This is a genomic window from Halomonas sp. A40-4, assembly GCF_015767635.1.
GTDB lineage: Bacteria > Pseudomonadota > Gammaproteobacteria > Pseudomonadales > Halomonadaceae > Vreelandella > Vreelandella janggokensis.
Genome location: NZ_CP065230.1, coordinates 863,846 through 978,741, shown reverse-complemented (window position 1 = coordinate 978,741; position 114,896 = coordinate 863,846). Strand labels below are relative to the sequence as shown.

Here is a 114,896-nt window from a genome sequence, read left to right as displayed (position 1 = left end):
GGCATAGATCCCGATCACCGCGGGGTCAGTCAAAAAGGGCGCCCAGGCGACCTCGGCTTGGTAGCCCAACGCCCGCTCGTGATCTTCAAGGGCCGGCAGCAGGCCGTGGTACTCGGCCTGAACCTGCCGGAACAGCAGCGAACGGGCGAAGGCGATCTCCCCCCACTCCCCCAGCATGGCGCGTCGGGCACGCTGCTTGGCTGTGCTCTGGGAGTAGTCGGCAACGATCGCCCGGCTGCGGGCAGTCGCGTACCCGGGCTCGGCCAGGCCGACGATGTCCTCCTCGAGTCGCGTCAGTAGTCGCTCGCCGTAGGCTTGATTGAGGGGCCGCCAGCGCTGCTCGCCAGTCAGGCGGTAGAGCCGCTGGGCAAAGTGGCGCTGCTTGTCCTCGGACAGCGTCGGCAGCGCCTGCTCGTAGACCGCCTGGATGGCCAAACCGGCATCGCGCTGGGCGTCACGCTCCGTCTGCTGCTCGATGGCGGCACAGCCGACCAACGCCAGCACCATCATCAGTGAAAAGAGTTTTCTCATGCCGACTCCCTTGAGGGTGTTCACTAACGATAGTCGATCATTGCACTGTCGATGAGCAATTATGTACAAGCATCAGTGACATTGTCGGCATAAGCTAGGGCTGTGTTTCGAGGTGTTGGGTTTCATCAGGAGAGGTCGGCATGAGCAACGCCAGCCGGTTTAAGTTCTTCAAAAGTCATCATGTGCCGACGCTAACGGTGCTGAAAGCGGCCATTGAAGACTTCAGCTACGACCCGCATGCCCATGAGGAATATGCCTTTGGCGTGACGCTGGCCGGGCGTCAGGACTTTTTCAGCGGCGGCCAGTTTCATCGCAGCCCGCCGGGCAACGTGATTTTGTTTAATCCAGAAGAAGTCCACGACGGGCATTCGGGTGGTGAGCGGGCGCTGGATTACCTGATGGTGTACGCCCATCCGGAACAGGTGACGCCGCTGTTCGCCGAGGTACTTGGCCGCGAAAGCGCCACAGGCTTCCGTTCCGACCAAACGCTGATTCAGGATGCGCCCCTGCGCCATGCCATTATCGAGCTGGCCCGTTTGGTAAGTACCCAGGCCGGTAGCTGCATTGACCAGGAGAATGTGCTTTATCAGGTGGTTGAGCGAACCGTTCAGCTAGGCGGCCGCGTTCAACCCAGCCGCGTCACGCAACGGCCGGATGCCCTGCTGGACCTTGCCAGGGCGTATATCCTCGCCCACCTGGAAACCGATATGTCGCTTGACGACATCAGCCAGGCTGCGCATTTATCCAAGTACCACTTTTTGCGGCTGTTTCGGCAGCACTACGGCATGACGCCTCACCAGTACGTGATTAATTGCCGGATCAATGCGGCCCGTGCAGCGCTGGATCAGGGGGCGCCGCTGAATGAGGTGGCGTTGCGGTTTGGGTTTGCCGACCTTAGCCATTTCAATCGCCGCTTCAAGCGCATCTACGGCATGACGCCCCACCAATACCAGCGCGATATCACGCGTTAGCCAAACCCCACTTAGAGGTTCCAACATGTTAGCAATCGTCGCCTATGCCCTGGGCGTCATGTACACCCCTGGGCCTGTGAATCTGCTCGGCCTGAATGTAGGTATCAATGGCCAGGCCAGACAGTCGGTGGGGTTTTGCCTGGGCGTGGGAACGGCCATGCTTGTGTACCTGCTGGTGTTGGGCTGGGCGGGCGCTGCCTGGATCAGCGGTAACGCCCTGATCCTGGTGAGTGCGCTGGGCTGTAGCTATATTGTTTACTTGGCCGTCAAGATTGCCCGCGCCAGCGCGGATTTGGACGAGCCTGATCATGCACCGCGCCTGCTGAACTTTCGCGATGGGCTGGTGATGCAGCTGCTCAACCCGAAGGCCATCGTCGCGACCCTGCCCATAGCCACCCTTCAGTTTCCGGCGGCGGGCATTCAGGGCGTCAGCCTGGTGATCTGGGCGCTGGGGCTGTCCGCCATGGCGGCGGGCGCCCCCGGCAGCTATGTGGTCATTGGCAGCCTGGTGGGTGAGCGTATTAAAAGCACGCGGGTCGTGAAGGGCTTCAACTGGCTGATGGCGGGGCTACTGGTCGCCGTGGCGATATCGATTGGTGTTGAGCATGTCTGGGTGCCACTTGTGTCCTAAGCTGAAGTCTATTCGTAAAGCTTCCAAGCCATCGGATTTATGCGCCCGAAATTGGAAACCTAACCTATAGCCGATTCTTCCAGTAATTTGGCTCTCGATGTAAAGGCATAACGGCAAGTACAAAAACATCTTCATTCTCAAGAGCATAAAGCACGCCGTAAGGGAAACGGCGTACCAATGAACGGCGGATATCACCCTCCAGTAATGTCCATGCTTCTGGATGTCTGTGTGCACGCTCGATGGCTGAGTATACCTCAAGCGCAAAGTCCCATCCCAAGCCTGGTTCAATGGCTTCGTAGTACTCTGTACTTTCAGCTAGTTCTGCTTCCGCTTCAGGGTGAAAGCGAACACTCATCTCTCGAGCCTTGCCCGAAGGTTAGCGAATACTTGCTCACTTGAAACCGTAGCCACTTTACCCGCCCGTATATCGTCTAAGCGGCTACTGGCAACATCAACCCATTGCTTGTCGATATCAGCCTCAGGGGAGTTGAGGCTACGCAGCAACACATCGACGACTCTTGCACGCTCTTCAACGGGTAATGATTCTGCTTCGCTGACAAGCTCTTGGATGTTCATAGTCTCACCTCATGAATGGCTCAGACTGAAGGTATCTCAACTATTAACTTTTCGCCATATTAGCTCTTTTTTGCTTTGTGATGCTGCCCAATAAGATCACAGCTTATCTAACTCCGGCACGCCCTCACGCTTTCAGCCAGCTCGCTCACCAGGCCGTGCACCCGCTCTACAGCGTCATCAGGCGTCGTGGCGTGTTCGATGCAGTCGACCAGTGCGGAGCCCACCACCACCGCATCGCTATAGCGGCCAATGGTTGCCGCTTGCTCGGCGGTGCGGATACCGAAGCCGACGGCGATGGGCAGCTCGGTATCTTCCCGCAGACGCGAAACCGAGGCTTCCAGCCGTTCCGGCGTGGGGGCACTGCCGCCGGTCACGCCCGCTACAGAGACGTAGTAGATAAACCCGGAGGCGTTCGCCAACACTCGGGGCAGGCGTTTGGCATCGGTGGTCGGGGTGGCCAGACGGATAAAGTCGATGCCGTGCCGAAACGCGGGTTGGCAGAGTTCTTCGTCGTGTTCGGGGGGCAGGTCCACCACGATCAGGCCGTCTACCCCGGCACGGGCGGCATCGGTCAAGAAGCGCTCAACGCCGTAGCGGTAAATGGGATTGTAGTAACCCATGAGCACAATCGGCGTGGTGCTGTCCTGTTCGCGGAAGGTGCGCACCATGTCCAGCGTTTTAGCCTGGGTCTGGCCGTTGTTAAGGGCGCGCTGGGCTGCTTTTTGAATGGCGGGGCCATCGGCCATGGGGTCGCTGAACGGCATGCCCAGCTCGATGATATCCACCCCGGCGGCGGGAAGCCCGTGCAGCAGGCGGCGTGAGGTGTCGGCATCCGGGTCGCCGGCGGTCAGGTAGCTGATCAGTGCCGGACGGTTTTGCTGCTTGAGTGTGCTGAAGCAGTGGTCAAGACGTGTTGGGTTGTGCATGGTCTGACTCACGGTGGCATTCATCGCGTTGTCCTGGTTCGCGCTCATACGTTTTTCACTCCGAATTTGTCGCCAAGGTGATGGGCGACGCTGGTCATGTCCTTGTCGCCACGGCCGCTCAGGTTGATCACCATCAAGTGCTCGCGGGGAAGCTGGGGCGCGCGTTTAGCGACTTCTGCCAACGCATGTGCGGTTTCCAGGGCGGGAATAATGCCTTCCTTGCGGCAGCAGATCTGGAACGCCTCCAGCGCTTCGTCATCGGTGGCCGAGACATACTCGACCCGCTTCTGCTCGTGCAACCAGGCGTGCTCGGGCCCGATACCGGGGTAATCCAGCCCGGCGGAGATCGAGTGGGCATCGGTAATCTGGCCGTCTTCGTCTTGCAGCAGATAGGTGCGGTTGCCATGCAGGACCCCAGGGGTGCCGCCGTTCAGGCTGGCGGCGTGCAGGCCACTGTTGACGCCCTTGCCGCCCGCTTCCACACCGACCATGTGAACGTCAGGGTCATTCAGGAACGGATAGAACAGCCCAATGGCGTTCGAGCCGCCGCCCACGCAGGCAATGAGTGAATCCGGCAGGCGGCCTTTCTTTTCCAGCATCTGGGTGCGGGTTTCATGGCCGATGACGGCCTGGAAGTCGCGCACCATGGCAGGGTACGGGTGCGGCCCGGCCACGGTGCCGATGATGTAGAAGGTGTCGTCCACATTGGTGACCCAGTCGCGCAGCGCTTCGTTCATGGCGTCCTTGAGCGTGCCGGTGCCGGAGGTAACGGGGACGATCTCCGCGCCCAGCAGCTTCATGCGGAAGACGTTGGTCTGCTGGCGTTCGATGTCCGTCGTGCCCATGTAGATCACACAGGGCAAACCAAAACGCGCCGCCACGGTGGCGGTGGCGACGCCGTGCATCCCCGCGCCGGTTTCGGCGATGATGCGCTTCTTGCCCATCTGCTTGGCCAGCAGTACCTGGCCGATGCAGTTGTTGATCTTGTGCGCGCCGGTGTGGTTCAGTTCTTCGCGCTTGAGATAAATGCTCGCTCCGCCAAAGTGCTCGGTCAGCCGTTCGGCGAAATAGAGCGGGCTGGGCCTGCCCACGTAGTCGCCCTGAAAGTAGGCCAGCTGACGCTGAAATTCGGGGTCGTTCTTGGCGGCGGTGTATTCGTCTTGCAGCTCCAGAATCAGCGGCATCAGGGTTTCGGCGACAAAGCGGCCGCCAAAGTTACCAAACAGGCCGTTGGCATCGGGCAGGCTCTGGGATATGTCTACAGGTTGATTCATCACGACCTCTGCATGCGTGTTGAGTATGTGATGACGTTAAGGCAAGCGCGTGAAGATAAAAATCGATAAGATGTCATCAACCCGTGAGCTGAAGTCACACATCAATGCACAATAGCCTGCCACCGCTTAGCGCCTTGCGCGCCTTCGAGGCCACTGCCCGGTTGGGCAGCGTGACCGCTGCTGCCGAGGAGTTGAGCGTGACCCACGGCGCCGTCAGCCGCCAATTAAGAAGCCTGGATGACCATTTTGGCGTGGCGCTGTTCACCAAAGCGGGCCGCGGTATTGCGCTGACGCCCCACGGCGAGAAGCTACAAAGCGGCCTGAGCGATGCTTTTGCCCAACTGCGCGATAGTTGCGCCGCGCTCAAACGTGATGTGGAGGATGCGCCCTTCACCCTCGCCTGCCCCGGCAGCCTGCTGGCCCGCTGGTTGATTCCCCGGCTGGACCGCCTTCACCGCGACCTGCCTGACCTCAAGCTGAAAGTGGTGGTTAGCGAAAGTGAGCATCCTGAAAAGCAGACGGACGCAAGTGCGACCCTAGCGTTTTCCGAGCCGCCCTGGCCCGCGGAGGTCGACGTCGTCGAGCTTATTCCGGAGCAGATATGCGCGGTGGCGAGCCCGCCACTGGCCGCGCAGTGCGACCCCGCCAACCCGGCAACGCTATTCGACAACACGCTGCTCTACACCGCTTCCCGCCCTCAGGCGTGGCCGCACTGGGCCAGTGCACATGGGCTTGAGCAGTCACAGCTTGAAGCGGCGCTACACCAAGGCCAGGGATTTGAGCACCTTTACTACCTGATGGAAGCGGCCGTGGCGGGACTAGGCGTGGCGATTGCCCCCACGCTATTGGTGGAAGACGACCTGAAGAGTGGCCGACTGGTCGCCCCCTGGGGCAGCATCGAAACCCCCGCCCGGCTCTGCCTGTGGCTGCCCGCTCAGGCGGACTTACTCACCCACCCCCGCCGAAGCGAGCCGCTGGCGGAATGGCTTAAGGGGGAGCTTGGGAGATAAATGCGAAGGCGTTAGTGAGGCTGCGTGTTATCCGGAAGCTTTTGACTCGCTTCGGCTTTCAACCGTTCAACCAGCCAAACTTTGATAATAGATTGACGCGTAACGCCGATACGGGCGGCCTCACGATCCAGGGACTCAACCACCCAAGCGGGGAAGTCGACATTGATACGCTTCGGATCTTGATTAACACGGTGTGCAGTGGATAAATCAAGATCGTCAACGATGTCTTCGCTACCCTGGTCAAATTTTTGATCAAAGTCGTTAGCTTTCATAGAGCTCTACCTCTCTTTTACGCGAGCGCCTTACCGAAATGAGTCGAATTTTTTCATTTCGGTAGGTGATGACGGCAGACCAGTGTTTATCATCAATCAGCCCTATCATCAGAAAACGCGGCTCATCATCAGATTTGGCTTGAATTTCCAGCAAATCAGGATCATTCCAAAGCGCCTGAGCATCTAGAAAGTCAATTCCATGCTTTATCAGATTGGCTACGCTTTTGTCATCATCATACTCAAAGTCGCTCATGAGTATAAATTATTCCTTTTTTACTCAAACCGCAAGGTAGCCCAACACTTCCATGCTGCTCAACAAGCATGCCGAGACAGCTTTATGCCGCCTTTTTACCTCTACTCACCCACTCAAGCGCTCGCGGTTACTGGCTACCAGTTCCGCCAGAAAATCCGCCACGGCCCGGATACGGGCTGATTGGGTGAGATCCGTCTGGATGACCAGGTAAATGGGCTGATCCACGCCGATATCGGACTCGAGGCAGACGAGCTCAGCCTCCAGCGCCAGAAAGTGCGGCAGCACCGCGACCCCCAGCCCCGCTTTGGCCGCCGCTAGCTGGGTCGCAAGCGACGTGGTAGTCAATGCAGGTTCGCGACCTCGTAGCATCCGCTCAACCCACTGGGCAGCGGGCAAGTGCGCTTGCGTATCCCCCCAGGTGATAAAGGCATCCGTGTCATAATCGCCCGCGTCATCATGAGCCTTGCGCTGCGCTGTATAGCCGGGGCTCGCGTAAAGTCCGAACCCCAGCATACCCAAGCGTCGAAGGGTGACATTGCCCCGCTCGGGCTTGACCATTCTAAGGGCTAAATCGGCGTCGCGACGGTGCAGGTTGACGGTGGTGATATCGGTCACCAGCTCAAGCGTGATGCCGGGGTACTGCGCATGAAATTGCGGCAATGCGGGCAGAATCAGCGCCGTGGCCAGGTTTTCAGCCGTCGCTAAACGCACTCTGCCGCTCAGTTGCGCAGCATTGGAAACCCCGCTGGTAAACGCCGCCGCTGCTGCCTCCAAGGCTTCAGCTTTCTCGATTAGCCCCGCTCCCTCCTCGGTAAGCTGATAGCCCGATTGCTGGCGTACAAACAGCGGCAGCTTTAAAGCGTTTTCCAGCCGTTCGATACGCCGGGAGAGCGTGGCGATGCCCAGGTTCAGCTCGGCGGCGGCACCACTCAGCGTGCCGTGGCGCGCCACTGCCAGAAAGGTGCGCGTGTCGTCCCATACCCAACCACGCGGCATGTGTTTTTCATAATCGGAAATTTGTTTATCGAATTCGTTAATTTTTTTCATTAACGGATAGTGCCACGCTGCTACTGCACCACTCAAGAACGCGTCACTTCTGGAGACATAGCATGCAAAAACGAACGCTGGGCAGCGATCTAACCGTTTCCGCTATCGGCTTAGGCTGCATGGGGATGAGCGAGTTTTATGGCCCTCGGGACGACAGCGAGTCGCTGCGGGTATTAGCCCGGGCAGTAGAGATGGGTATCGACTTTTTCGACACGGCGGATATGTACGGGCCGCACCATAACGAGGAATTGATTGGCCGCTTTCTCGCCAATCACAAGCCCAAGGTACGTATCGCCACCAAGTTTGGCATTGTGCGCAACCCTGGTGAGTATCAGCGTAGCCTGGACAGCAGCGCCCAGTATGCCCGCCAAGCTTGCGAGGCGTCGCTGAAGCGGCTGGGCATCGAACAAATCGATCTCTACTACGTTCACCGCGTTAACCCGGAAACGCCTATCGAAGAGACCATGGAGGGCCTGGCGCAACTGGTGAAAGAGGGAAAAATTGCCCACATTGGCCTCTGCGAGGTTAGCACAGAGACCCTTCGTCGAGCCCACGCGGTACATCCCGTCACCGCCGTGCAAACCGAGTATTCGCTCTGGACGCGGGACGTTGAACAAGCAGTATTGCCCACCTGCCAGGAACTCGGCATCGGCTTTGTGCCCTACTCGCCGCTGGGCCGTGGCTTTTTGACGGGAAAACTTCAGGAGAATGCCGACTTTGGCGAAGGTGATTTTCGTCCTAACCTGCCGCGCTTCTCTGAACAGGCCATGCATGCCAACCGCCGAATCGCCGACGTGATTGGTGAAATGGCCACCCATAAAGGCTGCACCCCGGCGCAGCTTTCGCTGGCTTGGCTGTTATCCAAAGGCGATAACATTGTGCCGATTCCCGGCACCAAGCGTCTGCGCTACCTTGAAGAGAATGCGGCTGCCGCGTCCATCATCCTGACCGCCGATGAGCAGCAACGGCTTGAAGCGGCCACCGAGCGCCTTCCGGTAACCGGTGAGCGCTATACGCCGGAAGGCATGAAGGGGGTTAACGCCTGAACGGCTGGTGGCTCATTGAGAACGTCTACTTGATAATTTCGTCGATCGACCGCTTGCCGTCCAGCAACGCGAACTCCTTGTTGATAACACTGCTTTGCAGCGCGTAGTGCAACGCATGCGCGACATTGGCGCGGGAGATTTGATTGTCGCCGGCCTCGTCGATTGAGCTTGCGAACTGCTGGCTGGCGGCGTCATCCGTCAAACGTCCGGGTTTAAGAATCACGTAGGGTACGCCGCTGTTGCGAAGATGGGCATCGGCGGCGAATTTTGCGGCCATGTAGGGGCGCAGCTTCTCGGGCGCTTCCATGGGGTTTTCGGCACGTATCGCGCTGATCATCAGGTAACGGGAAATACCTTTCTGCTTGGCGATATCGGCAGCACGAATGGCCCCGTAAAGATCAATCAACAGAGTCTTGTCCAGCCCGGTGTGCGGCCCTGAACCGGCGGTAAACACCACTTGGTCACAGCCCTCAAAGGCGTGCGAGAAGTCTTCTTCCAGGTCGGCAATGACGGTATCGATACCTCTGTCGTTGAACCATGGCACCTGCTCTTCGCTGCGAATCATCGCCTTGATGGGCGTGCCCGCTTTTTGGGCCAGCTCGCAAAACTGTTTGCCAATCTGTCCGTTCGCGCCAATCACTAACGCCGTCATAACGTCTCCTTGTGAGTTGCCTACCCTTCTAAGAGTGCAGGCACTTAGCCGAAATTCAAGCCTGTAGTATTGTCGCTATAACCGATCAGACGTTTAAGCCATAACGCCAAATGTATGTCCGATGACATACGTTAACGCCATGGCAAGTGCGCCCCAAAACATCACTCTCGCCGCAGCTTTTAGGATGGGCGCTCCTCCAACACGGGCAGCAATAGCACCGAGCAAGGCTAAAAAGAGCAGTGAGAACAACGCGACTAGAGGTATAAGCAGCGCGGGGGGTGCCCACCAAGCCACCAGTAGCGGTAGCAGTGCGCCGATAGTGAATGTCGCGGCTGAAGAGAGTGCTGCCTGAAGTGGCTGCGCTTGGCTGATGTCGGTGATGCCAATCTCATCTCGTGCATGCGCGCCTAGGGCATCGTTGATCATCAATTGCTCGGCGACTTGCCGAGCCAAGTCAGGCGTCAAGCCACGAGTTTCATAGATAGCGGCAAGTTCTTCCTGCTCGAGTTCGTAATGTTCAGCCAATGCTTTGCGTTCGATGTCGAGATCGGCATTTTCGGTGTCCGATTGCGAGCTTACCGACACATATTCTCCCGCTGCCATCGACATTGCGCCGGCCACCAGGCCTGCAATACCCGCCAGCATAATATCACTTTGGGTGGTATTGGCTGCGGCAACGCCTAATATCAAACTGCTGGTAGAAACAATGCCATCATTGGCACCCATCACAGCGGCACGCAGCCAGCCGGCACGGTGAGATCTATGGTGTTCTGAATGTATCATAGGTGTAATACCATCATTGGGCAGCATGCATGGGTCTTATGACCAGCAAAAGACAACCTGTGGCGCCAGAGCTCAAGTAGGAAGTTCCCATCTCACGCTTACCTCTAGTCCACTGGGCTCACGGTTGGAGAGGGTAAGAGTTGCTTGTTGGCGCTGCACGAGCTCAGAGACAATCGACAAACCCAATCCGCTACCGGTGGTGCCTTGACCAGACGCGCGCCTGAAGCGCTCAGTGACTTTCTCTAACAGTGCATCGGGGAGTCCGGGTCCAGTGTCTCTGACAATAAGCTGAGGCAAGCCCTCCCAAAGCGCCAACTCTACCTCTACTTGGCCGCCTTTCGGCGTATAGCGCAAGGCGTTATCCAGCAGGTTACGAAACAAAATGCCTACCTCGACGTCGTCGGCGCGAACTTCCAGCCGGGTTAAGCCTGTTAGCTTCAAGTGCTGATCTCGATCTTCAGCGAGTGGCCATAGCTCGGCTACCAACTCAGCAATAATCGGGTAAAGGTCGATAGTGGCCCGTGATGCTGTGGCGACTTGATCCAAACGCGCCAAAATAAGCAGCTGTTCTACTACCCGCTGAAGCCGCTCTACCCCAACATAAGCCTTTTGTAATGATTGATCGCCTCCGGCCTGCGCATTATCCAAGTGGATTCTAAGCGCTGCCAAGGGAGTGCGTAATTCATGGGCCGCATCTGCAGTGAAGCGCCTCTCGCGCTCTAGCGTTGCTTTCAACCGGGCGATAAAGTCGTTGAGCGATTGGCGTAATTCAATAAGTTCTTGTGGAACCGGGTTATCGATTTTACGCAGGTCGTTGGCAGAGCGGCCTTGTACCTGGCTGGAAAGCGCTTGGATGGGCGCTATCCCACGCCGGATAATGCGACTCATCAGCCAAAGGAGGAGTGGTAGCAAAAAGAGCATCGGCAATAAATTGTTCCAGGTGATCCGCTCCACCACTTCATCATGAAACGACCCGCGTAGCCCCATGCTGATCCAGGTGTCGCTGGCAACGTCGAACATGCTGAACACCCGCCAACGATGACCATCGTAGTTTTCCCAGCGAAAACCCTCCTCGAAAGGGGCGGGGAAAGGGCCGGCATCCTTCCATTTACCTCCTAACAGCCTGGGTGAGCCATCTGAATTCCAAAAACCCAGTACTAATTTAAGCTCTTCCTCGTGGTAAAGCTTGGTACCTGACTCAGAGCTACTCACCGGTACTTTGTTACCGTCGCGATATAGCTGGGCCGGATATTCTGGAAAGCCCATGCGCGAAGCGAGGCGAGCGTAGTCGTCAATGGTCGCGTCTGGGTCCAATTGGCCAGCCACAATCCGGCTATGCAGGCTGAGCTGTGTATCGAGAATTTCTTCTAGCTCGTGATCGGTAATTAAGTAAGCGGCGGTAACCGCAATGCCCCCAGCGACAACCAAGGTAATGGCTAGTGTACGAAGTAAATAACGCCGTATCGATCTCATTGTGCTTGGCTATCCAGCCGGTAGCCGATCCCGCGCACGTTAATGATCAAATGCTTTTCAAGCTTTTTTCGCAGATGGTGAATGTGAACCTCCACCGCATTGGACTCGACCTCTTCGCCCCAGCCGTAAAGCAAATTTTCTAAACGAGGACGAGATAGCACCTTGTCCGGATGTCTGGCTAGCTCTAACAATAAGGCATACTCCCGTCGGCCCAACTTTACGTCTTTACCCCGCCAACTCACCACATGACGAGCCTCATCAATACTCAGCGCCCCCAGCGTCAATATCTGCGAGGCCCGCCCCTCAGCGCGCCGCATTACGACACGCAAACGGGCGAGCAGCTCCTGCAAATTGAAAGGCTTGAGCACATAGTCATCTGCCCCGGCATCTAAACCACCAATACGGTCTTCCATCGCATCGCGGGCGGTCAAAATCAGAATAGGTAGGATGGATTGCTGACGGAGTAACTGGAGCACCTGCATGCCGTCCATATCAGGCAGGCCAAGATCCAGGATGATCACACTGAAAGTCTCGCTTCCGATAGCGCGGATGGCCTCGCGGCCAAGCATAAACCAATCGACCGTGTACCCCTCGCGTTCCAGCGCCGTTTTAATCCCATCCCCAAGCAAGGGATCATCTTCTATTAGCAGTGCACGCATGCTGCTCCCCCAATCCACGAACCGCTATCTTCGCTACCAAAACTTAAGCTTTTCTTAAATACGGCAACTTATACCCCACAAAGCATACGTATCTGAATTCAACCAGTAAGCCAGCCCCCTTTTTTTGCAAACCTCTTATGCAGCTTAACTCTTCTTTAAGTTATTTAGGCTCAAGCTGCCTCTTTCGCCATGGGCAAGGCCAAAGTATCGCCTTCAATGGTAGTCATTTTGAATCTTCCTTGTCGCTGCCGCGGGCAGACCATTGTCTATTAACTGAACAGAGCGCAATAGCATGCACTTACTAACACTTATTAGATCAAACTATTATTTAAAAATAATGGCCCGTTTTTTAGAAAAAAGAATGAAGCGATATTTGCTGGGAGCCATGCGGCACATCCTCAAACAGCCTGCACCAGAAACCATTGATAGCCTTGTGGACATAAAGAAAATTTTAATTATTCGCCCCAATTTTCGTCTGGGCAACGCGCTAATCAGCACCCCTGCCATCGATGCTTTTCGTGAACGTTTTCCTTCCGCGCGCATAGACTATTTAGCGACCGACAAAACATGGCCACTGTTGCAACAGCGCCCTGTTGACCATTTCCATTTACTGTCAAGAACCGCCATTCTCCGTCCCTGGCAGTATGTGACACTATGTCGACGCTTACGAGCAAAAAACTATGACCTGGCGGTACAAGTGAGCGGAGGATCAACGAGCGGCTTTATAGTGACCCGGTTAATAGGGGCGCGGTACAGCATGGGGGCACGTAAAGGTCACCAGCGGTGGTACAGTATTGAAGTGGAGGGGAAATCATCACATGCCTACGATGCTATCGTTAATTTGACACGCCCGCTCGGTGTTGCTTGTCGTAATCGGCCATTGCTCCAGCTGACGGAGCAGGAACGCTATCAGGCCATAACGAAGATACGACAGCTATTCAGCCTGCATATCAATCAACCGTCAGAAAGAGACTTTATTGCGATCTTCGTAGGCGGGCATCAAAACAAACGTTGGCCGCTGGCATTTTGGCAAATGCTCATCGATGACATAGAAGTCTGCAAAATACGTTATGTCGTTTTCCTTGGGCCGGAGGAGTTTAGGCTTCTAGCTCCGATTGAGCAGCGCTTGATGTCATCGCGATATGGCAGCTTATGCCCACCGCTTCCTATCCGTCACTTTGCTGCAGTTCTAGAGCGTGCGCGATTACTCGTGACACCCGACTCAGGGCCAATGCACTTAGCAGCAGCACTCGATGTCGCCACCATTTCCCTGGTACGTCAGAAAAAATCACTCGCCTTCGTACCGAGAGAAGCCTATGACACGATCCTCTGGCGTCCAGACATCAGTACGGTAGTAGACGCCATACACGCTAATCTTGACAGGCAAGCCACAGCGGCTCCCATGCATGCTATTTCGGTAAAAAAATATCCAAAACAGCGCGTAACGTCACAGCCCAGTGCAGCCCCTACGTACTCTAATTAATGAATTGACGCGCATAACCGTTCGTTAATCTTTTCATAGAGAGCCTTTCGATGCCCCCTTCGCTTTCATTACCTTCAAAACTTATTGACACCGGTTGGCGTTATCGACCCGCATTAAGCACGGAGCAACTTGTCTTATAGGTCGTTGTCATATTCAGTTCTTTTACAATGTACCTTTTTTGCAACAAGCCCTTGCTGGCTATGACCTTCTTTCCTTACAGGCGTGGTTTACCTTTGCCACTATGTTTTGATAATGGCCTGCCTTCACTTTTTGGTCTTCATGAGCTTTACTTTTCGAACAGTGGGAAAGGATGCCCGTACCATTTCACACGTGGGTGACAAACTTACACTGTTCGTCATCGTGGTGGGCGAAACGGCGCGGGCGGCGAATTGGGGATTAAATGGTTATGGACGCCAAACCACGCCCATACTTGCCCAGCAGCCCGACATTATCAATTTTTCAGAAGTGACTGCTTGCGGCACAAGCACGGCGGTCTCATTCCCCTGTATGTTTTCATTGCCGGGGCGTGACGATTACGTAAGTGCCTATGCTCAGCAGCATGAATCTTTGCTGAACGCATTAGCCCACGCCGGAATAGAAGGTCACCTGGCTTGATAACCAGTCAGGCTGTAGGGTGTCGGGAGTGACACAAAAGCGCTCTCGCCATAGGACTGTGCGCTTTTGTGCCAAGATGGACGGTACTTGGACGAGGCGCTGGTTCAAGATTTAACCACGCAAATTGACAGTACCTCAGCTGACCATGTGGTCGTGGTGCATAAGATGGGCAACCATGGGCCCAGCTATTACCAACGCTACCCTGTTGCTTTCGAACGTTTTGTGCCCACCTGCAACTGCTCTGATTTAGCCACGTGCTCAAGACAACGGATGTTTTCCAAAAAAAGTAAGATAAAAGCCAACTGTGTCGTTTCCTACCCAATCACCAACTTTTAAGTAGTCGTTAAGTCTTTGATGGCATGATGTGGTTATTCTAACAACCTCAGTGGTGGATGCATGTTCCTACCTCACTTACCCAAACCCTATCTAGCTCATAAAGGCCTGGATGACGGCATTAATAATAAAAGCCTTACCTTAAACGTCATGTTTGTATTAATCATTTTATTAACAGCACTACTTGTGCTTTTTGAAATAAACTCGATAGAAATAATTATCATGCTATTGAGCGTGACGACAAGCAGTATAGGTCAGCTACTTAGGTTCTTCTACTCTGACGATCCACCAGCTTTTTCCCCCTGTGAGTTAATAGATGTACTAGAAGCGATAGGGGTCGCAGAGGTCGGAACGTTAGTATGTTTATATCTGCTTGCCTAGCTCGAACTTCTCATGGGACAGAAAAGAAAGTGACTGAAAGGGCCATGAGAAATCCAGGCTACGGTATCACTTTCAGCAACCTGCCCTGCGGGCTGTCGGTGAGCAGGTAGATCGCGCCATCCGGCCCTTGGCGCACATCGCGAATGCGCTCTTCCAGCTCGCCGAACAGCCCTTCTACGTCTTTGGCACTTGAGCCGTCATCAGATAATCGGACGCGGCGCACTTCTTTATTGACCAGTGCGCCGACCAGCAAGTCGCCCTGCCATTCGGGAAACAGCTCACCGCTGTAGAGCGCCATGCCGGAAGGTGCAATCGAGGGCGTCCATTCAAGCGTCGGTGGTTCGGTACCTGGGTAGTCTTCGAACGGCGTCACCCGTGCGCCGGTGTAATCCAGCCCACCCGTGGCGATTGGCCAGCCGTAGTTAGCACCTGCTTCGATGATATTGATCTCGTCACCGCCCCGCGGGCCGTGTTCGTGGGCGATAAGCCGCTGTTGTTGGTTGTCGAACACCAACCCTTGTACGTTGCGGTGCCCGAGACTGTAGATTTCCGGGCGAGCCTCACCGTAGTACACAAAGGGGTTGTCCTGGGGCACGCTGCCATCTGGGTTTAGCCGCACAAGGCTGCCGATATGATTGCCCAGATTCTGTGCCTCCTCGCGGTAATCAAAGCCATCGCCCAGGGTCAGTATCAGGGTGCCATCCGGTAGCCAGGCGATGCGCCCGCCGAAGTGGGCAGCGCCCTGCTTGGCGGGTTGAGCACGAAATATCTCGCTGACGTTTTCCAGGCTGTTCTCTGCCAGTGTGGCCCGGGCCAGACAGGTGTGGTTGGCATGTGCAGTGCCGCAGGCGTAGCTGAGATACACCTGCCGGTCGTCTTCAAACTGCGGTGAAAGCGCCACATCAAACAGCCCTGCTTGCCCAGCGGCAAATACCTCCGGCACGCCGCCCAGCAATTCCACCAGTGTTTCCCCTTCATTGCTCAGCAGCCGTAGCCGGCCCGGGCGCTCGGTGACCAGCATCCGCCCGTCGGGCAGAAAGGCCAGCGACCAAGGGTGCGCTAAATCGTCGGCAAGCGTTTCAATATGATACGGCAGGTCGGCCTTCGCCTGGGCCGGTTGGCTAATCCCAGGCAATACCGTGGCCAAACCACCGACAGCGAGCAACACCGCGAAACCGGAAAAGCCGCGCGGGCGATTGGCATCTTGGACACGTCGACGCAGCCCCGCGAACACGGTACCGGCCACTCCCGCGGTCGCCAGCATGGCAACAAGCCCGCCAGCACCACGCGTTGCGGCAATCAAGGTGGGCGGTGGGGCTAGGGTATTAACCAGCCACAACGTGGCCCAGAGCCCGACAATCCCGGCGACCCCACACAGCGGTATTGAATACCGACCGCCCAGTTGACGGGACAGCAGCAAGGCCAAGGACTGGGAAGCAACGAAACCCACGCCAAACAACAGTGCGTAAAGCGGCGCAAAACTGAGCAGATCCTGCCATGTGGTGTTGATTCTTACGGCTGGCGGTATTGCCACGCCCATCGACTGTATCGCTGCCAGGTTGAGCTGGGTTTGCACCACGCTACCCAGGACCACGCCTACCAGCAGGGCGATTACAAAAGGGATAACGCTGGAAAATATGCCTGATGGTTGGGTCATCAATCTGCTCGGAAGATGGGATAATTTGCCTGTCTCACAGACTAGCAGCTTCTGGGTAATTCAGTGAGATCAGCGACTTTTCTATTGTTAAGACACATCAATATCGATACGTCGCTCATTTGGCATAATCCTCGAAAGCGGGTAGTGTTATTAAACGAACATTCAATAAAGGGAAACAATTATGCAACGTCTTCCGCTAGTGACCGCCGTATCGATGGGTCTTTTCGCTGGTGCTGCCACGACCGCCGCCTTGGCGGATACCTCGCCGCTGGAGCAGCAGCTAAAAGATCTGCAATCGTTTCAAGTCATCGCCCACCGGGGCGCCAGCGGCCATGCGCCGGAGAGCACCATGGCGGCCTACGAACTGGCCCATGAGTGGGGGGTTGATTACCTGGAGTTGGACGCCCAGCTTTCGTCCGACGGTGAAGTGGTGGTGTTTCATGATGACGCCATCGACCGCACCAGCGATGGCGAAGGCGCGATCAACGACTACACCCTGGAAGAGCTGAAGGCGCTGGATACCGGCACCTGGTTCAACGAGGCAAACCCCGATAGCGCCAGCGATGACTTTGCAGGGGCGCAGATGCTCACCCTGGATGAGCTGTTCGAACACTTTGGTCACGATGCCCGCTACTACATCGAAACAAAGTCGCCCCAGTTGAACCCGGGCCTGGAAGAAGCGCTGGTGGAAAAGCTGGAAGAATACGACATGATCGAGAACGGTCGCGTCCTTGTTCAGTCCTTCGAGCAGGACAGCCTGTTGAAAGTGCAGGAACTTAACGACGACGTACCGCTGATCCAGCTGGTGTGGTACTACCCCAGCGAAGAAGACGATTCGACACTGGTGGAGTGGACAGGCGTAACACCGGGCCCCGCCGAGATTACCGATGAAGACTTCCAGGCAGTTGCCGACTACGCCGTGGGCATCGGCACGAACTACCTCTATGACGGCCAGGAGGTCATTGACGCCGACTTTGTCCAGCAAGCCCAGGAAAACGGCCTGCCGGTGCACGTCTATACCATCAACGAAACCGAGGAAATGGAGCGTCTGATGGACATGGGCGTCAACGGTCTGTTCACCAACTATCCTGACCGCCTGCTCGAACTCGTCGAGTAACCACTGTTTCACGCACTATCACACCCGGCCACGGCCGGGTGTTTTTTCTAGCGGAACGCGTCTTCATCGGGCCTGTGCTCGTTCATGGGGGTGAGCGGAAAAGCACTCAATCCTAGAAACATTCACTACTCCTTGTCACCAGATGCCCAACTGAGCCGAGACCCACCGCCCAGGCATCAATGTGCCGATAAAGGCGCCTAACAAGCCGACATAAGCGCCAAGCATCCATCGTTTGTGATCTCGGACACGGCCCTGCAGGATCGCCAGAAGCGCTAGCGATATGGCTACCAGCATCCACAACGATAATAGGTGGATAGGGCCCCAATGACCGATCATGGGAAACACCCCACCCCCCAGCCAAAAGGAGCTGAGCGCCGATGCCACCATTGCAGATACCCACGCTATGCCCAAGGTTTTGTGCAGCCAGTCGCCTTTATGCCTTAGCAATACGATTACGCCTACACCAAGTCCTGTAAACGATGCCCACAGATGTAACGTTAACACCACATTCCTCTCGCGCCTCTGATCCTGAACGCTCTGACATTAAATGCAACTTGTTGCATATCAAGAAGCATAGTAGCGACGCGCTCAGTATGCAACAATATGCATAAATGCAACGAGGCCATCCATGTCATTACGAGCCGTACTGCTTATCACACTACAACGCGAACCGGGTACTGGGTACGACGTTCTACAGCGTTTCAGGACAGGACTCGCTCATGTCTGGCAGGCCAGCCACCAGCAGATTTACCGTGAGCTGGACAAAATGCAGCGAGAGCAACTGTTGAGCTGTCAGACCGTGGCCCAATACGACAAGCCGGATCGCAAGGTTTACCACATTACCTCGGAAGGAATTGCATTTCTGGAATCGTGGCTGGCCAGCCCACTGGGGCCCCAACCCGTGAGGTCGCCGTTGTTTGCCAAATTCTTTGTCTGGGAACGCTGGCCAGCCGACGCCCGCCATGCGGAACTGGCTTCGCTGCGCAACACCTTGGAAGAACGGATGGATAGCTACCAGGCTATTGAGTCGGCGTGGTTTTCCTCTCCCGACTCACTTCACCCGCACGAGCGCGCCCCGTGGCACACGTTGCTCCTGGGCAAACGCTTGACCCAGACCTGGCTGGCCTGGATCGATGAAGTGCTAGAGGAAGATCGCGAGGCAATCAGTTAGCGGTGGGCCTTTGAAAATCGTTGATCGATATACTGGCAAATTTTTCCAGGAAGAACACCAACGACTCGGGATGGCGGAAGCGTTCGCTGAAAGCTTCCTGACCTTCCGGCGAGTGGCGGGTGATATTGGCCTCGTACTCGTTACCTACCTTGAAAACGTTGGCATGGTTTTCGCGCTCGCCTTCGCGGTGAACCGCAGTGAGCGCTGTTTGCTGCTGGAGCATGACCCGTAATCGGTTTGCATCACTTCTCTCGTCTTCCGTGGCCCACAGCGGCTGGTCGCGGTTACCGTAGTGATAGAGCATAATCGCCAGCAGAATGGCAAAGATGCTGCTGGTCAATACCCATGTCAGGGTGACACCTGACACCGACATTTGCAGCATCACCACAAATTGCACGACCGCACCCACGGCCAGTGCAACCGCCAGCGGTCGCCACATACGCGGGTTCATCACGCTGCGCTGAAGGCTTATTCCCCAAAGCCCCAGCACGGCAAAAAAACCGACGACCAGATACACCGCCGCGAGCAGCGTACCGCCACCCATCAATATGGCAATAATGCCGATTACCAATAACAGGCTATAAAAGGCTGCCAGCAGGCAGTAGGCACGCTGTAGGGTCATTGGATCCTCCTGAGCCACGTTGTTGTTATGCGGGGTCTTCACAACCGAGTATAGCCAATTCACCTGAGCATGCCTGCTGCCCCCCAACTAGCGTTTGGGCATACCGGCGAAGTTGATCCCCGCGGGCAGGCTGTCAACGCTAATCGCGTGATCCACCGTTGGCGTCGTCCGGCTTGGCCTTCACGGAAAGATCCTTGTCGCCGCGAATTTGTGCGTGGCTGATCAACGCAAAAATAAAGGTACCCCCGATCACGTTACCCGCCAGCGTGGGCAGGCCAAACTGGAACACCAGCTCGCTCCAACTGATATTACCGATCAGCAACAGGTAAAACCCTTCGCTCGCACCCACCACGATGTGGGTGAACTCGCCGATCGCCATGACGTAAGTAATAATGATGATGACCCACACCTTGGCTTGCCCGGCCGCGGGAATCAGCCACACCAGCGTGGCAATCATCCAGCCGGCGAGAATGGCCTTGGCAAACATCTCGTAGGGCGAGTTTTCCATCATGTGCTCGCCAATCGCGGTAAACGACTCATGAGTGGCCGCGTCAAACATTGGCATATACAGAAACGTGGCAGCAGAAAGTGCCGCGCCCAATAAGTTACCGACGAGCACCACACTCCAGAGACGCCCCAGGAAAGCAAAATTTTTCCGTGTCGGGTTGCTCATAATGGGCAATACCGCCGTCACGGTATTTTCCGTAAACAGCTGCTGGCGGGCCAGGATCACGGCAATAAAGCCGATAGTGTAACCCAGGCACTCGATCAGAAACCCCACATCACTATCCGGCAGTTTGGCGTGCATGACACCCCGTGCCACCATGGAAAAGCTCATCGAGATGCCCGCGGCCACCGCCGACAGCAGCAGTGCCATCGAGCCGCGCGCCAGCTCCTTTTGGCCATCCATGCGCAACCGCTGGTGAACGGCGGCAGCCTGAGAAGGAAGTTCTTTGGCCTCTTGCTGCTCGGCATTCTCAGTGTTTCGCTTTGAACGCTCGATGGTGTCGTCGGTCTCTTGCTCACCGGCCGCCTCCGCATCCAGGCCACCTTCAAAATCATCTTCTGCGTGATGCACTTCCTGGTTCATAACCTTGCGTCCTCTGCCAACAATCCAAATATCCAACAAAACAACAGGCTACTAGCCTAGCGGTAACCCTGAGAATTGGATAGCCAAATGCTTCCGGAGCGACCTTACCTACTCAGGTCCCTTCAGATACAAAAACCAACGCTTGGGTTGCAGTAAAACGTCTTGCGCACAACGCACCAACCCCGATGTCACGCTATACTTAGTCAATGGTTTTAACGGAACACCACGCTTGGATGCATTTATGACCGATACATCACGCCAGTCGACTCGGCAATCCTGGAACCCTGAAGGATATGCCCAGCATGCCAACTTTGTCCCCGACATGGGCAACGAAGTGCTTGCATTGCTTGCCCCCAAGCAGGGTGAACGGATTTTGGACCTGGGTTGCGGCGATGGCGTACTAACCGAGCGCATCGCCAAGAGCGGGGCTGAGGTGGTGGGAATCGATGCCTCGCAAGACATGGTCAGTGCCGCCCAGGAGCGCGGGCTGAACGCGCGGGTCATGGACGCCTACCAGATGCCGTTCGATCAGGAGTTCGACGCGGTTTTCAGCAACGCAGCGCTGCACTGGATGCTCGACCCTCAAGCGGTACTGGCCAGTATCAAACGCGCCCTGAAACCGGGCGGGCGTTTTGTCGCCGAGTTTGGCGGGCATGGCAACGTCGCCGCCATTTGCACTGCGTTGATTGGCGCCCTGCAGTTCCGCGGTATCAGCGCGCGTGGCCGCCACCCCTGGTATTTCCCAACGGCGGAAGATTATCGCCACCTGCTGGAAACCGTCGGCTTCAAGGTCGAGTCGATTGAGCTTATCCCTCGCCCAACGCGACTTCCCGCCGGCATGACCGGCTGGCTGAACACCTTCGCCAATCCGTTCTTCCATGGTTTGGAAGATGATTTGCGTGAATCAGTGATCGACAACACCCAACTTCTATTGGGCCACAGCCTGCGCGATGCACAGGGCAACTGGACCGCCGACTATGTCCGTTTAAGGGTATCTGCTCGAGTCTGACCCGCCCGTCCCCGCCTCGCTTGAGGCGGGGACGCGCCTTACGCTTTGCTAGAACTCGTCCCAATCATCGTTATCCTGTTGCGCCGTCGCTGTCTGCTTGCTGCGTGGGGGTTCTGAACCCGGCGCCGCCAGTGTGGCGTTCGGCTGCGAGACATCCGGCTTGCGAGTATCAGCGCTGGACAGCGCAGCACCGCCCTCTTCCAGGCGGAAGGTGGCCATCAGGGCGGCAAGCTGTTTTGCCTGACCTTCCAGCGAGGCAGCGGCCACATTGGTTTGCTGCACCAGCGCGGCATTTTGCTGGGTCACCGAGTCCATTTCAGTCAAGGCGGCGTTTATCTGTTCGATGCCGTTGTTCTGTTCCCGCGTGGCGGTGGAGATTTCGCTTACCAGGGTGGTGACCTGGCGGATGGAATCCACGGTGTCATTGATCGTTTCACCGCTTCTCTCGGCCTGTTGCGCACCCTGATGAATCTGGCCGGTGGTGGCCTCGATCAGTTGGCGGATTTCTTTAGCCGATTCGGCACTGCGGCTTGCCAACTGGCGCACTTCGCTGGCAACCACGGCAAATCCGCGCCCCTGTTCGCCAGCCCGCGCCGCTTCTACCGAAGCGTTCAATGCCAGAATATTGGTTTGAAAGGCAATTGAGTCGATCACGCCAATGATGTCGTTAACGCGCTCGGCACTGGTGGCAATATCACGCATCAGTTGCACCGTATGGGCCACTTCCTTGCCGCCACTTTCCGCTGACTGCGAAGCCGACACCGACAGCTGATCTGCCTCTTGGGCGGTTTCGGTATTGCGGCTCACCGCGGTGGCCATTTGCTCCATGCTGGAGGCGGTTTGCTGAAGTGCGGAAGCCTGCTGTTCCGTACGTGCGGAAAGGTCCTGGCTGCCTGCGGAAATATCCCCAGTACCACTGAATACGCTATCGCTGCTTTCGCGCAGCGAGACCACCAACGATTTAAGCTTGGTCTGCATATAGGCCAACCCTTTATAAAGCTGACCTACCTCGTTACGTCCCCGGTCCTCGATGTCGGCAGTCAAGTCGCCGCTGGCGATACGCTCGAAGTGCTCCACCGCCTCTCGCAGCGGCGTGACCAGTCCGCGAACAATCACCATGCGCATGATCAGCGTCGCCAGTACGGCCGCGACCAACAGGACAATGGCGATAATGCCGACGATACGGTTCAGCGAAGAAACCTCGACCAGCATTTCGTCGCTGCGCTGATTGGCATAATGGGTGAACGCCTGCATGGCATCGTCGAAGGCGATACCCAGCTCGCTTAACTCTTCCTGGCTGCGCTGGACTTGGAACGGTGCTGCCTCCAGCAGAGGTTTAATGCCCTCGGTCACGAACGCATCGTAGGTCGATACCATCTCGTCAACGTACTCATTGCGAGGATCATCCTCGGCAAGCTCAACCTGTCGGAACTGCTCGAAACGCTCGTCGGCGGCCTCAATGGCGGCCTGGGCCATCGCCTGGCTCTCCTGGCCTTTTGCCGGGTTCCCTTGCATGCTGAAGCTGGCATAGCGATCGAGAAAAATCTGGGCGCGCAATGCGTTGACCTGGGTGCGGTTGGCGGCGTTGGCCAACTCTCCGTTGTTGATGGCCAGCTCGTTCAACGCATTTTCGCTGGTGGTGTTCGAATAGAAGCCCAGCCCGCCAATCAGCCCAATCATCAGCAGTAAGATAACCAGCGCGGCGGTCAGGCTCCATTTAATCGAGAGGTGCTTCATCCTGTTGATCCCTTGGGGTTTTTAAGAATAGGTATCAAGGCCTATCGGCAGGCAACGCCGAAAATGAAGTCACATTAGGAAAATTTAGACGTTAGTCTCACAAAAAAGCCCGGTGATGGGCAGAAAGCTCATCACCGGGCAGTCACGTAAGCTAGCGTTGGACTAACGGCAAGGCGTTAGATGGTTGCCATGTCGATGACAAAACGGTAGCGAACATCGCCTTTTTCCATGCGCTCAAAACCTTCATTGATGTTGTTGATATCCAGCATTTCAACATCGCAGGTAATCCCCTGGTCGGCACACAGCTGCAGCACTTCCTCGGTTTCCGCAATGCCGCCAATCAGCGACCCGGCGACCACGCGGCGTTTGAAGACCAGATTGAAACCTTCAATGGCCGGCTCAATGGGCTCCAACAGACCCACAATGATGTGTGTGCCGTCGTACTTGAGAGACGCCAGATATGGGTTGATATCGTGCTGGACCGGCACGGTGTCGAGCATGAAATCGAAGGTCTCTGCCACGGTGTCCATCTGTGCCTGGTCGCTGGATACCACAACATGATCCGCACCGTTGCGCTTGGCTTCTTCTACCTTGGCGTCCGAGCGGGTAAACACGGTGACTTCAGCGCCCAGCGCTTTGGCCAGTTTGACGCCCATATGGCCCAGGCCGCCCATGCCGATGACGCCCACCTTGTGGCCTTCACCCACACCGTGATGCTTGAGCGGCGAATAGGTAGTGATACCGGCGCATAAGATCGGCGCCGCAGACGCCAGGTCAATGCCATCTGGCATTTTCATCACAAAGTGATCGCTGACCACGATCTTGTTGGAGTAACCGCCCTGGGTCATGGTGCCATCCTGACGGTCCTCGCTACCGTAAGTCATGGTAAACCCGTTCAGGCAATATTGTTCTACGCCATCCTGGCAGGCCGAGCAGGTACGGCAGGAATCCACCATACAACCAACACCGACAATATCGCCTTCTTTGAAGCGGCTTACCTTGTCGCCAACAGATGTAACGCGGCCGACGATTTCGTGACCGGGCACAATCGGGTACTGGGTCATTCCCCAGTCATTCTTGGCGAAATGCAGGTCACTATGGCAAACGCCGCAGTACATGATATCAATGGCGACATCGTCTGGGCGGGGTTCGCGACGGTCAAAGGTAAACGGGGCTAGCGGTTTTTCTGCAGAAAAGGCGGCGTAGGCTTTTGCTTCGCTCATCAAATAAAGCTCCTTGTTCGGATGATTCCCTGAAAACTAGGGACTGGCTCCCAGTATCGACCTCAAGAGCGCTTTTAGCGATGAGTGAATCTACGAAACTTTTGCATGATCCTCCATATAATTGCTATAAAATAACAAAAGATCCTTAGAAAACTGTCATAATTATCCTATCAACAAAACTTTATCATGAGGCCGACATGCCGATCGACGTAGCCAACCCTGACGACGGCGAGGAGACACCGGTCATCAGCGAGCTGGCCGAATTGATTACCCCACTGGTTTATCAGCAAGGCATGACGCCTACCGCGCTAAGCGGGGTATCGCTCCTCAGTCTTGACCGCCACCAACCGCGAACGCCGCTGCTTTACCAGCCTAGTCTGATTATCATCGCCCAGGGCCGTAAGATTGGCTACCTGGGGGACAGGGAAATTCATTACGACCCGGGCCAGTATCTGGTACAAACCCTGCCATTGCCGTTCGAGTGTGAAACCTACGGCTCGCCTGAAGCGCCCTTGCTGGGGGTTTCCATTCAATTGGAGCCAGCCCTGCTCAGCGAGATGGTCACCACCATGGGCGATGCACCCAGCCACAGCCAGACCACGCTGCCCATGGCATCGGTGGCCATGACACCAGGCATGCAGGCGGCCGTATTACGTCTGGTGCATGCCCTTCATGAGCCTTCAGAGCTCAACACAATGGGCACCGCACGGATACGCGATGTGGTATTTGAGGCGCTGAAAGGAGAGCAGGGGCAGGCGCTCAAGGCATTGGTGCGCGGCCACGGACATTACGCACGCATCGTTCAAGTGCTGTCGTTGCTGCATCGCGATTTTGCCAATGATTACAGCGTTGATCAGCTAGCCCGGCAGGCGAGTATGAGTCCCTCGACGTTTCATCAGCACTTCAAACAAATTACTCGCGCATCGCCGACCCAGTACATCAAGCAACTCCGGTTGATCAAGGCCCAACAGCTGTTGCTTCAGGACGACCATAACGTCAGTCAGGCGGCACAGGCGGTGGGCTACCGTAGCGTGCCGCAATTCAGCCGCGACTATAAGCGTTATTTTGGCGACGCGCCGTTGCAGCATCGTCGCCAGGAGCAGGCCATGCGCTCTTGAGACTGTGTTATCTCGAAAAAAGGGCTATTTGGCGAATAGCTGGCTCATGTCCTTGAAGGCCTTGAACTCCAGCGCGTTACCACACGGGTCGAGCAGGAACATGGTGGCCTGCTCGCCCACTTCGCCCTTGAAACGCACATAAGGCTCAATCACGAAGTCGGTATCACGGGCCTTGAGGCGTTCTGCCAAGGCTTCCCATTCATCCCAGCCAAGCACCACACCAAAATGCGGCACCGGCACATTGTGGCCATCGACCGGATTGGTATGGACCTCTTCCTGGCCTGGCGTTTTGGGGTGTTCATGGATCACCAACTGGTGACCAAAGAAGTTGAAGTCGACCCAGTGATCGCTTGAGCGACCCTCAGACAAACCAAACACATCGTTATAAAACGCCCGCGCGGCATTCAGGTCGTAGACGGGAATCGCCAGATGAAACGGGGAAAGGCTCATGGTTATCTCCTGAAAGGTGAGTTGTGTTCATACCACTTTTGGGTTGGCTAACGCCTTGCGCCAGCCAGGCTGAATTGCCTTATCCTAGAGCGCGCCGTACAAAAATAAAATCCATTACGCGTTGATAATAGCGTTTTGAAACGATAAAAGGTGCTTCCATCAAGCGTTATAGGAATCAACAGGTGAACCCAGAAGACTTGGAAAAGCTGGTGACACGTAAAATGCCCTTCGGCAAATATGAAGGCTGGCTTATTGCCGACTTGCCCGGGCCCTACCTGAACTGGTTTGCGCGGGAGGGTTTTCCAACCGGCGAAATCGGTCAACTGCTACATTTAATGCATGAGATCGACCATAACGGCCTGAGCGGCCTGCTCGACCCACTGCGCAAAGGATAGCGTGGTTGCAACGGGTCGTTTCGAAATTCAAGCATGTCGAGATTCAAGCGCCCTGTCACGCTCAGCGATATATAACGCTTCATGTTGGCGGGCGTCGGCAGGGAAACGCCCCAGAGCCACCGCCTGATCAAAAAAGCCAGCGGCGGGAAGACCGGCACCTTGGCGACTGACGACTAATGCCGCGACCATTGGCTGACCGGCGGCCACATCCTCTTCCATGAGTTGCTCGAGCGCCTGAGCAACGCGCTGGATAGTACGGGGTGGCGTAAGCCCTAGCGCGTTCGCCACCTGCTGATAGGTCATGGGCAATGCATCGCGAGGTGCGTTTGCCAGCAATGTGCGCACCTGTTTTGCCATCGTGGTGTAGGTATCGTGCTGGGTCATCGTGGTCAGAGGCTCTCTGGTCGGGAAAACAGGCATACCGATCAATAGCTGGTTATGCTGAAGATATCCTGAATATATTAACGCTTTGAACGCTGGGAGAAAGGCATGGCAACACAATCAAGCGCTCAGCACCCGAAAGGGGGCAAATGGCCTACCCTATTGGCATGGCTGAGCGTGCTTGCTCTGCTCGGGGCCGCCATACTGATGGGCCTGGCAGGCCCCGCTTACCGTTGGGAGCTCATCGCACTCGGTGATGCCTTCAGCCTGCTGCGCTATGGTGTGTACGTGGCCGCTGCTGCCGGGGCGCTGAGCCTACTACTGCTGATCGCCGGCGCGATGACCCGCCGCTTTGGCGCGGGTGTCGTGGCGATTGTCGTCTTTTCGGGCACCGTCGCGCTGCTTTATTTGCCGTGGCAGCATTGGCAGCGTGCTCAGCAGGCACCGATGATTCATGATATTACCACCGACACGCAGAACCCACCGGCCTTTGATGCCTTGCGCGATGCCAGAGACGCCGCGCCCAACGCCGTTGATTATCCCGGTGAAGAAACCGCCCGCCAACAACAGGAAGCTTACCCTGAGGTGGAGCCTCTCGTGGTATCGGCACCAGCGCCGAGCGTTCTTGGCGCGGCTCAGGCAGAAGTGGAAGCCGCTGGCTGGCAGATTGAAACGATGACTGATAATACCATTGAGGCAACGGCCACCACCCCCTGGTTTGGCTTCAAGGATGACGTGGTGATTCGCCTGACCGAGCAGGAAAACGGCGTACGAGTGGATATGCGCTCGGCGTCGCGGCTGGGCGCAAGCGATGTCGGTACCAACGCATTACGCATTGAAACCTTCCTTGATCGCCTGGGTGAGCGATTTGAATAGAGCGTCAGTGGACCTGCTTTGCCTGTGGAATAGTGTCGCGACAAACCATCTGCTCGGCATCCAGCGACGCAATCGGCACCTCCAGATTTTGCGGTATATCCCCGCTTAACTGTAAGGCCTGGTAGCGTAGCGCACATACGCGCAAAAACGACGTGAAGTTGCCCGCATCATGCCCGGCGGCTATGGACTCGTGATACAGCCGCGTGATCATTTGCGCCGTGTTCATACCGTCACGCCGGGCAATTTCACCGAGTATCTGCCAGAAATAATTCTCCAGACGTACGCTGGTCACCATGCCGTCAATGCGCAGTGAGTGGCTGGCGCTTTGCCAAAGCGTGGGGTCTGCATCGATAAACAGTTTGCACATCACACCGTCTCTTCACCGTGATTCATGTTTCCAGCATAGCCGCCATACAGGACTACGCCCAGATAACCTGGGCGTAGGATGATCGTTGGGCGGCGATGATGTCAGCGATCCAGTACCGCCATGAACTGGGCCAGCCAGGCAGGGTGTGCAGGCCATGCGGGCGCGGTCACCAGATTGCCGTCGGTTACTGCATCGGTCACCTCCAGGTTGGCGAAGCGCCCCCCGGCAAGCTCTACCTCGGGCTGACAAGCCGGATAAGCGGAGCACTGCCTGCCGTCCAGCACCTTGGCAGCCGCTAGCAGCTGCGCACCGTGGCAGATCGCTGCTACCGGTTTATCGGCCTCGAAAAAGTGCTGCACCATGGTGAGCACTTGCTTGTTCAGGCGAAGATACTCCGGCGCACGACCACCGGGCACCACCAAGGCATCGTAATCCGCCGGATCGATATCGGCGAAGGTCGCGTTGAGCGCGAATCGGTGGCCGGGTTTTTCGGTGTAGGTCTGGTCGCCTTCGAAATCATGGATCGCCGTCGCCACGCTATCCCCCGCTTTTTTGTCGGGGCATACCGCATCTACCTGGTGGCCCACCGCCATTAGCGCCTGGAACGGCACCATGGTTTCATAATCCTCGGTGAAGTCGCCGGTAATCATTAAAATGCGCTTGCTGCTCATCTCAAGTCTCCTTGTTATCAGCAACGAGGTTATCAATCATTAATCAACAACCGCATTGCTCAAGATAGCGTTACCACGCGGAGTCGCGTGTGTATTGAGCGTAGCAAGCGTGGGTAAAAGACGGGTAGTAGGCCATTACTACACTACCCACCATCTCCACATACTGTGATGACGGTGGGTAGAGCGTACGCGTTAGCTGAGGCGAGGCGCGGCCTTTTGCTCCGGCAGTGATAAATGCCGTTGACCGGCGTCTTCACCAACCCGGAATCGGCTTACCAGCAGGTTCATGTCGCCGGCTCGCTCGTCGAGCGTCTGGCTTTCGGTTGAAGCCTCCTGCACCAGGCGGGCATTCTGGTGGGTCACCTGATCCAACTGGGCAATCGCCTGATTGATCTGCTCGATGCCGGACGACTGCTCATGGGTCGCCTGAGCGATTTCCGTCACGTAGCGCGTGACTTCACCCAGGCTATCGACGATTTCCTGGAGGTGGGTACTGGACGCGTTGACCAAGTGCTCGCCTTCGCTGACCTTGGCCACGCTGTCGTCGACCAGATGGCGAATTTGTGCCGCTTCCTCAGCGCTTCGCCCTGCCAGCTTGCGGACTTCCTGGGCCACCACGGCAAAACCGCGGCCCTGCTCGCCCGCCCGCGCCGCTTCCACCGATGCATTCAGCGCCAGCAGGTTGGTCTGAAAGGCAATATCGTCAATCGCCTTGATAATGCTGGTGATTTTTTCGCTGGATTCGCGAATGTTACCCATCGCCTCGGTGGTCCGTTGAGCGACATCGCCAGCAGAACGGGCGCGCTGGTCAACGCTGGTGCTCGCGCCTTTGGCATGATCCGCATAATCGGCGGTCTGCTTGACCGTCGCGGTGATCTGCTCAAGGCTGGAGGCGGTTTCCGCCAGCGAAGCCGCCTGTTGATCGGTACGCTGGGAAAGGTTTTCGTTACCCGAGGCAATCTGTCGGCTACTCGCGGCAATCGCCTCGGCGCTTTGGCGAATTTGCGCCACCATCCCTTCAAAGGTATCCATCATGCGGTTGAAGGCCTGGGCCGTTTGCCCGACTTCGTCGTTACGGTGCAGATCCAGGCGCATGGAAAGATCAGCGCTTTCACCGGCAGCACCGCTGATATTTTCCATCTGTCGACGCATGGTCGTCAGCGGCCCCAGTACCCGTACCATGGTACGCCAGCCGAAAATTGCCAGCAGCGTAATGACCACAAGCGTCACAACGATCAATAGCGTACGGCCTGCATTGGCCAGCGCTTCGGCCTGCGCAGCGGCAGTGTCGGCCTGCTCTACCGCGTAAGCTTCCACGTCTGTCAAGGCGTCGCCCATTTGCGCCATTGCCTGGCTGACGTTATTCAGCTCATTCTGGACCTGTGCCTGGCGGTCCAACTGCTGCTGGCGTAAGGCATAAACCGAACTGTCGTCACTGATCATCAAGCTTTCCAGCTCGACAATAATGTCATCCAGCCCGTTCACCAGTTCCATCTGCTCGGTATCGGTGCTTGGCGAACGGGTAATACCTGCCAACGACTGGCGGGCCAAACCAATTTGCTGACCAATTTGGTTATAGCGCAGATTGACCAGTTCATCTTCACTTTCGACCTGCATCAAGCGTCGCCCCAAATCGGCGAGCATCGCCACAGCAATGCGCACTTCACTGCTTAGCCGGGTGACATCGGCTTCATTGCTGAACAGGTTATCCAGCAGACCGGTAGGCAATGTTGTCATTCCGTCCTGGCGCCAGGCATTCAGGCGGTCTTCAAGCGCACGTTGTTCACGCACCTGAACCAGCGCGGTCCTTCCGGCAATATCGCCGGCACTGTTCATGACCTCGCCGATCAGCGCCTGCATCTCGGCGAGCTTTTCATCCATCTGTGCTTGCAGGGCAAGCTCTTCCTGACGAACGTTTTGCAGTGAAGTATCGCTCTCCAGCAGGGTCTGGTAGTGCTCATCGAGAGCGGCCAACTGGCTTGACTGGGTTTCGGCATCGTCGGCAGCCAGGTCATTGCGCGCCTGGCTGAAACGCTCATCAAGCGTCTCCCGCGGGGTAATGTCAGCCATGTCAGCTTCGCTTTCAGCCGCCAGCAGATCGGCATGACGCTGGCCAAAAGCGCCCATCGTCGACACCATTTCGCGACTGGCATTCTGCAATGGCATCACATCATTGGTGATGTAACGCTGTGAGTCGATCAAGCGCTGATTGGTTGCCCAGCCGGTGACGGCCAGTACAACGGCACCGATAACGGCGGCCAGAAACAGGCCTATCAACATGGCACGTAAACTGAGTGTTTTTTTCATTAGACTAGCTTCGCTCGTATCAGGGTAAATGACGTAATAGCGGCGGGTATGAGCGTTAGCGCAGCAGCGTTGACCACTCGACTAACTCGAATTGGCCATCGGTAATAATCGTCGGCCAGACACTGTCACTGGCCTGGTGATCGTCAGGCCCCAGATGCAGCGGCTCCTCAAGGCCGATATCGATCTCGCCAAGACCAAGCAGGCCGTCAACAATGGCTTCTCGATCCGGCGAATCACCTGCCGCCTTAACCCCTTCCACAAACAGTTTTGCCGCCAGATAACCTTCCAGGGAAACAAAGTCGGGTTCACTGCCATCGGCATACGCATCAAGCGCCTGGCGATATTCGTCGACCGCCGGCAGATCAGAATCCAGTGGCGGTACAACCTGAGTCACGATCACGCCGTCTGCCTGGTCACCCAGCTCGTTCAACAGCGCCTGGCTGCCGACGAAGGACACATTGAGGAATACGGCGTCGGGCATATCCTGGCGGGCTTCGCGAATAAAGTCGGCGGCGGGGCCATAGGTACCCACGATAATCACCGCCTTGGGTGTTTCAGCAGCTTGCAGAATGGTGGCCAGCCCCTGATGGACATTGCGGGTACCGCGAGAAAAGCGGCCATGGGCCAGGTTATCGGTGCCGGTAAAGCCCTGCGCCTCAAGCGCTTGCTTGGCTCCGTTATAGCCCGCGTCACCAAAGCTGTCGTTTTGGGTAAAAAAGGCAATCTCTTGGGGCTCGATGCCTGCCTCTATCAGGCCATCCACCATGGCGGCGGTTTCCTGCACATAGCTTGCGCGGTAGTTGATGACATAACGGTCGGGAGGCGATTTGCGTAGCACTCCCGCGCCGGTAAAAGCGCCGAACAGCAGCGTCTCGGCTTCGTTGTAAATCGGTATGGTGACGGTAGCGGTGGGAGTGCCCACATTACCGATCGCTGCCAGGACATCCTCGTCCTGGACGACTTCGCGGGTATGACGAGCAGCGCTGAGCGGGTCATACCGGTCATCAAAGGCGGCAAGCGTCAGCGTTTCGCCATTGACGCCTCCGGACGCGTTGACTTCAGCGAAGTAGGTGTCGATACCTTTTTTCATGCCCTGCCCAAGCGATGCGGCCGGCCCGCTGTCGGGTGCTACAATGGCAAACTTGAGTTCCGCGTGGGCTGTCGAAATCGACACCACACTCGCCAGTAACGCTATCCAAAATCGTCGCATTGCCCCCTCCTTTATCTGCTTGCCCGCTTTATTGCCGAGTACAGCTTGATTGCCAGGCACGGCTGTCTCAGCACTTTTTTTAAGAACACTTTTAAAAACATTTCTAAAAACATTTTTAAAACAGTGTTATAGCGCTGTAGAGGTCACCACGCATAACCACTGCGTGATCACCCCCCAACAGTTCTATCGGCCGCAGAATATAGGACTAAAGGACAATTATCCTTAATTTCTAAGTAAACATTGTAGCGAAGTATGTAAACAAACGTTTGTTAAGCAGGGTCTGATTCATTCGTTGCCAGCTTAGCGGGGGCGTTGCAGCGCGAAACGGTCGGTGGTGCGAACATAGTCACTACCTGCCAGTCGACCCACAGGGTTGAGTATTTCCAGGCTGACGTGTCGACCGTCCCAGACATCGTCGTCAAGATGCAGGGAGATCACGTTGGCAAGCACCAGATTGCCTGACATGGGCTGGTCACCAAAGCGAATGATGTCGCGCAGTCGGCAACCGAACGCAACCGGCGCGTTGGCAATGCGGGGGACCGACACACCGGGCATGGCGGCTTTTTCAAGTCCTGCCAGGGTGAATTCATCCTCGCCGGGTGGCAGGCTTGCGCTGGTGGTATTGAGCGCGTCGACCAATGCTTCGCTACCGACATGCACCACACACTCGGGATTCTCTTCCAGGTTACGCACGGTATCCTTGCTGCGGCCCTGGCCGTTCTGTAACGGCGAGAACCCCAGCACGGGCGGATCGACGCTGACGACATTGAAGAAAGAAAAAGGGGCAAGATTGGCATTGCCCTGGCGGTCCTGGGTCGCTACCCAGGCAATCGGGCGAGGGCAAACCGAGCCGGATAGCAGCCGATACAGAGTGCCCGCTTCAAGCGGCGTTTCGTCGAGCAAATAATGCATGGCGTTTCCTCATCGCAGACAAAAGGAGTCATCACGCTACCACACCCAGCTAATACGCAAAGACATGTTACCCTTGGCATGTCAGTATTAGCCGCCGTTTTGTTATCTCCAAGAGGTTTACGATACCTGTGACTTCATCCCTCCCTGACCGTCCGCTCTCCCCCTGTCGTCAGATCTGCCGCATAGAACCGACCCAATCACTTTGTGAAGGTTGCGGGCGACGTCTGGATGAAATCGCTTGCTGGGGGCAGATGACCGAGGCCGACAAGGCCCCGGTGTGGCAACGTATTGAGGCCGAAGGCTATGTCGTCTCTGACGGTAATTCAGCGCGTGGCGGGTGATGGCGATCGCTCAGGATGTGGTGAAGCTCACCGCAGTTAACCAGGGGATCATCGCAGTTGATCACGATATCCGAGTGCGCCAGCACGTAACTGCGCCCGGTAATGGTGTTCTCCACCACCTGATAAGCGCCTTCCTGGTGGGTATCGATGAAGGTGCCGATAAAGCCTGTATCGCGCAGTGACACGGTTTCCAGCTTGTCACCTTGCCTGAGTCGTCCTTCGTAATGCATCAACGCCAGCCGCGCGGACGTTCCCGTACCGGTGGTGCTGCGGCAAATAACGCCGGGATGCACGTAGGTCGTTGAGCGGGAACGCACATAACCTTCGGCGACCTGTTCTTCAGGCCCCATGAAGTGCAGGAACGGCAGCGGTCCGACATCCCCCAGGGTGTAGTGGGAAAAACCGCGCTCAGCCTTGATGGCTTCCACGATTTTATGCGCGCAAAGCGCCAACGCCGACTCTTCTTCCAGGGTCAACTTGAAGCCTAATTCAGCCGCATCCACCAGCGCATAAAAGCCACCGCTATAGGCAACCGAGTAGGTCACGGGGCCGATGCCGGGCACGTCGATCGTCTCACGGTAGGTGTCGATATAGCTCGGTAGACCGCCACAGGTGACCGACTCTACGACCCCGTCATGTACCTTGGCCTCTACCTGCACCAGGCCGGCGGGGGCTTCGAGCTTGAAGCGCTGGATGCCTTCCTGCTTGGGTACGATACCGCTTTCCAGCACTGCCGTGGCGGTGCACAAGGTGTTGGACCCCGAATAGATCGGATAGCCCATGACTTCCATGATGATATAACCGGCGACGGCTTCCGGGTCGTTGGGTGGCACCAGCAGGTCTACGGACATCTCGGGAATGCCGTAGGGCTCTTCAAGCAACAGCCGACGCAGGCCGTCGGCATCATCGCGCAGATACTCCATCTGCTCGCGGACGCTATTGCCCGGAAGGTGATCAATACCCCCCGTTACAATACGGCTGACATCGCCTCCCGCGTGGGTGTCCATTAACTGGATGGTATGTTGAGTATTCATTCGCCGGACTCTTTGCAGTTAGGAAGCGTTAAGGGCAAACGGAGCGCCATGGGACTCCCATTGGCTATCCGGGACAATCACGATCTTGCCAAGATAGTTACTGCCACGATTGACGAAATAGCGCTCGGCGTCATGGAGTTCGGACAGTTTGAAGGCCGCATGCAACACCGGCTTCAACTCGCCGCTACGAATCCAGGCAATGAGCTGTTCGGCCTCTTCCCGCGTGCCGTGAGAGACCCCAAAGATCTGCACCTGGTAGAGGTAGATGCGCGTCCACATGACCTCGCTGAGATTGCCGCCGCTGGCCCCGGCGATGGAAAGCCGCGGGTAACGTTTACGGTGCTGCATGTCGACAATCATGGTATCGATGAACAGGTTGGTCATCTCACCGCCAACCAGGTCCATCACCGCGTCGATGGGCTGGCCGTCGGTGGTAGCCAGCACGCGATCGACAAAGGTGGGTAAATCGCCGCGGTCGATCACCGCCTCGGCCCCCAGGGCGAGAAGTGCATCGGCTTTATCGGGTTGACTGACGGCGTAGGGAATCGCGCCGACTACCCGGCAAAGCTGAATCAGCGCCGTCCCCACCCCGCCGCTTGCGCCGGTGACCAGCACACGCTCTCCGGCGCCGATCCCGGCGGATGTCATCATGTGGTAGGCCGTCTGGTAGGAACACATCCCCATGGCGGCAAGCTCGGCATCGTGCAGCGCCGGGTTGGGCACGTGGTGAAACTGGTCAGACGGTACGGCGATGTACTCGGCATAGCCACCATCGGCCCCGTGGCCATAGTAATCCGGGGTCAGGTTGATATCACGGCGATCATCGGCATACAGATTGAAATCCAGAAGCCCCCGCTCACCGATCCGCGAAGCATCAACGCCCTCGCCCACCGCCACGACACGGCCCGCCACATCGGCGCCCTGAATGCGTGGGAACGTCAGCGTGGGCTCACCGCCCATGGCAAACGAGGTCACGTCGCCCTTGTCCTTGGTAGGGTACAGTCCCTCGCGGGCCTTACGATCGGTATTGTTCTTAGCCGTCGCCGTGACCTGCACCAGGACCTGGCCTGCCTGGGGTTTGGGGGTCGCCACATCCTGACGGTACTCAAGCTTTTCGATACCGCCATGCCCGGTTAGCAGCATGGCCGCCATGGTTGTCGGCGGCGTTGAACTAGCATTTGCGTCTGCCATTCGCTGGGCTCCTCTCGACTAAGAGATAAAGATGTTGTGCCTGATAATGACCATAACAAACTTTTGTGTCGTCTCCATCAGGCCACGCTGGATGTCAAAACCAGTGCTTGCGCTTGAATAGCCAGATCAGCATCCCACCGATACCCAGCATTACCCCCCAGACAAAGAAATAGCCGTAGCGATAGCCAAGCTCGGGCATATACTCGAAATTCATGCCGTAGATACCGGCAATAAAGGTGAGTGGTACAAAGATAGCGGTAATCACCGTCAGCACGCGCATGGTGATGTTGAGCTGGTGCGATGAAATCGAAATGTAGCCATCGACCAGATCGCCGCAGATGTCGTAATACATTTGCGTGAGCGTATAGAGCCGCTCAAAGCGCTCTTCCACGTCGGTAATCGCGTGGAGGGTGTCGCTTTTATCACGCGGCAGGTGGGCATAGTCGTAGGCGGTCAGTTCCTGGGTAATCCCCTTGTGGTAGCTGAAGATTCGACGCATTTTCACCAGCCGCGAGCGGTAGGCGGTTATACGCCGCATCAATACGTCATTGCCGTTATCCAGCAGTTCATCTTCCAGATCGCTGAGCGCCACTTCGAATTCCAGCAGGCTATCGATGTAATACCCGGCCGACAGGTACATCACCCGCAGTGCCACATGCTCTGGGGAGTGAGCCAGTAGTGCACTGCCCTGCTCATTGAACAGACGCTTGATGCTTAACGCTTCGCCCGGGTGAAGGGTGACCAGGAAGCGCTCACCGACAAAAAAGCTCACTTGCTGGGGCACGAAGTTCAACTGGGCATCAAACGAGGAGATACCGCGGTAAATGATCAGTGTGTGGTGATCGAACTCTTCGATTTTGGGTGGATGGCGCTCTTTATGCGCATCCTGAATGGCCATCGGGTGGCATTCAAAGTCTTCCAAAAAGCGCTGCTCGACGGCTTGGCTTTCGCCTTGCATATCCACCCAGATATGACTGCCCGGGGTTTGTCGCCACAGGTCGATCAGCTTTGCGTCGCCTTCGTGTACTTCACCTTCGGGGGTCGTTAACAGCGTCCGAATCATGATCGTCCCTGATGGTTAACTGATGACGTTTTGGCAGACACCTTCATGCGGGCGCGTCAGCCATACAGGCCTGTGCTTTACCGGCATGTTTGGCGTTATACATGGCAACGTCGGCGCGTTTGAGCAGTTCCAGTGCCGTTTCACTTACGTCTGGCTTATAGAGCGCCACGCCAATGCTGGCGCTGACATGCACCTCCGCCTCCTGCAGCTGTACGGGCTGCTCGAGGGTATCAATCAACTGCCGGGCAAGCCGCTCGGCGGCATCGAGGGCGATGTTTTCCAGCAGCACGACGAACTCATCTCCGGCCCAGCGGGCTACATAGTCGGTTTCACGCACGGCGGCGCTTAGACGTTTGGCGATTTCACGCAGCAGTTCGTCACCGGCTGCATGGCCATGCAGATCATTGACGGCCTTGAACCCATCGAGATCCATGAACAGCACCGCAAGAGCCGTTTGCTGGCGCCGGGTGCGCGCCATCGCCTCTGGCAACCGCTCATCCAGGGCCCGCCTGTTGGGCAGTTGGGTAAGTGCGTCTTCACGGGCTTCCAGATCGCGCAGGCGCTCGAGCTGTATGCGCTCGGTAACATCGTGGAGAAACAGGCTGCGCTGCCTGCGTCCCTCTATATCGAGCGACTTGATGCGCATTTCCACCGGCAATGAGCTGCCGTCACGACGTGCAGCGTAGTAGGTGACGGGCGTCTGCTGGTCGCCTTCCGGCATGCCATCAGGAAAGATCAAATGCTCAATGGAGCGCGCCAGTGCTTCCCTGCGCGTCCAGCCAAACATCGTCGTCGCGGCTCGATTCCAGTCCAGCACAAGGTCGTTATCGTCAATGCTGATATAGGCATCATAGGCCGACTCGATCACCAGGTTCAGCTCTCGGGTGCGCCGCTCAATCTGGTTTTCAAGATCCAGGTGCAGCGCTTCGAGAGATGACTGGGATGCTTCCCGGCGCTGCTTTTCAAACAGGAACCGCTCACGCAGGTGAATTTCATCAGTAACAATCGATCCAAGATCTTTAAGCGCGTTGATCTCGGCGTCGCTAAGCCGACGTGGCCTTGTGTCCACGGCACACAGCGACCCCAACGCCAACCCCTTTGATGTGCGCAGCGGAATACCCGCGTAAAAACGCACTCCGCCTGGCACGGTCACCAGCGGATTATCGGCAAAACGCGGATCTTCTCGGGTATCTTCAACAATCAGCGGCGCAGATTCCGCAATGGTATGGGCGCAGAAAGCCACGCTACGTGATGTTTCACGAAGCTCAGTTCCCACACGAGATTTTATCCATTGCCGCTTGGCGTCAATCAGCGTGACGGTCGAGGTCGGTACATTCAGTAATTGGGTGACCAGACGCGTCACCCGGTCGAATGCGGGTTCTTCCGGCGTGTCCAGCAGCGCCAATTCGTAAAGCGCCGCCAGCCGAGCCTCTTCGTCGGGAAGAATAGGGTAGTTCATTGACTGTGGCCCATGACGGTAGACGATAACCAACCATCATAACGTGATCAGCCATGCTTTGCCCAAGATGCCCGATGACCAACCACTTTCGCCCAGCTAACACTTACCAGTGTAGAAGCACATAACGCACCGAGGAAAGGACCCAGCGTGGGAATACCAGCAGGGAAAGTCGCCGCCATGAGACCCGCTGCAAGGCTACCACTGGCCAGCCAGCCGGGTAACACGGCGCCTAAAAGCCCTGCAATACCGCCGCCGATCGCAGCCGCGGTGGACATCCGCTTCCATAGCCCCAGCAATACCGGTACGACAATCGCGGCACACAGCAAGTCGGCGATCAGGAATAGCCGCAATACGGAAAGCCCCTGAAGGGCGATGATCACCACCGGCACCATCAGCACAACGGTCCACCAGCGCGCCGTGGTCAGCGACCTGCCCTGCTGCTCATGCTGGGAGACTATCAGCGAGGCAATCGCGTTCTGTAGCGTATCGACACTGGACGCCACCAGTGTCACCGCCAGCACCAGGGCCAGCATGGCGAGCCACGACGGCGCATTTCCCAGCAGAGCAAAAAACGGGATTGGCGGCTCACCCAGCGCAACGCCACTCATCGCGGCAAGCATCCCCAGGCCGCCGATGACCATCACCACAGCGACGGTCATGCCACCCCCCAGCCAGGCCCCCTGGCCCAGACTGCGTGAATCCTGCGCGGCCCACACTCGCTGCCAGTAACCCTGGTGGAAAAGGTTAGCCGCGGTGACAGCAATGACCAGTGTCACCGCTACACTCAGCGCGTCGACCAATGGGGCACTCGGCATCGACGATACGTCTGGCATGGCGGGTAAATAGGTGAAGGCAACACTGCTGACGATAAGCAGCAGAGCGATCAACAGCCAGGCCTGCCAACGGTCGGTGGCAAGGCTCGCCCTCAGCCCGCCAAGCACGGTATAGGCAAGCGTGCTCAAAGCGACACCGAGGACAACCAAAGCGGGCGGCACATCGGAAAGTAATGCGGTAATCGCACCAATCGCCGTCAGCTCTGCAGCGAGAAAGCAGGCCATATAGGCCACTGACACCAGTGACACCCAGCGCCGCACGCTGGTGCCGTAGCATGCCTGGGCAAACTCGGCGATGCTTCTGCCTTCGGGCAGTGCGCGGCGGATGGCCGGCCCATAAAGGCCCAATACGATAAATGGCAATGCCGAACCGATGGCATAACCCGCAAGCGCCACGGGGCCAACAAAGGCGCCGATTTCCGGCGGGGCAAACAGAATCCATGCCCCCATCCCGGAGGCAAGAAACGACAGTCCGAGGGTCGCTCCGGACTGGGAATTGCGGGCCGTAATGTAATCATCGACCGTGCCACCGGCCCAGCGAGCCCGCAGGCCTAGGATGATGAAAACGCCAAGTGCCGCGGCAAGCGCAGCTGAAGTCAGGTAGGGCATGTCGCACTTCCTCCGCCGGTATCATCCGGATCAGGTTCCAGGGTCAGCGCAAGCGCACTCTCAGCCTCTTCGAGGCCCCCCTGGCGACAGTGTGTGAAAGATCGTTATGAACAGGTATTATTCTCAACGAGAATCGCACCAACGTAAAGTGGCGCGCGCATGCCATAACGCGCAAGCACTCGGTGCTTCACACGGCCGAGGGCTTTCAATCCGCGTCATCGCTCGCCATACTCCGTAGGTGCTCTAATAACGTTATAGAAACCGTGCGCCCAGAGCGACACGGTTCGCTCAACGGGAAATCTCTAATGCGCTATACAGAAGCCAAGGAACATACGCCGGGCAGGCTCCACGCCTTGTTTGCTGACCCTTACAATGCGTTTGAAAACGATACGGATGAGCGACAGTTACATCTGCATATTGCGCTTTACTTGCTGTTGGCACGCCCCATGGAGCGTGGCTTGATGACGTTGAGAGTCATCCATGGATGGGAGAACGGCGGTTTCGAGCCGGATGACTTGCAGCATGCCGACTACGCCATTCACAACGTGGCTGATTTTAAACGCGCAGTCAGCACCTTTACTCAGGCTTCAAAAGACAACGTCGCCCTTCCGGCCGCCCGTGATGACCTGCTGGCCAGCCCGCTAGACGATGCGATCGCCAATGCCGAGGCAGACGGGCAAACGCTGGATGAAGAAACGCGCACTATTCCGGCCCGCTGGCCTGCTTTTGAAGGCGGTTTGGCACTTTATACGCTGTTCAAGATGTACCACCGCCTGGTATACGGCGAGGACGAAGCGTACCGCTGCACCCAGTGCTATACCGCCCAAGGGCTGCGCGAGATTCACGAATTTCATCTTGAAGAAGGCGAGTTTGCACTGCTGGTGCCAACCGGCAAGCATTTTGCCAGCGAGCCTTCAATGCTGGTGCTGCACGAGAGTCAGCTTGATCCGATTGAACGGCTGCTGGAGGAGAGTTTACCGCTGTTCCAGGATTTTTAGTCCTCGCATTGACGTTCCCTCGGCCCATTCAGGCCGAGGGAAATATCGTTTGGCGAGTGACATCAGCCAAGTGAGATGGTGCTATTGATACCGCTGGAGACGTTTTCCGGCTCAAACCAGCGTGCTGTCACGGTCTTGGTCTGCGTCCAGAAAGCAATCGCCTGCTTGCCGTTGGGACCCAGGTCACCAAGCTTCGAGCCTCGCGAACCGGTAAAGCTGAAATAGGCCACCGGCACCGGGATCGGTACGTTGATGCCGATCTGCCCCACATCGATATCGTTTTCAAAGCGCCGCGCCACCCATCCGGAGTTGGTAAAGATCGAGGTGCCGTTGCCGTTGGGGTTGGCATTGATGAACGCGATGGCATCATCCAGGGTTGCCACGCTGACCACGCAGAGTACCGGGCCAAAGATCTCTTCCCGGTAGATGGACATGTCTGCCGTCACGTCGGCAAATAACGTCGGCCCGACAAAATTACCTTCCGGATATCCATCAACCGAGCAGCCTCGCCCGTCGACCATTAATCTGGCGCCCTCTTTTTCACCTGCGCCAATCAAACGCTCGACGCGCTCCTTGGCCTGAGGGGATACCAGCGGGCCCAAGTCAGCGTCGCGCTGGGTGCCAGGCCCGACTTTCATGCCACGAGCGCCTTCCACAATATCGTCGAGCCATTCACGGGCTTCCCCCACCAGGACCACCACCGAGTTGGCCATGCAACGCTGCCCGGCCGCCCCAAAGGCAGAGCCCAGAAGGCTGTCGATCGCCTGACTGCGATTGGCATCGGGCATGACCACGCAATGGTTCTTGGCGCCCATCATCGCCTGCATGCGTTTACCCGCCGCGGCGGCGCGGTTATACAGCAGCGAGCCTACGTGGGATGAGCCAATGAACGACAGCGCCTTGATCGCCTGATGATCGGCGATCTGGTTCGCCACCTCGGGGCCGCCGTGAACCACATTCAATACGCCCGCCGGAATGCCCGCTTCGTGGGCAAGCTCCACCAGGCGCATGGTCGAGCTGGGATCCTGCTCCGAGGGTTTCAGCACGAAGGTATTACCGGTCGCAATGGCCAGCGGGAACATGAAACAGGGCAGCATGATCGGGAAGTTGAAAGCAGTAATGCCCGCCCCGACACCCAGCGGGTGGTGCATGGTGTAGACATCGACCTCGTTGGCGGCATTATTGGCCAGTTCTCCCAACTGGAGTGAGGTAATGGAGCAGGCATGCTCGACCACCTCCAGTCCGCGCCCGACCTCGCCTTCAGCATCCGGCAGGGTTTTGCCGTGCTCTTCTGTAATCAACGCCGCCAACTCTGGGGTGTGCTCGCGAATCAGCGCCTGTAGCTTGAGCATGATGCGCATCCGTTTACCCAGCGGTACCTTGCGCCACTCCTTGAAGGCCATTTCAGCGCTGGCAATGGCGCGCTCGACTTCGTCGGCGGTGCAGAAAGGCACGCGAGCGACGACTTCCTGGGTAGCGGGATTCACCACATCACGCCATTCCTGGCTCTGGGACATGACGGGCTGACCATCGATAAACATGGGGATATCGCGAATGGGCATGGCGTTGCTCCTGTTGTCATTGTGTTAGAAAGTTGACGTAAACGTAAACGCGTTATTGCACGAGTAAACAGAATCTCGCGCGCGGCGTCAATTAGCCTTTCCATCACGACGTGCTGCTGGCAATGCGCCAGCAGAACACGTACCAGCGAAACAGCACCAGGAACATCGTTTTGCAGCGGTTTGTTATCGCTGGATCAGCCCGTTGGTCAGCCACGGCAGCCATGCGAGCAGCACCAGCGTGACCAGGGTTGCCAGCAAAAACGGCAGCAGTGCACGGAAGATTTTCAGCGGTGGTGCGCCGGTCATCGAAGAAGCGATAAACAGCCCGGCACCAACAGGGGGCGTTAACAGCCCCAATACCAAGGTCAGACATACCACGACGCCAAACTGATAAGGGCTGATGGCAAATTGCGTCTCGGCAATCGGCATCAGGATCGGCACCACAAGAATCAGCGCGGCGATACCGTCGATGACCATGCCCACCAGCAACAGTGCGCCAATCACCATGAGCAGGAAAATGAAGGGATTGGCAGTAAGGGCTGCGATCCACTCGGCCGCCATCTGTGGCAACTGTTCGTAGATCACCACCCAGCCAAATACGCCAGCGGCGGCAATCAGCATGATGACCAAACCGGCATTGACCGCCGTGCGTTTGAGCACTTGGGGCATTTGAACCAGACGTAGTTCGCCATACACAAAACGCCCCATGATCAAGGCCGCAAGCGAGGCCAACGCCGCCGACTCGGTGGGTGTGGCAATGCCCCACAGAATGCCGCCGATAATAATCACCGGAATCAGCATTGCTGGCAGCCCCCAAAGCGCATCGTGCACCGCCTGACGGCGACTGGGCCACTGGCCTTTGGGGTATTGCTGCACCAAGCCGACTAGCGCGATCACGATAAAGAAACTTGCTCCCAGCAGTAACCCCGGCAACAACCCGGCAATAAACATCTCGGCGATAGGTACCTGGGCCATTACTCCGAACAGCACAAACAGCATCGAGGGCGGGATGATCGGCGACAGCAGACCACCTGCCGCGGTAATCGCCGCGCTGTACGGCGTATCGTAGCCTTCCTCTTCCATGGCGGGCACCATGGCGCGGGACATGATAGCGATTTGCGACGCCGCCGAGCCGATAATGGCCGCCATCATCATGTTGGCGACCAGGTTGATATATGCCAGGCCTCCACGGAAACCGCCCACCAGAATTCGTGCCAGGGCGATCAAACGTCGGGTGAGACCGCCTTCGTTCATCAGCTCTCCAGCCAGCATGAATAGCGGGATCGCCAGCAGCCCATAGCTCTCGATGGCGCTGAATAATTGCTGCGGGTAAGACTCGAACAGCACGCTATTGCCCGACACATAGATATACACCATCGCTGTCAGTGCGAGCACCAGGGCAATCGGCACGGCACTGATCAGTAGCAGTACAAACACGACAATCGTCATAAGCGCTCCACCCGCATCATCGTAAGGTCTCGACCGTCGGTTCGTCGTCAGGGCGGCGCCACTGGGTGACGGACTGCCAGACGTTGGCCAGCCCATGCAGGGAGAGCGATAGCGCAAACCACGGCACGATCAACCAAACCCAGAACTTCTTCACGCCCAGCGTTGAGGTGTTCTCGGCGTATATGAAGTTGAAGGTCTGCCCCTGAAACGCGCCGGTGTCGAAGCCTAGTTGGGCGAGCGTGAAGGGCTGATACCAGCGCCAGCAAAGCCAAACGAGCAGCAGGGCAAACACCAGCACCATGGCATCCACCCAGAGGACGATCAGTTTTCGCCCGGCGCGGGGCAGCACATCGCTCAGCAGAGTCACCGCCACTCCCTGGCGACGCTTGAATACTGCGCCAGCAATCAGGAACGTCATCCAGATCATCGCGTAAATGGATAACTCACTTATCCAATAAAGCGGGTTACCCAGTACACGAAAGGCAATATTGATCAGGATCAAACACGTCACCGCCGCGGCCAGAGCGGCAGCGGCGGTTTCTTCAAAGCGGGCAAGCCCCGAGGAAAGGCGTTGCAACATGATCGTGGATGGTCCTCGTCAGTGGTCGAGTGGTTGGCTTGTCGGCGGTTTACTCGCGCAGGCGATCGGCTTCCTCGCGCAGGGTTTCCAGCATCGGCGCCTTGGGTGCCCAGATATCTTCCCACTCGGCAATCGCCTCGGCGAAAAACTCAGCATCCGCTTCGACGATATTGATATCCAGCGCACGGATCTCTTCTTCCTGAGCGGCGTCTTTTTGCTCAAAGCCTACCAGTACATTCTCCAGATGCTCGGCCATGGTCGTGTCGATCAGTTCACGGTCTTCTTCGGATAGCTCCCGCCATACACGCCCGGACACCACCCCCACCATGGGGAACATCATGTGATTGGAGATCAGCAGGTTATCGGCCTGCTCGTAGAATTTTAGAATCAGAATAGAGTCGAAATCCATATCGATGGCATCTACCTGACCGTTGGCCAGGGCATCGTACACTTCCAACAGCGGCATGGGCGCTGGGGCCGCACCGGTTGCCGTATAGAAATCACGGATTGGCTCAAATGGGGTAATCCGCAGGCGCAGGCCTTCCAGGTCATCAGCACTCTCGATAGGGTCACGGCTGAGCACCTGACGCATGCCCACCATACCGTAACCAACGCCGACCAGACCGACACCTTCCGGCATCAGGTCCAGCAGCTCGCCAGCAGCGTCTGAACGCAGCAAGCGAGCAGCGTGGTTGACGTCATCAACCAGATAAGGCGCATAAAGCGCGCCAAAGTCGGGAATCCGATTGGAGATTTCGGCAATGGTCAGGAAAGCCATGTCCAGCGCACCGCTTTGCAACTGCTGCACCATCTGCGCTTCGTTACCCAGTTGCTGGGCAGGGAAAACCGATACGCTATGCTCGCCATCAGAGCGCTCATGCAAGGTGTCGGCAAAGGCTTCCGCTTCGGTCGACCAGAGATGCTGGGCGGGGGTAATCAGTCCTAAACGAAAGTCGCGTGCCTGAGTGCTGAGTGACGCTGCCGCCAGCGTAGTCGCGGTAATGGCAAGGGTCAGCAGTTTACGATGGTTCATGTAGCGCCTCTTGTAATTTGCGTCGTGCCTGTTGCCCGGTACTTGTTGCCCAGTACTTGTTGCGCAGTACTTGTTGCATGGAACCTGCGCGTGGCACGGCATTATGATGAGAAGCCAAGAATACCCTACCCCAAGCGTTGAGGGCAGCCATCGCCACTAACGTCGTACCCGGCTTGCCTGCTTACTCGACTGATGCGAGATAGGCAGCCTTGAGCCGATAGAACTCTTCCACAATCGCCGCCATTTCATCGGCGTCATAGGGGCATAGCCCGCTGACGACCAACTTCTTGGAGCCTACCCCAACCGGCTCGCCCGCTGATTGAATGGCAAATTCGAGTAACGCATCGGCACGCTTGCCCTGCACATCCAGCGACGAGTCGCTGAGCGTCAATCCCGGCGATACAGCGTTCAGACGCTCCAGCGAAAACCCCATGCTGTCGTAGATCACCAATGGACGCTTGGGGTTGAACATGACCCCGTGCTGTTCCATGAGCGGCTTGAGGTAGTGGGGAAAATTCTTGCCCGAAAACGCTACGTAGCAGCGGGCAAACGCTTCTACTACCGAGGCATCGTTGGTCCACTCCCCCCGTCGGGTAACCTGTAAATAATGTTTACCGTCTTCACCGCATACGTGAAGCTCGCCATTTTCAGCTTCGCTGAACAACAGTGGTGTATCCGCGCCCACCATGCTGGTAAAACGAAACGTCATGTGCCGTGACAAACCAAATTTTGCCAACACCAGCGCAAAAAGAAGGTCCCCTGGCACACAGAAACGCCGCGCATCCGGATTATGGATCGGGTTGTAGTCCCCCGCGACGCCCTTGGCGAAGTGGCTGGCCTGCTCAGCGGAGATCACCACATACTCTCCGCGCTGCGTGTAAAATTCCTTGAACATGGCGTTGGCTGTCTGCTTAGCGTTGAAATCAAAAGTCGATGGCGGGCTTACGACGCGCATAATGCCATAAAACGTCGATCAGCAGGAGTCATCTGCAAGGAAGCCGTATGCCAAACCCGCGTCACCGCTCAAAACGTCTATCCCGCATCCTGGTTGTCACACTCTTGAGTGCTTTGACGGTAGTGCTTGTCTGGCTCATCGGCAGTACCTGGTTGCTCAACAGCCAGTGGCTGCCGCAGCAGATTTCCAGAATCGAAGGCGTCGAGGTGCGCTGGTCAACTGCCCAGAGCCTGCACCCTGGGCGCTGGGAGGTCGAAAATCTCTACCTCGCGCTTGAAGATGATCGAATCCCCGTCACCGTTGACGCCCGGCAAGCCACCCTTTCGTTGTCCTTGCTCGGTTTGCTGCGCGGCGAGCTGCATATCAAAGCGCTGGAGGCAAGCGGGCTTCGCCGCCTGACCGTTGGCGATATGGCGCTGGAAGCCGAGGGCCAGCTCAAGATCAAGGACACTCAGTTCAGTCGTGACGCCTTGGCCGTGCCCCATCTGTCGTTGGATATCCACCATGGGCGCTTGATGCGGCCAAGCGACCAGGCCACCCTGGCCCGAGATATCCAGTTAGACGCCAATGCCACTCTGAAAAGCGTATCCACCGCAAACATCCCACGCCATGAGCTTATTGCCAGTTTGCTTGGCGCCCTTTCAGCGCAGTTGACAATCGATGCTCAAGCCGATGCCTGGGACGTTTTCATGCCTTACCTGCAAGCGCTGCCCTGGCTGACGCTTGACGGTAACGGTGCGTTGAAAGGCGAGCTTGCGCTTGACGCTGGCACGTTACAGCCCGGTAGCCTGCTCACATTGACAGCCTCTGTCCTGCGTCTGTCAATGGATGAGCAACGCCTGACGCCCCATTCAAGCGACTCACCGCGCTGGATAACCCCTGATTCATCACCGTCGCTGCATACCGCTGTCGGCGAAGGGCACGTGCGCCTAGCAGCAGAAGGCGATGCGCTCACCTTTTCCACTCAGTTAAACGATGTGGTCCTGGCTGACAGCCAGCCCTATGCCGACGATACCCAGCTCCGCCTTGCTGCCCGCATTCCCAACCAGCGCCTGGACCGGCTGGATCTGCCGACGGGCGCCACGCTTGAACTACAAGGCCAGGTCAACCGGCTGGACATGCTTGACCGGTACCTGGCAGGCACCTTTGACGGCCAGGGTATTCGCCTTGACGGAAACGGGCAAATCGAAGCCAGTGTAACGCTTCGTGACGCCCGACCTTACCGTGCCTCGTTGTCGATTCAGGCACCAGAACTGTCGGCTCAACTGCTGGATATCAATGCTCAAGGAAGCGGCTCGCTGACGGCCCAGCTAACCCCCGAAGAGGCTATCGAGGCGACGCTTACGTTCATCGGCGCAACCCTGCGCCACCATGAGCGAACGCTGCTGACGGACGCCACCATCACCCTGAACACGCGCAGCCCGATTGATCCTGTGCAAGCGCGAGAAGACGCTACCGCCCGGCTTACCTGGCAATCCGCACGCCTGCCAGACATCAGCGTTCTGCAACCCTACCTGAGCGCGGTCTTGCCCGATCCTGCCCCGCTACAGCTGCTCAATGGCCAAGCCACCAGCCGCGGCCAGCTTGATATCACCACCCAGCAGATGCATGGCGATATCCATTTAGCCGGTGAGCAACTCACCACCCGATGGCAGCACGGCGAACAGAAAGGCACGCTGGAAAGCAATGCCCAGCTCACCCTGGTGATTCGTCAGGCAGCGCTCGACGGCACCGCACTGGATATCAGCGGTTCACGTTTGCGTTGGCAAGTCGCGGATACGGACGCTTCCACAGAGCAGCTACAGAGCACCCTGTTACTCAGAGAAGGCCGCTTCCAGCGCGCCGAAACTAATGACGCAAATCGGGTCAGCGGGGAATTTGCTCTGGAGGGCAGTGTGCAGCGGCTAGGTTTTTTGAATGCCTTCCTGCCCAGTGCTCACGGGTTAAGGCTTGCGGGCAACGGCCAGCTATTCGCTGAGGGCGCTTTCCGTGATGACCGCCTGCTGGCCCCAACTCGCCTCAGGGTCAACGCCAACCAGCTTGAGGTGGGCTTTTTAGACTATCTCGCCACCGGGCGCGGCGAGTTGACGGCTCAGTTGGATAGCGCCGAGCACGCCCAGCTTTCGCTGGGCATACCGCACTTTACACTCACGCGCCAGGATGACGACCAACCTCACCTTGAAGGGCGCCACTTCGCTCTCACGACGCAGACCGACCGTTTTAGTGAGGTGCTGGCATCGCCAGAGCCTGCCTACTTCACCACGCGTATCGCGCTGCCCATTACTCAGGTACCCGACTTCACCCGCTATAACCGCTATCTACCCGAAGAGGCGGGTATCCGTCTATTAGGCGGTCAGGCGAGCCTGACCAGCGAATGGCTGCTGGAAGGACTGACCGCCGAGGGCGAGATCAACCTGCGAGCCTTTGGCGCCGACCTGGCGCTGCTTGACCAGCGTCTCAAGGGCGATGTTGAACTGCATCTGCAACTTGACGAAGGTGACCTGGACGCACGGCGTTTTAACGCCGATGACTCGTTTCTGCGTCTGGAAAACGTGTTTCGTCACAGCGAAGATGGAGCTCAGGATGCCGGGTGGTGGGTGCAACTGAGCCTGGATAACGCACTGCTCGAGTGGCGCGACCCAATCAATCTCACCAGTGACCTCCGCCTTGGCATGCGTGATACCGGCTTACTCGCCCGACTCTTCTTGGCGCGCGCCCGTGAAAGCGGTTGGCTGGGCCGACTCTTGAACGTGCGTGATATCAACGGTGATGCGAAGCTGCACATCGACGGCGAGCGTATTCGCCTTTACGACCTGACGCTTACCGGCGGGCCTCTTCTACTGCTGGCCGACGTCACCCTGGCTGAGAAACAGGCCAATGGCGCGCTATATGCCCGCATTGGTGCCCTGGGAACAGGCGTCGAGCTGATCGACAGCGAGCCTGACCTGAAAGTATTTCAACCCAGGCGCTGGTTTGAGCGCTGGCGGGAGGCAACGCGTTTTCCCAAACCTTAACGACGGTTGCGCTCACGGCGAATCATCCTGACCCGCTCTTTGGCTTTTTGCGACGTGGAAAGTGGTGCCGTCGCGTCATCGTCGGTTTTGGGCGCTACGCTTACCCAGGCAAATACCGGCAGCGCCAGATGCCAGTGAATCGCCGCGATTCGCAACCCAAGGGTCACGCTTAGCGAGGCGGCGATGGTCAGGATAAGCGGCGCTTGAAGGGCGTCCAGCAGTACGTAAACCGTGCCTCCCGCCATCGCCGCCGTGGCGTAGATTTCTTCGCGTAGCACCATCGGCACCCGCTGGGCCAGCACATCGCGGATCATGCCGCCGGCCACCCCCGTCATCATTCCCATCAACACAGCGACAACACCGGATGTCCCCAGCAACAGCGCTTTGTGGGCGCCAATCACCGTAAACAAGGCCAGACCAAAGGCGTCCGCAATCGGTAAAAAGCCGCGTGAAAGGCGGTGGATATAGTGAAACCCCACCAGCGAGATGCCCACGGTGGCAAAAATGACCCACAGGTACGTTGGATCGGCCACCCAAAAAACCGGCCTGACGCCCAGCACCAGGTCGCGCAGCGTGCCGCCGCCAATCCCCGTGACGGCGGCCAGCACCAGCATGCCAAACGGGTCCATGCGCGAACGGCATGCCAGGACGACGCCAGACAAGGCAAAAACGATCACCCCCACCATATCCAGCCAGACAACAATACCCGACACGTGGCTCTCCTTTATTTCCGCCACTTTAAAGCAGGCAGAATAGCACTTACCTTGCTGACTCGAACACGGGCATAAAATCCCGGCGGGGCAACATCCTGTAAATTAAAGAGTTTTCGCAACCACTTTTAGAAAGACCCTTGACTGGCATCTGCGTTTGTATTTTTTGACATCACCCCACCGAGGGATCGTTGAAGAAACAGCATCGCCTTGGCGTCCTTTTTGGTTAAAATGGGCTAAAGCGCTTAAGCTCTCGTATCACGCTGCATCAACCATAGGTCGTGAGTATTGTTGTTGCCTTGAATCAGCAGAATGACCGCTATAAAAAACGAGGACGTTCGCCATGCTGCCCCGTGGGTTCGCCATACGCCATTTTATTCTGCTGATCGTCTCACTCATTGTGCTGGCGACACTCTCTAATGGCGTCAAAGCGGCAGCTCCACCTCAGCCGCTAATGGACTGGGAATACCGCTGGGGCGACTCGCCCCGGGATGCTAACGGCGAGCCTGAGTGGCTAGATGATGAATCCGCCGACTGGCTATCAACGGTGTCTCCCTCTAACCCACCGGGTCGCGAGGGGCATCAGCACCTTTGGTTACGCACGACATTGCCTGAGGGCGATTGGAACGACCCCGTCCTTTATATCACCAGTATCAATCTCATTGGCCAGGCCTACCTCGGTGATGAGCTGATTTATCAGTACGGGGAATTTGACGACCAGGGGCGAGGGGATTTTGCCGGCTGGCCTTGGCACATGATCGACCTGCCTGAAGACACTGCAGGCGAGCCACTGGCCTTCCGTCTATATTCCTACTACACCAGTATTGGTCTTTGGGGCGAAGTACAGGTAATGGAGCGTATTGATGTGCTCAAACACGTCATCCATGAGTCGGCCCAGGACCTTGGTGTCAGTGCGCTGGTATTGGTACTTGCCATTCTGGCCACTATTTTCGCCCTTATTGGGCCTGAAAGACGTGGTTTCCTGGCCACCGCACTGTTCGCCTACGCCTCTGGGCTGATGCTGCTTGCCGAGGCACCCGCCCGCCAGTTGATCGCCGATGGTCCCCTGGCTTGGGATATGCTTAGAGCAGGCAGCTACTACACCCTCCCGATCGCACTGGGGATGCTACTCAGCCATTGGCTTGAGGGAACGGCCAAACGCTGGATCAAACGACTCTGGGCCTTACACCTGGCTTACCTGGTGATGGCCATGGGCCTGGTGCAGTTAGGCATTATCAGCCTCTCGATCACCTTCCCGGTGTTTGATGTTCTGCTGGCCATCACCTTGCCTATTATGCTGTTGCTCGCCCTCTTTCGCTTTCGCCGACTCAATCTTGAACAGCGCTTGCTGGTACTGAGCTTCACCTTTTTTGCTCCGTTGCTACTTGCTGATATGGCCGTCGCTCATGGCTTTGTGGCCTGGCGAACGGTGCCGTTGAGCTATGGCAGTCTGGTTTTTTCCTTGGCTATTGCGGCCATCTTTTTGTGGCACTACCGACGTACCCAGCAACAACTGGCAATGGCCAACGAAACCCTTGAGCAGCAGGTGGCTGCACGGACAGAAGAACTTGGGCAGTTGGTTCGCGAGTTAGAGGGACTCTCGTTTGAAGACCCCCTGACCGGCCTTCACAACCGGCGCCATTTCAATACGGTATTCGATCACGAATGCCGGCGTGCTCAACAACATGGCACAAAAGTCTCGCTGTTAATGCTGGATATTGATCATTTCAAGGACATCAACGATTACTTTGGCCACGATGCAGGCGATGCGGTTCTGGTCAAAATGGCCTCTTTACTCACTCAACACTTCGTGGATCTGGGCATGGTCTGCCGAATCGGGGGCGAAGAATTTGTCGCTCTCCTCCCGGATACCTCTGCCAAAACAGCCGAGTCCAGCGCCAATACACTGTTAGCCTCAATTGCCCAATGCGCTTGCGACCACCAGGGAACCACACTCAGACGGATCACACTGTCTTGCGGCATCGCCACCTACCCCGACCACACTCATGACCCGCATAAGCTTCTTCGACTCGCTGATGAAGCGCTTTATCATGCCAAACGCAGCGGCCGTAACCGCTGCGTGGTATGGTCCGAGTCATTCGAGGAACATGGCTTTATAATCGGCAGGCGGCAAACACAGTAATCATCGTCACCGCCATCCAGGCGGCTGCCCAATCTAAGGGGAATCGGTCGCCAGGAAGTGATCAATAAACACGCTGTAGTCCTGCTCGACGCAGTCAGCGTAAGCCATCGCCAGGGTCGACACGACATCCACAAACTTTTCTTCACGCCCTTTAAGCCGCTGACAAACCGCCATGGCAAACGGCCGGTGATCCCCGTTATTCAGCGCTTGCGCACCGCGCAGGTGTTCCCGGGCGAGGATCTGCCCCCACTGCTGCGCGAGCTTGCGATATGGCTTGCCACCGGACAGCTTGTGGGTGGGGAAGTCCTTCTTGAAGGGAGAGCGCTCACGGACCGAAAATACCTTTTCATTCATGGTGAGCCAACCCAGATAGGCATCCGGATGTTCCGCAATGGCATGAAATGCTGCCGCATGGCGAATACCTTCATTGGGGAATAGCCTCCGCCATACTTGCTTTTGGGGCTTGTCCATAAAGCGATACGCTTCCGGGGTCACCTGCTCTTTAACATCCAGAATGATGTCGTCGTGTTCATGATCAGCGCCCCCTTCAATCAACACATAGTAGCGCTCCACCCCGAGCGAACCGGTGCCCGCATCTAACCGGCGAGCCGTGTCTTTTACGCGGAAATGACGGGGATCGCTCTCTTTTATCGGATCCTGAAGCGTTTGCTGGTATTCCTGCTCGATCAGCCGACGCAACTGACTGGCCAGGTCTGCTGGCAAGTTGGCTAGTTTTCCGGGACGTTCCGCAAACCGACGGCCATGCTGGTCGTCAAGGGTGGTCCACTTTTCCAGCATCCGCGCACGGCTTTGCTTATCCGCCACCTTGCTCATGAAAGGTTTCAACTGCCCTTTTGCGCTATCCAGCGTCACCGCCTCTATGCGTACATCATCGGTGTGATCTGCCAAGGTGTGATAGTAACTTTCCAATAGCTTGTTTAGCGCTTTATCAATGGCCTTGGGGCTAAGTTCAACATTTTCACGGCCATCCAATACCACGCTGATGGCCAGCCGCCACAAGTCATACTGGTAGTCGCCGATCAGCGCATCGTCAAAATCGTCCATACCGTAGCGCACTTGGTCATCATGATGACCGTAGGCACCAAAGTTGTAGACATGGGCGTCACCTTGCAGCCAGGTCTGGGTATTGGGCCAACCCCCAAATAACGCAAAGCGCCAGTCGTGCCATACGTCTTGCCAATACAAATGATTGGTACCCCGAAAGAAACGATACGGCGACGCCGCCATCTTGGCGTATTTGGCTTGGCGGGTCGCCGCGGCCAGCGGCGCGTTGACCTGCTGGATGGCTTCAATCACTTGCTGAGGGCGATTGTGTCCCGTTAGTGCATGACTCATCGCGATGCCTTTGTCGGTGCGTAAATGCTATTCACCCTAAGCATAGGCGACAAACGTTAAGAGATTAAGTCACCGTCCTTAATACCTTGCCTATTCAGGTGGGGGCAGCCACGGGCGGCAATACGCCCCTAACGCCTCAACTGCCGTGACATCACCGTGACGGTTTCGCCCCGGTACTCAAGGCTTTCTACATCTTGCCACCCCAAATGCCGATAGAGCGACTGCTGATCAGGGGTGTAGAGATAGAAGTGCTCGATGCCGTTCTCAACGGCCTCTGCTTCTACCCGGCGCACCAATGCAGACGCAATACCCCGCCCCCGCCACTCGGGCACGACAAATACTGAGGCCAGCCAGGGGGCAAGTTCACGGCGGATGCTCATGTCATCGGCAATCAGGCTGGCGGTTCCTACCGGGGTTTCGCCTTGCATGGCGACAAAGATGGAAGGCACCCCAGCCTGACCACATTCGGCTTTTAAACGTTCAATAGCCTGTTCTGGGGTGAGGCCAGGGTGTAAATGCCCCCAGGTTGCAAATGTCCAGCCCGCGACGATTTCAGCATTTGGATCGTCAGCACTCAGTCGCTGAAGGGCGATATCGCTTTGCATAAATGACGCTCTACCTTGTTTAGCACAAACGAATACATTAGCGATTTATGGGAAGGCTGACCAGCGCCGACACTTCTCAACCCGCCGCTGGTCAGAGATTTTGACGGCAAGATCATCAGATGAAGTCAGGCTTCATCACATCCAATCGATACGCTCTGACACGGCCTAAAACCCAGGATCAAAAGGTAGGCTCACCACGCTATTGGCCTAACGCTAGATTAGGGCTGATCAACCTCTTAGGTGCTAGTCTGTTAATCAAATGGCGTTGGATACAGCTCACGAATGCAACCTTTATTAAGACGTACACATCGTCTTGCATTGGCAACAATTGCCCCACGAGTTTTTGCCTTTTGCCATACCTTCGGGCTAACCGTATGGATCGCTGTCGTAGAAGACAGCGGCTGGACGCTTATTCTGCCAGGGATGTTGCTGCTGCTGTGGCCCGGCGTCGCCTACGCGCTTGCGGCAAACGCTCAGAATTCGAAGCGTGCCGAGTTCAGGAATCTCCTCTTCGACAGCCTGCTGTTTGGTTTTTGGTGCAGCGTGCTGGATTTTTATGCGTTAGCCACCATTACCATCGGGCTTGCTTGCCTGATGAACAATTTAGTGGTCGGCGGACTTAGGAAGATGATGGTTTCAGCCCTACTTTTTATCGTCGCGGCCCTGATTGGAAGTGCCTTGACAGGGTTTACTTTTCGACCTTATGTGAGTAACAACTTAGACATCTACCAGTGGGCGGGAGCAGTGGTCTATTTTCTAACCATTGGTCGCGTCACGTACAGTCAGAATCGTCAGATTGGCCGTAGCATTGGCGAGATTAAGTTTCAGAACCGGGTTTTTCACGCCCTGTTGGATCTCGGAGCGGTCGCCAATCGCGCGATCAATATCCACTCCCTGCTCAATGACTCTTTAAACCACCTACATACTCACTTTCCCGGCTACGGCTTTGCCGTTTTTCTCCAGGAACCGCAACGCTCTGAAATAACACGCTACGCGGCTGTTGCGGGGCTAAGCCCAAAAGATGAACAACGCCTGAAGCGCTTATTGGCCAGCGTTCATGAGCAAAGAGAACATCCGGTCAAACTGCCACAAACAGAAGAAGGTGAGAACCTCTATATAATGCCCATGGGAGCCCGTTTAAGCATGTACCAAGGTTGGCTGTTCGTGAAAGCTCCCAACCGGGACGATGGCTTGGAGCAAATACTCTCCCTCTTTGCCGACCAGTTGGCGGCCGCTACCGAAAATAAATTGCTGCATTTGGAACTGAAGAAAACCGCTGAGCGTGACGGGCTCACCGGCCTTTATAACCGAGGATTTCTGGAATCGGCGCTGCAGATGAGTATCCAGAGCAAGGCCCAGACGCCAAACCTGGATTTTGCTGTGCTGATGTTGGATGTCGATAGACTCAAGGAAGTGAACGACCATCATGGGCATGTCGCAGGCGACCAACTGATTGCCAGCGTTGCCAGGTATCTGCAACGTCACTGCCGAGACAGTGACGTACTGGCACGCTATGGTGGCGATGAGTTCGTCATTCTGTTTCCCTCTGCCGACCTGGCAGCAGCCAAGCGTATGGCCAGTCTGATCCGGGAACACCTTCCCGACCAGCGCTGTACCATCGACACTGCCAACGGCGAACGCGAAGAACTGGCGCTTCATGTAAGCTTGGGATGCGCAAGCTCCAGCGAAGCGCCTGCCCAGCAGGTATTTGCTCTGGCAGATGAGCGCATGTACGAAGACAAAAGCCTGCGCCGCAAACCCAATACAGGTGGGCCTGGAGCAACGAGGAGGCCCTCCATATAGAGGTTTTCTCATTAACCACTGTTCAGCGGCTGCCCCCACTTATCTCCATGCACAAGTTCACTTAATGGTAGGCGAGAGCGCCAGCCTTTGGCTTCAAGCTCAGGCTGGTCTAAAAACTCGCTCACGTAGCCAAGACAGAGATACGCCAGCGGGTAAACATGCTCAGGCAGGCTTAACGCCGTGCTCAGCTGTTCCTGGTCAAGAATACTCACCCAACCAACGCCAATCCCTTCCGCCCGCGCTGCCAGCCAGAGGTTTTGCACCGCCAAACAAGTGCTAAACAGGTCGGTTTCCACAATGCTATTGCGCCCTAGCACATGGGGGCCGCCCCGGCTTCGGTCACAGGTGATACAGAGATTAATTGGACTTTCCATAATCCCTTGCAGCTTAAGGCTTCGATAATGCGCTTTACGCTCGCCTTCAAAGCGCTCGGCGGCCTTCTGGTTCTCCTGTTCGAACATTGCCAGCACCGTTTCCCTGACGTCGCGACTTTCAATCACGATGAAATCCCATGGCTGCATAAAGCCAACGGAAGGCGCATGGTGCGCGGCCTCCAACAGGCGGGTCAGCACGTCAGGGGGGATCCGGTCAGGCAGAAACTGAGAGCGCACATCGCGCCGTTTAAAGATGGCGCGGTAGAGCCCGCGCCGCTCAGCATCGGAAAAAGCGTTATTCGAGGTGGTCATTAAGCTGCTCGGGTCTTTGGCTGGTCGGTTTTAAAGACAGTTAAGAGTCTACACGAGGTCAAGCCAGCCGCCATCGCAGCGGGTTTGTTTGACGTAAAACGCCTCTCTATGACTCAAACACCGCCAGGAACTGCCTGAGCAGGTCATCCAGTTGCTCTCGTTGCTCTTTACTCAGGCCACTCACCAGCTGCGCCTGGGTTTCCACATGGGCGGCCACGGCTTCGTCGATCAAATCAAACCCACGCTGGGAAAGAGAAATGAGAAAACCACGGCCATCGTCGGGGTTTTTAACCCGCTCAATCAAACCCGCCTTTTCCAGCTGGTTGATACGGTGGGTCATGGTGCCCGACGTCACCATCGTGGATGCCATCAAATCACCCGGCGATAGCGCGTAGGGTTCCCCCTCTCTGCGAAGGGTCGCCAGAACGTCAAAACTGGCATCCGTCAGGCCGTATTCCGCCCAGGTCTTCTCCATTGCACGCATGAAGGTGTGGTTCAGCCGCTTGACCCGCCCGATGGTACCCATCGGCACAACGTCGAGGTCGGGCCTCTCCTGCCGCCACTGTTTGAGAATGTTGTCTACATGATCCATAAGCGTATTTTGCGCCTGACTAGCTTGACGTCAAGATTAATCGCACATATCTTGATATCAAGATACTTTCAAAAACGGTACGAATGAGAACTTCGCCAATGACGCTTTCAAGCACTGCCCGCACAACCCCCCCATGCAAAAGCGCTTGGCTTGCCCCACTGGTATACCTGTTAGCCGGTGGCGCTTTGCTGGGTCTGTCGACCAATTTGGCGAAACTAGCCGGTGATATTCAGCTATCAGCGCTCGCGTTTCTGTTCTGGTCGATTTCAGGGGCGGCACTCATTTTGTTGGTTCTTGCCGCCTTCCGCCGTAATCTACCGCCTGTTAACCGTCGCACCGTCAAGTATTACGCCATGTCAGGACTGCTCGGCGTAGCGGGTGCCAACCTACTCTTCTTCACTGCCATCCCCCATGTGGGTGCCGGTTTCGTGGCATTGATCATCACCCTGCCACCGCTACTCACCTACCTCGGCGCACTAGCGTTAAACATGGAACGGTTCCAGGTGTTGCGTGCGGCCGGGGTCGTATCAGCCCTGGCAGGGGCCATCACCCTGGCCTTTCATAAGCTTTCTGCGCCTGATGCCGATTACCTCTGGATTCTCCTCGCTTTAATCGGCCCGGTGCTGCTGGCCATCGGTAATCTTTACAGAACCTTGCGCTGGCCAGAAGGTGTATCCAGCGATGCGCTGGCGCCGGGGATGCTCATCGCCGCCGCCATCATTCTACTCAGCGTGGGTTTTCTGCCGGACTTCTCGCTGCAAGTTCCGACAGGCCGCTCCCTGCCGATCATACTGATTGCCGTTCAAGCGGTCGTCTTCGCAGGCCAGTTCTTGCTGCTTTTCCTGCTACAGAAAAGTGGCGGGCCAGTGTTTCTGAGCCTACTGGGTTCCGTCGGCGCCGTGGTGGGTGTACCCGTCGCCATTCTGCTGCAGGGAGAAACCACCCCCGAAGGCCTGCTACCAGGCGCCCTGCTGATTGGTGGAGGGATTGCCCTGCTCAACATTGGCAAAGCCAAGCAACTTAACTAAGTTACCCAAGAGAGACATATCATGAAGGTTGCAATATTGAGCGCTGCTGGCGATGCCGGCACGCGCCTTTAATCTTCAAACCCGAGCTACTTGAATGGGTTAGAAAATGCTCCGCTCCATATAGTGAGTTCCGCCTTCGGTTTTGAGAATGCGAAACCCCATACGCTCGTATAAAGCAGTTGCCGGGTTGATAGAAAATACGCGTAGTCTAAGTAAGTCAACGTTCGCTTGTTGGGCGATTGCCATTGCGTATCGGATTGCTGCGGTACCCAGGCCCTGTCGCTGCCATTTCTGATCAATTTGCAGTTCTCGAATATAGTAAGCACCTGCCTCACGATTTAAGCATAACAAACCAACTGGGCAAGCGTTTACGACTAACGCATAGCTATCAAACTCGTCCCAGTTTTTATCGAACAAGTCAGGATCCCAGTGCATATCCAGGTGCTTATAGTAGGCAGACATGTTCTGACGAATGATGTTTTCCGCGAACGCTTTGTCGTCGGTTCGACGAATAATGGCTTCCATATGCGAATCTCTAGGCGTCAGTTACCCGAGATATCTTGGACTTATCGTATGCAAAACGCCAAGGCATGGCCTTGGCGTTTTGGTTGCTAGCTTAGCTTAAGCCCTTACCCCAACTGAAACGGGTAAACAGGCCCGATCTTGAGCAATTGGGTAAGCTCATCCAGCGCGACCAGAGATTCTTCCGCGAGCTGCGGGTCGGCCAAATCATCCGGGGCGAGGCGGTCGCGGTAGTGGCGATTTACCCAAGCGGTCAGATCATCGTAAAGCGCATCGGTGAGCAGTACGCGGCCGGTAAGCGCAGCTCGTTCTGCCTCGGAAAGAGCCACACGCAGGCGCAGGCAGGCAGGGCCGCCGCCGTTGCGCATGCTCTGCTTGACGTCCTTGACCATCACCTCACTGATCGGATTATTCCCCGCCAGCAGGTAGTCCTGGATGGTACGCCATACCGCCTCGCGCTCCTGGCATTCGCCGGGCACCACCAGGGTCATGGTGCCATCCGGATTGGAGAGCAGTTGTGAGTTGAACAGATAAGACGCGACCGCATCTTCCATACTCACCGCCTCTACGGGTACCCGCACGGGAATTAATGGCGTGGCCATTTTGGCGCGAAGTTCTTCAAGTGTGCCCTCTTCATCCAGGAAAGCCATTTCGTGATAGAGCAGCACGGGGCCGTTGCCCACAGCGATGACATCGTTATGGAACACACCTGCGTCGATGGCGTCCGGATGCTGTTGGGCAAATACGGTTTGCGACACCGTCAATCCGTGCTGACGGGCCACCGCCTGGCTGGCTTCCAGGGTTTGCCGGGCAGGATAACGCTTGGGTTCGCGCTCGCCGCTTCGCACGTCACCAAACGCCTGGCGGCCATACACAAACAGGTGCACGCCGGGTTCGCCGTACTCACCGCATAGGCGGGTGTGATTGGCCGCGCCCTCATCGGAAAAGGCCGGGGTGGCGGGCAGCACCGGGTGGTGCGCGAAATGCCGTTCGTCGCGGAAGATCGCTTGCAGCACACGCCCCGTCGTTTGCGGCTCCAGGTAGCGGTGGAAGCTAGACTGCAGGTTGGCCGGCGTAAAATGTACCCGAGTGTCCGGTGAATCCATGCTGGGCGTGATGGTACCCGCGTTGGCGGTCCACATGCTGGACGCGGAGCAGACCGCGCGGAGCAGCTGCGGCGCCTCTTTGGCAGCACAGGCCAATACCTCACGGTTGCTGCCGCTAAAGCCCAGATCGCGCAGCGCACCGATATCCGGCCGCTGCTGGGGTGGCAGAACGCCCTGGGCATAGCCCGCGTCCATCAGCGACTTCATCTTCAAGAGCCCCTGCAGCGCGCCCTCTTTGGGGCTGGACACCAGGCCGCCGTGGCTCATCGAGGCCACGTTACCCATGGCCAGGCCCGAGTAATTATGGGTCGGGCCGACCAGGCCATCGAAATTGACTTCCTGGACGTTGCTGATGGTCGCCGTGTTCATAAGCTGACCCCCGGCGGCAAGGTGTCGGGCATTTCCAGGCTGTCGGCTTCCATGGAAGCCACCGGGTAGGCGCAGTAATCCGCCGCATAGTAGGCGCTGGGGCGGTGGTTGCCACTATCCCCTACGCCACCGAAGGGCGCGTCACCGGACGCACCGGTCGTCTGACGGTTCCAGTTGACGATCCCGGCGCGAATGCGCAGCAGGAAGTCGTCCCAGTCGGCTTGATCGCCGCCAATTAACCCGGCGGAAAGCCCGTAACGGGTGTTGTTGGCAAGTTGTACCGCTTCATCCCAGTCGCCATAGCGGTGGATTTTCAGCAGCGGGCCGAAGTGCTCCTCGTCGGGCACGTCCAAGCCGGTCACGTCGATCAGCGCGGGGCTGAGCAGGCTGGTGTTGTCCTGTAGACGCTGCATACGATTGATCACCGTGCCGCCCATGGACTCCAGCTCATCCTGGGCCTTGAGCAGGCCATCCGCGGCCGCCACGCTGACCAAGCCCCCGAAAAACGGCGCAGGTTCTTCTTCGAACTGGCCCGCCACGTGCAGCTTGGCGATAGCGTCTGACAGCGCGTCGATCAGCCTGTCACCGACCTCGCCCTTAGGCACCATCAAGCGCCGCGCGCAGGTACAGCGCTGGCCGCCGGAGAGAAACGCCGACTGCAGAATGCTCAGCACCGCGGCGCGCTCATCTTCCACGTCTTTCACCACCAGCGGATTGTTACCGCCAAGCTCCAGCGCGAGGATTTTATCCAGTTGACCGGCAAACTGCTGGTGGAGCATGCCGCCCACCTTGGCGCTACCGGTAAACAGCAGGCCATCAATATCAGGGTTAGCTGCCAACGCCTGACCAACCGGCACACCGCCCTGCACCAGGTTGATGACGCCTGCGGGCAGACCGGCTTCCAGCCAGCACTGCAGGGTCAAGTCGGCGGTCAGCGGCGTCTGGTCGCTGGGCTTGAAGACGACACAGTTTCCCGCCAACAGCGCGGGCACCATATGGCCGTTGGGCAGATGACCCGGGAAATTGTAGGGACCGAACACCGCCATCACGCCGTGGGGGCGATGGCGCAGCACGGCTTTGGCGCTACCGACGTCTTTTTCCCGTTCGCCGGTGCGCTCATGGTAAGCCTTGAGTGAAAGCGCCACTTTACCGATCATCGCGCCCGCTTCGGTGCGCGCTTCCCAGAGCGGCTTGCCGGTCTCGGAGGCAATGGCGACAGCCAGCGCTTCGCGGCGGGCGGTCAGCACCTCGACAAAACGCTCGACCAGCGCCTGGCGGTCGGCAAACGGCGTGCGCGCCCAGTCGGGAAAGGCGCTACGTGCGGCGCTGACGGCTGAGGCGACCTGCTCACCGGAGGCTTCCGCCCCTTGCCAAAGCAGTGCCCCGGAAACCGGGTCAACCTTCGTCAAAGTGGCTGCTTCGCCAGCTACCCAGGCGCCGTTGATCAGTTGCTGCTGTTGGGCGTGCATATAAAACTCTCCTGTAAACGTCGCCTAGGTCTCGAGTAGCCGTAAATGATCACCGGTAGTGACACTCAAACGCTGTGCTTCGGCTTCACTCAGCACGATAGTATTGTCTTCAGTGGGGGCACGGCCTATCCAGCTCGCGGTAAAGCTGAGCATATCGGTGGTCGCGGCAAGCCAGCGGCTGAGGCTCTCCTGCGGCGCGCTGTTGGCCACCTCCACTTGGCAGAGCCGTGAGTTGCGGATGGCGCGTACATCGTCAATGTAGGCTTCCACCGTGGGGCCACCGTCGAAAATATCGATATACCCCTCCCAACGAAGCCCCTCTTTTCTAAGCATTTCCATGGCCGGGCGGGTATGCCGATGCACCTGCCCAATGCAGGCACGCGCGTCTTCTGACATAAAGGTGGTATAGATCGGGAACTTGGGCATCAGCTCGCCGATAAAACTCTTTTGCCCAAGACCGGTCAGGCGATCGGCCTCATTGAAATCCATGGGAAAAAAGTGTTTGCCCAGACTTTCCCAGAAGGGGCTGGTGTTGTGCTCATCAAAAACGCCACGCATTTCCGCCAACACTTTATCGGGGAAACGGTCGCGGAACTGGGCGATAAACAGCCAGCGCGCCTTGGAGAGCAACGCGCCGTTGCGCAAATGCTTGTTGGCTTCGCCGCGGTATTCCGGGCGCAGAAACAGCGAGCACACTTCGGCATCGCCGGTATGGTCGGAGCTTAAAAACAGCGTGTCGATGGTGCGGTGCAAGTCCAGCTGTACAGAGGAATGCGCCAGCGTGCCCAGCCGGTAATTGTAGAACGGCACTTCGCGACCGACCTGGCCCTCAATCGCGCAACAACCCGCGAGTTCGCCGTTGTCTTCGTCTTCCAGAACGAAGAAATAAAGCCGGTCATCCACTGGGGTGCGCTCTTCAAAAGCGCGGGCAGCAGCTTCAATCTTGCCAGCCAGGAACTCGCGATTATCCGGCAACGAGGTAAACCCCACACCGGCCTGCTGCGCAAGCGCCTGGAGCCCATCAAGATCATCCCGGGCAATGGGTCGAATGCGCATTACATTTCTCCTTCATCAAGCGCATCTACCGCGCTGGGCAAGGTTAACGGCGCGGCGAGCACCGCGCGGCCCTCTTCCACGCCCAAGCGTTCGGCATGCTCGGGCGACAGCATCAACTGACCGGTAGGCGACAGCGCATAGCGTGCCACAATGCAGCGGAAGCCCCCCAGTTTCTGGTTGGCAATCATCGCCGGTTCCGCGTCAGGAAGCGCGTGTTCAGGACGAACCCGGACCGGGTGCCACGCTGCCGAGCGGAAGGTTTCCAGGCGCTCACGTTCGGTTTTGACAATCGGCCCGGCGTCGAAAATATCCACATGGCGCGAGCGCACAAAGCCCTCCGCCAGCATTTCTTCCAGGGCCTCTTCATGGGCCGGGTGTTCACGGCCAATCGCTGCCCGCGCCTGGGGCGTTAGCAGGGGCAGATAGAGGGGAAACTGGGGCATGACTTCGGCGATAAAGCTTTTCGAGCGCACCCCGGCAATATGATTCATCTCCTGGAAGCTGCGGGCGAAAAAGTGCCGCCCCACGCTCTCCCAGAATGGCGACTCGCTGCGCGTATCCAGATAGCCTGGGAATGCCACCGCCAGAATGCGCGAAAAGCGCTCAGGGTACTGGGCGATAAACATCAGCCGTGCACGGCGAAGCAAGCTTTCGGCACTGGTGCCCTTGTAGCGCGGATTAAGCGAAAAGGCACACAGCAGGGTGGCATCCGAAACTTCATGGGAAAGCGCCAGGGTTTGCACTTCCCGGCGAACGTTGAGCTGCTGGGAGGCGTGAATCAGCGTTTCCTGGCGATAGGTGTAATAGGCCTCATTAGCGCCTGCCTGAGCGCGAATGGTCGCCGTGCCCAGCACTTCGCCACTGGCGTCGTCCGCCAGCACGAACGTATAGTGCTCGTTGCCGGGGAACTCCACCTCGCCGCTGAAGGCCGCCTCGGAGCGCACAATCCGCTCTTCAAGACGCTCGCGGTTGGCGGGTAGATTGGTGAGCCTGGGTACTGCGTGCTCGGCTAGCTGTTCCAGCGCCGCCAGGTCGTCCATTTTCACCGGTCGAATTACCAGCATCCTCAACGCTCCCTCAGCATTTGAGACGGGGGTTGCTACGGCTTCACTCATGTGGCGGCAACTAACCGTTCAATCGCACGTTCCAGGCGGGCCATGCCCTCGGCGATGTCCGCTTCCGGAATGACCAGGGAAGGCGCCATGCGCAGCACATTGGGCCCGGCAATCAGCGCCATCAAGCCCTCTTCAATCGCCAGTGGAAGGATATCTTTGGCACGTCCTTCATAGGCATCGGACATTTGGGCGCCCATCAGCAGGCCCATACCGCGAATCTCTTTAAACACGCCGTACTTGCGATTGATGGTTTCAAGGTGCTCGCGAAACAGGTCATGACGCTTTTTGACACCTTCAAGTACCTCGGGAGTATCGATAAACTCGACCGCCGCCAGGGCAACGGCAGATGCCAGCGCGTTGCCGCCGTAGGTGGAGCCGTGGGTACCGATAACCAATGATTTTGCCACCGCATCAGTCGCCAGCATTGCCCCCACAGGGAAACCACCGCCCAGGGATTTGGCGCTGGTGAGAATATCCGGGGTAATACCGTAATTTTTATACGCGTAGAGTTCGCCGCTGCGGCCCACGCCGGTTTGCACTTCATCAAAGATCAACAGCGCATTGTGCTCGTCGCACAGATCGCGCAGCCCCTGGAGGAAGTCCTGCGTGCCGGGCACGATGCCGCCCTCACCCTGCATGGGCTCGACCATGATCGCGCAGGTGTCGTCGCCTACCAGCTTGCGCACACTTTCCAGATCATTGTAGTCGGCATGCAGGATACCACCGGGCACCGGACCAAACCCCTGTGAATACTTGGGCTGCCCCCCCACGCTCACGGTGAAAAAAGTGCGCCCATGGAACGACTGATAAAACGAGATGATTTTATCTTTATGCTCACCGTGGTTATCCACAGCCCAGCGGCGAGCCAGCTTCAACGCGGCCTCATTGGCTTCACCGCCGGAGGAGCACAGGAAGACCTTATCGGCGAAGGTCCGATCGACCAGCGCCTTGGCCAGGTTCAGCGCTGGCTCGTTGGTAAACACATTGGAAAGGTGCCACAGCTTTTCACCCTGATCCTTTAGCGCATCGACCAGTACCGGATGGCAGTGCCCCAGGGAATTGACCGCGATGCCCCCGGCAAAATCGATATATTCACGCCCCTGCTGGTCCCACAAGCGGCTGCCTTCTCCTCGCACCGGGATGACCTGCTGCGGGGCGTAATTGGGCGCCATATAGTGATCGAAATCCTGACGGTTTGGGGTGTGGCTCATGGGACGCTACCTCCAGTGGGGTAAGGGAATGAAAACAGTATAAGGGGCCGAATAGGGTAACTGCTTTCAGCAATGGGACGGCAAATTATGAAAAGCAGCATTTAACGCGCCCCCTTTTTTAACACTCTATATCCATCCTTCTCACCTCACGGTATCAGTGACGTATTTAGTCGTTTGGGGACGCCTGATGCCCTTCGGTAGCTGTCAGCCGCGCCCTTTCCTCAAACATTGAATAAGGCGCGGAATCCAGGCATCGGCGCGCAGTGTCGGCCATCAAGGGCGAGCGAATCCGTGAGCCTGCGTATCCAAGCACCCACCTGCACTTCAACGCTGTTCGCGGTAGGCTTGAGTAAATCCGCCCGAGGAGCACTCCGCATGCTCAACGTAACCCAACTGCGTGGTAGCCGCCATGCCATTGGCGTGGCCCATGGCCAGCGCCACGCCGCACAGATTCAGCGCAGCATTGAGGTCTATGACCGGCTGTTTCAAGACTTTGCAGGCCTCGACTGGGCTGCAGCCCGACAGGCGGCGCGACGCTTTATACCGGCTATCGAACGCGGCTTTCCGGCGATCCTGGATGAGCTCGAGGGCATTGCCGAGGGCGCCGACCTGCAGCGCGACGACATCCTCACCCTCAACTGCCGCAGTGAGATCTCGCTAACCCAAGCCAGCGGCGGCTGTTCCGCCTTCTCGCTCTACCAGCAGGGTCGGCAGTGGCTGGCCCAGAACTGGGACTGGCGCCTCGACCAGCTCGATAACGTGGTGGTACTGCACATAGAGGGCGACGACGCTTCGCCGCTGGTCAGCGTGGGCGAGGCGGGGATGCTGGCCAAGATAGGCCTCAACGCCCACGGCCTCGGCGTGTGTCTCAACGCCATCCGCTCGCAGACCTGCGGCGACGGCCTGCCGATCCACGTCGCCCTGCGCAAGCTTCTCGAAAGCGACGGTTTCGCCAGCGCCCAGCGCATCGTCGCGGAAGACCGCGTCGCCTCACCGGCACACTTTCTGGTCGCCAGCGCTGCAGGCCAGGCCGCCGGTTTCGAGGTACAGCCCGGGCCACCGGGGGTACTCGAGGCCCGCGACGGGCGAGTGACCCACACCAACCACCTCTACGCCGCGGCCACCACCGCCTGTGTCGCCGACTTCCCCAAGCCCGACTCCCATGTGCGCCTGCGCCGCCTCGATGAGTTGCTCGACCCACCGCCCGAGGCCAGCGTCAGCGCGCTGTTCGACGTACTGAGCGACCACCACAATACGCCCATGTCGATCTGCAAGCACACTGACATCGACCTGCCCGAGGCCGAGCGCATGGAGACTCTGTTCGCGGTGGTGATGAACCTCGACGAGCGCACCCTGCACCTGCGCCACGGCTACCCCTGCAAGGCCCGGCAGACGCTGAGCATTGCGCTCGACTAGCGGCGCAGGAAAAGAAGCAGTTGGGGACGGGTGGGCGGGATACACTGGCCCAGGATCGAAAGTTTCAGCAGCAGCAACAGGGAGAAGCGCCATGAAATATATCTTTGAAGTGCATATCCGCGACGGCTACCGCGCCGAGGACTACGCCGACGCCTGGGTCCGCGCCAGCCAGCTCATCCAGCAGGCGCCCGGGGCACGCGGCACCGAGCTGCATCGCAAGATTGGCGACCCCAGCACCCTCATCGCCATTGCCCACTGGGACAGCAAGGCCAGCCGCGACGCCATGGAAACCCAGCCCAACCCGGAGATCAAGGAGATCATCCGCCGTGCGGCCCCCTGCTGCGAGATCCGCCTGATCGGCGAATTCGAGGAACCGGAGTGGGTGGTGATGCCGCCGAATGCCAAGTCATAAAGGAGGGTCGCAAGGCCCCTTTTACTGGCTCAGTGCTCAGCATGCGACTGAAAGCCTGATCAATTGAAGACCTCCCCCTTGAAGAAACCTAAAAGAGCACCACACTCATTAGCAAGCTATAAAGTTACCCGTTGTGTAGCGAGGTACTGATACTCAGTAAGAGAGGAGCACACCCCATGCAGATTGATCTTAACGGCAAGCACGCCATTATCACCGGGTCGACCGCAGGTATCGGCTTTGCGATTGCCCAGGGCCTGGCCAATGCAGGTGCCGAGGTGGTTATCACCGGGCGCACCCAGGCACGTATTGACGAGGCCATCGCGGCCATCAAGAAAGACGTTCCCAACGCCAAGGCGACGGGCGTGGCCGCCGACCTGGGCACCGCTGAAGGCTGCCAGACGCTGATCGAACAACAGCCCAGCACCGATATCCTGATCAACAACGTCGGCATCTTCGGCCCACAGGACTTTTTTGAGGTCGACGACGCCACCTGGCAGCAGTTCTTCGACGTCAATATCATGAGCGCCGTGCGCCTTTCACGCCATTACGCCCAAGGCATGCGTGAGCGCAATTGGGGGCGCATCCAGTTCCTGTCCAGTGAATCGGGCATCAACATCCCCAGCGAAATGGTCCATTACGGCATGACCAAATCGGCGCTGCTGTCGGTATCGCGGGGGCTAGCCAAGGTATTGAGCGGCACCCAGGTGACCGTCAATGCCATTCTGCCGGGGCCAACCCGCTCAGAAGGGGTGCTCAACATGATTCGTGAAATGGCGGAAAAAGAAGGCACTTCCCAGGCCGAAGTGGAAGCGCGCTTCGTACAGGAGAATCGCCCCTCGTCGATCATCCAGCGGCTGGCAACCCCCGAGGAAGTGGCCAGCATGAGCGTCTATGCGGCCTCGCCCCAGGCCAGCGCCACCACCGGTGCCGCTTTGCGCGTGGAAGGTGGCATTGTCGATACGCTAACCTGAATCCTCTAACTCAGCCGCTCCTCCCTCGGCGTCATGCCGAAATGGTGGCGGTAGGCGGTAGAAAAGTGCGCCCCGGAAGAAAAGCCGGTGGCAAACGCAATATCGCCTACCGCAAGGTCGCTTTCCCGTAGCTGTTTGCGGGCTTCCTGAAGACGCAGGTCCAGGTAGTAGCGGCTGGGCACCGCCTGCAGATATTTCTTGAACAGCCGCTCCAACTGACGCCGGGAAATCCCCAGATGCTCGGCCAGCTCCAGAGTGGAAAGCGGCTCCTCGATATTGGCTTCCATCAGCGTCACGGCATCCACCAGGCTTTGCGGTGCATGGCCCAAGCGGCTGCGTAGCGGCACATGCTGGCGCTCGTCCGCCAGGCGAATCCGGTCGCAGACGAACTGTTCCGAAACCTGCTCGGCCAGGCGAGCGCCGTGGTGCTGACCGATAAGCGTCAGCATCATGTCCATCGCCGCGGTGCCGCCTGCACAGGAAAGCCGGTCGCGGTCAATTTCGAACAGCTGCTGGGAAAGCGTGACTTGCGGATAGGCCTGGGAAAAGGCGTCGAACCGCTGCCAGGGCAGCGTGGCGCGGTAACCTTCCAGCAGCCCGCAGCGCGCCAGCACCTCGGTGCCACCCGCCAGCCCTCCCAACATCACGCCGCGCCCCACGTATCCCCGCAGCCATTCATTGAGCTTGGCGGGCAGCGCATAGGGCAGCGGCGTCGGGGCGCAGACCAGCAATAAATCAAGCGGCCCAGGCGTGCTTGCCAAGGTATGCTGCGCCAGCACGGAAAGCTGCGCGCCGCTGCGGACGGCTTCGTCGTCCATACTCAGCGTGACGGTGTGATAAAGCATCTGCCCGCTGAGCTGGTTGGCCATTTGCAAAGGTTCCAGCGCGCCAGCATGCGCCAGCATCGAAAACCCCGGCAGCAGCACAAACGCTACCCGCCGTCGCGACGCGGCATTGGGGGAGTTGACTGGGTTATGCTGCATGGAAAACCGCCGTGACGAAAACAAACCGACATCTTAACCAATTGCCTGGGTAAAGGCAGTGGCCGCGTCGCGGTAAACAAAACATGACGTATAAATGCAAAAACGCCGAGCTCCCAGGCCCGACGTTTTCATAACGCTAGTACCGCCATTTAGCGGCAACTGGTCTACAGGTTGACCACATCAAAGTCGACCATCGGGTCAACATCGGCGTCGTAATCAACATCGTCACGCCCGAAGCCAAACAGCTTCAGGAAGTCGTGTTTATAGCTTGCGTAGTCGGTGATCTCGAACAGGTTATCGGTAGTGACTTCCGACCACAGATCCTGACAGGCCTTCTGGATATCGTCGCGCAACTCCCAGTCATCCAGACGCAGACGGCCCACTTCGTCAGTGGCCATCTCACCACCCTGCGGGGCATAGAGCCGCTCGCCGAACAAGCGGTTAAGTTGATCGATCGTGCCCTCGTGGACGTCCTGCTCTTTCATGATCCGATACACCATGGCGATATACAGCGGCATGACCGGGATGGCCGCACTGGCCTGGGTGACCACCGACTTGAGTACCGCCACGTTAGCGCCGCCACCGGTCTCTTTCAGCTTGGCATCAATCGCCGCTGCGGCGCGGTCCAGGTCTTCCTTGGCCTTGCCCAGCGCGCCGTGCCAGTAGATCGGCCAGGTGATTTCCGTGCCGATATAGCTGAACGCCACGCTGCGTGCGCCCTTGGCCAGCACACCGGCCTGGTCCAGCGCCTCCATCCACAGCTCCCAGTCTTCGCCGCCCATCACGGTGATGGTATCGTCGATTTCCTGCTGGGTCGCGGGCTCCACCTCGGCTTCGATGATGGCGTCTTTATTGGTGTCGATCGCGGTCGCCCGGTAGGTTTCGCCAATCGGCTTGAGGCTTGAGCGCTTGAGCTCGCCGCTATCCGGCAGCTTGCGCACCGGCGATGCCAGCGAGTAGACCACCAGGTCGACTTCGCCCATGTCCTGCTTGATCAGTTCGATGGCTTTCTGGCGCGCTTCGTGGGAGAACGCATCGCCGTTGATCGATTTGCTGTAAAGGCCTTCCTGCTTGGCGAATTTGTCAAACGCTGCGCTGTTGTACCAACCCGCTGTGCCAGGCTTATTCTCGGTCGCCGGTTTTTCAAAGAACACGCCCAGGGTATCCGCTCCGTAGCCGAACGCCGCGGTAATGCGTGCCGCCAGGCCATAGCCGCTGGAAGCCCCGATCACCAGCACTTTTTTTGGACCGGCGTTCTTGTCCAAACCGCGTGCGCGGGTCGCTTCAATCTGCTCGCGAACGTTTTGCTCGCAGCCAACCGGGTGGGTAGTCGTACAAATAAAGCCGCGTACTTTGGGTTTAATAATCAAAGGGAACCTCGCTTTCAAAATAATTAGCTCATCAGTGGCACTATTCTAGCGGTCTAGAGCGGCGCTGTCCGCTATTGAGCTTGTGGACCTTTCACGTCAGGATATTGTTTTATCCCTGACCGCCCGTGAGGCTTTGTTAATGAACGCACAGCAGCTAGTCGATGAACGTGGCGATTTATGGTTGGCACTGGCACCTTTATGGCTGGACCGCGAGCCAAGTGAACGCGATTACGCCCAGATGGTCGAGGTCGTTCAGCGCTTTGAGATGACCTTCAAAGAGCTTGAATGGATGTTCCGCCTTGAGATGGCGCCGGTGATGGCCCGCCACCAACTGTCCATTGCCAGCGAATGGCGTGAGTTCAATAACCGCAAACTGATGCAGCAACTGGTCAGCCACAACCTGCGTTTGACAGGCTGGCGGCGCAAGAGCTGGGCACTGTTTTCAGGTCTGACGACCATGATGGTTCGCCATCGTTGGAACGAGCTGATGAGCCGGGTGATGGTCGCCCGCGGCGAGACCTAAACCTCGTCGAGCGCGCGTTCCAGGCGTAGCCGTAACGAGCGGCCATGATCCCGGGGACCAAAGCGCGCAATGACCTTGCCATCACGCCCGACCAGGAATTTTGTAAAATTCCATTTGATCATTGTTGTGCCCAACATGCCGGGCGCCTCACGCTTTAACAGTACGAACAACGGGTGGGCGTCACTGCCATTGACCCGCACTTTTTCCATGAGCGGAAACGTGACGCCGTATTGCTGCTCGCCAAAGGTACAAAAGGCCTCAGCGCTTTCCGGGGACTGTTTGCCAAACTGGTCGCAGGGAAACCCCAGTACCGTGAAGCCGCGATCCCGATAGCGTTGGTAAAGCGTTTCCAGCTCTTTGAGCTGCGGGGTATAGCCACAGCGGCTGGCGACGTTGACGATCAGCAACACCTGCCCCTGCAACGCCCGCAGGTTAAACGGCTGCCCCATGTGGTTATAACAATCCTGATCGTAAAGTGTCATCTGCCGCCTCCCCCCTGGAACGCCTCGCCACTTACCATGCCATGTCTATGCCCAACGCACCAGTTCCTCGAGCCAGCCTCTGTCGACCTAGACCAGCGGACCGGCCACCACGCGAAGCGCCAATGCCAGCAGCAATACCCCGGTCACCCGGTTGATCCAGTGGGCACGGCGCTGAAGCCAGGGCAGCACGCTTGAATGCGACAGGGCAACGGCCACCAGCACGTACCATCCTCCGTCAATGACCATCGCCGTCACCACGATGAGCGCTTTGGCGACCAGGCTCATATCGGGCGTGACAAACTGGCTGAGCAACGCAACGAAGAAAAGAATCAGCTTGGGATTGCCAAGCGCCACCAAGACGCCCTCCCTGGCGGCCCTAGCGCCGGACGTGACCATTGCCTGTTGCTGCATCGCCCCGGCACTACCGGCACGCAGCGCTTTAATGCCCAGCCAGGCAAGATACGCAGCCCCTACCCAGGTAATCAACTGGAAGAGGGTCGGCCACTGCACAATCAGCGCGCCCAGACCCAGCACGGTAAGCAGTGCATAAAGCCCAACGCCACCGGCATGGCATAACGCCGCTGTCACACCCACCAGTCTTCCCCCACCCAGGGTATGGCGCAGCACCAGCGCCAGACTGGGTCCCGGTGACATGGCGCCCATGGCGCATACCGCTGCCAGCGACAACCATAGCGAGAATGGCATGTGATTCTCCTTGATCGTTGATTATTCCTTTTGCCGCCAGCCAATGGCGACCCGCACAGTGTACGTCAAAACCATCGAGACGACGTCTGCGCTTGAGCAAATAAGGCTGTTAGCATGATATTCTGTTGGGTAAACTTTGGCTTTTTTGATGACACCCCTGATCAGCAGGGAGAATCACTAATTACAGGACGTCAACATGGGTAGGGCTTTTCAGAACCGTAAAGAATCCATGGCCAAAACGGCCGATGCCAAGACGAAGGTCTACAGTAAGTACGGTCGCGAGATTTACGTTTGCGCCAAGTCGGGCGGCACCGACCCCCATAGCAACCTGGCGCTACGCGGCCTGATGGAGCGTGCCAAGAAGGACCAGGTACCCTCTCACGTGATCGACAAGGCTCTGGATAAAGCCAGCGGGGCAGGCGGCGAAGACTTTTCAGCGGCGCGCTACGAGGGCTTCGGCCCAGGTAATGCCATGGTGATTGTCGAGTGCTTGACCGACAACCCCAACCGCACCTTCGGCGACGTTCGCGGTTGCTTTACCAAGACCAAGAGCAAAATCGGCACCCCCGGCAGCGTCAGCCATATGTTCGACCACTGCGCGATTTTCGCGTTTGCCGGTAGCGACGAGGAAGCCGTGCTGGAAGCGCTGATGGAAGCCGATGTCGACGTCACCGATATCGAGCAGGAAGACGGCCGCATCACCGTGTTTGCGCCGCATACCGACTACGCCAAGGCCAAGCAGGCGCTGCTGGACACCTTCGGCGACATCGAGTTCGAGGCCGATGAAATTCAGTTTCTGCCGCAAACCACCACGCCGGTCGAAGGCGACGATGTGGCCATGTTCGAAAAACTGCTCGGCATGCTGAACGATCTGGACGACGTACAAAACGTCTACCATAGCGCTGAGCTGCCCTCAGACGACGAATAAATGCTTAATACACCAGCGCCGCCCATGATGGCGGCGCTGGTGCAAGGCAGGACCAGGCACTAAGGCCTGATCGCAAGGTCTTGGGGCTTATCGCTCGACTAGAATGTCAGGCAGATCTTGCCGAAGTGTTCGCCGGATTCTTGATGACGGAAGGCATCGGCGATTTTGGTCAGCGGGAATTCACGGTCGATAATCGGCCGCATGCCATTGGCTTCGATGGCACGAATCATTTCTATCTGGTCGCGGCGGCTGCCCACGATCAACCCTTTCAGGGTGGCCTGCTTGGCCATCAGCTTGGCGGTGGGGATTTCCCCTTCACGGCCTGTCAATATGCCGATCAGTGCGATATGACCGCCGATCTTGACCGCATCGATCGACTGCGGCAACGTGCCTGAGCCACCTACTTCCACCACATGATCAACGCCTTCGCCTTCGGTCAGCGCCTTGACGGCTTTCCCCCACTCGGGCGTCTCTTTGTAGTTGATGGTGTGCTCCGCCCCCATCTCACGCAGGCGCGCGAGCTTTTCGTTGGAGGACGATGTGGCGATGACCCGTGCGCCCATCATCTTGGCAAATTGCAGCGCAAAGATGGAAACGCCGCCGGTACCCAGCACCAGCACCGTATCGCCAGCTTTCAGGCCACCGTCGACGACTAATGCGCGCCAGGCGGTGAGGCCAGCGGTGGTCAGGGTAGCTGATTCGGCGTGACTGTATTCAGCCGGCTGATAGGTGAACGAGGTGGCAGGCGCGATAACCTGCTCGCGCGCATAGCCATCGATGCCATCGCCGGGAGTGGTACGGAAGTCGCCGACCCGCGCCGGGCCCTCCAACCAGCCGGGGAAGAACGTCGACACCACCGGGTCGCCCACGGAAAACTCGCTCACGCCTTCACCGACGGCGTCGACAACCCCGGCGCCATCCGACATGGGGATACGCCCCTCCTCGGTGGGGATCATCCCGGCTACCACGGCGTAGTCGTGAAAGTTCAGCGAACTGGCGTGCAAGCGCACACGAATTTCACCTTTCCCCGGCTCGCCGGGCTCGGCTTGATCCACTACCGTTAGCTTGTCGAGACCGCCGGGCTGATTGAGTTGAATCGCTTGCATGAACACCTCTTTGGACAGAATGGTCGGTACATTAACCATTGGGGCTAACAGCATCGACATCAAGGCCGATGAACCCACCCGATTGCCGACGCCAGAGACGCGCATAAATGCCATTCTTTTCCAATAATTGGGCATGAGTGCCACTTTCGACAATCCGCCCCTCATCGACCACGATAAGTCGGTCGAGCATCGCAATGGTGGACAGCCGATGAGCAATCGCAATCACCGTTTTACCTTCCATGAGGGTATCAAGCTGCTCCTGAATGGCGGCTTCCACCTCGGAGTCCAGCGCCGAGGTGGCCTCATCGAGCACCAGAATCGGGGCATTCTTGAGCAGCACCCGGGCAATCGCAATGCGCTGTCGCTGGCCGCCGGACAGCTTGACGCCCCGCTCGCCTACATGGGCGTCCAGCCCACGCCGCCCTTTCGGGTCGACCAGATCATTGATAAAGGTATCCGCATGGGCACGGCATACCGCCTCCCAGACGTCGTCATCATTGGCATGGGGGCTACCGTAGCGGATGTTATCGCGCAGCGAACGGTGCAGTAACGACGTGTCCTGGGTCACCATGCCGATCTGGTGGCGCAGCGAGGTTTGCGTAACCCCGGCGATGTCTTGCCCATCGATAACAATGCGCCCGCCCTGAAGGTCGTAAAAACGCAGCAGCAGGTTGGCAAGGGTCGACTTACCCGCCCCGGAGCGGCCGATCAGGCCAATCTTCTCACCCGGGGCAATATTCAGACTCAAGCCGTCGAACACGGTTCTGTTCTCGCCCTTGGCTTGTTCATAGCCGAAGCGCAGCGCCTCGAAAGCAATCGCTCCATGGGGAACGCTTAGCGCCTGGGCATTGGGTGTATCACGAACGGTAGGCTCCTGGGCGATGGTGTTCATGCCGTCCTGCACCGTACCGATATTTTCAAATAGACCGGCGACCTCCCATAAAATCCAGTCCGACATGAAACGAATCCGCATGACCAGCGCGATGGCAATGGCGAGCACGCCCAATGAGATCGCGTCCAGGTACCAGGCACTGATCGCCATCCCCGCTGTGCCCACCAACAGTGCCGTATTCAGCAGTGTCAGGCACACGCTCATGATGGTGACCAGGCGCATTTGACGGTGCACGGTGCCCATGAAACCTTCCATGGCATCCTTGGCGTAGTCCTGTTCACGCTGGGTGTCGGCAAACAGCTTGATGGTCTGAATATTGCTATAGCTGTCCACCACGCGCCCAGTCATCTGGGCACGGGCATCCGCCTGGGCCATGGAAACATCCCTTAGGCGCGGCACGAAAAACCACATAATTGCCAGATAGCCTGCCAACCAGAGCCCCAGCGGCAGCAGCAGCCAAGGATCAGCACGGCCCAGTAAAATCGCCGCACCGGTGAAGTACACAATGGCATAGACCAGCAGGTCCATTACCTTGGTGACGGTTTCGCGAATCGCCAGCGCCGTCTGCATGACTTTCTGCGACACCCGCCCGGCAAACTCGTCCTGATAAAACGCCAGGCTCTGGCTGAGCATGTGCCGATGCGATAGCCAGCGGCCAATCATCGGGTAGTTGCCGAAGATACTCTGGTGCGTCACCAATGACTGCGCCAAGACCAACAGCGGCAGGCCAATCAGCACAAGAATCCCTACTCCGGAAAGCCACAGACCATGCTCGGCCCAGAAGTTCTCCCGCTCCACGTTGCCGAGCCAATCCACCAGCTCGCCCATGTAGCTAAAAAACACCACCTCGGCGGCAGAGACCAGGCCGGTGAACAGCGACATCAGTAGCAACAGCGGCCAAACCGGGCGGGAAAAATGCCATATGAACGCCGCTAGTCCCTTGGGAGGCGTCGTCACGTTGCCTTCGGGATAGGGATCAACGCGCGTTTCAAAGTAACGAAACAATGGCGCGAGCATACGCGAGAGCATGGCGAGTCCTTATGTTACTTGTCAGTCGATGAATTAGTTCGGCAAACATTGCCAGAACGGCCAGCACCAAAAGAACCGCTTAAAAAATTACGCATAGCGTCAGGTACTGCCACATGAGTCCCTCTGGAGGAGGCCAGCAGATTGGCCATCATGGAGCCAAGCCTTCTGGCACGTTTTAAGCCGCTTAGCTCAAAAAAAGTTGCCACCGTCTCAATCATTAACCTGCTAAGCGTCCGCCAGCTTACCACTGATGGCATCGGCTTGGGATGTCGGGAAGCGTCCAGGGCCTGTCGATCTCTATAAACGTCCAATGGGTCTGCCCTCAGCCTTAAATTAATTTTTAAGGCTGCCTCTACACACTCCAGGCAGTCAGCGTATAATGCTTTCCGCCGTTAATGGCGAACTTTCTCAGGGCGGGGTGCAAGTCCCCACCGGTGGTGATGCCGTATCATATCTTGATGCGGACAAGCCCACGAGCGCTCCGCCAAAGGGGGTAACCTAACGGCTGAGGACAGCAGATTCGGTGAGACTCCGGAGCCGACGGTCATAGTCCGGATAAAAGAGAAGGTTTCCTAGTGATATTACCCGTATGCGTTTCAACGCATACGGGTACTGTGCTATTGGATGCCTCATGCCCTGGTTCTGGTAAACAATCCCCATAGGATGACCATGAATCAGACCCAACACTCCTCATCAGTTCGCGTTGCCTTTATCGAAGCGTCTTGGCATCACGATATAGTCACTCAAGCCAGAGAGGCATTCATTGCTGAACTTGCCAGCGAGCATGGCTTTTCCGCTGACCAAGTAGAGATATTCCAAGTTGCAGGGGCTTACGAAATCCCGCTTCAGGCTAAACTACTCGCCAAAACTTGCCGTTATAGCGCCATTGTGGGGGCAGGCTTTGTCATTGATGGCGGCATCTATCGACACGAATTCGTTGCTCAAGCGGTCATCGAAGGCATGATGCAAGCGCAACTGGAAACCGAAATTCCGATCCTTTCCGTTGTCCTGACACCCCACCATTTCCATGAGCACAGCACACATCATGATTTTTTCCATGGCCATTTCCGAGCCAAAGGCAAGGAAGCGGCAGAAGCTTTAGCGATGACTCTGGAAAATCACAAAAGGATCCAAGGGCTAAGGTAAGTCACTAACTAACCTCTGGATACGCTTAGGTAGCGGGCAGCCTAAATGTTTGCTCGCTACCTGAGTCAATCCACAGACGGTTGACGATGACGCTTAAATAGCCGTTCCGGCTCTTTGCTGCAAAGTAATTTAAACCTTTTCAACTCAAGAGGCTGATCCAAAGTGACGCCCTAACGCTAATCACGTGGGCCATGAGTGTAGGTAGTTAGCTCAGGATCGGGTCGATGGGCGCCCATTTAAGGACGTTCGATTATCATCACTGCTATGTTAGCCGTAGTGATGGTCAGGTGAGTGCAAATCTCATGCTGCCGGCCCGGTACTCGCCCGCACAACCAGCTCGGGCGGCACCACCTTTCGAATCGGCGGATATCGCTCCCCCGCCATACGAGAAAGCAACAACTCACTGGCACACTGGCCAATTAGGTCAGTGCGAACCCGCACACTGGTCAATGCGGGTGCCGAGTAGGCAGCCGCCGCCATATCATCGAAACCGGTGACAGAAATATCCACACCTGGTCGCACTCCATGCCGATAGCACGCCGCCAGCACGCCAAAGGCAATAATGTCCGAAAAACACATAATTGCGGTCGGTGGTTCCGGCATCGTAAGCAGCCGCTCTAGCATAGCGTCCCCGAATTCCAGCGTCGTTGGCCCGTGATGAACCGAATCACGTGTAACAGGCAAACCGGCAGCATCCATCTGCTGTCGGAAGGAGCATTCGCGATCTCGGGCAGTGGACGTATCACCGCCACCACCAAACCATGCAAAGCGCCGATGCCCTGCTTCATATAAGTGTTCGAATAAAAGACGAATACCTAGCACATCGTCGTTGATGACTCGATCGAACCCAGTATCAGCGACATCCCTGGAGATCAGCACCAGTGGAAAGTCCTGTAAATGCCTTACCTGAGCCCCATCAAGATCTTCTCGGGTAGTACCGGCGACAGGCACCAGAATCAGCCCCGCGGCACCATGCTCGGCCATCTGACGAATAAAGCGTGCCTGGATCGATGGTGTTTCATGGGCATGGCAGAACAACATCATACGATCCGCCTCACGGAAGCGTGCCTCCATGTGCCCAAGGAATTCAGTGAAAAAAGGGTTGCTCAAATCATTAAGGCATACCGCTACAGTGCCACTATCGCCTCGCCGTAACCCCGCCGCATGCCGGTTATAGACGTAACCCAGCTCCTTCGCAGCCTGTTGTATACGCTCTCGGGTCGCTTGAGAAATTCGCAGATCATCACGCAAAGCCAATGAGACTGCGGAAACGGTAACGCCTACCTGATCGGCGATAGTTTTAAGTGTCGGACGGCTTGCCATATAAAAATCTCAACTCCCATGAGTGATAGGCGCCGGAACGCGCTCTATTTTTTGGAATTATGGATAACATACTCTCATAGCGAACTTTTTAGTGATATCGCAAGCCTTACAAACACGAAACTACAGCACCATAACGACCAAAGTTGTATTTATTCAATCGATTGAACTATGTAGAAAAACAATCATGGAGGCATCCCAAAAACTACCCAAAAACGTCGTCAATATCCCTCGCCACGGCCAGGAGCACGCAGCATGATGAGCACAAATTCGACAACGATAATGACTGTCTCACTGGCCCTATGGGCCTCATTAGCAGCTACCCACGCATCAGCCGATAACCCTGCAACCTGCAGCTGGCAACCCGAGCGTGCCGTAACCTTCGTAGTTCCCTGGGGCACCGGCGGCGGCACAGATGCCAACGCACGTCGGCTGGCCAGCCTGCTCGAGGCAGAAATGGGCGTGCCCTTCAACGTCGTCAACCGTACCGGGGGTAACGGTGTCGTCGGCCATACTACGCTCGCCCGTGGCAAGCCGGACGGCTATACCATCGGCGCCGCCACGGTCGAGATCGATACCATGCACTGGATCGGCCTGACGCCGTTGACGTACCGGGACATCACGCCCATCGCCCTGATCAATCGCAGTTCGCCCGGGGTTCTGGTGCAAGAGGGCTCGCCCTACGACTCGCTCGGGGCCCTGCTCGACGAGGCACGCCAGACCCCAGGTGAGCTGACCGCTTCGGGAACCGCCCAGGGGGGCATCTGGCATCTCGCCCTGGCCGGCATGCTCAAGGCCGAAGGACTGGCCCCCGACGCCATTCGCTGGATCCCCAGCCAGGGGGCCGGGCCGGCACTCAAGGAGTTGATGGCGGGCGGCGTCGATGTCGCCACACCGGCGCTCGCCGAAGCCCGCAACCTGGTCGAACAGGGGGAGCTCAAGGCGCTGGGTTACATGAGCGATACGCCGATGGAGCAGATGCCTGAGGTGCCCCTGACCGCGGAGACCCTGGAGAGCGGCTGGACACTGAGTGCCTTCGTGACGGTCAGCGGTCCCGGCGGTCTGCCGGACGAGATCGCCTGCGCCTACGAGCAGGCGATCGAGACCGCCGTGAACAGCGAGGACTGGGCCGAGTTCAAACGTAGCCGCGGTACCCAGGTGGTGTTCGAGGATCGCCACGAGACCGCCCAAACCCTCGCCGAGGCCGACCGCCAACTGGGCGAAGTCATCGAGGCGATCGGCCTCGCCCAGTGAGCGCGGCGCATCGCTCCCGGAGGTATCCATGTCCCACAATGATCGCTTGTCGGGTAGCCTGCTGGTCCTGTTCGGCGCGCTGGTGCTGTGGCGCGCCTCGACCTTCCCGACCCTGGCCGGGCTGGAGTATGGCCCCGGCCTGTTTCCTGCCATCGCGGCGATCGGCCTGATGGTCTGCGGCGCGGCGATTGGCTTGGGGCCGCGGAGCCGGCGGCCGGCACAGAGCACCCGACCGAGCCGGCCCGGCCATCGGGCCGGTGGGCGGCGGCACGCCCCCTGGCCCTGCTGGTCGTGGTATGCGGCTACGGCCTGCTGCTCGCCCCCCTGGGCTTTCATATCGCCTCCTTCCTGGCGGTTTTCGCCACGGGCCGGGTATTCGGGCTGCGTGTCACGGGTGCCGCGCTGCTGGCCCTGCCCCTGGTGATCGGCGTGCACCTGCTGTTCTATTCGCTGCTGCGCGTCCCGCTCCCCTGGGGCCTTTTGACGCCACTGGCCTGGTGATTCCATGAGCGCCTCGACCCTTGCCACCCTGTTCAGCCCCGCGTCCCTGGCGGTCATCGCCGCCTGCACGCTCTACGGCACTTTCATCGGCGCCATGCCGGGCCTGACCGCCACCATGGCGGTGGCCCTGCTGGTGCCGTTCACCTACTTCATGGATCCGCTGATCGCGATCAGCGCCATCGTCGCCACCACCACCACGGCGATCTTCGCCGGCGATGTCCCCGGCACCCTGATGCGCATCCCCGGCACGCCCGCCTCCGCGGCTTACGTCGAGGACGCCCACCGGCTTTCCCGCGCCGGACGCTCGCGCTCGACGCTGATGGTGTCGCTGTTCGCCGCCTGCATCGGCGGGCTGGTGGGGGTCGCCCTGCTGGCGCTCATCGCCCCGCAACTGGCCCGTGTCGCGGTGCAGTTTTCCAGCTTCGAAACCTTCTGGCTGGCCTGCCTGGGGCTGAGCTGCGCGGTACTGACCAGCAACTCCAGCGTGGCCAAGAGCTTCGCCAGTCTGTTCATGGGGTTGTTCATCGCCACGATCGGCATCGACGTGGCCGTCGGCCACCCGCGCTTCACCTTCGGCTATTACGAACTGTTCGACGGGATCAGCTTCATACCCGCCATCATCGGCCTGTTTGCCCTCAGCGAGATCCTGCGCAGCGCCCAGGAACGGCGCGGCGAGCAACCCGCCAGCGCTGCCCAGGAACCGTTTGCCCAGGCGCTGCGCGAGGCATGGCGCACGCTGCGTCGCTTCAAGCGCAACATCGCCCGCTCCAGCGTGCTGGGCACTCTGATCGGCGCGCTGCCCGGCGCGGGGGCGGACATCGCCGCGTGGATCTGCTATGCGGTTTCGCGGCGCTTCTCGCGCCATCCCGAACGCTACGGCACGGGCTACATCGAGGGCGTGACCGATGGCGGCAGCGCCAACAACGCCGCCATCGGCGGGGCCTGGACGCCGGCGCTGGTGTTCGGCATCCCCGGCGATAGCGTCACGGCTATTGCCATCGGCATCCTGCTACTCAACGGGATGTCACCTGGGCCGCAGATATTTACCGAGTCGCCGGAACTGGTACATACCCTTTACGGCGCCTTCGCGCTGAGCAATCTCGCCATGATCCCCGCAGGCCTGCTGGTGATCATGATTTCCAGCCAGGTGGTGCGTATCCCGCGCCGGGTGCTGATGCCCATTGTGCTGCTGTTTTCGCTGGTGGGGGCCTATGCCATCACCAACTCGGTGATAGCCATCTGGACAGTGCTGGCGTTGGGCATCCTGGGCTACGCCATGGAGGCCAATGGTTTTCCACTAGCCCCCGCCATACTGGGTATCGTCCTCGGCAAAATTGTCGAGGAAAACTTCATGACCTCAATGATGAAGGCCCAGGGCGACTTGCTGACCTTCTTCGATCGTCCCTGGGCGGCAGCACTAGGCGCACTCACTCTACTCCTCTGGGCGTTGCTGCTAACCCGCGGCATCTATGAGAGTGTTCAGCGCCGCCGCCATCCTGATCTCTCTAACTCTTCGGAAACGGAAACCTATTCATGAGCCATCGCAACCGCACCAAACTCGCCCTGCAGCAGGGCCGAACCATCAGCGCCCTATGGCTGGAAAGCGCCAGCCCCGAACTGGCCGAAGTGGCCGTCTGGGCCGGCTGGAAGACCATCCTGATCGACAACGAGCACGGCGTATCGAGCCTCGAACATACCTCGCACCTGGTCCGCGCCATCGAAGCCGCTGGTGGCGAGGCGGTCCTGCGCATCCCCGCCAACGATCCGGCCTATCTGAAGAAGGTCCTCGACATGGGCGTGCGCTCGATCATGGTGCCGATGGTCAACAGCGCCGAGCAGGCCCGCGCCGTCGTCGATGCTTGCCGCTACCCTCCCCAGGGTCAGCGCGGTTATGCGGCGCCGATCGTGCGCGCCTCGGGCTACGGTGCCTTCGGCGACTATGCCCGTCAGGCCAACGACGACCTGCTGTTGATCGCTCAGATCGAGCATGTCGATGCGGCCGACAACGTCGAGGCGATCGCCGGCGTCGAGGGCATCGATATGCTGTTTATTGGCCCCAACGACCTAGCGGGTTCAATGGGCTTACTCGAACAGCTCGAGGCACCTGAGGTACGCCGCCTGATTGAGGGTCTGGAGCGCCGCATCGGCAATAGCGGGCGCTGGATGGGCACCATCACCGGGCCCGGTCGCGATATCGCCACTTTGAAAAATAGCGGCTACCGTTTCGTGGCAGGTCCCAACGATATCGCCTTGTTCGCCAGCACCCTGCGCCACGAGGCGGCGCTATGGCGTGAGCAGTCCGCTGATTTTGGAGTATCCTGATTCGGATATGGCTCTTAGTGAACCGGCCTGGCCGGGGCGTAATTGCCACCGGCCGCCTCAAGATTCAAAGATAGAGCAGCTAAGGAAGTTCTTAAAAACAGTCGCCGCCACAAGCTATAGTGCTTCTTGTTGACACATCAACCTATCAACTTCTTCTGCCATCGGAATACTACTGGCCGCACCCCGCCTTTGAACCGCAAGCGCCGCAGCTGCTGTTGCCCTTTGTAGGCACTGCGGTGGCTCAAGACCCGCCTGTCGGGCCGCCAGGAAGTAGCCGACAAAGGTATCACCCGCTGCCGTTGTATCGATGGCCTGTACCTTTAAGGCCGGTTGAAAATAAGCCTCACTGTTGTACTGATACCAGGCCCCCTCACCGCCAAGCGTAAGAACCACCTCGACACTTCCCAGCGTTTCATTAAAACGTCTTAGCAAATCGGAAGCACTCGACTCTAATGGCATTTCCAATAAAGTGGCGGCCTCTGTACGGTTAAAGAATAGTAACTTACATTGGTCCAGAGGCAGCGACGATACCCCCGAGGTCATTGGCGCAGGATTAAATACCACTTTGCAACCATGGCTCACTGCCAATGGAATCAGCTGATCAAGCCCATTGCACTCGTTCTGGATAAGCATTGTGTCACCAGGCGTTGTTTGCGCAACAAGCGCCTTCATGCGTTCCGGTGTAAAGCCATGGTTAGCGCCTGAAAATAAAAGAATAGCGTTTTCACCACGTGCATCAATTTGAATAATCGCATGCCCACTCGGCTCAGCGGTCAATTCGACATCTTGCACACCGACACCCGCAGACTCCAACTCAGGCACCACCCAGGCGTCTACTGATGAAACGCACCCCCAGTGACTGACCGCTCCCTTGGCACGCGCTATCGCCAATGATTGATTGACGCCTTTCCCCCCCAAACCAACACTGTATTCATTACTTTCCAACGTTTCACCAGGGCGAACAAAATAGGCAACACGATATGTATGATCAATATTTATGGAACCAAAGTTAAATATCATTGACTCTTCCTCTCAACAAAAAAGCCAGCCAGCATCAACGCTGACTGGCCTCGAAGAAAGACTATCTTTCGATTTATCCCTCTAATACAAAAGGGGATGTGTAATTATCAACGCTATCCGGCGTGATGAGGACACAGTCGTACAGTTGCTTTTCACTATCCAGACCGGTTTCTCCGGTATTGATATAGCGATCGGCAATTCTCACTGACTCTTCAGCAAAAACAGCTACCGGCTGTAGGACAGTATAGGCCAATTCACCCGCACGAACCGCATCAACCGCATCAGGCGAACCATCAAATCCACCAACCAATACATCATCAAGCAAACCCTCTTGCTTCAGGGCGACAATAGCACCTAAGGCCATTTCGTCGTTACCACTGATCACGCCCTTAATATCAGGATGGGAGCGCAACATGCTCTGCATTTTATTGCGACCTTCCGTACGATCCCAATTAGCGATATCAGAGGCCACAAGGTTAAGGTCTGGGTACTGGCTTAGCACTGTCTCGTAGCCATTGGATCTTGTCGCGGCATTATTATCAGAAGGCGGGCCCTGTAACTCGATATAAGAGCCTTCACCACCCAATTGCATTGCCCACTGTTGCGCCCCTAACGCAGCCCCTTGTGCATTATTGGATACAAGTTGTGCCTTGGCCAATCCTTGCTGATTAATCTCGGCATTAATAATAAACACGGGGATTCCTGCATCAACAGCTCTTCGCACAGCGCCAATAGAACCATCCGCATTTGCAGGGTCTAGAATAATCGCTTTAGCGCCATTGGTAATCGCCGTATCGACTTGATTACTTTCAGTGTTGGTATCACCGACATGAGAGCTTACATTTGCTTCATAGCCCAACTCCTCTGCCGTTTGTTCAGCAATCGTTCCTTCCGTTTGCCAATAAGGGTTTGACATATCATTGACAATGATAGATATGAGCCCCTTTTCCTGAGCTGCTATAGCACCGCTAAAGAGCATAGAGGCACTGGCCAGTGCTGTAAAAATTACTTTCTTGCTTTTGGGAAGCATGTTCATCACCTCGTCGTTATGATTGTTAGCTCTTGGTTATACAGACCCAATCAGGTCACACTTCTAAACAAGGCTACGTCAAGTAGCGCTTGCACTAGAACTTTCTTTTTTAGTTTCTATCTTTTCTTTATCAGCTTTTTTCGAGGGCTTTTTGTTAGCACTGTACTGCACATTATTCAGCATGACAGCGAAGACAATAACGCTGCCCGTGAAGACCATCTGCCAATAAGCAGACACGCCGATGATGACCAGCCCATCGGCGAGAAAACCAATGACAAAGGCGCCCAATAAAGTATTACGAATCGTGCCACGCCCACCCATAAGCGAGGCGCCGCCAATCACAACGGCCGCAATCGCGGTCAGCTCGTAGGTTGTGCCTGCTGTAGGCCCAGCAGAGGTCAACTGCGAGGCAAGCACAATACCAGCGATGGCGGCACATACCCCGGAAATAATATAGACAGATAGCTTCACTCTATTTACCGGCACCCCGGATAGCTCTGCAGCTCGTGCGTTTCCGCCCGTAGAGTAGACCCACCGACCAAAAGGAGTGCGGCTAAGCGCCAACATGCAAATCATGGCAACGCTGAAAAGGATCAAGATGCCCACGGGAATACCGAGCAGTTTATTAAAACCAAGCCACTCAAACCCTGTATTACCCAGCGCAGGATCACCACTTAAACTATTGAAAGTTAAACCATCCGTCAGCAACAGGGCGGCCCCGCGTGCAACATACAACATACCCAGCGTGGCCACGAAAGCTGGCACCTTGAAATAGGCAACGAGCACACCGTTGATAGCCCCGACTACCCCGCCTAGTAAGCAAGTAAGCACCACAACGACCCACACTGAAGGGAAGAAAGCCAAGTCAAGCGCTTCAATTTCAACCCCTTCAAGTAGCATTCCCGCGAACACGCCGCTAAGAGCCAGTGTAGAGCCAACCGATAAATCGATACCACCGGTCAGAATGACAAATAGCATGCCTACACCTAGTAGCCCAAAAACAGCCACGTGTGAGGACATGGTTAAAAAGTTACCCGTCGAGAAGTAAACCGGCGAAAGGATGGAGAAGACGATGATGATCGCAAGTAAAGCAAAAAAAGCTCTTCCTTCGAGCAAAATCTTAACGAAGTCAATGCGCTTTTTTTCTGCTTGTACGCCATTGTTATTATGATGAGACATGGTTAAACACCTATTTTTAATAATTACGCAGCAACTGATTCACCGGAAGCAGCCATAATTTCATCTTTCGATACGCCAGGACCGAATTCAGCAGTGATTCGCCCCTTGCTCATCACCAGCACCCTATGCGGTATACTCAAGCATTCACTGACTTCAGACGTTGTGAAAACCACCGCCAAACCTTGTCGCGCTCCCTGGCTCAATAATTTGAACACTTCAGCCTTGGCGCCTACATCAATGCCACGGCTTGGTTCATCTAGCATGATGACGTCAGGATCAGTCGCCAACATTTTGCCGATCACCACCTTTTGCTGATTGCCGCCGGACAATGAACCGATGCCAGCTTCGCCACCGTCTGTCTTGATGCGCACCTTATCAATTGCTGAACCGATCATTCCTGCCTCCAGGCTGGATGACGTCAGACCTTTGTGAGTAAATGCACGGATACTGGCTAGCGACAGATTCCTGCCAACTGACAGGGTGGGAACCAATCCATCACGCTGACGATCCTCAGGCACCAGTACCAGCCCTCTCTCTATTCGTTGTGCAATGTTGTAATGCGAGACATCATGTGAGTTGAGCAAAACATCTCCCTGGGACTGTCGGGTTCGCCCTGCCACACACTCCAGTAACTCCGTTCTGCCAGCACCCATCAGCCCGTAAATGCAGATAATCTCGCCTGCCTTCACGTCCAGCGAAAAGTCCTCGACCACATAACGACCTGCGACTTTATCGTCGCTTACATACAGATTCTGAATAGATAGCGCGCTGGCACCCAGCTCGTACCCTGTTGGCGGTGAACCAAGATCAAAACTCTCTCCCACCATATGCCTCACAATCCACTGCAGGTCGATGTCACAGCGCGGAGCATAAGCCGTCATCACACCATCGCGCAGCACAACGGCATGATCGGTAATCTGTAATGCTTCTTCCAAATGGTGGGAAATATAAACAATCGACACGCCCTTGCTCTTGAGGTCCTTGACGACTTTGAAAAGCGTTTCTACTTCCGTCGCACTCAAGGCAGAGGTCGGCTCATCCATAATCAAAATCCGTGAGTTCTTGGACAGTGCTCTAGCGATTTCAACGATTTGCTGCTGCCCCACGCGCAGGTCTTCGACCAGAGTGAGCGGGTGGATGGGTTCATCAAGCTCCGCCATTAGCAGCTCAGCCTGGCGCGCTTCTTCTTTATAGTCGACACTACCCCCTCCTTTAGTCAGCTCGCGACCCATAAAAATGTTGTCACGCACATTAAGGTTAGGGGCCAGGCTCAACTCCTGATGAATAATGGCAATCCCCAAGGCTTCTGCATCTGATGGAGAAGAAAAGCTGACACTTTCTTCTTCCAAAACAATTTCGCCCCCCGTCTGAGTCATGACGCCAGACAAGATTTTCATCAGCGTCGACTTACCCGCTCCATTTTCGCCAAAAAGCGTTGTCACCTGCCCCCGATATATATCGAAGTTCACGTCCTTGAGGGCTTGCACGGCACCGAAACGCTTTTCAATATTGCGTGCAGAAAGAATTACCGGAGCTACTTCCACTGTTGATGTATCGATACTCATAGACGATCCTCACTCAATGATCGCTATACTCACGGGAGTAATTAGCCAGTTTTTGGGATTTATCATGGTGAAGGAGCCGACGACCTCTAACGTTTTTCCAGTTAAATCTTGCCCGGAAATATCCGCAAGCGCTTGGCGCTTCATTTCATCATTGAGTGCTGCACCGACATCCTGGTATTCGATCTGATTGGTGAAGTCACCAAATTGAATATTGCCGGTTGTATCTCTCAGCGTTGTGCCATTAATAGCTGGGCCAGTTTGTACACGAATGGCGATATCTGAAGGCACATCGGCAACATCAAGGGTGTAAGTGCCCCCCTGTCCCTCTACAGCAACGCCTGATAAAGAGACCGGTACAATATGACCGATGCTTGCGGCCACGCCGTATTTACCACCTGCCGCGCCAGCATCCTGGAGCACTTCCGGCGCCAATACCGATGCATCTACGGCATTATTCTCGACATACGCCTGAATCTCAGGAAAGGTTTCCTTAGCAAATTGCTGTGGTGAAAAACCCGCCTCGCTCTCAAGCTCCGTAAGACTAATGACTTTGGTATCAAACGCCATGAGTGCGAATAGCACTAAAATTAAAGCAGCTGTCACATAGACGCTTATACGCTTACCACCGGGCACCGAATTTAATGTCGCCGACATAACCACTCCGGTTATCATTGTATTTATAAATAAAAAGCTTTCGTAACCTACTGATCGCCAGGTATAAGCACAACCTTTAACGCGTCAGGATCATTGCGCATCATATCCAACCCTTGGTGGAATTTATTCAACGGAAGTTTATGTGTAACAACATGATTCGTTGGAAAATCACCATTCCCGATACCTTCAATCACAAGCGGATAGCAATAAGGGCCTAGATGCGCACCTAATATATCCAGTTCTTTACGATCACTGATAATGCTCCAATCGACAGTCACAGGCTCTTTGAATACGCTGAATTCGACGAAACGACCAAGTTTACGAATCATATAGAGACCTTGCTCTACTGACTTAACGGCACCAGTAGCCTCAATATAGATATCGCAGCCGTAGCCTTCTGTTATGCTTTTCACGTAGTCAACAACATTGACGTCAGCAGGATTCAAAACGATGTCGGCACCAAATTGTTTGGCAAGTTCTAAACGCTTATTATTGAGATCCAGAACGACCAGTTTCGAAGGCCCGGATTTTTTGATCGCGCCGATCATTCCTAGCCCTAGCGTTCCCGCTCCGGAGAGGACAACCACGTCACCCAGTTCAACCTGCGCACGCTTTACCGCGTGTAACGAACACGCATAGGGTTCAATAAGAACCGCTTTTTCCATCGGAATCTCATCGGGCAGCTTGTGATTAATCGCCTCTTTGGGGAAGACCATATAATCGGCCATCCCCCCGTTCACGTTATGCTGAAACCCATAGACATCGTGCTTTTCGCACATCCAGTACTGCCCACGGTGACAGAAACGACACTCCCAACAAGGCACAATTTGCTCAGAAATAACGCGGTCGCCGATCTCCAGGTTCTTAACCCCCTCACCCAAAGCCATCACGTGACCAATAAACTCATGACCTGGAATCATCGGTGCCTTGATGTAGGCGGGCTGAGTCTCATCGCCCCAAAAGCTGGGGGCGCCTTCGTAGGCCTTGAGGTCGCCTGCGCAGATCCCGCATGCTTCGACCTTAATCAGCACTTCACCTTCTCCCACCTCGGGCACGTCCACCTCTTCAAGGCGATAATCACCAGGCGCGTAGGCGACCACGGCTTGCATGGTCAGTGGTAGTTCAGCGTGATTGTTGTTATCAGCGTTATGCATTGCTCACTCCTAATGCTTCTCGTGTTGTCTTTCTGCACTGGCGTTACAAAAGTTCCTAACGTGTACATATGAATTAACTACCTTAAGCGTAGCCGAGTCAATTCATAATGATGTCTTTTATTATTATACTTTAGGACCATTTCGCAAGCTACTGATAATAATAATTAATTTATATTTTTGGAATTATTTGCCATAAAAAAGAAGTGAAGGTAAGTGGTAGACGACATTCTATATGATCGATGATTGTTCAAATGTTCACATAGAGATTGCTATCGACAAGCACCACTTACAAGCATCTCTCCGCGAAGGGCCGGTATACTTCACGGCGAACAAATGAATGCGGGAAAGAATCTAGAAGGAAAACAAGCAAGCTTCCGAGCTCGGCCGGTCATATTTAAGCCTGCAAGCTGTCGGGCAATGGCCATACATCACGCGCGCACTTCGCTCTGAGTCGCCTCATCAAGCCGCAGTATAGTGTGCGCATTGGTGACACTAGTCGCCAAAGTATCGATAACCCCGGTACGTAGCGCACCTAGAATACCAACCGCTTTGGTATTCTCGCTGGCGATAGCGATAACATCTGGAATGCGCGTGAGATCCTGGATATTGAGGCCTACCACACGCCCCTGCATCTGCGTCGCCGAAGGCTGCCCATGGATATCGATAAAGTCATAACCCATCATATCGCCCACTGTCCCGGAGAGCCGTGCTTCAGCAATTTCCTGGGCGGAAAACCACCCCATACGCACCATATTACTGTCTTCACTCACGTCGCCGACACCAATCAACGCCGTATCCGCGCGCCGGGCGCGATCCAATGTCTGACGCACGGTGGAATTTTCATACAGCGCATCCCTTACCTCACCGCTCTGCACCAGCGCTGGGGCATAAAGGGTCTCACTATCCCCGCCAAATCGACTCGCCAAACGCCGACAAATATGATCGGGGTTCATATGCTCCCCCGCACGCAACGAGCCACCAATCGCGCATACAAAAGAAACATTTAACGACTCTGCCAGGAAAACATTATCGGCCACGGCGGCGACGTTACGCCCCATACCCACGGCGACGATCTGGCCGTCATTCAAACTACGTGAAAGATGATCGGCCACCAGACTCGCTACACCTGAGCGCTGCACATCAGGATCAGCGTTATCCAACGCAATCAGCGCTCGCTTCAGACCAAAGCGTCGCTTTAGTTCCTGCTCAATCTCTATGCTAACGGAACGATGTAAGCGCACCCGAACATCCACAATCCCCTCTGCCTGTGCGCGCTTGAGCAGCCGGCCTATTCGCACTCGCGAATGCCCAAGTCGGTTAGCAATAGCTTCTTGCGTCTCCCCTTGCACATAGTAGAGCGTTGCAATCTCTGTCATTAAGTCAATGTCAGCAGCGTCTTGACCATTCATCCTCGGCATCCAGGGGTTGTTGAAAGGCATGTATCATGTCAGCTTGCCTGACACTTTTTCAATACAGGAATCAGCGCCTGAATAATCAGCGCCAATGAAACCGAACCGGCATCAGGCGTACCCAAGCTTTTTTCAGCCAATGGACGCGCGCGCCCAACCCGGGGGGTAAGTTTCGCGGTGGCCTCAGCCGCTTCACTCGCCACACGTGCAGCATATTCCCAGCAAGCTAATGCTCCCCGACCATTCTCAGCCTCCTGCGATAGCGCATCGGCAAAAGGTACCAACACATCGACCAGGGTCTTATCGCCCACCTCTGCCTTGCCGAATGCCATTACCTGCTGACGGGCCCCAAAAACGCCAGCAGCGAGACGCTGACTTGAAAGGGGCTTCTCATTACCAAGCGACTCCCCTATCGCTTTTAAGATAACCCGCCAGATAGCACCAGAGGTGCCACCCGCCTTATCCGACCAGCGCTGACCAGCCCAGTGGAGCACTGTCTCCGCACCGGCTCCTCCATCCAAAGCTTCTCTGGCCGCTTCAAGCGCAGACTGACTGCCGCGCTGCATACCAATACCGTGATCGCCATCGCCCGCCACCGCATCAATCTGACCCAACATTTCGCAATTTTCATCGACGGTACTGGCGAGCACTCCAAGTGCTTCCACAACACCGGTGGCTAATTGTCGCGAAGCATCGCTAGCCTCGGGAATTTCATCTTGAGTAACCACCTCAACTTCTGCCGGATCCAGCGTCTGCGCTGGCGTCACACTGCCTTTTCGATAGCCCGGCGCATCCGCCGCAGCGGTCCATAACGGCTCCATATTCTTATCAAGCCAGAACAGCGTCAGCGAAACCCCGGCCATATCAAGACTGGTCACCAGCTCGCCCACATCCGGCTCTACGATGATAAGACCGGCCTCCTGCAGCAATTCGTCGACTTTACGATAAATAACGAACAGCTCTTCATACTTGACGGTGCCCAAACCATTGAGTATTGGCGCCACCCTCGCCCCTTTGATGCTGATACCTTCTGGGACTTCTTCCAACAACCGGTCGACAAGAACCCTGGCCAACCCGTCCGCGGAAGGGATATCGGTCTCACTAATGCCCGGCTCACCGTGAATTCCCAGCCCGATCGCCATTCTTCCTTTGGGGACATGAAAGAGCGAATCAGCTGCCCCAGGTAACGTGCACCCCTCAAATGCCACACCAAAAGAACGTGTACAGCGATTTGCCTCCTTCGCCACTCGAACCACTTCTTCCAGTGATGATCCATTTTCTGCGGCAGCGGAGGCAGCTTTAAAGACGGTTAAATCCCCTGCGATACCTCGGCGCTTATCGAATTCGTCCAAGGGTGCGCTCGCCACATCATCCGTCACTAATACGATTTCACAGGCAATACCTTCAGCGATTAAACGCTCACGCGCCTCACCAAAATGCAGTACATCGCCCGCATAATTACCAAAGGAAAGCAGTACACCACCGCCGTTGTTAGCGGCTTTGGCGACAGAATAAACTTGTTGTGCAGAAGGCGAGCAAAACAGGTTACCCATGACGGCGCCGTGTGCTAATCCTTGCCCGACCAATCCCGCGAAGGTTGGGTAGTGGCCACTGCCACCTCCGATGACAACCGCGACAGTATCCGGCTGACTACGCGTACTGCGCACAACACCTCCCGGCACCGCCATCAGCTTGTCACGATTGGCAGCTACCAAGCCTAACCGGGCTTCTTCAGGGAAATCATTCGGGTCGTTAAATAGGCGTGTCATTGTTATATCCTCCGAAGCGAGCACAGACCGTGTTATCACAGCTTGCTTGGCGTTGTTGTTACTATGTGGTTATAAATCAGTGTCGGCGAATGCCAGCGACTTATGCTTACCGGGCACTCATCCGAGACTCATACTCTGCAATCCTGGCTATTTTTAATTCAGATGGCCCACCTGAAAACGTACTGCCCAAAAAGGTCGATACAATCGACTTAGCGAGTTCGTGCCCGACCACCCTCCCCCCTAATGTGACGATCTGTGCATCATTGCTGGTTCTGGCCTTACCAGCCGAATAGGTATCATGTGCCTGTGCAGCGCGGATGCCGGGTACCTTATTGGCAGAAATAGCCACCCCGATTCCCGTCCCACATACCAGCACGGCCCGATCGAAGCGACCCTCCTTAATCGCCGTGGCCACCTCAAAGGCAACATCGGGATACAGCACCGGTTCTGCATTAAAAGTACCAAAATCCTCGACTTCATAGCCTAGCTCACGGACATGGCCAATGAGAATTTCTTTCAGCTCGTAAGCCGCCTCATCACCGCCAATCGCGACTTTAAGAGAATGTGTCACATTGGGCATTCATGCTCTCCCTTCCAGAAAATAGAAACGTGAACGACTGACAGTGATAAGCACCACTTCACAGCTACCAATCGTCTACTGACGCTATTCAATTTATCACCTGCCTATCATTTGTAAACACATTGATCATAAGATCATGGCTTTCTAAGTACGGAAGGAAGGACGGTTAAATGGCAAAAAATACGCAAACAACTGTTTTTAAATGAAAACAAAACAAACACCGCTGACAAAACAAAGAGTTATACTTTTGTTTGATAGCTGTAACACGGGTGCTCCTAGCGACTGGATTTGACTAAATCGCCAAAAATGATCAATCATTTGATCGGATACCGTTCATTTTTTAAGGAGAGTCGACTATGTCGCTTCTGGATGGATTACGCGAACACTCACTGGTCGTGGCCGACACGGGCGACCTGGATGCCATAAAGCGCTATCAACCACAGGACGCCACCACTAACCCCTCTTTGATACTCAAGGCCTTCGAGCTGCCTCGTTATCAAGAGATGATCGATAGAGTGCTCGCTGAATCACGTCGTGATGAGAACGACCCGAGCCGAATAGTTGACCAGCTTTCAGTGGCGATCGGCGGGCAAATTGCCAACGTGATACCTGGACGAATATCAACAGAGGTGTCCGCACACCTTTCTTTTGATTCCCAAGCCAGTATCCGCAAGGCCTACGAACTGATTGAGCGCTACGAGAAACTAGGGATTAACCGCAACCGCGTGCTGATCAAGCTTGCGTCTACCTGGGAAGGGATCCGTGCGGCTGAGCAACTCGAGCGCGAGGGGATCAACTGCAACTTGACACTCTTGTTCAGCGATGCTCAGGCGCAGGCCTGCTTTGATGCAGGGGTATATCTGATCTCGCCCTTCGTTGGCCGCGTTAGCGATTGGTACCAAAAGGCGACAGGTAAGCAGTTCACGCCAGAAGACGATCCTGGCGTGCTATTCGTAAAAGGGATTTGCGAGAGGGCTGACGCTGGTCGTTACGACACAGTCGTTATGGGGGCAAGTTTCCGTACCATCGATCAGGTCCTGACGTTGGCGGGCTGCCATCGCCTGACCATTTCTCCCGCACTGCTAGAGCAGCTTGATAGCATGGTGGGAGAAGTGGCCTCCAACATCCAATCACAATCTGTCACCCACGAACCATCCACACCGCTATCAGAAGCAGCGTTTCGTTGGCAGCATAACCAAGATGCCATGGCCAACGAGATGCTGGCTGACGGGATCCGCCGTTTCGCCTGCGACCAACAGACATTAGAGTCGCTGATCACGCAACGCTTGGCTGCTCGCGCCTAACGACAAGCTATCCAATATAACAAGCTACTCAATACAACAACCAAGGTACCACTGATATGAATAACCGTTTTGAGCTGGCCAATGCCATTCGCGCCCTTTCCATGGATGCCGTCCAGAAGGCCAAGTCCGGCCATCCGGGCGCGCCCATGGGGATGGCGGATATTGCCGAAGTGCTGTGGAATGACCACCTCAAGCACAACCCCGAAGACCCGAAATGGGCCGATCGTGATCGGTTCGTGCTGTCCAACGGACACGGCTCCATGCTGCTCTATTCGCTGCTGCACCTGACCGGTTATGAGCTCAGCCTGGAACAACTGCAGAATTTCCGCCAGTTGCACTCGCCGACCGCCGGGCACCCGGAATACGGCTACGCACCGGGCATTGAAACCACCACCGGCCCGTTGGGGCAGGGCTTTGCCAACGCCGTGGGCTTTGCCATCGCCGAAAAAACCCTGGCGGCGCAGTTCAACCGTCCTGGCCACACCATCGTCGACCACCACACCTGGTGCTTCCTGGGTGACGGCTGCCTGATGGAGGGCATTTCCCACGAAGCGGCGTCGCTGGCGGGCACCCAGCAGCTCGGCAAACTGATTGCGGTGTATGACGATAACGGCATCTCCATCGACGGCGAAGTGAAAGGCTGGTTTACCGACGATACGGCGAAACGTTTTGAGGCGTACGGCTGGCACGTGGTGCCGACGGTTGACGGCCACAACCCGGACGAGGTCAACGCGGCCATTGAACTGGCCAAAAGCCACGATGACAAACCCAGCCTGATTATCTGCAAAACCATCATCGGCTTTGGTGCCCCTAACAAGCAGGGCAAGGAAGAAGCCCATGGGGCGGCATTGGGGGATGACGAAGTGGCGGCCGCCCGCGAGCAACTGGGCTGGCCCCATGCACCCTTCCATGTTCCAGAGCCAATCTATTCAGCCTGGGATGCCCGCGAAGCCGGCCGCGCGCACCAGCAGGCATGGAATGCCCGGTTTGACCGCTATGCGGAGGCGTTCCCCGCCGAAGCACGCGAGTTCCAGCGCCGTATGAAGGCGCAGCTGCCTGCGGAGCTGCCCACCGAAGCGCTGCTTGAGCAAGCCCAGGAAAAGGGCGACAGCATTGCCTCACGCAAGGCCTCCTTTGAAACGTTAAACGTGATTGGCCCGCAGATGCCGGAGCTATTGGGCGGCAGTGCCGACCTGGCCCCATCGAACCTGACGTTCTGGAACGGCGCCAAAGCGATCACGCCGGAAGACGCCAGTGGCAACTACCTGCACTATGGCGTGCGCGAGTTTGGCATGGGCGCGGTCATGAACGGGATTGGCCTGCACGGCGGCTTTGTGCCGTTCGGGGCGACCTTCCTGATTTTCATGGAGTACATGCGTAATTCAGTGCGCATGGCATCGCTGATGGGGCAACAGGCGATTTACGTCTTCACCCATGACTCCATCGGCCTTGGCGAAGATGGCCCGACCCACCAACCGATCGAGCAGCTGACCAGCCTGCGCACCACGCCCAACCTGAACACCTGGCGCCCTTGCGATGCGGTGGAAACCGTGGCGGCCTGGGACGCCGCCCTCAAACGCCACTCCGGCCCCACCGCGCTGGTTCTCTCGCGTCAGGGCCTGCCCCATCAGCAGCGCACCAAGGCACAGCTGGCGTCGATTCAAAACGGGGCGTACGTGCTTAAAGACCCTGTTCTCAAGGACAGTGAAGGCACGCCCGTAACGCCCGAGCTGATTCTGATTGCCACCGGCTCAGAAGTGTCGTTGGCGATGGACGCCGCCGCTGAGCTCGAGCAGCAGGGCAAGGCCGTCCGTGTGGTGTCCATGCCCTCGGCCTACCGTTTTAACGGCCAGGATGCCGAATACCGTGAAAGCGTACTGCCCAAGGCGGTCACCAAGCGTATCGCCATCGAAGCCGGGCATGCGGACTACTGGTACAAGTACGTGGGCCTGGATGGCCGGGTGATCGGCATGACCACCTACGGCGAATCGGCCCCGGCGGGCGACCTGTTCATGCATTTCGGTTTTACCGTCGAAAACGTCGTTAAACAGGCCAATGAGCTACTCGGCTAGGCCTTGATCGCATTGCAACAGCGCCTCGCGCTGGCACAAGGCCAGAGGAGCCTATTCATTGCGGGATCAGTAAGGCTGTGGAATCTCGCCATCATCCTCACCATCGTCGCGCATGCGCGCCTGGCGCTCTGCTTCTTCCTCTTTGGCGTCGTCGATGACTTCCATCAGTTCATCCACATCGGCGATGTGGGTATCAAAGTCGAAATGACCGGTGAGCTTGCTGTCGGGGTGCAGCTCGCCGGATTCGTACAGCGCCCACATTTCTTTACCATAATGGGTATCGAGAAGCGCGGGGGCGTACTGGCCGAAATAGTTGCGCATGTTATCCACATCGCGATATAGCATCGCCGCGGCGCTATTATTACCGGCGGCATCCACGGCCTGGGGAAGGTCGATAATCACCGGACCATGGGCATCTACCAGCACGTTGAACTCCGACAGATCGCCGTGAATCAAACCGGCGCACAGCATGCGTACCACGTCCTGAATCACCTTCGCGTAGTAGGCCTCTGCCTGCTCAGGCGTCAAGGTGACTTCATCGAGCCGTGGGGCCACGTTGCCGTCGGCGTCGGTGATCATTTCCATCAGCAGGACGCCATCCACAAAGCCATGGGGCTCGGGCACCCGCACACCTGCACCGGCCAGCCGGTAAAGCGCATCGACTTCTGCATTGAGCCAGGCCTGCTCCTGCTCTTTCTGTCCGTAACGGGTTTTCTTGGACATCGCTCTGGCGCGGCGGGTATTACGCTCTTTACGTCCTTCCTGGTACTGGGCCGCCTGCTTGAAGCTACGCTGCTTGGCTTCTTTGAAGACCTTGGCACAGCGCTCTTCTTCGCCGCAGCGCACCACATAAACCTGGGCTTCCTTACCGCTCATCAATTGCATCAGTACTTCGTCGATCATGCCGTCATCGACCAAGGGCTGTAATCGTTTAGGAATTTTCATGGGTCGCTGCGTTGGCTCCTTTTTAGTTCACGCTCAAATAGACACTTAATGGCGAATGCGACGGACGCGAAAGGCTCGCCCTTTCAACTTATCACGCTCAAGCTTTGCCTGGGCCTGCTGAACCCGGTCCCGTACAACCGCCACGTAGGCGCTGCGAGCAAGCACTTTTATCTTGCCTACCTGGTCACCGCGCAAGCCGCCTTCACTGGTCAGTGCACCCAAAATATCGCCGGGACGCAACTTGTCTTTCTTGCCGCCAGCCAGTTGCAGGGTGGCCATGGGTGGCTCGAACGGCATAGCATTGGTCACCTTGGGCAGCGGCTCGGTGGTCAGGGTTTCACCCAACACGTCGGCCAGCTTTTCCAGCCGGTAGGTTTCCTTGGGGGTTACCAGGGTACAGGCAATGCCGCTCGCCCCAGCCCGCCCGGTGCGACCCACGCGGTGGACGTGGACATCCAGCTCACGGGCGATCTGGTAGTTGAACACCGCATCCAGTTGGGCAATATCCAATCCACGGGCTGCCACGTCGGTGGCTACCAAAATAGACGCGCTTTGATTGGCAAACAAGACAAGCAGTCGGTCGCGGTCTTTCTGCTCCAGATCACCGTGCAGCGCGACCGCACTAAAACCGGCATCTACCAGTTGGTCGGCCACCGCCTGAGTCTCGCGCTTGGTATTGCAGAACACCACGCTGGTGGTCGGCCGGTTAACCAACAGCAGCTGTTTGAGTGCGGCAAAGCGGGCGTCTTCACTTGCGACTTGATAGAAATGCTGGTCGATGGTGGTGGCGTCATGAACCTCGGCCACCTTGACCGTCACCGGGTCCTGCATCACGCCGCGTGTCATCGCCGCCAGTCCGCCGGATGTCTGCTCATCGGGGAAGGTGGCGCTAAACAGCAGCGTCTGGCGGTCGGCCGGGGTGTCGGCAATGATGGCGTCGATCGTTTCCTGAAAGCCCATATCCAGCATGCGGTCAGCTTCATCCAGCACCAGAGTCGTTAGCGAGCCAAGCGTCAGAGAGCCTTTACGCAAGTGCTCGTCAATGCGCCCCGGTGTGCCGACCACGATATGCGCACCGTGGTCCAACGACGAAAGCTGTGGCCCCAGCGGCGCGCCCCCGCAAAGTGTGAGGATTTTCACGTTGGGCATTGCTCGGGCCAGGCGGCGTAGTTCCTCAGCCACCTGATCAGCAAGCTCCCGGGTGGGGCACAGCACCAGCCCCTGAACGGCGAACGCCTCGACGCGCAGCTCGGCCAGCAATGCCAGTCCAAAGGCGGCGGTTTTACCCGAGCCGGTTTTGGCCTGGGCCATGACATCGCGGCCGGCCAGCATGGGCGGCAGGCTTTGTGCCTGAACCGGCGTCATGTGGTGATAGCCCAGCGAGTCGAGATTACTGGCGAGTGCGCTAGGCAGCGCCAGAGAAGCAAAAGAAGTGTCGGACACAGAAAAATTCCTGAAGGGGCGAAAATACCCCGCTAAGCATGAGCGGCCTTAATGCCTCGCACCATACCAGAAAGCGCCTCCTCGCGCCCTGTTGTCATGCCAGGATAGGGGCCAGTTGCGCTTGGCTGAGGGCTTGCAGATCCTTGGGCGCCAGCTCGATTTCAAGCCCGCGCCTTCCAGCGCTGACATAAATCGTGGCGAACGCGTCGGCAGAGCAGTCGATAAAGGTAGCCAGACGCTTTTTCTGCCCCAGCGGGCTGACACCCCCCAGCACATAACCCGTTGTGCGTTCCACTTCATCGGGTTGCGCCATGGCGGCTTTTTTGGCCCCGGCGGCTTTGGCGATCTGTTTCAGGTTCAGTTGCCCTGTGACGGGCACAACCCCCACCGCCAGCTGCTTGCTGTCCAATTTCAAGACCAGCGTTTTAAATACCTGCTCAGCCGCAATGCCGAGCTTCTCCGCTGCTTCCATACCGTAGGATTCGGCCGTCGGCTCGTGAGTGTATTCGTGAACTTGAAAGGCAATGCCTGCGCGTTTTGCGCTATTAATCGCGGGTGTCATGGAAACCTCATCGCCAACACAGTGTTCTTCGTTTAAGTCGTCGGATTGATACGCGGCAACGGGCGAGCCTGCGCTCCAAGCGCCGTCATCGACGATAGCATAATAGATGCCAGCCTCAGAGCGCTCGCTTCGCGTTGACATCGTTCGTTGAAAGAGATTTATTGGCAAAAAACACCAATGCCTTCCAAGCTATTAAAAAGCGCTAAATAAGGAGGTACCAGGACACGCCATCTTAACGACACAGGCAAGTGTCATTAGGACGTAAGACGCACCTGCCAGTGTCGACGTTGCCGTCAACCACGGAGTGAATGCCACGATGGTACGACTCGATAAGAAAGCAACCAGGCTTTACGTGTTGGACACCAATGTCCTGATTCATGACCCCGCCGCGCTCTACCACTTTGACGAGCACGATGTCGTTATCCCCATGACCGTCCTGGAGGAGTTGGACAAGCACAAAAACGGTATCCGCGAAATCGCCCGTACAGCGCGCCAGATCAGCCGTACGCTTTCAGACCTCACCAGCCAGGTCACCTTCGACGAAATTCAAAGCGGCATCCCGATTCCACGTATCACCGGGGAGTCCGGCAAGCTGCATTTTCTTTGCTACCGCGACCTCAAACCCTTTGACTCCCTGGACGACAGCCCCGATAACCGTATCCTCGCCGAAACCTGTCGGCTGCGCGAAGAACGCCCCGATGCCTCGGTGATCCTGATCACCAAAGATATCAACCTGCGCGTCAAGGCAGCAGCGTTGAAAGTGCCCGTCGAGGATTACCTGAATGATCGTGCGTTCGACGACAGCGACGCGATGATCGAAGGCGCCCAGGTATACACCTCTGCAGGCCCGCACGGCGCCTCGCTTTGGGAAGCGCTTAACGTGGAGGTGACCGTCGAACGCATCGACCATCACACCTTCTACCAACTAAGTGGCGACATGCCGCGTCACTGGCACGTGGGTATGCTGGTGTCGGATAGCGAAAACGGTGCTGAGTTCGAGGCGATCATCCGCGAGCTGGGGCCTACCTCGGCACGGCTACAACTGCTCACCAACTACCGTCACCATGCGGGCGTTTGGGGAGTTCACGCCCACGACAGTCGGCAAAACTTCACCCTCAACCTGCTGATGGATCCGGAGATCGACCTGGTCACCATCGCCGGTAACGCGGGTACCGGCAAAACCTACATGACACTAGCCGCCGCCTTCCAGCAGACCCTGGATCAAAAGCAGTTCGAACGCATTGTGTTTACCCGCGCGCCGATTCCCATGGGCGAGGATATCGGCTTTCTACCCGGCACCGAGGAGGAGAAAATGTCGCCGTGGATGGGCGCCTTCCACGACAACATGGATAACCTGTTACGTAACGATGAAGGCGAGTCCACCTGGGACAACGGCGCCACACGGCAGCTGATCGGCTCTCGGGTACAAATACGCGCGCCCAGCTTCATGCGCGGGCGTACCCTCAACGACACCTTTCTGATCATCGACGAGGCGCAGAACTTCACGCCCAAGCAGCTAAAATCGCTGGTCACCCGGGCCGGGCGCAATACCAAAATAGTCTGCTTGGGCAATGTAGGACAGATCGACACCCCTTACCTGACCGCCAATACCTGCGGCATGGCCGCCGTGGTAGAGCGATTCCGCGACTGGCCCCATGCCGGGCATATCACGCTGAAAAGCGTCGAGCGTTCCCGCCTGGCCCTGGCCGCCGAAGAACTCCTGTAACGCTTTAAAACCAAGCCCGCCTCCTGCCCTAAGGCAGGAGGCGGAGCGCATCAGATTAGTCGTGGCGGTTATTATCCCCCGGCATTTTGGTGTCGTCCTTTTCGTGCCACGGATGCTGACGCCCCAGGGTGTCGGCGGCGTAGGCCTCGCGCTGTCCCAGCGGGCGTTCCTGACCAATGGTCGTGTCCTGGCGGGTCTGACGCTCCAGCTCGCAGTTGATTTCGGCACCCAGCAATACTACAAACGCCGAGAGTAAAAACCACAGCATCAGTACCACTACAGCCCCCAGGGAGCCGTATAGCTCGCTGAAGTTGGAAAAGTAGCGCACGTAAAGCGACAGTCCGCCCGACCCCAACAGCCAAAGCAGCGTTGCCACCATGGTGCCGACACTCAGCCACTCCCATTTTGCGGCACGCCGGTAGGGCGCAAAGCGATAAAGCAGCGCGATGACAGCACTCATCATCACCAGCAAGGCTGGCCAGCGCATGAAATCAATAATCCGGTCCAGAGGGGTAACAACCGCCAATGCATCGACCAGCATCGGCACCAGGCCTATGAATCCCAGCGTCAGAAGCGTCATGCCAATCATGCCGAGCGTCATGGTGGTAACCAGCAAAGCCAAACGCCAAACGCTGCGTTGCTCCTGTTCGCCATACACCACGTTCAGCCCCACGATCAGGCCACTGACCCCCTTGGAGGCGATATACATGGCAATCAACAGGCTCACCAGCGCCGCCATTTCATTACTCGACCCAACGCTATCCACCACCTCCTGAGCCTGGTTGTCGATCAGTTGTGCCGCCTCGGGGGGCATCAAACGGATGAGGTTGTAGAGTTGCTGGCTTGCTTCATTCGGATCGGAAAACAGCCCCCATAGAGAGATAACCGCCGCAATGGTCGGAAACAACGCAAGCAGCGCGTAGAAGGCAACACCCGCTGCCAGCAGCATGATGCGGTCACGACGTGCCGAGCGCAAAACACGCCAGACGATGTCGTGCCAGCCTGGCTTGGGAATTTCGTTGGGGAGTTCGGCTTGGCGGCCACGCGAGGGTCGAAACATGCGCCTACTCCTGAAATAACGCTTACCAGCACAGCGTCAATGTTTTAATTAGCTGCTCAGGCGCTGTAAAAGCCAGCGCCCAATATCGCTTACCTGCTGAGGGCAAAGCGAGTGGGCCATGGAGTACTGCCGGTAATTGACGGCATAGCCCAGACTCGTTAAGCGGTCAGCGCCGCTTTTGCCCAAGCTTTCCGGCACGATGGGGTCAAAGCTGCCATGCTGAACCTCAATGGGAATCTGTCGATTGGCTTCGGCCAGATCAATGCTGTCGGCGGTGGCGAAGTAGGTCGACATTGCCAAGAGCCCGCCAAGCGGCTCGGGAAACGAAAGCGCGGCATGATAAGCAACGGCGCCGCCCTGGGAAAATCCCGCCACAATAATCCGCTGGCTATCGATACCCTGATCAATCTGCTCATGAATCAGCGTTTGAATACGCTTGGCCGAAACCTTTAGCTGCGCTTCATCGACCCGGCGGCCCAGGTCCATCGCCAGGATATCGTACCAGGCAGGCATCACCATCCCGCCGTTGATGGTCACCGGCAAACGCGGGGCGTGAGGCATGATAAAACGTACATTGGCGCTGGCCGGCAAACCCAGCGCGGGAACTAAAGGTTCAAAATCATGCCCGTCGGCACCTAAACCATGCAATATGAACACACACGCATCGGCGGGTTTACCGCTTTTCGGCTCGATAATGAGTTCGCCAGGCGCTGTCATGATGATTCATCCCTTGCTTAAAAAAACCTCACCCTAGCGCAAAGCAACGTCTAGGGCGAGTAATGTGGCGATTTTTCATACACATACAAAAAACCCCGCATAAGCGGGGTTTTTCAGCACATCAGCTATCGGCTGATGGCACACATCATCGTTCTGAATTACAGAACTTTGATGTTGGAAGCCTGAAGGCCTTTTTTACCCTGGGTGACGTCGAAGGAAACCTTCTGACCGTCTTGCAGAGTTTTGAAGCCGTCAGCCTGAATTTCGGAGAAATGCGCGAACAGGTCGTCGCCGTTGTCGTCCGGAGAAATGAAGCCGAAGCCTTTAGTGTCGTTAAACCACTTAACGGTACCAGTTGCCATGATCGAAATCCTCGATAAAGCGTATTTAAAGCCGGGTAATACCCGAGTTGCAGTGGGTAGAACAAGAAACTTTCACCAGACTCAACGCTTGCGGCGCTTCGATACTGCTGACAACGTTCGACTTGCTAACCTACTGCTCAGAAGAATGCGCCTTGTTTCAGCACACGTCAATACTATCGCGTAAAAAAGTGTCAGTACGATGACCGCGCCGAAAGTATCCACCCTGCGGCTTTTTCAGCGATCATCAGCGTCGGTGAATTGGTGTTGCCGCTGGTGATCGTCGGCATCACGCTGGCATCCGCCACCCGAAGGCCAGTGACACCCCGAACCCGCAGTCGGCTATCGACCACGGCCATGGGATCGTCGTCTCGCCCCATCCGCGCGGTGCCCACCGGATGAAAAATCGTCGTGCCAATATCACCTGCCAGGCGCGCCAGCTCGTCGTCGCTCTGGTACTCAAGGCCCGGTTTTACTTCCTCAGGCTGATACTTCGCAAAGGCCGGCTGCTCGGCAATTCTACGCGTGACCCGCAAGGAATCAGCCGCCACCTGGCGATCCTCCGGCGTACTCAGGTAATTCGGCGCTATCGCCGGTGCCTGGCGCGGGTCGCGGCTTTTAATCCTGACCGTCCCGCGGCTGCTGGGATTCAGGTTACACACGCTCGCCGTAATCGCGGCATAGGGGTGCAGCGGCTGACCAAACGCTTCCAGGCTTAACGGCTGAACGTGATACTGGATATTGGCGTCGTCATACTCCTCGGAGCTGCGCGTAAATATGCACAGCTGTGACGGCGCCATGCTCATGGGACCAGTACGTTTAAGGGCATATTCCAGGCCAATTTTAGCCTTGCCTACCAGGGAATTGGCTATCGTGTTGAGCGTTTTACCCCCCTGAACCTTATACACCGAGCGGATTTGCAGGTGATCCTGCAGGTTTTCGCCCACGCCGGGCAAGGCGCTCACTGCCTCGATATCGTGCTCGGCCAGCAGGTCAGCGGGACCAATGCCGGAAAGCTGCAACAACTGAGGCGAACCAATCGACCCGGCAGACAGGATCACTTCCCGGTTGGCGCCCACACGCAGCGTTTCACCGTTGCGCACCACCTCGGCACCCACACAGTGGGGTGTTGTGCCATCGTTAGCAAATAGGAGTTGGTTGACATGGGTTGAGTGCCAGACGGTCAGGTTATGACGCTGTCGCACCGGCTTCAAAAACGCTTTTGATGTATTCCAACGCCAACCGGCGCGCTGATTGACCTCAAAGTAGTCCACCCCTTCGTTGTCGCCGCGATTAAAGTCGCGTGTCCGGGGAATACCTGACTGTGCCGCTGCTTCAGCAAAATCATCCAGCACTTGCCAGCTTAACCGCTGCTTTTCCACCCGCCATTCACCGCCGTGGCCATGGAAGTCGCGGTGCTCGGGATCAGCATCGCCACCTTCGTCCAGACGATGATGGTGTTCGTGCTTGATAAAATCAGGCAGGCAGTTTTCCCAGCGCCAGGCATCGTCGCCGGTCACCTCGGCCCAGTGGTTATAATCCCGCGCCTGGCCTCGGATATACAGCATGCCGTTGATGCTCGAACAGCCGCCCAGGGTCTTGCCCCGCGGGTAAATCAACGAGCGACCGTTGAGCCCTTTATCCGGCTCGGTGCGGAACATCCAGTCAGTGCGCGGGTTATTGATGCAGTAAAGGTAACCCACCGGAATATGAATCCAGTGATAGTTATCGCGCCCGCCCGCCTCGATCAGTAGCACCCGATGATCGGGGTTGGCGCTCAATCGATTGGCCAGCAGACATCCGGCGGTGCCGGCGCCGACCACGATGTAGTCAAACTGATGAGAGGTATCGGACATGAGCTATCTCCAGCAAAGAGAGCGCGTTACTTAGCCGTGGGCATGACAAAGTCCGCCCCGCCATTGATCGAGTCGGACCAGCGCTGCATGATCGACTTCTGCTTGGTGTAGAAACGCACGCCTTCCTCGCCGTAGGCATGGGTATCGCCGAACAACGAGCGCTTCCAGCCGCCAAAGCCGTGCCAGGCCATGGGCACCGGAATCGGCACGTTGATACCCACCATGCCCACTTGAATGCGACGACCAAACTCCCGTGCCACGCTGCCGCTTTCAGTGAAACAGCTGACGCCGTTGCCAAACTCATGGTCGTTGATCAATTGAATCGCCGTGGCCGCATCGGGAACCCGCACGCAGACCAGTACCGGGCCAAAAATCTCTTCTTTGTAGATCGTCATGTCCGGGGTGACGTGGTCAAACAGCGTACCGCCCATCCAGAAACCATCTGCGCAGCCGTCGCCGGTCTGTGAAGCGTCAAACTCGCGCCCGTCAACCAGCAGTTCGGCCCCCTCGGCCACGCCTTTGTCGATGTAACCGGTAATGCGCTGGTGCGCTTCGCGGGTCACAATCGGGCCCATTTCAGCGTCCAGTTGCATACCGTTTTTCACTTTGAGGGACTTGGCGCGCTCCGCAAGCGCTGGCACGATCTTATCGGCCACATCACCCACCAACACGGCCACACTGATTGCCATGCAGCGCTCGCCCGCTGAGCCATAGGCGGCGCCGACCAGAGCATCAACGGCCTTATCCAGATGTGCATCGGGCATCACCACCATATGGTTTTTCGCCCCGCCGAGCGCCTGGACGCGTTTCCCGTGGCGGGCACCGCGCTCGTAAATGAGGTTGGCGATGGGCGTGGAGCCGACAAACGACAGTGCCTTGACGTCAGGGTGATCCAGCAGCCGCTCAACCGCGTCTTTACCGCCCTGCAGCACGTTGAACACACCATTGGGCAAACCGGCTTGCTTGAGCAGGTCGGCAATCATCAATGAGGCGCTGGGGTCCAGCGGGCTCGGCTTGAGGATAAACGTATTACCCGTCGCAATGGCCACAGGAAACATCCACATGGGCACCATGACGGGGAAGTTGAACGGCGTAATCCCCGCCACTACACCTAGCGGCTGGCGTACCGTCCAGTTATCGATACCGGTGCTCACCTGTTCGGTATAGTCGCCCTTCATCAACTGGGGAATACCGCAGGCGAACTCGACGATATCGATACCCCGCGCCACTTCACCCTGGGCATCGGTAAACACCTTGCCGTGCTCTTTGGTGATCGCCTCGGCCAACGCGTCTTTATTGGCGTTGAGCAACTCCAGAAACCTGAACATCACCCGCGCGCGGCGAATGGCCGGCGTATCGGCCCAGGCAGGAAACGCAGCCTGGGCGGCGTCCACGGCGGCATTCACATCGTGCTCACCGGCTAACGACACGCGCCCGCTAACCTGGCCCGTCGCGGGATTAAACACGTCCTGGGCATCGCCAGTGCCCTGGCTTACCTGGCCATTAATAAAATGCTGGATAGCGGTGGTCGTTGTGGTGGTCATGGAAGCAACCTTTATAAGTATCGTGATAGTTAAAATAGCGGTAACACCAGATTAACCGCCTAACGGGGGCAATCAATTGAGTAATTTTTAACCACGATATAAGCTTGATTAATAACAATGCGCATCAAGAAGGTCGCCCATGCAGGAATACGCCACACTACGGGCGTTCGTGGCGGTTGCCCGCGCTGGCAGCGTGTCACGCGCCGCCGAGCAACTGCACCTCACCCAGCCCGCCGTAAGCCTAAAGTTGAAGCAGCTTCAGGCCAGCCTGGGGCTCGCTCTCTTCAACCGACGTCCTCAAGGCCTGAGCCTGACCGCCGACGGCCTTGCTCTCCTGCCGGCCGCCGAAAAGGCATTGGCCAGCGCCAGCGCTTTTGAACAAACCGCCAGCGCCCTGCACAGCACGCTGCGCGGCAAACTGACCATCGGCACCATCGTCGACCCCGAGTTTATTCGTCTGGGAGCTTTTTTAAGCCGCCTGATGCTCAGGGCGCCACAGCTGGAAACCGAGCTGCACCACGGCATGAGTGGCCGCGTACTGACGCGCATTGAAAAGGGTGAGCTGGACGTGGGCTTTTACCTGGCGCCCCCGGGTGAAGGTACCGGCCACTCGGCGCTGGCCTGGCGAGAGCTGACCCAGTTTGACTATCACGTGATTGCCCCTGCCGGCTGGGAGGCGCGGCTGGCAGACACCCGCTGGACGTCTCTGGCCCGTCTACCGTGGATCGTCACGCCCCCCGACTCCGTCCACCACCGGCTCCTTCACCATCGCCTGGCCGACGGCGGCATCACGCCAAACCGTGTCGCCCAGGTCGACCAGGAAGCCTGCATGCTCGATCTAGTGCGCGCCGGCGTGGGCCTTAGCCTGGCACGGGATGCCCTGGCCATGGCGGAACGTCAGGAGAGCGGCCTGGCCGTGGCGGAGCATGTTCGCCTGCCCTGTTCACTGGGCCTGATTTGGCGACACGATCGTTCCGTCGAGCCACCCATCGCCGCCGCGCTAAAAACCCTGGACGACGTATGGCCCCCACGCCAAGGCCGGGTTTAACGAGGGGATAGCGTTCGCTTATAAGGAAAGTGAACTACCCGGCGACTTAACAACTCAGAACTGACGACAGCATGGTTCACCTACCGGGAGTCAACCTCATGATGCAACACCTACCGTTTCGCCCGTTAGCTCTGGGTATCGCTACGGCCGCCATTGGCATCACCAGTACATCGCTGCAGGCTGAAACGCCCGCGGAAGCGGTATTTGCCGGGGGTTGCTTTTGGTGTATGGAGCCGCCTTACGACCGTCAGCCTGGCGTGACGGCCACGATATCGGGATATACCGGCGGCGAGCTTGAAGAACCTACTTACGACGACGTCAGCAGCGGCGATACCGACCATATCGAAGTGGTCAAGGTCGAATACGACGCGGACCAGATCAGCTACGAGCAGTTGCTGGAAATTTACTGGCGCAACATCGACCCCTTCGCGGTCGGCCGCCAGTTCTGCGATGTCGGCGACCAGTACCGTTCGGCGATTTTTTATCAGAATGACGAACAGCGCGACCTCGCTGAAGCCTCCAAAGCCGCCATGGAAGAACGTCTCGAAAAAGAGATCACTACCGAGATATTACCCGCCGAGGCCTTCTGGGAGGCCGAGGAATACCACCAGAACTACTACGAAAAAAACCCCGTACGCTATAAGTTCTACCGCTTTAGCTGTGGCCGCGATGACCGTTTGGAAGCCGTGTGGGGCGATGAGGCAGGTGGACCGACCTTTGACTAGTCACTGCTTTTGTCACGTCATAGCGAGTGTCTATTAGGCAGCGTCGGCTATTTCTACTACAGTAAATAAGCAGCAACAGTAGACCAGTCGTCTAAAACATCAACGTCAGGATGCGTTGTGCTGAAGCCCTGCGAAGGTAGCAAGCCTTTATTCATGAGGCGCTGACCTAACCGCATCGATTTAAAAATGTTGATCTAAAGATAGGAGATCTTATGAGCAACAGCATCACTACCGTTAACCCAACCACCGGCGAAACGCTGGAAACCTATCCGCTGATGGATGCCAGTCAAGCGATTCAGGTGGTTGAGGCAAGTCATCAAGCATTTCTCGACTGGCGGCTTAAATCCCTTGAGCACCGCGCAAAAGTGGTCAAAGCTATCGGCGAGGCGCTCAAAGCGCACAAGGAAGAGCTCGCCGACTTGATGGTAAAAGAAATGGGCAAGCTGCCTGAGCAGGCCTATCAGGAAGTCGGCCTGTGTGCGGGCATCTGCGATTACACCGCCGAACACGGCCCTGAAACGCTCGCCGATGAAGTACGCAACCCGAGCAACGGTGAGCGCGGCATCGTGACCTATTCACCGATGGGCGTCATCTACGGTATTCAGCCGTGGAACTTCCCCGCCTACCAGGTCGTACGTTATTCGATCGCCAACATCATGGCGGGCAATGCCGTGCTGCTGAAGCATGCCGAATGCGTCACCGGCAGTGGCCTGCTGCTTGAGAAAATCTACCGCGAGGCGGGCCTGCCAGAAAACGTCTTCCGCACGCTGGTAATCTCTCATGACGTCTCCGACGAAATTATCGCTCACAAAGCGGTGCGCGGCGTCACGCTGACCGGCAGCGACGGTGCAGGCCGCAAGGTCGCTGCCAAGGCAGCCGAGCATCTGAAAAAGACGGTACTCGAGCTTGGCTCCAACGATGCTTACTTAGTGCTGGACGATGCCGACCTGGACGTTGCGGTAGATACCTGCGTGACCGGTCGCGTGTTTAACGGCGGCCAAACCTGTGTAGCGGCAAAACGCTTTGTGGTCACCGAGAAAAACTACGAAGCCTTCAAAGAGCGCTATGTGGCACGTATGAAGGACTTGAAAGCGGGCGACCCGACCAAAGAAGATAGCGACCTAGGCCCAATGGCCCGTGTCGATCTTCGCGACGGCCTTCACGAGCAGGTGGAAGAAAGCGTGCGCAAAGGCGCGAAGATCCTCTGCGGTGGTGAGAAGCCGGAAGGCAAAGGTGCCTTCTACCCGGTGACCGTTCTGGATAATGTGACCCCCGGCCAGCCCGCCTACGATGACGAGCTGTTTGGCCCGGTGGCCGCGTTGATTCGCGCCAAAGATGATGAAGACGCCATGCGCATCGCCAACGACAGCCGTTATGGCCTGGGGGGCGGTATCATCTCCAAGGATGTGAAGCGCGCCACCGAGCTTGCCAGCCAGTATTTCGATACCGGCATGGTGTTCATCAACGGCTTTGGCGTCGCCACCCCGGAAATGCCCTTTGGCGGCGTGAAGGATTCCGGCTACGGGCGTGAACACGGCGGCTTCGGCATGCATGAATTCGTCAACGTCAAGTCGGTCATTGTCGTCAAGGAGTAACCGCACGACACACCAGCCGATACGCAAACGCCGCAGGCTTTTGGCCTGCGGCGTTTTTATGCGTCCGGCACAGCGCTCGTCGTTAAACGCTGCGTCGTTGAGAGCGCTGCCAGATGAACAACCCCGTGGCAACTACCACCCAGGTGACCGCCGCCGCCAGCACATCATCCAACACGACCCCCAAACCACCATCTACCAGCTCGGCCATGTGAATCGGCGGCGGCTTTAGGCTATCGAAGAATCGATAGACGGCAAACGCCAACGCCATGACCAATGGCTGGCGTGCCATCTGAAGCCCTAACACCGCCAGCGGAAAGGCGACGTATTCATCGACCACGATGCTGCCGTGGTCGGCATCAATAAAGTGCTGCGATGCCAACTGGCAAATAGGCACCGCCACGACCAACAACACCCCCACCACCATCGCCTGCTGAGAGAGCGGACGCGTCAGTAACCACCAGGCAATGGGAATACCCAACAGCGAGCCCAGCGTTCCCGGCGCAAATGGAGCCTGGCCCAAGCCAAGCCCCGTGGCAATCCACAAATTGAGTGTCTCGAGCATTAACCGGCCTGCTGAGCTTGATGTTCAAGTTCTCGAACCATATCCGGCGTTAGCGCCAGTGCGTTTGCCAACTGATCCAACCAGGCACGCTCCATGGGATTTTGCTCATCGGTGACGGCGACGCTGATCAAATACATTTCCCGTGCCGCCTGGGGGGAGTCTGCCTCGCGCGCCAGGGCCTGAGCGTCCAGCGGTGCTTTGAGCTGCTGCTCGACCCAGCGGTGCATTTCCTCGTCGGCACCCAACTCATCAATCTGCTCGGTGATCAATGCCTGCTCTTGTTCATCAATATGGCCATCGGCACGGGCGGCCATGATCATGGCCTGCAGTAACTCCAGACTGCGGCGCTCCTGGAATTCGCCATCCAGCACTTCGACGCGCTCACCTTCGGCGCTGCTCTGGGATTCACCGGACGCGTTCTTATTCTCCTGTGAGCTCTGCCAGGCTTTCCAAGCCAGCATGCCAACACCGGCAACCGCCCCGTACTTAAGCGCTTTACCGCCTAGCTTTCGGCCGCGCTTGGAGCCGACCAACATGCCCATGGCACCGCCACCCAGCAGGCTTTTCATATCGAACCCGCTTGATGAACTGCCGCTGGACTTTCCGCCCTGGTCACTCCCGCCGAGCTGTTTAGAGAGGCCACTCAGCATGCCTTTGACATCGACGCCACCACTGCTGCCGCCCTTCTGGCTACCGCCTGCCTGTTGCATCAGTTGCTGTAAAATCTTGCTTGCGTTCATCCTTGTACTCCTAAGTAGAGAGTCTTTTCAGGACTCGCTGACGACCAACCCACGTTATAGAACATGCTGCATGAACGCAGCATGAACCATGCCTGCAAAACCTAATGCCCCCTGGCATTAACGCAGTGCACCCTTTATGCTCACCGAGCTTCCTTGACGACTCGACCGCACGTCAACACGGACCGGGATTTGCTCCTTGAGTTCGCTGACGTGGGAAATAATCCCGATCATGCGACCGCCCATTTGCAGTTCGCTAAGCATGGCAATCGCCTGGTCCAGCGCATCCTGGTCGAGGCTGCCAAAGCCTTCATCGATAAATAGCGTATCCAGCTGAATGCCGCCAGCGTAGGCCTGCACCACATCGGAAAGCCCCAGTGCCAGAGAGAGCGCGGCCATAAAGGATTCACCGCCCGATAACGTCGCCACCGGACGGTTCTTGCCGGTGTAGGTATCGGCCACGTCAAGCTCCAGCCCCGAGGCGCGATTGCCTTTGGATGGGTCTTCCCGGCGCACCAACTGATAGCGACCGCGGCTCATGTGCACCAGGCGTTCGGAGGCTTGAATCAGCACGTCGTCCAGCAGGACGCCGAGCACAAACCGCTGCAGGCTGATGCGGTGCCCCGTGCGGCCGTTGGCGACCTCGCTCAATGTACCCCATACCCGATACTGGGCTTCAAGGGATGCCTGGGCGGCATGGGCGGCGTCAAGCTTTTCTCGCGTGGCATCCAAGTGCTCAATCCGCGTGGCCAGCTGCTGATAGTTTTTTTCAAAGACCTGCTCCTGGGCCTTTGCCTCGGCGACCTGTTCTGCCAGGACGGTTAGATCCGGCAATGCCTGCCCCTCAAGGCGAGTGTGAATTGCCTCCAACTGCCCTTCCAGCTTGGCCTGTTCGCGCTGAAAGTGGGCCACCGCCTCGTTGAGCCGTCGCGCCTCGTCATCGGTTAACCGCGACTGGTTGAACGCCTCCTCGTCGTCGAAAACACTCTCAGCCAGGGCGTGTTGCCACGCCTCCTGCGACTCATCCAGGACACTGTCGGCGCGGGCCTGGCGCTGGTTGACGTCGTCCAGGGTTGTCTCGGCGCGAGCCAGCGCCGTCTGGGCCTGCTGGGCTTTTTCCTGAGCGGTCTGCCAGGCGGTTTCGGTGGCTTGCATATCGGCCTTGAGCTTGGCCTGTGCGGCTTCCAGCGCCTCCAGCGAGGACTGTTCACCCAGTTCGCCGCGCAGCCGCTGGCAATGTGCCTCTTTGTCGGCGAGTTGCTGGCTTAGCTGCGCATGGTGCTGCTCGGCTTTCGAGAGCGCCTGACGGGCTTTATCGAACGCTGTACGGGCCTGTTTGACCTCGGCCTGGGTCACCGGCGCCTGTTCGGCGCTCGCCGGGGCCGGGTGGTCGAGACTGCCACAGACCGGGCAAGGCATTCGGGTTTCCAGGCGCGCCGCCAGAAGCGCCGCCTGCCCTTGATGCCAGCGCATTTCCTGCGCGGTGGCATGCTGCTCTGCGGCTTCAACGCCTGGCCGCAGTTGCGTGACCTCGGCCGCCGCGCTTTCAACCTCCTGGGCAAGCTGCTCACGCTGGCTCTCAAGCGCAGCCAGTTCCTGGCATTGCTCAACGGCACGGTGCAAGCGAAACGCCTGCTCGCGCATCGCAGGTAGCTGCTCAAACGGCGGCTTGGCATCCGCCAGCGCTCGCTGGGCATCGGCCTGCGCGACTTGTTGGTCGGCCACAGTGCGTTCTGCCTGGGCGAGCTCATCACGGGTCGACAGGGCCGTTTGCTGGGCGGCTTGCAGGCGCTGGTAAACCGTTGCCAACGCCTGTGTCTGGGCATGAGCGGCCAGCCTTGCCTGGGCGTCGTCGATGTCGTCTTTCTGATCTAGCAGTTCTTTCCTGGCCGCCTTGAGCCTGGCCTGTTGATCAAACTGGGCCTGTAACTCCCTGCCCTGGCGCTCGGCGTTTTCAGCGGCCTCACGGCGCGCCCTGACCTCGGCAAGGTCGTGCTGGGCGGCCTGGCGCCGGGGCTCCAGAGAACGGCGTTCCTCGTCGAGCGCGGCATCGTTTTCCACATCGCTGGCCTGCAGGATACCCTGCACCCGCTGGCGGTGATTATTGACGTCGCGCTCGATCTGGTTGGCCTGGGTCCGCAGATGCTCTTCGATGCGTTGAAAAATCTGTGTTTGAAACAGCTGAGAAAAGATTTTTTCGCGGTCTTTCGAGTCCGCCAGCAACATCTCGCGAAACTTGCCCTGGGGCAACACCATCACCTGGCGGAACTGGCTGGCGTCGAGCCCTATCAGGCCCTGGACCTGAGTCGTGGCGTCGTTGACGCTTTTGGCGACCAGGCAGTCGCCCTGCTCGCCTTCAGCCGTCAGTTGCCAAAGCTGGGCTTCCGCGTTTTGCGTGGTGGTTCCTTCGCCACGCGCCTTGGGGCGCTCCTGCTGGGGTACGCGGCGTATCCGGTAGGCGTTGCCGCGCAGGCGAAAGTCCAGCGTCACTTCGGTAAGCGCATCCGCCGCGGCCTGGTCGCAGCGCATCTGGCTGGCGTCACGTTCGGCACCGGTAGTCTGGCCATAAAGCGCAAAGCACAGGGCGTCCAGAATCGAGCTTTTGCCCGCACCAGTGGGGCCGTTGATCAGAAACAGCGGGCTTTGCCCCAGCGCGGTGAAGTCGAGGTTTTCACGACCGGCGAAGGGGCCAAAGGCCTGCATGGTCAAGCTTAGCGGCGTCATCGGTTCTCCTCGTCACGGTTGAGCTGGCTGATCAGCTCGTTCATGGCCTCGGCCTGCTCGTCGGTCATCGCCTCGCCGCTGGTCTGGGCGAAGAAATCACTGAACATGTCCAGCGCGCTGAACCGCAGCCGCTCGCGATCCAGCTGTTGGCGGCCGCGGGATTCCAGCATGCCCGGCTTTTCCAGGTGCATGACGTTGGGGTAGACCTCCCGCAGCTTGCCCATGGGGTCGAGGATGGCATGGCGGTCGGTCAGGCGAACCAGTAGGTAGTCGTCTGCATGAGGGTCGCCAAGCCCCTGGGCAATAAGCGAATCCAGCTCGCCTTCCAGGACGCGCACGTCCAGGCGCGGCGTCAAAGGGCGGTGCTCGATGTGGCGGACACCCTGTTCGTCGATATCCACCAGGGTAACGCCCTTGCGCTGGCTTGCTTCGGAAAAGCTGTACTTGAGCAGGGAGCCACTGTAGCGGATGTGCTCTCCGCCACGGTATTGGGGGCCGTGCAAATGCCCCAACGCCACGTAGTCGAACGATTGCATGGGCTCCCAGGCGACGCTCTCGGCACCGCCGAGCGTCAACGGACGCTCGGAGTCGGATGCGCTGCCACCATCCACAAAGCAGTGGCTCATCAGCACCGTCGGGCGTGTTGGGTGGCGCTGGGCGTTGATACGCTCGACCAGGTAGCGATGGGCGCCGTCGAAGTCGCGCACGTCTACCTCTAACTGGCTGCGCACATATTCCGGGTCGGCGTAGGGAATGCCGAAGACGTCCACCTCCACGCCTTTGGCAGACAGCGTTACCGGCCGCTCGATGTCCGTCAGATCAGACAGGATATGCAGCCCCGCCTGGCGTAAATGGCTTGCGCCAAAGCCCAGCCGCTGGGCGCTGTCGTGGTTGCCGGAAATCATCACCACCGGCAGGTTGCGTTCGCTGCACAGCGCCGTCAGCACGTCATCCAGCAATGCCACTGCTGAAGCAGGCGGCACCGAGCGGTCGTAGATATCCCCGGCGATCAACACCGCCTCGACGCCTTCGCGGTCGATGATATCGACCAGTTGATCGAGGACGTAACGCTGGTC

107 protein-coding genes, 1 pseudogene and 2 riboswitches (2 of these 110 running past the window's edge) are annotated in these 114,896 nt (G+C 57.3%); of the genes and pseudogenes, 34 read left to right on the top strand and 74 right to left on the bottom strand.

The features are described 5' to 3' along the window. Positions 1-531: the 5' portion of a DUF3541 domain-containing protein gene (locus IT895_RS04660; RefSeq protein WP_199284845.1), read on the bottom strand. The gene continues 510 nt to the left of window position 1, outside the view; 531 of the gene's 1,041 nt are visible here — the first part of the coding sequence; its start codon is at positions 529-531; its stop codon lies off the left edge, out of view. 140 nt (positions 532-671) lie between these two features. On the opposite strand from IT895_RS04660, the gene IT895_RS04655 reads away from it, so the two are divergent. Together IT895_RS04655 and IT895_RS04650 are read left to right on the top strand one after the other, a co-directional pair. Next, complete coding sequence (locus IT895_RS04655) at positions 672-1,502, top strand: AraC family transcriptional regulator (protein ID WP_199284844.1); 831 nt, start codon at positions 672-674, stop codon at positions 1,500-1,502. A 25-nt stretch (positions 1,503-1,527) separates the two neighbouring features. Further along, positions 1,528-2,133 (top strand): LysE family translocator, encoded by a 606-nt coding sequence (locus IT895_RS04650; protein ID WP_199284843.1) that lies wholly within the window; start codon positions 1,528-1,530, stop codon positions 2,131-2,133. 64 nt (positions 2,134-2,197) lie between these two features. Here IT895_RS04650 and IT895_RS04645 read toward each other — a convergent pair whose 3' ends face one another. The 4 genes from IT895_RS04645 to trpB form a co-directional block, all read right to left on the bottom strand. Then, complete coding sequence (locus tag IT895_RS04645; protein WP_199284842.1) at positions 2,198-2,488, bottom strand: type II toxin-antitoxin system RelE/ParE family toxin; 291 nt, start codon at positions 2,486-2,488, stop codon at positions 2,198-2,200. Beyond that, the gene (locus IT895_RS04640; RefSeq protein WP_199284841.1) at positions 2,485-2,709 is read right to left on the bottom strand and encodes an addiction module protein; all 225 of its coding nucleotides are present in this window, start codon (positions 2,707-2,709) and stop codon (positions 2,485-2,487) included. The genes IT895_RS04645 and IT895_RS04640 overlap by 4 nt, the downstream gene beginning before the upstream one ends. A 107-nt stretch (positions 2,710-2,816) precedes the next feature. Then, positions 2,817-3,635, bottom strand: a complete 819-nt coding sequence (trpA, locus tag IT895_RS04635) for a tryptophan synthase subunit alpha (protein ID WP_199285410.1) — start codon at positions 3,633-3,635, stop codon at positions 2,817-2,819. Between the two features lie 44 nt (positions 3,636-3,679). Continuing rightward, positions 3,680-4,909 carry a tryptophan synthase subunit beta gene (gene trpB, locus IT895_RS04630; RefSeq protein ID WP_199284840.1) on the bottom strand — a complete coding sequence of 410 codons (1,230 nt, stop codon included), beginning with the start codon at positions 4,907-4,909 and terminating at the stop codon, positions 3,680-3,682. Between the two features lie 104 nt (positions 4,910-5,013). Here trpB and IT895_RS04625 point away from each other — a divergent pair, with 104 nt between their 5' ends. Next, positions 5,014-5,919, top strand: a complete 906-nt coding sequence (locus tag IT895_RS04625; RefSeq protein WP_199284839.1) for a LysR family transcriptional regulator — start codon at positions 5,014-5,016, stop codon at positions 5,917-5,919. A gap of 11 nt (positions 5,920-5,930) precedes the next feature. Here the strand turns inward: IT895_RS04625 and brnA are convergent, their stop codons facing one another. The 3 genes from brnA to IT895_RS04610 all read right to left on the bottom strand — a co-directional run bounded on the left by brnA (position 5,931) and on the right by IT895_RS04610 (position 7,491). Beyond that, a complete protein-coding gene (gene brnA, locus IT895_RS04620; RefSeq protein ID WP_199284838.1) occupies positions 5,931-6,191 on the bottom strand; it encodes a type II toxin-antitoxin system BrnA family antitoxin in 261 nt (86 codons plus the stop codon). Further along, a complete protein-coding gene (locus tag IT895_RS04615) occupies positions 6,181-6,444 on the bottom strand; it encodes a BrnT family toxin (protein ID WP_199284837.1) in 264 nt (87 codons plus the stop codon). Before IT895_RS04615 ends, brnA begins: the two co-directional genes overlap by 11 nt. A 105-nt stretch (positions 6,445-6,549) precedes the next feature. After that, positions 6,550-7,491 (bottom strand): LysR family transcriptional regulator, encoded by a 942-nt coding sequence (locus IT895_RS04610; RefSeq protein WP_199284836.1) that lies wholly within the window; start codon positions 7,489-7,491, stop codon positions 6,550-6,552. 62 nt (positions 7,492-7,553) lie between these two features. On the opposite strand from IT895_RS04610, the gene IT895_RS04605 reads away from it, so the two are divergent. Further along, entirely contained in the window at positions 7,554-8,537 is a 984-nt protein-coding gene (locus tag IT895_RS04605; RefSeq protein ID WP_199284835.1) for an aldo/keto reductase, read from the top strand. Between the two features lie 25 nt (positions 8,538-8,562). On the opposite strand, the gene IT895_RS04600 is transcribed toward IT895_RS04605, so the two are convergent. The 4 genes from IT895_RS04600 to IT895_RS04585 form a co-directional block, all read right to left on the bottom strand. After that, positions 8,563-9,189: an SDR family oxidoreductase gene (locus IT895_RS04600; RefSeq protein WP_199284834.1), complete on the bottom strand. Its 627-nt coding sequence runs from the start codon at positions 9,187-9,189 to the stop codon at positions 8,563-8,565. A 93-nt stretch (positions 9,190-9,282) separates the two neighbouring features. Beyond that, a complete protein-coding gene (locus IT895_RS04595; protein ID WP_199285409.1) occupies positions 9,283-9,972 on the bottom strand; it encodes a VIT1/CCC1 transporter family protein in 690 nt (229 codons plus the stop codon). A 72-nt stretch (positions 9,973-10,044) separates the two neighbouring features. Beyond that, complete coding sequence (locus IT895_RS04590; protein WP_085920349.1) at positions 10,045-11,445, bottom strand: ATP-binding protein; 1,401 nt, start codon at positions 11,443-11,445, stop codon at positions 10,045-10,047. Further along, positions 11,442-12,104, bottom strand: a complete 663-nt coding sequence (locus IT895_RS04585; protein ID WP_199284833.1) for a response regulator — start codon at positions 12,102-12,104, stop codon at positions 11,442-11,444. The genes IT895_RS04590 and IT895_RS04585 overlap by 4 nt, the downstream gene beginning before the upstream one ends. Positions 12,105-12,396: 292 nt before the next feature. Here IT895_RS04585 and IT895_RS04580 point away from each other — a divergent pair, with 292 nt between their 5' ends. Together IT895_RS04580 and IT895_RS19555 are read left to right on the top strand one after the other, a co-directional pair. Further along, positions 12,397-13,587, top strand: coding sequence for a glycosyltransferase family 9 protein (locus IT895_RS04580; protein WP_199284832.1), 1,191 nt, complete (start codon positions 12,397-12,399; stop codon positions 13,585-13,587). A gap of 252 nt (positions 13,588-13,839) precedes the next feature. Then, positions 13,840-14,538, top strand: a pseudogene (locus IT895_RS19555) (sulfatase-like hydrolase/transferase). A 436-nt stretch (positions 14,539-14,974) separates the two neighbouring features. Here the strand turns inward: IT895_RS19555 and IT895_RS04570 are convergent. Then, positions 14,975-16,573, bottom strand: a complete 1,599-nt coding sequence (locus IT895_RS04570) for a PQQ-dependent sugar dehydrogenase (protein ID WP_199284831.1) — start codon at positions 16,571-16,573, stop codon at positions 14,975-14,977. A 181-nt stretch (positions 16,574-16,754) separates the two neighbouring features. Here IT895_RS04570 and IT895_RS04565 point away from each other — a divergent pair, with 181 nt between their 5' ends. Further along, positions 16,755-17,690: a glycerophosphodiester phosphodiesterase gene (locus IT895_RS04565; RefSeq protein WP_199284830.1), complete on the top strand. Its 936-nt coding sequence runs from the start codon at positions 16,755-16,757 to the stop codon at positions 17,688-17,690. A gap of 135 nt (positions 17,691-17,825) precedes the next feature. Here IT895_RS04565 and IT895_RS04560 read toward each other — a convergent pair whose 3' ends face one another. Beyond that, positions 17,826-18,194, bottom strand: a complete 369-nt coding sequence (locus tag IT895_RS04560) for a DUF2306 domain-containing protein (RefSeq protein ID WP_085917826.1) — start codon at positions 18,192-18,194, stop codon at positions 17,826-17,828. A 124-nt stretch (positions 18,195-18,318) separates the two neighbouring features. Between IT895_RS04560 and IT895_RS04555 the strand changes: the two genes are divergently transcribed. Next, positions 18,319-18,861 carry a PadR family transcriptional regulator gene (locus tag IT895_RS04555; RefSeq protein ID WP_199284829.1) on the top strand — a complete coding sequence of 181 codons (543 nt, stop codon included), beginning with the start codon at positions 18,319-18,321 and terminating at the stop codon, positions 18,859-18,861. Here IT895_RS04555 and IT895_RS04550 read toward each other — a convergent pair. Next, positions 18,854-19,483 (bottom strand): hypothetical protein, encoded by a 630-nt coding sequence (locus tag IT895_RS04550; protein WP_085917828.1) that lies wholly within the window; start codon positions 19,481-19,483, stop codon positions 18,854-18,856. The two genes, IT895_RS04555 and IT895_RS04550, sit on opposite strands and share 8 nt — an antisense overlap. A 139-nt stretch (positions 19,484-19,622) precedes the next feature. Beyond that, complete coding sequence (locus IT895_RS04545; protein WP_085917829.1) at positions 19,623-20,573, bottom strand: formate/nitrite transporter family protein; 951 nt, start codon at positions 20,571-20,573, stop codon at positions 19,623-19,625. Between the two features lie 241 nt (positions 20,574-20,814). Here IT895_RS04545 and IT895_RS04540 point away from each other — a divergent pair, with 241 nt between their 5' ends. Beyond that, positions 20,815-21,582 (top strand): class I SAM-dependent methyltransferase, encoded by a 768-nt coding sequence (locus tag IT895_RS04540; protein WP_085917830.1) that lies wholly within the window; start codon positions 20,815-20,817, stop codon positions 21,580-21,582. 48 nt (positions 21,583-21,630) lie between these two features. Here the strand turns inward: IT895_RS04540 and IT895_RS04535 are convergent, their stop codons facing one another. Both IT895_RS04535 and IT895_RS04530 read right to left on the bottom strand, forming a co-directional pair. Then, positions 21,631-23,319 (bottom strand): methyl-accepting chemotaxis protein, encoded by a 1,689-nt coding sequence (locus tag IT895_RS04535; protein WP_199284828.1) that lies wholly within the window; start codon positions 23,317-23,319, stop codon positions 21,631-21,633. A gap of 176 nt (positions 23,320-23,495) precedes the next feature. Then, complete coding sequence (locus IT895_RS04530; RefSeq protein ID WP_199284827.1) at positions 23,496-24,542, bottom strand: NAD(P)-dependent alcohol dehydrogenase; 1,047 nt, start codon at positions 24,540-24,542, stop codon at positions 23,496-23,498. A 197-nt stretch (positions 24,543-24,739) separates the two neighbouring features. On the opposite strand from IT895_RS04530, the gene IT895_RS04525 reads away from it, so the two are divergent. Then, positions 24,740-25,660: an AraC family transcriptional regulator gene (locus tag IT895_RS04525; protein WP_199284826.1), complete on the top strand. Its 921-nt coding sequence runs from the start codon at positions 24,740-24,742 to the stop codon at positions 25,658-25,660. Positions 25,661-25,684: 24 nt separating this feature from the next. Here the strand turns inward: IT895_RS04525 and IT895_RS04520 are convergent, their stop codons facing one another. Next, positions 25,685-26,110, bottom strand: coding sequence for a VOC family protein (locus tag IT895_RS04520; protein ID WP_066321605.1), 426 nt, complete (start codon positions 26,108-26,110; stop codon positions 25,685-25,687). A gap of 182 nt (positions 26,111-26,292) precedes the next feature. Here IT895_RS04520 and IT895_RS04515 point away from each other — a divergent pair, with 182 nt between their 5' ends. Next, positions 26,293-26,505 (top strand): DUF3820 family protein, encoded by a 213-nt coding sequence (locus IT895_RS04515; RefSeq protein WP_085917834.1) that lies wholly within the window; start codon positions 26,293-26,295, stop codon positions 26,503-26,505. 27 nt (positions 26,506-26,532) lie between these two features. Here the strand turns inward: IT895_RS04515 and IT895_RS04510 are convergent, their stop codons facing one another. Further along, positions 26,533-26,889, bottom strand: coding sequence for a hypothetical protein (locus IT895_RS04510; protein ID WP_233337367.1), 357 nt, complete (start codon positions 26,887-26,889; stop codon positions 26,533-26,535). A 105-nt stretch (positions 26,890-26,994) separates the two neighbouring features. Between IT895_RS04510 and IT895_RS04505 the strand changes: the two genes are divergently transcribed. After that, positions 26,995-27,762: a DUF1499 domain-containing protein gene (locus IT895_RS04505; protein ID WP_199284825.1), complete on the top strand. Its 768-nt coding sequence runs from the start codon at positions 26,995-26,997 to the stop codon at positions 27,760-27,762. 4 nt (positions 27,763-27,766) lie between these two features. On the opposite strand, the gene IT895_RS04500 is transcribed toward IT895_RS04505, so the two are convergent. From IT895_RS04500 to IT895_RS04480, 5 genes are all read right to left on the bottom strand, one after another. Then, positions 27,767-28,129, bottom strand: a complete 363-nt coding sequence (locus tag IT895_RS04500) for a ribbon-helix-helix domain-containing protein (protein ID WP_085917836.1) — start codon at positions 28,127-28,129, stop codon at positions 27,767-27,769. Between the two features lie 101 nt (positions 28,130-28,230). Beyond that, positions 28,231-28,800 carry a DJ-1/PfpI family protein gene (locus tag IT895_RS04495; RefSeq protein ID WP_085917837.1) on the bottom strand — a complete coding sequence of 190 codons (570 nt, stop codon included), beginning with the start codon at positions 28,798-28,800 and terminating at the stop codon, positions 28,231-28,233. A 192-nt stretch (positions 28,801-28,992) separates the two neighbouring features. Continuing rightward, on the bottom strand, positions 28,993-31,107 hold the full coding sequence (locus tag IT895_RS04490; protein WP_199284824.1) for a methyl-accepting chemotaxis protein: 2,115 nt from the start codon (positions 31,105-31,107) through the stop codon (positions 28,993-28,995). 55 nt (positions 31,108-31,162) lie between these two features. Then, a complete protein-coding gene (locus IT895_RS04485) occupies positions 31,163-32,317 on the bottom strand; it encodes an ABC transporter substrate-binding protein (RefSeq protein ID WP_085917839.1) in 1,155 nt (384 codons plus the stop codon). 300 nt (positions 32,318-32,617) lie between these two features. Then, entirely contained in the window at positions 32,618-33,229 is a 612-nt protein-coding gene (locus tag IT895_RS04480) for a flavin reductase family protein (protein WP_085917840.1), read from the bottom strand. Between the two features lie 128 nt (positions 33,230-33,357). On the opposite strand from IT895_RS04480, the gene IT895_RS04475 reads away from it, so the two are divergent. Continuing rightward, complete coding sequence (locus IT895_RS04475; protein ID WP_199284823.1) at positions 33,358-33,570, top strand: DUF1289 domain-containing protein; 213 nt, start codon at positions 33,358-33,360, stop codon at positions 33,568-33,570. Here IT895_RS04475 and IT895_RS04470 read toward each other — a convergent pair. The 5 genes from IT895_RS04470 to IT895_RS04450 all read right to left on the bottom strand — a co-directional run bounded on the left by IT895_RS04470 (position 33,531) and on the right by IT895_RS04450 (position 39,759). Continuing rightward, positions 33,531-34,604, bottom strand: a complete 1,074-nt coding sequence (locus IT895_RS04470) for a proline racemase family protein (RefSeq protein WP_199284822.1) — start codon at positions 34,602-34,604, stop codon at positions 33,531-33,533. The two genes, IT895_RS04475 and IT895_RS04470, sit on opposite strands and share 40 nt — an antisense overlap. Before the next feature lie 18 nt (positions 34,605-34,622). Further along, positions 34,623-35,795, bottom strand: coding sequence for an alcohol dehydrogenase catalytic domain-containing protein (locus tag IT895_RS04465; RefSeq protein ID WP_233337366.1), 1,173 nt, complete (start codon positions 35,793-35,795; stop codon positions 34,623-34,625). A gap of 94 nt (positions 35,796-35,889) precedes the next feature. Beyond that, positions 35,890-36,858: a magnesium transporter CorA family protein gene (locus IT895_RS04460; RefSeq protein WP_085917843.1), complete on the bottom strand. Its 969-nt coding sequence runs from the start codon at positions 36,856-36,858 to the stop codon at positions 35,890-35,892. A 43-nt stretch (positions 36,859-36,901) separates the two neighbouring features. After that, positions 36,902-38,317, bottom strand: coding sequence for a diguanylate cyclase domain-containing protein (locus IT895_RS04455; RefSeq protein ID WP_199284821.1), 1,416 nt, complete (start codon positions 38,315-38,317; stop codon positions 36,902-36,904). 47 nt (positions 38,318-38,364) lie between these two features. Beyond that, entirely contained in the window at positions 38,365-39,759 is a 1,395-nt protein-coding gene (locus IT895_RS04450) for a sodium:solute symporter family transporter (protein WP_199284820.1), read from the bottom strand. Next, a riboswitch (TPP riboswitch) is annotated at positions 39,749-39,851 on the bottom strand. Its footprint overlaps the gene before it by 11 nt. Before the next feature lie 213 nt (positions 39,852-40,064). Between IT895_RS04450 and IT895_RS04445 the strand changes: the two genes are divergently transcribed. After that, entirely contained in the window at positions 40,065-40,757 is a 693-nt protein-coding gene (locus IT895_RS04445) for a hypothetical protein (protein WP_085917846.1), read from the top strand. Positions 40,758-40,819: 62 nt separating this feature from the next. Here IT895_RS04445 and IT895_RS04440 read toward each other — a convergent pair whose 3' ends face one another. The 5 genes from IT895_RS04440 to IT895_RS04420 all read right to left on the bottom strand — a co-directional run bounded on the left by IT895_RS04440 (position 40,820) and on the right by IT895_RS04420 (position 46,276). Continuing rightward, positions 40,820-42,319: a CoA-acylating methylmalonate-semialdehyde dehydrogenase gene (locus tag IT895_RS04440; protein WP_199284819.1), complete on the bottom strand. Its 1,500-nt coding sequence runs from the start codon at positions 42,317-42,319 to the stop codon at positions 40,820-40,822. Between the two features lie 183 nt (positions 42,320-42,502). After that, the gene (locus IT895_RS04435) at positions 42,503-43,768 is read right to left on the bottom strand and encodes a TRAP transporter large permease (protein WP_199284818.1); all 1,266 of its coding nucleotides are present in this window, start codon (positions 43,766-43,768) and stop codon (positions 42,503-42,505) included. 16 nt (positions 43,769-43,784) lie between these two features. Next, entirely contained in the window at positions 43,785-44,348 is a 564-nt protein-coding gene (locus IT895_RS04430) for a TRAP transporter small permease (RefSeq protein ID WP_199284817.1), read from the bottom strand. 49 nt (positions 44,349-44,397) lie between these two features. Further along, entirely contained in the window at positions 44,398-45,381 is a 984-nt protein-coding gene (locus tag IT895_RS04425) for a TRAP transporter substrate-binding protein (RefSeq protein ID WP_085917850.1), read from the bottom strand. A 181-nt stretch (positions 45,382-45,562) separates the two neighbouring features. After that, positions 45,563-46,276, bottom strand: coding sequence for a DUF3581 family protein (locus IT895_RS04420; RefSeq protein ID WP_085917904.1), 714 nt, complete (start codon positions 46,274-46,276; stop codon positions 45,563-45,565). Between the two features lie 107 nt (positions 46,277-46,383). On the opposite strand from IT895_RS04420, the gene IT895_RS04415 reads away from it, so the two are divergent. Then, positions 46,384-49,350 (top strand): hypothetical protein, encoded by a 2,967-nt coding sequence (locus IT895_RS04415; RefSeq protein WP_199284816.1) that lies wholly within the window; start codon positions 46,384-46,386, stop codon positions 49,348-49,350. On the opposite strand, the gene IT895_RS04410 is transcribed toward IT895_RS04415, so the two are convergent. Continuing rightward, positions 49,347-50,063: a trimeric intracellular cation channel family protein gene (locus IT895_RS04410; protein ID WP_085917852.1), complete on the bottom strand. Its 717-nt coding sequence runs from the start codon at positions 50,061-50,063 to the stop codon at positions 49,347-49,349. The genes IT895_RS04415 and IT895_RS04410 overlap by 4 nt on opposite strands. 340 nt (positions 50,064-50,403) lie before the next feature. Here IT895_RS04410 and IT895_RS04405 point away from each other — a divergent pair, with 340 nt between their 5' ends. Continuing rightward, positions 50,404-52,203, top strand: a complete 1,800-nt coding sequence (locus IT895_RS04405; protein ID WP_199284815.1) for a GGDEF domain-containing protein — start codon at positions 50,404-50,406, stop codon at positions 52,201-52,203. Positions 52,204-52,236: 33 nt separating this feature from the next. On the opposite strand, the gene IT895_RS04400 is transcribed toward IT895_RS04405, so the two are convergent. Both IT895_RS04400 and IT895_RS04395 read right to left on the bottom strand, forming a co-directional pair. Next, positions 52,237-53,559 carry a DUF2252 domain-containing protein gene (locus IT895_RS04400; RefSeq protein WP_199284814.1) on the bottom strand — a complete coding sequence of 441 codons (1,323 nt, stop codon included), beginning with the start codon at positions 53,557-53,559 and terminating at the stop codon, positions 52,237-52,239. Positions 53,560-53,687: 128 nt separating this feature from the next. Next, entirely contained in the window at positions 53,688-54,164 is a 477-nt protein-coding gene (locus IT895_RS04395; RefSeq protein ID WP_199284813.1) for a GNAT family N-acetyltransferase, read from the bottom strand. 282 nt (positions 54,165-54,446) lie between these two features. On the opposite strand from IT895_RS04395, the gene IT895_RS04390 reads away from it, so the two are divergent. Beyond that, positions 54,447-55,967 carry a sensor domain-containing diguanylate cyclase gene (locus IT895_RS04390; protein ID WP_199284812.1) on the top strand — a complete coding sequence of 507 codons (1,521 nt, stop codon included), beginning with the start codon at positions 54,447-54,449 and terminating at the stop codon, positions 55,965-55,967. Positions 55,968-55,978: 11 nt separating this feature from the next. Here the strand turns inward: IT895_RS04390 and bluB are convergent, their stop codons facing one another. Both bluB and IT895_RS04380 read right to left on the bottom strand, forming a co-directional pair. Continuing rightward, positions 55,979-56,653, bottom strand: a complete 675-nt coding sequence (gene bluB / locus IT895_RS04385) for a 5,6-dimethylbenzimidazole synthase (RefSeq protein ID WP_199284811.1) — start codon at positions 56,651-56,653, stop codon at positions 55,979-55,981. 106 nt (positions 56,654-56,759) lie between these two features. Further along, entirely contained in the window at positions 56,760-57,245 is a 486-nt protein-coding gene (locus IT895_RS04380; protein ID WP_085917858.1) for a MarR family winged helix-turn-helix transcriptional regulator, read from the bottom strand. 98 nt (positions 57,246-57,343) lie between these two features. Between IT895_RS04380 and IT895_RS04375 the strand changes: the two genes are divergently transcribed. Next, positions 57,344-58,273, top strand: a complete 930-nt coding sequence (locus IT895_RS04375; RefSeq protein WP_085917859.1) for a DMT family transporter — start codon at positions 57,344-57,346, stop codon at positions 58,271-58,273. Positions 58,274-58,372: 99 nt separating this feature from the next. Here the strand turns inward: IT895_RS04375 and IT895_RS04370 are convergent, their stop codons facing one another. From IT895_RS04370 to IT895_RS04345, 6 genes are all read right to left on the bottom strand, one after another. Beyond that, the gene (locus tag IT895_RS04370) at positions 58,373-58,798 is read right to left on the bottom strand and encodes a GNAT family N-acetyltransferase (protein ID WP_085917860.1); all 426 of its coding nucleotides are present in this window, start codon (positions 58,796-58,798) and stop codon (positions 58,373-58,375) included. Between the two features lie 104 nt (positions 58,799-58,902). Then, entirely contained in the window at positions 58,903-60,270 is a 1,368-nt protein-coding gene (gene astB, locus IT895_RS04365; protein WP_199284810.1) for an N-succinylarginine dihydrolase, read from the bottom strand. Beyond that, positions 60,267-61,739, bottom strand: a complete 1,473-nt coding sequence (gene astD / locus IT895_RS04360; protein ID WP_199284809.1) for a succinylglutamate-semialdehyde dehydrogenase — start codon at positions 61,737-61,739, stop codon at positions 60,267-60,269. The genes astB and astD overlap by 4 nt, the downstream gene beginning before the upstream one ends. Before the next feature lie 24 nt (positions 61,740-61,763). Then, the gene (gene astA, locus IT895_RS04355) at positions 61,764-62,795 is read right to left on the bottom strand and encodes an arginine N-succinyltransferase (protein ID WP_085917863.1); all 1,032 of its coding nucleotides are present in this window, start codon (positions 62,793-62,795) and stop codon (positions 61,764-61,766) included. Continuing rightward, positions 62,795-63,859 carry an arginine N-succinyltransferase gene (locus tag IT895_RS04350; RefSeq protein WP_199284808.1) on the bottom strand — a complete coding sequence of 355 codons (1,065 nt, stop codon included), beginning with the start codon at positions 63,857-63,859 and terminating at the stop codon, positions 62,795-62,797. The genes astA and IT895_RS04350 overlap by 1 nt, the downstream gene beginning before the upstream one ends. Before the next feature lie 47 nt (positions 63,860-63,906). Further along, positions 63,907-65,121, bottom strand: a complete 1,215-nt coding sequence (locus IT895_RS04345; RefSeq protein ID WP_085917865.1) for an aspartate aminotransferase family protein — start codon at positions 65,119-65,121, stop codon at positions 63,907-63,909. A 291-nt stretch (positions 65,122-65,412) separates the two neighbouring features. On the opposite strand from IT895_RS04345, the gene IT895_RS04340 reads away from it, so the two are divergent. The 3 genes from IT895_RS04340 (at position 65,413) to IT895_RS04330 (ending at position 67,920) form a co-directional block, all read left to right on the top strand. Further along, positions 65,413-66,537, top strand: coding sequence for a C45 family autoproteolytic acyltransferase/hydolase (locus IT895_RS04340; protein ID WP_233337365.1), 1,125 nt, complete (start codon positions 65,413-65,415; stop codon positions 66,535-66,537). Between the two features lie 91 nt (positions 66,538-66,628). Further along, positions 66,629-66,949, top strand: a complete 321-nt coding sequence (locus tag IT895_RS04335) for an antibiotic biosynthesis monooxygenase family protein (protein WP_199284807.1) — start codon at positions 66,629-66,631, stop codon at positions 66,947-66,949. A gap of 176 nt (positions 66,950-67,125) precedes the next feature. Continuing rightward, the gene (locus IT895_RS04330) at positions 67,126-67,920 is read left to right on the top strand and encodes an SDR family NAD(P)-dependent oxidoreductase (protein ID WP_066321530.1); all 795 of its coding nucleotides are present in this window, start codon (positions 67,126-67,128) and stop codon (positions 67,918-67,920) included. A gap of 5 nt (positions 67,921-67,925) precedes the next feature. On the opposite strand, the gene IT895_RS04325 is transcribed toward IT895_RS04330, so the two are convergent. Next, positions 67,926-68,903, bottom strand: coding sequence for a GlxA family transcriptional regulator (locus IT895_RS04325; protein WP_199284806.1), 978 nt, complete (start codon positions 68,901-68,903; stop codon positions 67,926-67,928). A 164-nt stretch (positions 68,904-69,067) separates the two neighbouring features. Then, a complete protein-coding gene (gene fabV, locus IT895_RS04320) occupies positions 69,068-70,273 on the bottom strand; it encodes an enoyl-ACP reductase FabV (protein WP_199284805.1) in 1,206 nt (401 codons plus the stop codon). 139 nt (positions 70,274-70,412) lie between these two features. Between fabV and IT895_RS04315 the strand changes: the two genes are divergently transcribed. Then, entirely contained in the window at positions 70,413-70,796 is a 384-nt protein-coding gene (locus IT895_RS04315) for a DUF7079 family protein (protein WP_199284804.1), read from the top strand. On the opposite strand, the gene IT895_RS04310 is transcribed toward IT895_RS04315, so the two are convergent. Both IT895_RS04310 and IT895_RS04305 read right to left on the bottom strand, forming a co-directional pair. Further along, positions 70,793-71,278: a glutathione peroxidase gene (locus IT895_RS04310; RefSeq protein ID WP_199284803.1), complete on the bottom strand. Its 486-nt coding sequence runs from the start codon at positions 71,276-71,278 to the stop codon at positions 70,793-70,795. The genes IT895_RS04315 and IT895_RS04310 overlap by 4 nt on opposite strands. Before the next feature lie 87 nt (positions 71,279-71,365). After that, positions 71,366-71,983, bottom strand: a complete 618-nt coding sequence (locus tag IT895_RS04305) for a LysE family translocator (protein WP_082926111.1) — start codon at positions 71,981-71,983, stop codon at positions 71,366-71,368. A 196-nt stretch (positions 71,984-72,179) separates the two neighbouring features. On the opposite strand from IT895_RS04305, the gene IT895_RS04300 reads away from it, so the two are divergent. Continuing rightward, positions 72,180-72,911, top strand: coding sequence for a YebC/PmpR family DNA-binding transcriptional regulator (locus IT895_RS04300; protein ID WP_066321522.1), 732 nt, complete (start codon positions 72,180-72,182; stop codon positions 72,909-72,911). 98 nt (positions 72,912-73,009) lie between these two features. Here IT895_RS04300 and IT895_RS04295 read toward each other — a convergent pair whose 3' ends face one another. Both IT895_RS04295 and IT895_RS04290 read right to left on the bottom strand, forming a co-directional pair. Beyond that, positions 73,010-74,017 (bottom strand): zinc-dependent alcohol dehydrogenase family protein, encoded by a 1,008-nt coding sequence (locus IT895_RS04295; RefSeq protein WP_085917873.1) that lies wholly within the window; start codon positions 74,015-74,017, stop codon positions 73,010-73,012. A gap of 31 nt (positions 74,018-74,048) precedes the next feature. Further along, positions 74,049-75,938, bottom strand: a complete 1,890-nt coding sequence (locus IT895_RS04290) for an ABC transporter ATP-binding protein (RefSeq protein WP_309782060.1) — start codon at positions 75,936-75,938, stop codon at positions 74,049-74,051. Positions 75,939-76,338: 400 nt separating this feature from the next. Next, a riboswitch (FMN riboswitch) is annotated at positions 76,339-76,509 on the top strand. Positions 76,510-76,607: 98 nt separating this feature from the next. Here IT895_RS04290 and IT895_RS04285 point away from each other — a divergent pair. After that, complete coding sequence (locus IT895_RS04285; protein WP_199284802.1) at positions 76,608-77,084, top strand: 6,7-dimethyl-8-ribityllumazine synthase; 477 nt, start codon at positions 76,608-76,610, stop codon at positions 77,082-77,084. A gap of 300 nt (positions 77,085-77,384) precedes the next feature. Here IT895_RS04285 and IT895_RS04280 read toward each other — a convergent pair whose 3' ends face one another. After that, a complete protein-coding gene (locus IT895_RS04280; protein WP_085917876.1) occupies positions 77,385-78,407 on the bottom strand; it encodes a LacI family DNA-binding transcriptional regulator in 1,023 nt (340 codons plus the stop codon). A gap of 252 nt (positions 78,408-78,659) precedes the next feature. Here IT895_RS04280 and IT895_RS04275 point away from each other — a divergent pair, with 252 nt between their 5' ends. From IT895_RS04275 to IT895_RS04260, 4 genes are all read left to right on the top strand, one after another. Continuing rightward, complete coding sequence (locus tag IT895_RS04275; RefSeq protein WP_085917877.1) at positions 78,660-79,658, top strand: tripartite tricarboxylate transporter substrate binding protein; 999 nt, start codon at positions 78,660-78,662, stop codon at positions 79,656-79,658. 87 nt (positions 79,659-79,745) lie between these two features. Continuing rightward, complete coding sequence (locus IT895_RS04270; RefSeq protein ID WP_233337364.1) at positions 79,746-80,159, top strand: tripartite tricarboxylate transporter TctB family protein; 414 nt, start codon at positions 79,746-79,748, stop codon at positions 80,157-80,159. Positions 80,160-80,163: 4 nt separating this feature from the next. Beyond that, positions 80,164-81,696 (top strand): tripartite tricarboxylate transporter permease, encoded by a 1,533-nt coding sequence (locus tag IT895_RS04265; protein ID WP_085917879.1) that lies wholly within the window; start codon positions 80,164-80,166, stop codon positions 81,694-81,696. Next, entirely contained in the window at positions 81,693-82,481 is a 789-nt protein-coding gene (locus IT895_RS04260) for an HpcH/HpaI aldolase family protein (protein WP_085917880.1), read from the top strand. Before IT895_RS04265 ends, IT895_RS04260 begins: the two co-directional genes overlap by 4 nt. Before the next feature lie 114 nt (positions 82,482-82,595). Here the strand turns inward: IT895_RS04260 and IT895_RS04255 are convergent, their stop codons facing one another. The 9 genes from IT895_RS04255 to IT895_RS04215 all read right to left on the bottom strand — a co-directional run bounded on the left by IT895_RS04255 (position 82,596) and on the right by IT895_RS04215 (position 92,841). Further along, entirely contained in the window at positions 82,596-83,501 is a 906-nt protein-coding gene (locus IT895_RS04255) for a ribokinase (protein ID WP_199284801.1), read from the bottom strand. Positions 83,502-83,574: 73 nt separating this feature from the next. Next, positions 83,575-84,531 carry a D-ribose ABC transporter substrate-binding protein gene (locus tag IT895_RS04250; RefSeq protein ID WP_085917882.1) on the bottom strand — a complete coding sequence of 319 codons (957 nt, stop codon included), beginning with the start codon at positions 84,529-84,531 and terminating at the stop codon, positions 83,575-83,577. Positions 84,532-84,609: 78 nt separating this feature from the next. Beyond that, entirely contained in the window at positions 84,610-85,710 is a 1,101-nt protein-coding gene (locus IT895_RS04245) for an ABC transporter permease (RefSeq protein ID WP_085917883.1), read from the bottom strand. Between the two features lie 23 nt (positions 85,711-85,733). Further along, positions 85,734-87,275 carry a sugar ABC transporter ATP-binding protein gene (locus tag IT895_RS04240; protein WP_199284800.1) on the bottom strand — a complete coding sequence of 514 codons (1,542 nt, stop codon included), beginning with the start codon at positions 87,273-87,275 and terminating at the stop codon, positions 85,734-85,736. A 9-nt stretch (positions 87,276-87,284) separates the two neighbouring features. After that, complete coding sequence (locus IT895_RS04235) at positions 87,285-87,929, bottom strand: DUF2291 family protein (protein ID WP_233337363.1); 645 nt, start codon at positions 87,927-87,929, stop codon at positions 87,285-87,287. 47 nt (positions 87,930-87,976) lie between these two features. Beyond that, entirely contained in the window at positions 87,977-89,083 is a 1,107-nt protein-coding gene (locus IT895_RS04230; RefSeq protein WP_199284799.1) for an MDR/zinc-dependent alcohol dehydrogenase-like family protein, read from the bottom strand. A 428-nt stretch (positions 89,084-89,511) separates the two neighbouring features. Then, positions 89,512-90,492 carry a sugar-binding transcriptional regulator gene (locus tag IT895_RS04225; RefSeq protein WP_233337362.1) on the bottom strand — a complete coding sequence of 327 codons (981 nt, stop codon included), beginning with the start codon at positions 90,490-90,492 and terminating at the stop codon, positions 89,512-89,514. 38 nt (positions 90,493-90,530) lie between these two features. Next, entirely contained in the window at positions 90,531-92,261 is a 1,731-nt protein-coding gene (locus tag IT895_RS04220; protein WP_199284798.1) for a dihydroxyacetone kinase family protein, read from the bottom strand. Positions 92,262-92,367: 106 nt separating this feature from the next. Next, on the bottom strand, positions 92,368-92,841 hold the full coding sequence (locus tag IT895_RS04215; RefSeq protein WP_085917889.1) for an RpiB/LacA/LacB family sugar-phosphate isomerase: 474 nt from the start codon (positions 92,839-92,841) through the stop codon (positions 92,368-92,370). 356 nt (positions 92,842-93,197) lie between these two features. Here IT895_RS04215 and tal point away from each other — a divergent pair, with 356 nt between their 5' ends. Both tal and tkt read left to right on the top strand, forming a co-directional pair. Then, a complete protein-coding gene (gene tal, locus IT895_RS04210) occupies positions 93,198-94,145 on the top strand; it encodes a transaldolase (RefSeq protein WP_085917890.1) in 948 nt (315 codons plus the stop codon). A gap of 56 nt (positions 94,146-94,201) precedes the next feature. Continuing rightward, positions 94,202-96,217, top strand: coding sequence for a transketolase (tkt, locus tag IT895_RS04205; protein ID WP_199284797.1), 2,016 nt, complete (start codon positions 94,202-94,204; stop codon positions 96,215-96,217). Positions 96,218-96,283: 66 nt separating this feature from the next. Here the strand turns inward: tkt and IT895_RS04200 are convergent, their stop codons facing one another. From IT895_RS04200 to ybaK, 3 genes are all read right to left on the bottom strand, one after another. Further along, positions 96,284-97,162, bottom strand: coding sequence for a PA4780 family RIO1-like protein kinase (locus IT895_RS04200; RefSeq protein ID WP_199284796.1), 879 nt, complete (start codon positions 97,160-97,162; stop codon positions 96,284-96,286). Positions 97,163-97,207: 45 nt separating this feature from the next. Further along, positions 97,208-98,605 carry an ATP-dependent RNA helicase DbpA gene (gene dbpA / locus IT895_RS04195; RefSeq protein WP_199284795.1) on the bottom strand — a complete coding sequence of 466 codons (1,398 nt, stop codon included), beginning with the start codon at positions 98,603-98,605 and terminating at the stop codon, positions 97,208-97,210. 94 nt (positions 98,606-98,699) lie between these two features. Further along, positions 98,700-99,167, bottom strand: a complete 468-nt coding sequence (ybaK, locus tag IT895_RS04190; RefSeq protein WP_199284794.1) for a Cys-tRNA(Pro) deacylase — start codon at positions 99,165-99,167, stop codon at positions 98,700-98,702. A 316-nt stretch (positions 99,168-99,483) separates the two neighbouring features. On the opposite strand from ybaK, the gene IT895_RS04185 reads away from it, so the two are divergent. Further along, positions 99,484-100,893, top strand: coding sequence for a PhoH family protein (locus IT895_RS04185; RefSeq protein WP_085920219.1), 1,410 nt, complete (start codon positions 99,484-99,486; stop codon positions 100,891-100,893). Between the two features lie 55 nt (positions 100,894-100,948). On the opposite strand, the gene IT895_RS04180 is transcribed toward IT895_RS04185, so the two are convergent. The 5 genes from IT895_RS04180 to IT895_RS04160 form a co-directional block, all read right to left on the bottom strand. After that, on the bottom strand, positions 100,949-101,953 hold the full coding sequence (locus IT895_RS04180; protein WP_085920218.1) for a YihY/virulence factor BrkB family protein: 1,005 nt from the start codon (positions 101,951-101,953) through the stop codon (positions 100,949-100,951). Positions 101,954-102,001: 48 nt separating this feature from the next. Then, positions 102,002-102,670 carry an alpha/beta hydrolase gene (locus tag IT895_RS04175; RefSeq protein WP_085920217.1) on the bottom strand — a complete coding sequence of 223 codons (669 nt, stop codon included), beginning with the start codon at positions 102,668-102,670 and terminating at the stop codon, positions 102,002-102,004. 158 nt (positions 102,671-102,828) lie between these two features. Further along, positions 102,829-103,032, bottom strand: a complete 204-nt coding sequence (locus IT895_RS04170; RefSeq protein WP_009101184.1) for a cold-shock protein — start codon at positions 103,030-103,032, stop codon at positions 102,829-102,831. A 191-nt stretch (positions 103,033-103,223) separates the two neighbouring features. After that, positions 103,224-104,885 (bottom strand): GMC family oxidoreductase, encoded by a 1,662-nt coding sequence (locus IT895_RS04165; protein WP_199284793.1) that lies wholly within the window; start codon positions 104,883-104,885, stop codon positions 103,224-103,226. Between the two features lie 26 nt (positions 104,886-104,911). Beyond that, complete coding sequence (locus IT895_RS04160) at positions 104,912-106,429, bottom strand: CoA-acylating methylmalonate-semialdehyde dehydrogenase (protein WP_199284792.1); 1,518 nt, start codon at positions 106,427-106,429, stop codon at positions 104,912-104,914. 139 nt (positions 106,430-106,568) lie between these two features. On the opposite strand from IT895_RS04160, the gene IT895_RS04155 reads away from it, so the two are divergent. The 3 genes from IT895_RS04155 to IT895_RS04145 all read left to right on the top strand — a co-directional run bounded on the left by IT895_RS04155 (position 106,569) and on the right by IT895_RS04145 (position 109,797). Next, entirely contained in the window at positions 106,569-107,477 is a 909-nt protein-coding gene (locus tag IT895_RS04155; protein ID WP_199284791.1) for a LysR family transcriptional regulator, read from the top strand. Positions 107,478-107,575: 98 nt separating this feature from the next. Continuing rightward, the gene (gene msrA / locus IT895_RS04150) at positions 107,576-108,202 is read left to right on the top strand and encodes a peptide-methionine (S)-S-oxide reductase MsrA (protein ID WP_442786529.1); all 627 of its coding nucleotides are present in this window, start codon (positions 107,576-107,578) and stop codon (positions 108,200-108,202) included. A gap of 212 nt (positions 108,203-108,414) precedes the next feature. Next, positions 108,415-109,797, top strand: a complete 1,383-nt coding sequence (locus IT895_RS04145; RefSeq protein WP_199284790.1) for an NAD-dependent succinate-semialdehyde dehydrogenase — start codon at positions 108,415-108,417, stop codon at positions 109,795-109,797. 82 nt (positions 109,798-109,879) lie between these two features. Here IT895_RS04145 and IT895_RS04140 read toward each other — a convergent pair whose 3' ends face one another. The 4 genes from IT895_RS04140 to IT895_RS04125 all read right to left on the bottom strand — a co-directional run. Then, positions 109,880-110,359 (bottom strand): phosphatidylglycerophosphatase A family protein, encoded by a 480-nt coding sequence (locus IT895_RS04140; RefSeq protein WP_199284789.1) that lies wholly within the window; start codon positions 110,357-110,359, stop codon positions 109,880-109,882. Continuing rightward, positions 110,359-111,099, bottom strand: a complete 741-nt coding sequence (locus IT895_RS04135; protein WP_199284788.1) for a tellurite resistance TerB family protein — start codon at positions 111,097-111,099, stop codon at positions 110,359-110,361. The genes IT895_RS04140 and IT895_RS04135 overlap by 1 nt, the downstream gene beginning before the upstream one ends. Positions 111,100-111,216: 117 nt before the next feature. Continuing rightward, complete coding sequence (locus IT895_RS04130) at positions 111,217-113,820, bottom strand: AAA family ATPase (RefSeq protein ID WP_199284787.1); 2,604 nt, start codon at positions 113,818-113,820, stop codon at positions 111,217-111,219. Next, positions 113,817-114,896: the 3' portion of an exonuclease SbcCD subunit D gene (locus IT895_RS04125; RefSeq protein WP_199284786.1), read on the bottom strand. It continues 66 nt past the right edge of the window; the window shows 1,080 of its 1,146 coding nt (coding positions 67-1,146); its start codon lies beyond the right edge, outside the window; the stop codon is at positions 113,817-113,819. The genes IT895_RS04130 and IT895_RS04125 overlap by 4 nt, the downstream gene beginning before the upstream one ends.

Excerpts from the sequence above, each read along its gene's own strand:
- IT895_RS04655 (WP_199284844.1), top strand. The coding sequence starts at position 672 with ATGAGCAACGCCAGCCGGTTTAAGTTCTTCAAAAGTCATCATGTGCCG.
- IT895_RS04650 (WP_199284843.1), top strand. The coding sequence starts at position 1,528 with ATGTTAGCAATCGTCGCCTATGCCCTGGGCGTCATGTACACCCCTGGG.
- IT895_RS04645 (WP_199284842.1), bottom strand. The coding sequence starts at position 2,488 with ATGAGTGTTCGCTTTCACCCTGAAGCGGAAGCAGAACTAGCTGAAAGT.
- IT895_RS04640 (WP_199284841.1), bottom strand. The coding sequence starts at position 2,709 with ATGAACATCCAAGAGCTTGTCAGCGAAGCAGAATCATTACCCGTTGAA.
- trpA (WP_199285410.1), bottom strand. The coding sequence starts at position 3,635 with ATGCACAACCCAACACGTCTTGACCACTGCTTCAGCACACTCAAGCAG.
- trpB (WP_199284840.1), bottom strand. The coding sequence starts at position 4,909 with ATGAATCAACCTGTAGACATATCCCAGAGCCTGCCCGATGCCAACGGC.
- IT895_RS04625 (WP_199284839.1), top strand. The coding sequence starts at position 5,014 with ATGCACAATAGCCTGCCACCGCTTAGCGCCTTGCGCGCCTTCGAGGCC.
- brnA (WP_199284838.1), bottom strand. The coding sequence starts at position 6,191 with ATGAAAGCTAACGACTTTGATCAAAAATTTGACCAGGGTAGCGAAGAC.
- IT895_RS04615 (WP_199284837.1), bottom strand. The coding sequence starts at position 6,444 with ATGAGCGACTTTGAGTATGATGATGACAAAAGCGTAGCCAATCTGATA.
- IT895_RS04610 (WP_199284836.1), bottom strand. The coding sequence starts at position 7,491 with ATGAAAAAAATTAACGAATTCGATAAACAAATTTCCGATTATGAAAAA.
- IT895_RS04605 (WP_199284835.1), top strand. The coding sequence starts at position 7,554 with ATGCAAAAACGAACGCTGGGCAGCGATCTAACCGTTTCCGCTATCGGC.
- IT895_RS04600 (WP_199284834.1), bottom strand. The coding sequence starts at position 9,189 with ATGACGGCGTTAGTGATTGGCGCGAACGGACAGATTGGCAAACAGTTT.
- IT895_RS04595 (WP_199285409.1), bottom strand. The coding sequence starts at position 9,972 with ATGATACATTCAGAACACCATAGATCTCACCGTGCCGGCTGGCTGCGT.
- IT895_RS04590 (WP_085920349.1), bottom strand. The coding sequence starts at position 11,445 with ATGAGATCGATACGGCGTTATTTACTTCGTACACTAGCCATTACCTTG.
- IT895_RS04585 (WP_199284833.1), bottom strand. The coding sequence starts at position 12,104 with ATGCGTGCACTGCTAATAGAAGATGATCCCTTGCTTGGGGATGGGATT.
- IT895_RS04580 (WP_199284832.1), top strand. The coding sequence starts at position 12,397 with ATGCACTTACTAACACTTATTAGATCAAACTATTATTTAAAAATAATG.
- IT895_RS04570 (WP_199284831.1), bottom strand. The coding sequence starts at position 16,573 with ATGACCCAACCATCAGGCATATTTTCCAGCGTTATCCCTTTTGTAATC.
- IT895_RS04565 (WP_199284830.1), top strand. The coding sequence starts at position 16,755 with ATGCAACGTCTTCCGCTAGTGACCGCCGTATCGATGGGTCTTTTCGCT.
- IT895_RS04555 (WP_199284829.1), top strand. The coding sequence starts at position 18,319 with ATGTCATTACGAGCCGTACTGCTTATCACACTACAACGCGAACCGGGT.
- IT895_RS04550 (WP_085917828.1), bottom strand. The coding sequence starts at position 19,483 with ATGACCCTACAGCGTGCCTACTGCCTGCTGGCAGCCTTTTATAGCCTG.
- IT895_RS04545 (WP_085917829.1), bottom strand. The coding sequence starts at position 20,573 with ATGAACCAGGAAGTGCATCACGCAGAAGATGATTTTGAAGGTGGCCTG.
- IT895_RS04540 (WP_085917830.1), top strand. The coding sequence starts at position 20,815 with ATGACCGATACATCACGCCAGTCGACTCGGCAATCCTGGAACCCTGAA.
- IT895_RS04535 (WP_199284828.1), bottom strand. The coding sequence starts at position 23,319 with ATGAAGCACCTCTCGATTAAATGGAGCCTGACCGCCGCGCTGGTTATC.
- IT895_RS04530 (WP_199284827.1), bottom strand. The coding sequence starts at position 24,542 with ATGAGCGAAGCAAAAGCCTACGCCGCCTTTTCTGCAGAAAAACCGCTA.
- IT895_RS04525 (WP_199284826.1), top strand. The coding sequence starts at position 24,740 with ATGCCGATCGACGTAGCCAACCCTGACGACGGCGAGGAGACACCGGTC.
- IT895_RS04520 (WP_066321605.1), bottom strand. The coding sequence starts at position 26,110 with ATGAGCCTTTCCCCGTTTCATCTGGCGATTCCCGTCTACGACCTGAAT.
- IT895_RS04510 (WP_233337367.1), bottom strand. The coding sequence starts at position 26,889 with ATGACCCAGCACGATACCTACACCACGATGGCAAAACAGGTGCGCACA.
- IT895_RS04505 (WP_199284825.1), top strand. The coding sequence starts at position 26,995 with ATGGCAACACAATCAAGCGCTCAGCACCCGAAAGGGGGCAAATGGCCT.
- IT895_RS04500 (WP_085917836.1), bottom strand. The coding sequence starts at position 28,129 with ATGTGCAAACTGTTTATCGATGCAGACCCCACGCTTTGGCAAAGCGCC.
- IT895_RS04495 (WP_085917837.1), bottom strand. The coding sequence starts at position 28,800 with ATGAGCAGCAAGCGCATTTTAATGATTACCGGCGACTTCACCGAGGAT.
- IT895_RS04490 (WP_199284824.1), bottom strand. The coding sequence starts at position 31,107 with ATGAAAAAAACACTCAGTTTACGTGCCATGTTGATAGGCCTGTTTCTG.
- IT895_RS04485 (WP_085917839.1), bottom strand. The coding sequence starts at position 32,317 with ATGCGACGATTTTGGATAGCGTTACTGGCGAGTGTGGTGTCGATTTCG.
- IT895_RS04480 (WP_085917840.1), bottom strand. The coding sequence starts at position 33,229 with ATGCATTATTTGCTCGACGAAACGCCGCTTGAAGCGGGCACTCTGTAT.
- IT895_RS04470 (WP_199284822.1), bottom strand. The coding sequence starts at position 34,604 with ATGAATACTCAACATACCATCCAGTTAATGGACACCCACGCGGGAGGC.
- IT895_RS04465 (WP_233337366.1), bottom strand. The coding sequence starts at position 35,795 with ATGGCAGACGCAAATGCTAGTTCAACGCCGCCGACAACCATGGCGGCC.
- IT895_RS04460 (WP_085917843.1), bottom strand. The coding sequence starts at position 36,858 with ATGATTCGGACGCTGTTAACGACCCCCGAAGGTGAAGTACACGAAGGC.
- IT895_RS04455 (WP_199284821.1), bottom strand. The coding sequence starts at position 38,317 with ATGAACTACCCTATTCTTCCCGACGAAGAGGCTCGGCTGGCGGCGCTT.
- IT895_RS04450 (WP_199284820.1), bottom strand. The coding sequence starts at position 39,759 with ATGCCCTACCTGACTTCAGCTGCGCTTGCCGCGGCACTTGGCGTTTTC.
- IT895_RS04445 (WP_085917846.1), top strand. The coding sequence starts at position 40,065 with ATGCGCTATACAGAAGCCAAGGAACATACGCCGGGCAGGCTCCACGCC.
- IT895_RS04440 (WP_199284819.1), bottom strand. The coding sequence starts at position 42,319 with ATGCCCATTCGCGATATCCCCATGTTTATCGATGGTCAGCCCGTCATG.
- IT895_RS04435 (WP_199284818.1), bottom strand. The coding sequence starts at position 43,768 with ATGACGATTGTCGTGTTTGTACTGCTACTGATCAGTGCCGTGCCGATT.
- IT895_RS04430 (WP_199284817.1), bottom strand. The coding sequence starts at position 44,348 with ATGTTGCAACGCCTTTCCTCGGGGCTTGCCCGCTTTGAAGAAACCGCC.
- IT895_RS04425 (WP_085917850.1), bottom strand. The coding sequence starts at position 45,381 with ATGAACCATCGTAAACTGCTGACCCTTGCCATTACCGCGACTACGCTG.
- IT895_RS04420 (WP_085917904.1), bottom strand. The coding sequence starts at position 46,276 with ATGTTCAAGGAATTTTACACGCAGCGCGGAGAGTATGTGGTGATCTCC.
- IT895_RS04415 (WP_199284816.1), top strand. The coding sequence starts at position 46,384 with ATGCCAAACCCGCGTCACCGCTCAAAACGTCTATCCCGCATCCTGGTT.
- IT895_RS04405 (WP_199284815.1), top strand. The coding sequence starts at position 50,404 with ATGCTGCCCCGTGGGTTCGCCATACGCCATTTTATTCTGCTGATCGTC.
- IT895_RS04400 (WP_199284814.1), bottom strand. The coding sequence starts at position 53,559 with ATGAGTCATGCACTAACGGGACACAATCGCCCTCAGCAAGTGATTGAA.
- IT895_RS04395 (WP_199284813.1), bottom strand. The coding sequence starts at position 54,164 with ATGCAAAGCGATATCGCCCTTCAGCGACTGAGTGCTGACGATCCAAAT.
- IT895_RS04390 (WP_199284812.1), top strand. The coding sequence starts at position 54,447 with ATGCAACCTTTATTAAGACGTACACATCGTCTTGCATTGGCAACAATT.
- bluB (WP_199284811.1), bottom strand. The coding sequence starts at position 56,653 with ATGACCACCTCGAATAACGCTTTTTCCGATGCTGAGCGGCGCGGGCTC.
- IT895_RS04380 (WP_085917858.1), bottom strand. The coding sequence starts at position 57,245 with ATGGATCATGTAGACAACATTCTCAAACAGTGGCGGCAGGAGAGGCCC.
- IT895_RS04375 (WP_085917859.1), top strand. The coding sequence starts at position 57,344 with ATGACGCTTTCAAGCACTGCCCGCACAACCCCCCCATGCAAAAGCGCT.
- IT895_RS04370 (WP_085917860.1), bottom strand. The coding sequence starts at position 58,798 with ATGGAAGCCATTATTCGTCGAACCGACGACAAAGCGTTCGCGGAAAAC.
- astB (WP_199284810.1), bottom strand. The coding sequence starts at position 60,270 with ATGAACACGGCGACCATCAGCAACGTCCAGGAAGTCAATTTCGATGGC.
- astD (WP_199284809.1), bottom strand. The coding sequence starts at position 61,739 with ATGCACGCCCAACAGCAGCAACTGATCAACGGCGCCTGGGTAGCTGGC.
- astA (WP_085917863.1), bottom strand. The coding sequence starts at position 62,795 with ATGCGCATTCGACCCATTGCCCGGGATGATCTTGATGGGCTCCAGGCG.
- IT895_RS04350 (WP_199284808.1), bottom strand. The coding sequence starts at position 63,859 with ATGCTGGTAATTCGACCGGTGAAAATGGACGACCTGGCGGCGCTGGAA.
- IT895_RS04345 (WP_085917865.1), bottom strand. The coding sequence starts at position 65,121 with ATGAGCCACACCCCAAACCGTCAGGATTTCGATCACTATATGGCGCCC.
- IT895_RS04335 (WP_199284807.1), top strand. The coding sequence starts at position 66,629 with ATGAAATATATCTTTGAAGTGCATATCCGCGACGGCTACCGCGCCGAG.
- IT895_RS04330 (WP_066321530.1), top strand. The coding sequence starts at position 67,126 with ATGCAGATTGATCTTAACGGCAAGCACGCCATTATCACCGGGTCGACC.
- IT895_RS04325 (WP_199284806.1), bottom strand. The coding sequence starts at position 68,903 with ATGCAGCATAACCCAGTCAACTCCCCCAATGCCGCGTCGCGACGGCGG.
- IT895_RS04315 (WP_199284804.1), top strand. The coding sequence starts at position 70,413 with ATGAACGCACAGCAGCTAGTCGATGAACGTGGCGATTTATGGTTGGCA.
- IT895_RS04310 (WP_199284803.1), bottom strand. The coding sequence starts at position 71,278 with ATGACACTTTACGATCAGGATTGTTATAACCACATGGGGCAGCCGTTT.
- IT895_RS04305 (WP_082926111.1), bottom strand. The coding sequence starts at position 71,983 with ATGCCATTCTCGCTATGGTTGTCGCTGGCAGCGGTATGCGCCATGGGC.
- IT895_RS04300 (WP_066321522.1), top strand. The coding sequence starts at position 72,180 with ATGGGTAGGGCTTTTCAGAACCGTAAAGAATCCATGGCCAAAACGGCC.
- IT895_RS04295 (WP_085917873.1), bottom strand. The coding sequence starts at position 74,017 with ATGCAAGCGATTCAACTCAATCAGCCCGGCGGTCTCGACAAGCTAACG.
- IT895_RS04290 (WP_309782060.1), bottom strand. The coding sequence starts at position 75,938 with ATGCTCTCGCGTATGCTCGCGCCATTGTTTCGTTACTTTGAAACGCGC.
- IT895_RS04285 (WP_199284802.1), top strand. The coding sequence starts at position 76,608 with ATGAATCAGACCCAACACTCCTCATCAGTTCGCGTTGCCTTTATCGAA.
- IT895_RS04280 (WP_085917876.1), bottom strand. The coding sequence starts at position 78,407 with ATGGCAAGCCGTCCGACACTTAAAACTATCGCCGATCAGGTAGGCGTT.
- IT895_RS04275 (WP_085917877.1), top strand. The coding sequence starts at position 78,660 with ATGATGAGCACAAATTCGACAACGATAATGACTGTCTCACTGGCCCTA.
- IT895_RS04265 (WP_085917879.1), top strand. The coding sequence starts at position 80,164 with ATGAGCGCCTCGACCCTTGCCACCCTGTTCAGCCCCGCGTCCCTGGCG.
- IT895_RS04260 (WP_085917880.1), top strand. The coding sequence starts at position 81,693 with ATGAGCCATCGCAACCGCACCAAACTCGCCCTGCAGCAGGGCCGAACC.
- IT895_RS04255 (WP_199284801.1), bottom strand. The coding sequence starts at position 83,501 with ATGATATTTAACTTTGGTTCCATAAATATTGATCATACATATCGTGTT.
- IT895_RS04250 (WP_085917882.1), bottom strand. The coding sequence starts at position 84,531 with ATGCTTCCCAAAAGCAAGAAAGTAATTTTTACAGCACTGGCCAGTGCC.
- IT895_RS04245 (WP_085917883.1), bottom strand. The coding sequence starts at position 85,710 with ATGTCTCATCATAATAACAATGGCGTACAAGCAGAAAAAAAGCGCATT.
- IT895_RS04240 (WP_199284800.1), bottom strand. The coding sequence starts at position 87,275 with ATGAGTATCGATACATCAACAGTGGAAGTAGCTCCGGTAATTCTTTCT.
- IT895_RS04235 (WP_233337363.1), bottom strand. The coding sequence starts at position 87,929 with ATGTCGGCGACATTAAATTCGGTGCCCGGTGGTAAGCGTATAAGCGTC.
- IT895_RS04230 (WP_199284799.1), bottom strand. The coding sequence starts at position 89,083 with ATGCATAACGCTGATAACAACAATCACGCTGAACTACCACTGACCATG.
- IT895_RS04225 (WP_233337362.1), bottom strand. The coding sequence starts at position 90,492 with ATGAATGGTCAAGACGCTGCTGACATTGACTTAATGACAGAGATTGCA.
- IT895_RS04220 (WP_199284798.1), bottom strand. The coding sequence starts at position 92,261 with ATGACACGCCTATTTAACGACCCGAATGATTTCCCTGAAGAAGCCCGG.
- IT895_RS04215 (WP_085917889.1), bottom strand. The coding sequence starts at position 92,841 with ATGCCCAATGTGACACATTCTCTTAAAGTCGCGATTGGCGGTGATGAG.
- tal (WP_085917890.1), top strand. The coding sequence starts at position 93,198 with ATGTCGCTTCTGGATGGATTACGCGAACACTCACTGGTCGTGGCCGAC.
- tkt (WP_199284797.1), top strand. The coding sequence starts at position 94,202 with ATGAATAACCGTTTTGAGCTGGCCAATGCCATTCGCGCCCTTTCCATG.
- IT895_RS04200 (WP_199284796.1), bottom strand. The coding sequence starts at position 97,162 with ATGAAAATTCCTAAACGATTACAGCCCTTGGTCGATGACGGCATGATC.
- ybaK (WP_199284794.1), bottom strand. The coding sequence starts at position 99,167 with ATGACACCCGCGATTAATAGCGCAAAACGCGCAGGCATTGCCTTTCAA.
- IT895_RS04185 (WP_085920219.1), top strand. The coding sequence starts at position 99,484 with ATGGTACGACTCGATAAGAAAGCAACCAGGCTTTACGTGTTGGACACC.
- IT895_RS04180 (WP_085920218.1), bottom strand. The coding sequence starts at position 101,953 with ATGTTTCGACCCTCGCGTGGCCGCCAAGCCGAACTCCCCAACGAAATT.
- IT895_RS04175 (WP_085920217.1), bottom strand. The coding sequence starts at position 102,670 with ATGACAGCGCCTGGCGAACTCATTATCGAGCCGAAAAGCGGTAAACCC.
- IT895_RS04170 (WP_009101184.1), bottom strand. The coding sequence starts at position 103,032 with ATGGCAACTGGTACCGTTAAGTGGTTTAACGACACTAAAGGCTTCGGC.
- IT895_RS04165 (WP_199284793.1), bottom strand. The coding sequence starts at position 104,885 with ATGTCCGATACCTCTCATCAGTTTGACTACATCGTGGTCGGCGCCGGC.
- IT895_RS04160 (WP_199284792.1), bottom strand. The coding sequence starts at position 106,429 with ATGACCACCACAACGACCACCGCTATCCAGCATTTTATTAATGGCCAG.
- IT895_RS04155 (WP_199284791.1), top strand. The coding sequence starts at position 106,569 with ATGCAGGAATACGCCACACTACGGGCGTTCGTGGCGGTTGCCCGCGCT.
- msrA (WP_442786529.1), top strand. The coding sequence starts at position 107,576 with ATGATGCAACACCTACCGTTTCGCCCGTTAGCTCTGGGTATCGCTACG.
- IT895_RS04145 (WP_199284790.1), top strand. The coding sequence starts at position 108,415 with ATGAGCAACAGCATCACTACCGTTAACCCAACCACCGGCGAAACGCTG.
- IT895_RS04140 (WP_199284789.1), bottom strand. The coding sequence starts at position 110,359 with ATGCTCGAGACACTCAATTTGTGGATTGCCACGGGGCTTGGCTTGGGC.
- IT895_RS04135 (WP_199284788.1), bottom strand. The coding sequence starts at position 111,099 with ATGAACGCAAGCAAGATTTTACAGCAACTGATGCAACAGGCAGGCGGT.
- IT895_RS04130 (WP_199284787.1), bottom strand. The coding sequence starts at position 113,820 with ATGACGCCGCTAAGCTTGACCATGCAGGCCTTTGGCCCCTTCGCCGGT.